The following is a 115,343-nucleotide window of genomic DNA, read 5'->3' as shown; positions in this document are numbered from 1 at the left end:
AGCAAAGCCGAGCCCGGCCTGTCGCCCACCTTCAAGCTCGAACTGTCCCATGAGCAACGCGACACCGTGGCCCACCAGGCCACCCTCAAGGGCAGCGACGGGGTCGAGCTGAACGTAGCTGGCGAGGCACGGCTGGTCGGCGCGCGGGTGCAATCGGTCAATGGCGAGGTCGACCTGCGCGCCGCCAGCGTCACCCGGTCAGGCCTCAGCGGTAGCGACTATCGCCGCGATGTCTCGGTCGATGCTTCCAACTCGCCAGTGGACCTGGGCACTGCCATCGCCGACATCGCCAAGGGCAAGGGCAGCGCCGGCGGAGAAAACGCCCTGGACCTCGGGCTGTTGCGTACCAGCGGGCATAACCGCACCGAGCAGTGGACCTCCAGCGTGCAGGGCAAACAACCGCACTGAGCGAATGGGCGCAGGCCTGCCCTGCGCTTCACTCAAACCCTGTTAACCTTTTTGTCAGATAACCGTCATACGCAGGTTTTAAAGTCGCCGTTCGCTCACACTCAGCCAATACAAGGACACCCCGATGAGTCGAGAGACCGGCGACAACCTGGACCGCAACCCAAGCGGCAACCTGCCAATGGCCAGTGTCATGGATGCCTACCTGAGCCGGCGCAGCGTGTTGCGCGGCAGCCTCGGCGCGGCGATCGCGATGATCGCCAGCACCGGCCTTGCGGGCTGTTTCGACAGCGCCTCGCAGACCACCCCGCCCCAGCCTCCCAAGCCGCCACTGCCAAAGCTGGGCTTCAAATCCATCGCCGGTTCCCGTACCGACGGCTGCGCCATTGCAGCAGGCTACAGCGCGTACGTGTTGGCGCCCTGGGGTACGCCGCTGAACGACCACGCCCAGCCGTGGCAGGCCGACGGCAGCAACACCGCCGCCGACCAGGCCAACGCCATGGGTCAGAACCATGACGGCATGCATTTCTTCCCGATCAACGGCAGCGCCGACGATGGCCTGCTGGCGATCAACTTCGAATACATCGAACCCAACGCCCTGCACCCGAACGGCCCGACCCAGGTCGATGGCAAGCGCCCGGCGGAAGAGGTTCGCAAGGAGATCAACGCCCACGGTGTGGGCGTGGTGCGCCTGAGCAAGGTCAATGGCCGTTGGCAGGTGATGCACAACGATCCGCTCAACCGCCGTTTCACCAGCGCCTCGCTGATGGACATCGCCGGCCCCTTGCGCGGCTCCGAGCACGTCAAGACGCGCTTCTCGCCCACCGGTACCCAAGCCCGCGGTACCAACAACAACTGCGGCAACGGCTACACCCCGTGGGGCACCTACCTGACCTGCGAGGAAAACTGGCCGCTGGTGTTCATCAACAAGGCCCAGCGCCCGGCCGACCAGGAACGTATCGGCGTGAGCACCGGCACCACCTTGTTCCGCTGGGAAACCGCCGCTGGCGATACCAGCGAAGTGGACGATGAGTTCGCCCGCTTCGACGTAACCCCCCGCGGCGCCAGTGCCCTGGATGACTACCGCAACGAGGCCAGCACCTTTGGCTACATCGTCGAGATCGACCCTTACGATGCATCCACCCGGGCGGTGAAGCGCACCGCCCTGGGGCGCTTTCGCCACGAAGGCTGCTGCCCTGGCCTGGCGGTGCCGGGTAAACCGCTGGTGTGGTACAGCGGCGACGACTCCAACAACGAATACCTCTACAAGTTCGTCTCCGATGCGCCATGGGACCCCGCCGATGCCAACCCGGCAGACCGCCTGGCCACCGGTGCCAAGTACCTTGACCATGGCAAGCTCTACGTGGCCCGCTTCGACAGCGACGGCAGCGGTGCGTGGTTGCTGCTCGACAGCACCAGCGCCACCACCGATGGCAGTACCCTGGGCGCGCTGTACGGCGACCTGCCGGGCATCATCATCAACACCCGTGGCGCCGCCGACGCGCTCGGTGCAACGCCCATGGACCGCCCGGAATGGACCGCCGTGAACCCGCTGAACGGCGATGCCTACCTGACCCTGACCAACAACACCATCCGCACCGCGGAGCAGGTGAACGCCGCCAACCCCCACGGCCCGAACCGCCATGGCCATATCATTCGCTGGCATGACAGCGACGACCATCTGCGCTTCACCTGGGACATCTTCGTGTTCGGCGCCAATGCCGACGGCGCGCCTGACATCAACCGCTCGGGGCTCACCGAGCTGAACCAGTTCGCCAGCCCCGACGGCATGATGTTCGATAGCCGCGGCGTGCTCTGGTTCGAAACCGACAACAGCGAAGCGAGCGTTGCCCGTCATACCAACGACCAGTTGCTGGCGGTGATTCCCACGGCCCTGACGGACGCCAACGGCAAGCAGGTGCCGATCAGTGCGCAGAATCAGGCCGACCTGCGGCGCTTCTTCGTCGGCCCCAATGGCTGCGAGGTGACCGGCATCGCTTTCACCCCCGACAACAAGACGCTGTTCATCAATATCCAGCACCCGGCCAACTGGCCCAGCACCGACAAGGCCACCGATGCCACTCCAACGGGCAGCAAAGTACGGCCCCGGGCCTCGACCGTGGTGATCCAGCGCGATGATGGTGGGGAAATCGGCACCCTGTGACAGCCAAGGCGAGCGGCGCCGCAGCCAATGCGACTGCCGCTCGCTCACCTGAGCCGGAGGGGAACCGATGCCTCCTACGGCAGCATTCCAGCGTTCAATCCGCCTCACGCTAGGCCACATGCTGACAGGCCTTGAACCGTGGAGCACCCACCATGAACGATTCCGTCCCGGAACCACTCACCGACAGCCTGACCTGCACGCTGCCCCTGGAACTCCTGAGCCAGATCGCGGCCCGGCTTGACGCGGCGACCTTTGCCCTGCTGCTCAGGCCGATCTTCGGCAGCAGTCTGCCTCCTGGCCTTTTCGTCAAGCTGCGCAAAGACCTGGCGGCCGAAGCCGTCGCCAGCCCAGCGCTTCGAATCAAGGACGACCAGGACGATTTCTGTGTCTTCGATCCCCAGACACAGTCCATCGATATTAAACGCGAAGCACTGGACCTGACCCTGGAATACCCCGAGCAGAATGCGCAATTGCTGATGGCACTGATTGCCGCGTTCGCCCTGTACATCGATGCACGGGTTCGCGGTTACTTCGCCGAGGCCCAGGCCGATGACGCAACGCAAACGCTCATGTCGACGCCGGCGGACCTGGGAGCCCAATTCACCGAGTTCCTGCTGTTCTATGCCAACCCCATCGAAAGTGACACGGTATTCGCCCATTACACCCGCTCCGGTGACGAGCATCGGTTGCTGCTTACCAAGGTCGAGCGCCCCACTGCCGTGGCTTTTGTTTCGGGCAAGGGCGAGGAAAAAAAACCATAATTCTTTCGGGCATGAGTCCATTGAAATCGCCCTCAAGGATGTCGGGTTTTCGGAGGAGGATTGCAAACGCATCTACTTCGGCAACTGGTTGCGCGATTTTTCACAGTTGGTCGACCCCAAGCTCGTTCGGCTGCAAGGTGATGCATCGCCCTTGTCAGTGACGAAGGATTTGCTCTACGCAGCAGTGCCGCGACTCTCTCGCCAGCAACTCACCAGCATCGTCGACCTGCTCGCGCTGAAGGACTTCCACACGCTTCAAAAAACGCCACAGGGGCGCCAGAACTACAAAGTCGTCCCGCAGATGCTCGGGGTGTATCGCCCATTCGAACACATCGACAACCCCACCACCCTGGACCGTGAAGCCGTCAACCCCAAGCGCATCGACCCGGATTTCCAGGCGTTGGTGTTTGCAGATGATCCGCTCAACGCCACCATGTACAAAAGCTCGATGAAGCGATACATCCAACGCCCCATCGCCTTCATGAAGAAGAAACTGCAAAGCGCGTGCGAGGCCGGCCCGACCCCTGAAGGCATGCGCTTTTTCGGTGAGGCACTGCATATCCTCGAGGACTACTTCGCTCATTCGAACTTCGTCGAGCTGAGCCTGAGAAAGCAAGGCCATGAAGAGGTCCTGGTGTGGGTCCCGGAGGTGGCGTCTGCGGCAGAGTCAAAGCATAAATGGCCGGTTATCACCGGTATGTTCTCTACGTTGGATGTGCTCAACAGCGTGATCGACCCACTGGCAAACATTCTATTCCCGACGCACGATGAACATGAGGCCCTCGAGCCGGGCGAGCGCACAGACCAGGAACAGGCGATCCTGATCTTGCTGGACGACGGCGAAGGCTCGATAGCACTTGAAATGTACAAGGCCTACCTGCAGGCCATGGACAGGATCAAGAACAACTGGCTCTACAAATGGGTAAAGGAAGCCAAAAGACCGCTGGACTCCCTGCACCACGCCTTGAACAAAGTGAAAAAGCCCTTGCTGAAGTTATCGGGTGACCAAATCGCCAACCTACAGGTACATCTGGAAAACGACCCCAACACCGACCCCACGGCCATGGCCACCCACTCGCAATTATCCAAGGACCACGACACACACCCGTTCCACACACTCGCGGTACTGCTGGCCCGCCACGCCGTTACCCTCGTCGGGCGGGCCATGCATGCCCGATGGCAAGGCAAGGAAGACGCACCAGACCCCTTTAAAGTCGCCAGGAAACTCATCCGCCATCCCAATGACAGCGATTGGCAGGACATCATCGTCGGGCAATGGGCGACGGAAAACCCGGACAAAGTCGAACAGGGCAAGTCGCTCGAAACCCTACGGACTCTCCAGGCTGCTGAACTGAGTGAATTGAGTGCAGACATCGACAAGGCGCTCAAGGAGATGGAGGCGTATTTCACCGAACTCGAACAGCTCACCGACGTCAGCCTTTGGCAGATGGCCGATGCACCGCCTAGCCCTTTCGTTCCTTTCTAGTAGCACCTGCACCCTATTAGCTCGACAGCATTTTCATCGCGGGCAAGCCCCGCGATGAATCGGCAACAGGCAAAGTGGCATTGACATGGTATTTAAGTGGTATTAGTTTTTCTGCAACTTCCCTTGCGAAAAAGCTGCCATGAGCCCTCTTTACGCGCTGCGCCCAGACGAAAACGCATCCACGCCGCTGTACCTGCAACTGGCCCGCAACCTCGAACAAGCCATTCATGCCGGGCAGTGGAGCGCTGAGCAGGCGCTGCCTTCCGAGCGCACCCTCAGCGAAGCACTGGAACTCTCGCGGGTCACTGCGCGCAAAGCCCTGGAAGTCCTGCTCGAGCAGGGCCTGATACGCCGGGTCCAAGGTTCTGGCACCTTCATCACCCCACGCCTGGAACAACCGCTGTCGCGCCTTTCCAGCTTCAGCGAAATGCTCCGCATGAAAGGCTTCACACCCAGCTCGCACTGGCTCGACCGCCGCATTGGCGCGCCGAGCAACGAGGAACTGGTGCGCCTGGCGCTGTCGCCCACCGACCAGGTGGCGCGCCTCAAGCGCCTGCGCAAGGCCGACGACATCGTCATGGCGGTGGAATGCAGCACCCTGCCCGCCCGCCTGCTCGGCGACCCGCAAGCCGTTGGCGACTCGCTCTACCAGCACCTGGACCAGCTCGGCAAACCGGTGGTACGGGCGCTTCAGCATATCCGCGCGATCAACGCCGACGCCGAACTGGCCGCCCAGGTCGGTATCGAACCCGGCACCGCCATGCTGCTCATGACCCGTATCGGCTACCTCGACGACAACACCCCCATCGAAGTAACCGACACCTACTGCCGCAACGACTACTACGACTTCGTCGCCGAACTGCGGCGCTGAACCGGAGCCCCCATGGAACTCGCCAATATCCTCACCCCCACCGGCTGGGTGCGTGGTCGCCTGGCGCTGGCCGACGGTCGTATCAGCGCCATCGAGGGTGAGCCCTGCGACCCGGTGCACAACACCCTGCCCTACCTGCTGCCCGGCTTCATCGATCTGCACGTGCACGGCGGTGGCGGCAGCGACGTTATGCAAGGCAGCGAGGCCTTCGACACCATCGCCCGCACCCACCTGCGCTTCGGTACCACCTCGCTGCTGGCCACCACCATGACCGCGCCGCGCGAGGAACTGCACGCGGTGCTGGCCGCCCTCGGCAAGCACCTGCGCAAACCACGCGGCCAGGCAGCGCGCATTCTCGGCGTGCACCTCGAAGGCCCCTACATCAACCCCGGCAAGCTGGGTGCGCAGCCGAACTTCGCGCACCAGGCGTTGCTCGAGGAAGTCGAGGATTATCTGGCGCTGGCGCCAATCAAGGTCATCACCATCGCACCGGAAATCGCCGGGCACCTGCCGTTGATTCGAGCCCTGAGCGAACGGGGCATCCGCCTGCAAATCGGCCATACCCTGGGCAGCTACGAAGAAGGCGTTGCCGCCCTGGAGGCGGGCGCCAGCAGCTTCACCCACCTGTACAACGCCATGAGCTCGCTGCACCACCGCGAGCCCGGCATCGTCGGCGCAGCCCTTGCCCATGCCCGCTACGCCGAGCTGATTCCCGACCTGTTGCACGTGCACCCCGGCGCAATCAAGGTGGCGCTGCGTGCCATTCCTTGCCTGTACTGCGTGACCGACTCCACCGCCGCCGCCGGCATGCCCGACGGCGAGTACCGCCTGGGCAGCCACACCGTGACCAAGTGCCTGGGCGGTGTACGCCTGGCCGACGGCACCCTGGCCGGCAGCACCCTGACCATGGACCAGGCGTTACGCAACCTGGTGAAAGTCGGCCTGCCCCTGGCCGAAGCCTCGCAACGCCTGTCGCAGTTCCCCGCCGACTACCTGGGCCTGGCCGATCGCGGTCGCTTGCAGGTTGGGGCGTGGGCCGATGCTGTGCTGCTGGATCGTCAACTCAACCTGACCGCCGTGATGGTCGAAGGAGATCGTTCGTGAGTTCAAGGATGCTCGAAGAGGCACGCGCCTGTGCCGATGTCGTCGAACGCCAGTTGCAACACCATGAGCCCGCCTGCGCGGCCCTGGCCGACACCTTGCGTGGGCTCGCCCCGCAAGTGGCGATGACGGTCGCCCGCGGCAGCTCCGACCACGCAGCCAGCTACTTCGCCTACCTGGCAATGCAGCAACTGGGCCTGCCAGTGGCCTCGCTGCCCATGTCGGTGGTGACCCTGCAACAGGCGCCACTGCAGGTGCGTGGCCAGGTCGCGCTGGGCCTGTCGCAATCGGGGCAGAGCCCAGACCTGGTCGAAAGCCTGCGCCGCCTGCGCGCAGCCGGAGCGACCACGGTGTCCCTGGTGAACGCCGAAGGCTCGCCGCTGCAACGGGCGTGCGAGCACCACCTGCCGCTGGGCGCCGGGCCCGAGCTGAGCGTCGCAGCGACCAAGAGTTTCGTCGCCACCCTCACCGCCTGCGCGCGCCTGGTCGCCCATTGGGGCCAGGACCGCGCGCTGCTCGACGCAGGCCACGCCTTGCCGGCGCAGTTGCGCGAAGCCGCCGCACAGGACTGGCAACACGCCGTCGAAGGGCTGCAGGACAGCCAGCGCTTGATGGTGATCGGCCGTGGCGCCGGGTTCGCCATCGCCCAGGAAGCGGCGCTCAAGTTCAAGGAAACCTCGGTGATCCAGGCCGAGGCCTTCAGCAGCGCAGAGGTGCGCCATGGGCCGATGGCTCTGATCGACGCCCAGTACCCCTTGCTGGTGTTCGCCCCCCGTGGCGCCGAGCAACCCGGCCTGCTGCAATTGGCCGCCGACATGCGCCAGCGCGGCGCCCGCGTGTTGCTGGCAGCCCCCGACGACATCGCCGAACGCGACCTCACATTGACCCGCGCCAGCCACCCGGCGCTGGACCCACTGTTGGCGATCCAAAGTTTCTACATCATGGCCGCCCACCTGGCCGTCGCCCGGGGCCTGGACCCGGACCAACCACGCTACCTGAGCAAAGTCACCCGTACGCATTGACGCCACGAGGAACAGCGGATGTCCAACAATAAGAAAATCACGCTTCATGCCCCTTTGAGCGGGCCGGTGGTGGCGCTGGAACAGGTCCCGGACCCGGTATTTTCCAGCCGCACCCTGGGCGACGGCATTGCCATCGACCCCATCGACGACTGCCTACGCGCGCCTTGTGCCGGCGAGATCATCCAACTGGCGCGCAGCGGCCATGCACTGACCCTGCGGGCCGATAACGGCTGCGAAATTCTCCTGCACATCGGGGTGGACACGGTGCAGTTGCAGGGGCAAGGGTTCGCTGCGCAGGTGAGCCTTGGCCAACGTGTGGAACGTGGCCAGGCGCTGGTGCAGTTCGACCTGGACCGGGTGGCGCAGCACTGCGTCAGCCTGGTCACGGTGATGCTCATCGCCAATGGCGAGGACTTCGTCGTGCAGCGGCTCGATGCAACCACCGCTACGCCCGAAACCGCGTTGCTCGAAGTGCAGGGCCGTGCCAACGCTTCCAGCGCCCCGCCCGAAGCCCATCAATATTGCGTGAGCGGCACTGCTCGTGTCGCTCACCAGGGTGGTCTGCATGCCCGCCCCGCTGCCCTTTTGCGCCGTACCGCACAAGGCTTCCAGGCCAAGGCCGAGCTGCACTTCGCTGGCCGACAGGCCGCTTTGAACAGTCTGGTAGCGGTGATGGGGCTGGGCGTGGGGGAAGGCGCCGAGGTGCGAGTCACTTGCACCGGGCCGGATGCCCAACCCGCCTTGCAGGCGCTGCTCGCCACTTTGGCGACGCCCACGGTCGTTGAGCAGCATGCCGCCCCAGCGGCGATGCCCGTATCCATAGCCAAACCTCTCGAACCGGGCATCCTGGCCGGCGTCTGCGCCTCCCCTGGCGTGGCTCACGGTCCACTGGCCCGGCTGGACGGCATCGCCCTGCCACAAGACACCGGCGACAACGACCCCGACACCCAGCGCCAGGCGCTGCAGGAGGCACAGGCCGAGGTACGCGATGCCATCGACCGCGACCTGCGCCACCTGCCACGCGGCCAATCGGACGCCGCCGCGATCCTCGAAGCCCACCTGGCGCTGCTCGATGACCCAGCGCTACTCGACAGCGCCCATCAGCACATCGCCCAGGGCGTGGCCGCCAGCCACGCCTGGAGCCGCGCCATCGAGGCGCAGTGCCAGGTTCTGCGCAGTCTCGGCAACCCCTTGCTGGCCGAGCGCGCCAACGACCTGTACGACCTGCAACAGCGCGTACTGCGCGCCCTGCTGGGCGAAACCCGCGAGTTGCAGCTGCCCCCTGCGGCCATCATCGTGGCCCACGAGCTGTCGCCGTCGGACCTGCTGCTGTTAGCACGCCATGATATCGCCGGCCTGTGCATGGCGGCCGGTGGCGCCACTTCGCACGTCGCCATCCTGGCCCGCGCCCGTGGCCTGCCATGCCTCGTAGCACTGGGCGAAGAGATTCTGTCATTGCCCCAAGGCACGCCGCTGGTACTGGACGCCGAGCAAGGGCGGCTGGAGACCCGCGCCGACGCCGCGCGCCTGGTGGAGGTCGAGCAGCAATGCCGCCAGCGCCGCGAGCAACGCCAACGACAGCAAGCAGCAGCACATGAGCCGGCGCGTACCGGCGATGGCCGGCACATCGAAGTGGCCGCCAATGTCGCCAGTGCCGAAGAAGCCGCCCAGGCATGGGCGCTCGGTGCCGATGGCATTGGCCTGCTGCGCAGCGAATTCCTCTTCGTCGACCGCCATACCGCACCAGACGAACAGGAACAGCGCGTCGCCTACCAGTCCGTGCTCGATACCATGGCCGAACGCCCAGTGATCATCCGCACCATCGATGTGGGTGGCGACAAGCAGCTCGACTACCTGCCGCTGCCAGCCGAAGCCAACCCGGTGCTGGGCCTGCGCGGCATCCGCCTGGGGCAGGTGCGCCCGGAACTGCTCGACCAGCAATTGCGCGCATTGTTGCAGGTGGTCCCGCAGCGCCGCTGCCGGATCATGCTGCCGATGGTCACCGAGGTGGACGAGTTGCTTGCCATACGCCAGCGCCTCGACCAACTGGCGGGCGAACTGGGCGTGCGCCAGCGCGCCGAACTGGGGGTGATGATCGAGGTGCCGGCAGCGGCGCTGCTGGCCGAGCGCCTGGCCGAGCATGCCGACTTCTTTTCCATCGGCACCAACGACCTGTCGCAGTACACCCTGGCCATGGACCGCGACCACGCCGGCCTTGCCGCGCGCGTCGATGCCCTGCACCCGGCATTGCTGCGCCTGATCGACACGACCTGCCGTGGCGCGGCCCGGCATGGGCGGTGGGTCGGCGTATGCGGGGCCCTGGCCAGCGACCCGCTGGCCACACCCGCACTGGTTGGCCTGGGCGTGGCCGAGCTGTCGGTCAGCGCCCCGCAGGTCGGTGAAATCAAGGCGCGCATCCGCCAACTGGACAGCCACGATTGCGCGCACTTCGCCCAAGGCCTGCTGGCCCTGGCCAGCGCCACGGCGGTGCGCCAAGCCTGTCGCGCCTTCCAGCAGCCCGCGCAGCAACCTGCGGCCCGCCGCGCCACACACCGATAAGGGGACGCATCATGTACCAGCACTTCATCCAGGGCCTGCAACGCCTGGGCCGCGCCTTGATGCTGCCCATCGCCATCCTGCCTATCGCCGGCCTGCTGCTGCGCCTGGGCGACACCGACCTGCTCGACATCGCCCTGGTGCACGACGCAGGCCAGGCGATCTTCGCCAACCTGGCGCTGATCTTCGCCGTGGGCATTGCGGTGGGCTTCGCCCGTGACAACAACGGCACCGCAGGCCTTGCTGGCGCCATCGGCTACCTGGTGTTGATCGCCACGCTGAAGGTGATCGACCCGAAGATCGACATGGGCATGCTCGCGGGCATTCTCTGCGGCCTGCTGGGCGGTGGCCTGTACAACCGCTTCAAGGACATCGCCCTGCCCGACTACCTGGCGTTCTTCGGCGGCCGGCGTTTCGTGCCAATCGCCACCGGCCTGTCGGCGGTAGCCCTGGGCCTGCTGTTCGGCCTGGTGTGGCCACCAGTGCAGAACGGCATCAACAGCCTCGGGCAGTTGATGCTGGAAAGCGGCAGCATTGGCGCGTTCTTCTTCGGCGTGCTCAACCGTTTGCTGATCGTCACCGGCCTGCACCATATCCTCAACAACCTGGTGTGGTTCGTCTTTGGCAGCTTCGAGGCGGTCAACGGGCAGGTGGTGACGGGCGACCTGGCACGCTACTTCGCGGGCGACCCCAACGCCGGCCAGTTCATGGCCGGCATGTTCCCGGTGATGATCTTCGGCTTGCCCGCCGCGTGCCTGGCCATGTACCGGCATGCCTTGCCTGGGCGGCGCAAGCTGATTGGCGGGGTGCTGCTGTCGATGGCGCTGACCTCGGCGCTGACGGGGGTGACCGAGCCGATCGAATTCGCCTTCATGTTCCTGGCGCCGCTGCTGTACGCCATCCATGCCCTGCTGACCGGGTTGTCCATGGCGATCTGCGACTTGCTGAACATCCGCCTGGGCTTCACCTTCTCCGGCGGCGGTATCGACATGGCCCTGGGGTGGGGGCGCTCGACCCATGGTTGGCTGGTGTTCCCGGTAGGGCTGGCGTATGCGCTGGTCTACTACTTCGTGTTCGACTTCTGTATCCGCCGCTTCGACCTGAAGACGCCCGGTCGCGAGGAGCAGCCCGCTGGTGAAGCAGTCGTCCCGAAGAACCATGCGCCACGGGCCGGCGACTATGTCCAGGCGTTGGGCGGCGCAGCCAACGTGCAAGGCGTGGATGCCTGCACGACGCGGCTGCGCCTGGTGCTGGCCGACCGTACCCTGGCCCAGGACGATGCGTTGAAGCGCCTGGGCGCGATGGCCGTGGTACGGCCAGGCAACGGGGGCAGCCTGCAAGTTGTGGTCGGCCCGCTGGCCGATACGCTGGCCGACGAGATTCGCGCGGAACTGCCCCAAACGCTGGCACTGCCCTGCGGACAAACGAGCGCTTCGGCGCTGCCCGAGGCAGTACCCGCAGACGATTGGCTAGATGCCCTGGGCGGGCGGGAAAACCTGTTGGAAGCGCAGTGTGTGGCTTCGAGCCGGGTGCGAGTGCGGCTCAAGGACGAGGGCAAAGTGCGGCGTGAACGGCTGGCGGAAATCGGCTGCCAAGGGGTCAGCCAGCACGCCGATGGCATCTGGCATTTGCTGCTGGGGGACAAAGCCCCGGGGCTGGGGCGGGTGCTGCAACGCTGAGCGATACCCGTCGCTTCATCGGCACAGCCCATGAAGCGACGGGTTTGCGCTGGGCTACTGGGGAATGCGACGCAGCACATCGTCATAGGCAGTCAGGTCGAGGAACGCCGTCACCTCCACGGCCCGCCCCTGCTCCATGCGCATGATCCAGGCGTAGTCGTTGGTATAGGGCTTGCCATCGCGCGCGGTGGCCTCGCCTCGCCAGTTGACGATGACGTGGTCGCCGTCGGCCCAGATGCGCTTGGCGATCGGTCGGATGGGCGTGCTCAAACGAGCCGTGAGGGGGCGAACCGCTCGCACGATCAGGTCGTCAAGGCCCCGATAGGTACCCGCGCTTGGCCCTGAGCCCTCGACCGTCCAGACGACGTTGGGTGACAAGACCTCGTTGAAGAAATTGGAACCACCGGCAGCCCAGCGCTCGAAGGCTGCGGACACGATAGTCTTGTTGTCATCGGCTTTCGCGGGAATCGTCAGCAAGGCAAGCAGCGTGAAGAGTGCGGCGCAGGAAAGGCGTTTGGCGAGACGAAACGTGAGCATTGCAGAACCTCCGGTCGGCGGATGGGTGTTGCCATCAATCCTCTCAACCGAAAGCCGGGGTCGGTAGCATCATTCTCCAGAATGAGTGCACGATAGTCCGCGATCAAAACGAATGGGGCCGCATAGCGGCCCCATTTTCGATACCTCAGAAGTCAGCCAGCGGCCAGACCTCATAAGCGGGTGTTTCGTAAGGGTGGCTGGCCTTGAGCGCCGCGACGACGTCACGAACCAACCCATCGGCCACCACCAGCTCTACCTTCCACTCCTCCACCTGCTCGACCTGGCCGGTCTGCCCGAGGTACGGCTGGCTGCCGTGCAACGGGCGGAACTGGCCCTGGCCGAGGGTTTGCCAGGCGCAGTGGTCATAGTCGCCGATGCGTCCGCCACCGGCGGCGAACACGGCGGCCTTGACCACCTCCACATGGCTGGCCGGAACGAAGAAGGCCAGCTTGTACACCCTTAGTTCACCCAGACCCGCGCGTTGCGGAACATGCGCATCCAGCCGCCGTCTTCCTGCCACTCGTCCGGACGCCAGGAGTTCTGCACGGCACGGAACACACGCTCAGGGTGCGGCATCATGATGGTCACGCGACCATCGCGGCTGGTGAGGCCGGTGATACCGCGCGGCGAGCTGTTCGGGTTGGCCGGGTAGGCTTCGGTGACCTTGCCGTGGTTGTCGACGTAGCGCAGGGCCACGCAGCCGGACAGGTCGGCTTCCAGCAGTGCTTCTTCGCTTGCGAATTCGGCATGGCCTTCGCCGTGGGCGATGGCGATCGGCATGCGCGAACCGGCCATGCCGTGCAGGAACACCGAGTTGGATTTCTGCACCTCGACCATGGCCACGCGCGCCTCGAACTGCTCCGAGCGGTTGCGCACGAAGTGCGGCCAGTACTCGGTGCCTGGGATCAGCTCGTGCAGGTTCGACATCATCTGGCAACCGTTGCACACGCCCAAGGCGAAGCTGTCGGTACGCTCGAAGAAGGCCTGGAAAGCATCGCGGGCACGGGCGTTGAACAGCGCCGACTTGGCCCAGCCTTCACCAGCACCCAGCACGTCGCCGTAGGAGAAGCCACCACAGGCCACCAGGCCCTTGAAAGCTTCGAAGTCGACGCGGCCGGCAAGAATGTCGCTCATGTGCACGTCGATGGCCGCGAAGCCTGCGCGGTCGAAGGCAGCCGCCATCTCGACCTGGCCGTTGACGCCCTGCTCACGCAGGATCGCCACTTGCGGACGCACGCCCTTCTTGATGTACGGCGCGGCGATGTCTTCGTTGACGTCGAAGCCCAGCTTCACCGACAGGCCCGGGTTGTCTTCCTCGAGCAGGGCGTCGAATTCCTGGTCGGCGCAGTCGGCGTTGTCGCGCAGGCGCTGGATCTGGTAGCTGGTCTCGGCCCACTGGCGCTGCAATTGACGACGGTTGTCGTCGAACAGCACTTCGCCGTTCAGGCTGATGGAAACTTCACTGCTGTTGACCGGCTTGCCGATCACCGCAACGCATTCTTCCCCCAGGCCCGCCGCGCTGAATTGGGCGAGAACGTCCGGGGTAGCGTCCTGGCGAACCTGGATCACCGCGCCCAGCTCTTCGTTGAAGAGAATGGCCGGCACGTCCTTGCGGTTGTCGGTCAGCGGGTCGAGTTGCAGGTCCAGACCGCAGTGGCCGGCGAAGGCCATTTCCAGCACGGTGGTCAGCAGGCCGCCGTCGGAGCGGTCGTGGTAGGCCAGCAGGTGCTTGTCGGCGTTGAGGCCCTGGATCACCGCGAAGAACGCCTTGAGGTCTTCGGCGTCGTCGACGTCCGGGGCCTCGGCGGCGAGCTTGCCGTAGGTTTGCGCGAGGATCGAAGCGCCCATGCGGTTCTTGCCACGACCCAGATCGATCAGGATCAGGTCGGTCTCGCCCTTGTCCATGCGCAGTTGCGGGGTCAGGGTGCCACGGATGTCAGTGACCGGGGCGAAACCGCTGACGATCAGCGACATCGGCGCGGTAACGCTCTTCTCGACGCCCTCATCGCTCCACTTGGTCTTCATCGACATGGAGTCCTTGCCGACCGGAATGGTCAGGCCCAGCTCCGGGCACAGCTCCATGCCGACGGCCTTGACGGTGTCGTACAGGCGGGCGTCTTCACCGGGGTGGCCAGCGGCAGACATCCAGTTGGCCGACAGCTTGATGTCGGAGAGTTTCTCGATCGGCGCGCCGGCCATGTTGGTCAGCACTTCGCCGATGGCCATGCGCCCGGAAGCCGGGGCGTCCAGCAGCGCCAGCGGGGTACGCTCGCCCATCGCCATGGCTTCGCCGGTGTACACGTCGAAGCTGGTGGCGGTGACGGCGCAATCGGCCACCGGTACCTGCCACGGGCCGACCATCTGGTCGCGGGCCACGAGGCCGGTGATGGTGCGGTCGCCGATGGTGATCAGGAAGCTCTTGCTGGCCACGGCCGGGTGGTTCAGCACGCGCTGTACCGCCTGGTCGAGGTCCAGCTCGCTCGGGTCGAAGTCATCGCCCAGCTCCGCTTCGCGGGTGACCGAACGGTGCATGCGTGGCGGCTTGCCCAGCAGCACGTCCAGGGGCATGTCCACCGGGGTGTTGTCGAAGTGGCTGTCGGTGACGGTCAGGTGCGGCTCTTCGGTGGCCTCGCCGACCACGGCGAATGGGCAGCGCTCGCGTTCGCAGATGGCCTTGAAGCGCTCGAAGTCCACCGCGCTGACCGCCAGCACGTAGCGCTCCTGCGATTCGTTCGACCAGATTTCGTGCGGGGCCATGCCCGGCTCGTCGTTGGGCACGTTGCGCAGCTCGAAGCGGCCGCCGCGGCCACCGTCGTTGACCAGCTCCGGGAAGGCGTTGGAGATACCGCCCGCACCCACGTCATGGATGAAGGCGATGGGGTTCTGCTCGCCCAGCTGCCAGCAGCGGTCGATGACCTCCTGGCAGCGGCGTTCCATTTCCGGGTTCTCGCGCTGTACCGAGGCGAAGTCCAGGTCTGCCGAGCTTGCACCGGTGGCCACCGACGAAGCGGCGCCGCCGCCCAGGCCGATCAGCATGGCCGGGCCGCCCAGCACGATCAGCTTGGCGCCGACGGTGATCTCGCCCTTCTGTACGTGGTCTTCGCGGATGTTGCCCATGCCGCCGGCGAGCATGATCGGCTTGTGGTAGCCGCGCACTTCTTCACCGCGCGGCGTGTTGATGCTCTGCTCGAAGGTACGGAAGTAGCCGGTCAGCGCCGGACGGCCGAATTCGTTGTTGAACGCAGCGCCACCCAGGGGGCCTTCGACCATGATGTCGAGGGCATCGACGATGCGGCCCGGCTTGCCGTAGGCCTGCTCCCATGGCTGCTCGAAGCCCGGGATGCGCAGGTTGGAGACGGTGAAGCCGGTTAGGCCGGCCTTGGGCTTGGCGCCACGACCAGTGGCGCCTTCGTCGCGGATTTCGCCGCCGGAGCCGGTGGAGGCGCCGGAGAACGGGGCGATGGCGGTGGGGTGGTTGTGCGTCTCGACCTTCATCAGGATGTGCACCGGCTCCTGCACCGCGCCGTACTGGCGGGTTTCAGGGTTCGGGAAGAAGCGCCCGGCGACGTTGCCGACGATCACCGAGGCGTTGTCCTTGTAGGCCGACAGAACGCCTTCGCTGTGCATCTGGTAGGTGTTCTTGATCATCCCGAACAGGCTCTTTTCCTGGGCCTGGCCGTCGATGTCCCAACTGGCGTTGAAGATCTTGTGGCGGCAGTGCTCGGAGTTGGCCTGGGCGAACATCATCAGCTCGATGTCGTTCGGGTTGCGCTGCAAGCCCTGGAAGGCGTTGACCAGGTAGTCGATCTCGTCTTCGGCCAGGGCCAGGCCCAGGTCGACGTTGGCCTGGGCCAGGGCTGCGCGGCCACCGGCGAGGATGTCAACGGAGGTCATCGGCTTGGGCTGGGCGTGGCTGAACAGGTCGCTCGCCTGCTCCAGCTGGCCGAGCACGCGCTGAGTCATGCGGTCGTGCAGCTCGGCGGCGATGGCCTCGGCGTCGGCAGCGCTCAGCTCACCCGCTACATAGTAGGCAATGCCGCGCTCCAGGCGCTGGATGGCCTGCAAGCCGCAGTTGTGGGCGATGTCGCTGGCCTTGGAAGCCCAGGGCGAGATGGTGCCCAGGCGCGGGACCACCAGGAACAGGCGGCCGCTCGGCTCCTGCACCGGAACGCTCGGGCCGTACTTGAGCAGACGACCCAGCACCTGCTGCTGCTCGGCGGTCAGCTCGCCTTCAACGTCGGCGAAATGGGCGAATTCGGCATACAAACCAGTAACAGCGGGAACTTTCTGGCTCAGTTGCTCGAGTAATTTACCGTGGCGAAAGGCAGAAAGGGCAGGAGCGCCGCGCAGGATCAACATCGTCGGGACAGCCTCAGGAAGGGGTGTGCTTAGAGGCCGTGCATTCTAGCCTAATTCCACGGCTTTCGGCACCCGCCAGAGGGCAATGCTGCCAGGCGGCGGAACCGGACTTCAGGGTCAGGAAAAAGCCGCTGAAAAAGCTTCACATTCTGCCCTGACAACCGCCTCAACTCGTCCAATCGCTACCAGACAACCCATAGATTGTCGAGATATGGTGCGGCCGGTCGTTTGCGTATACTGCTGCCTATGTCCGTCCACACTGTTTTGCGCCAGCGCTGCGCCACATGGCTCTTCGCAACCGGTCTCTTCCTGATGCTCGGTGCCTGTGTTGAAAAACCCAGCACCCTCGAGCGAGTCAAGGAGGACGGTGTGTTGCGCGTGATCACCCGCAACAGCCCAGCCACCTATTTCCAGGACCGTAACGGCGAAACCGGCTTCGAGTACGAGCTGGTGAAGCATTTCGCCGACGATCTGGGGGTCAAGCTGGAGATCCAGACCGCCGACAACCTCGACGAGCTGTTCAGCCAGCTGGGCAAGCCTTCGGGCCCGGTGCTGGCCGCTGCCGGCCTGGTCAGCAGCGAACAGCGCACCACCCAGGCGCGCTTTTCCCATCCTTACCTTGAAGTCACCCCGCAGGTCATCTATCGCAATGGCCGCTCGCGCCCCACTGAGCCCAAGGACCTGGTAGGCAAGAAGATCATGGTGCTCAAGGGCAGCAGCCATGCCGAACAGCTGGCAGCGCTGAAGACGCAATACCCTGAACTGCAATACGAAGAATCCGACGCAGTCGAGGTGGTAGACCTGCTGCGCATGGTCGACGAAGGGCAGATCGACCTGACCCTGGTCGACTCCAACGAGCTGGCCATGAACCAGGTCTACTTCTCCAACGTGCGCGTGGCCTTCGACCTGGGCGATGCCCGCGACCAGCGCTGGGCCGTGGCCGCCGGCGACGACAACAGCCTGCTCAACGAGGTCAACGAATTCCTCGACAAGGCGCAGAAGAACGGCACCCTGCAACGCCTGAAGGACCGCTACTACGGCCACGTCGACGTACTGGGCTACGTGGGTGCCTACACCTTTGCCCAGCACCTGCAACAACGTCTGCCCAAGTACGAAAAGCACTTTCGTGCCTCGGCCAAGGTCGAGCAGGTGGATTGGCGGCTGCTGGCGGCGATCGGCTACCAGGAATCGCTATGGCAGCCAGAAGTCACTTCCAAGACCGGCGTGCGCGGCCTGATGATGCTGACCCAACGCACCGCGCAGGCCATGGGCGTGTCCAATCGCCTGGACGCCAAGCAGAGCATCCAGGGCGGCGCCAAGTACTTCATGGTGGTCAAGGGGCAACTCGACGACAGCATCAAGGAGCCGGACCGCACCTGGTTCGCCCTCGCGGCCTACAACGTCGGCAGCGGCCACCTGGAAGACGCCCGCACCCTGGCCAAGCGCGAGGGGCTGAACCCGAACAAGTGGCTGGACGTGAAGAAGATGCTGCCGCGCCTGTCGCAGAAGCAGTGGTACAGCAAGACCAAGTACGGTTATGCGCGCGGCGGCGAGCCGGTGCACTTCGTCGCCAACATCCGTCGCTACTACGACATCCTCACCTGGGTTACCCAGCCGCAGCTCGAAGGCCAGCCGGCCGAGGGCAACCTGCATGTGCCGGGGCTCAACAAGGACAAGCCGACGCAGGCTACGCCGTCGATGTAAGGCGCTGGCGCGGCTTCGGTAGAAGCGGCTGCACTAACCCTTGGCCCGTCGGGCCTTGAAGAACTCGCTCAGTATCCGCCCGCACTCCTCGCCCAGCACCCCACCTTCATACAGCACCCGATGGTTCAAGAAGCCCTGGGCAAAGAACTGCCCCTGGCTTTGCACCACGCCCGCCTTGGGCTCCAGCGCGCCGTACACCACCCGCTCGACGCGAGAGTGCACGATCAACCCCGCGCACATGCTGCAAGGCTCCAGGGTCACGTACAGGGTGCTGCCCGGCAGCCGGTAGTTGCTCGCCGACTTCGCTGCTTCGCGAATGGCGACCATCTCGGCATGGGCGCTGGGATCGCTGTCGGTGATCGGCCGGTTGAAACCGCGCCCGATCACCTGGCCGTGCTGCACCAGCACGGCACCCACCGGCACTTCGCCCAGGGCCGCACCCTCGGCGGCCAGCGCGAGGGCCAATTGCATGAATTCCTGGTCGCGGCTGCGATCGATGATACGTGGACGCATCAGACCACCGCGATCGCGGCCATCAGGCCGGTTTCCATGTGGTCGATGACATGGCAGTGGAACATCCAGGTGCCTGGGTTATCCGCCACCAGCGCCACCTGGGCGCGCTCGTTCTTGCCCAGCAGGTAGGTGTCGGTAAACCACGGCTCGACGATCTTGCGGCGATTGGAGGCGATCACCTTGAAACTCATGCCATGGAGGTGGATCGGGTGCTGGTACTGGGTCATGTTCTTCAGTTCCAGGATGTAGCTCTTGCCAAGCTTGAGGGTGGCGATCGGCCGATCGGCGCAGGTCTTGTCGGTGATGTCCCAGGCCTGGCCGTTGATCTGCCAGAGGGTCGGTGGCTTGCCGTTCTCGGTGTTCACCGACACCTTGCCGGCCCACTCGAAATTGAAGTTGAGCTTCTCGGCGTTCTCAAGGTCCGGCTCGGCGATCGGGTTCGCTGGCAGAGCCTTGGGCCAGTCGCCCGGCGCCTCGCTGCTGGCCACCGAACGCAAGGTGCCCAGGCGCACGAACCCATCGCGCAGGGAAATTTCCTCGCCTGCCTCGGGAATGCGAATAGCCAGGCAGATACGCATGCCGGGGCCGAGCCAGTAGTCTTCGTCCAGTGGCCGCGGGGTGACCGGGTTGCCATCGAGGGCATACACCCGCACCTCGCAGTTACCCTTGAGGTTGAGGCGGTAGGTCCAGGTGTTGTCCAGGTTGAGCAGGCGCAGACGCACCACCTGCCCGGCTGGCAGCTCGGTGACCGCATCGGCCTGGCCATTGATGGTGATCAGCCGGCCCGCCGTGCCGTTGCGCGCCGCCTCGCGCGGGATGCTGAACGGCAGCCACGCACCCTGCTCGTCCACGTGCCAGTTCTTCAGGCTCAGGGTGCGTTCGTGCTCGAAGCCGGTGGGTTCGCGCTCCTCGACGATCAATGGCCCGACCAGGCCCCGCCCCAGTTCCTCGGAGCTGCTGACATGCGGGTGGTACCAGTAGCTGCCGGCATCCGGCACGCGGAACTTGTAGTCGAAGTACTCACCGGGTTTGACCGGCAATTGCGACACGTAGGGCACGCCATCCATCTCCAGCGGCAGACGGATGCCATGCCAGTGGATGGTGGTCTCGACCGGCAGGTGGTTGATGAAGCGCACCCGCAGCCAGGTGCCCTGGCGTACCCGCAGTTCCGTACCCGGCGCAGACGGGCCGAATGCCCATGCCTCGGTCTTGTAGCCCTGTACCAGCTCGACATCCAGCGGCGCGGCGATCAGCTCGTAGTCGTGGCCGGCCTGCTCGTCCTCTACCTTGCCCAGCCAGTAGCGGGCCGCGCCTCCAGCGCCCAGGCCCACTACCACGAGGCCGGTAAGGCCCTTGAGCATTTGTCGACGGGTAAAGGACATCGGTGCAGGTACCTCGTTATCGCGCAATCAAGCTGCCAGCATGCCTGGCAATGAAGGGCAAATACGATACACCTGCAATTGAGAAATATTAAGTGAACTGTTGTCACGGTATTTCATGGGCGGCCCGCCAGGTATTGACAGGTGCCGTAGCATGGAAGCCACACCTCCCCGTTACCTGTGCAGGAGCCAGCCCATGAGCTTTACCGACCCCACCCAGGTCGCCGACTACATCCAGCGCACCGAACGCATCGTCCCCGGCCTGCACGACCTGCACAAGATGACCGCGCTGCTGCTGGCCGAGCGCACGCCCAGTGCTGCCGATGTGCTGGTACTGGGCGCCGGTGGCGGTTTGGAGCTCAAGGCACTGGCCGAACGGCAGCCACACTGGCACTTTACCGGCGTCGACCCTTCGGCGCCGATGCTCGACCTGGCCCGCACCCTGCTCGGCCCGCTGGGCGAACGAGTGACGCTGCACGAAGGCTATATCGACAGCGCCGCCAAAGGCCCCTTCGATGCGGCGACCTGCCTGCTGACCCTGCATTTCCTGGCAAAGGACGAACGTCTGCGCACCCTGCGCGAACTCCACCGTCGGCTCAAGCCCGGCGCGCCAATGGTGGCGGCCCACCACAGCTTTCCCAACCAGGGCCCGGAACAGGACCTTTGGCTGATGCGCAACGCCGCGTTCGCCAGCCCCGGCGGGAGGATAACCAAGCAGGCGGCGAACATCGTCGCGAGCATGAAGGAGCGCCTCCCCGTATTGTCTCCCGAACAGGATGTGGCACTGCTGCACGAGGCAGGCTTCGTCGATGTGCAGCTTTTCTACTGCGCCCTGACCTTCAAGGGCTGGGTCGCCTATCGGAGCTGACTGGCCAAGGTGGCGCGCCGACGACCTGCTGGGTGCCAGCTATCTACAACCTCGCGGCGCCCCACGCCACCCACGCTATGGGACTTCCCTACACGAGGAATTCCCATGTCCGCCCCCACTTCGCAATCAACCAGCCAGGAACACCTCCAGCATCTAGCCAGGGCGCTGGTCGCCGACTGTCCCGACATGCGCCAGATGGCCCGCGACACCGCAGGTACCGTGCTGGCACGCCTGGGCCATGCCACCTTGGACCCCGACCAGGTATTTCTCAATCGCTTCCACACGGCGCAAAGCAGCCCCAGGACATTCAGCGGCTGGGAGCACTACGAAAGGCCCTACCAATCTCTGACCTTGCCGCAACTGGTCATGCAACGCTTCGATGTGAACGAGCAGGACAACGCCGACCTGCTCGGCTACTTGACGGGCTTTTACCAGCAGAATGCCAGCCACGACGTTTTCGACGAACGCAACGAGGTCGACCTCGCCCCCAGCGACGTACTTCATGCCTTCTGGGAAATCGATTTCGCCACCGCGTTCAAAGCCAAGCTCGAGCACTTCTGGGCCACCCGGACCGACGACTACCGCACCCTGGCCAAGGCCAACTTCCTCGCCAAAGTGCTGGAAACCTATGCCAACCATGACGACCGCACCCTGGCCATCCACGCGCGCCTGGTCGCCCAGGCGCTAACCGGACGCGTAGACCTGCCCCCCACTCTGGAGCAGCTACGCCAGGACCACACACCCGCCTCGGGCTACCGGCTGTGCACCTTCGACATCGGTGGCCATGTCGCCAGCGACATCCTGCGGGTCGAACTACCCGGTGGCGGGCAGTTGCTCTACCTGCCCGGCGAGGTCGAGGCACTGCACTACTTCGCCGATCGCAAGGCACTGTACTGGTGGGTGCTGGGCAATACCAACCAGGCCGAAAACCGAGCCCGCTTCATGACCCACTTCCCGCTCGCCAGCCACGCCGAACGCGACAGCGACGTCGGCCTGAACCACATGATCGACCTGTTGTTCTTCAACTGGGGAGGCCATGACCACGACGCCCTCAACCAACTGGACACAACCCTGGAGGTCGATGCCTTCACCTACCTGTGCGACAGCATGCGCCAGCGTATGCGCGCTGATGCCGACTTCGCCCTGCGCTCCAATGCCGACCTGAGAAAGCAGCTGTGGATCGGCTATCTCAAGGCCTTCGGCCAGGTGTTCGGCGCCATGGCCGCCGTGGACTGGCCGGTGGCGCTGGCGGTGGTGGGTGCCGGGCTGGCCGAGACCGGGTTGAACATCGACCAGGCCGTCAATGGCCACACCACCGCTGAGCGCCAGGCCGGGGTAACAGGCGCGCTGATCGCAGCCATCAACACCCTGTTCAATGCCACCCTGCTGGTGGGTGCCGGTGCCAATGCCGCCATGGAATTCAGCGAAGAGGGTGAATTGCTCACCGAACCTGCGCAGCAGGAGCCGATAGACACGCAGGAGGAGCAACCGGCTACCCCGGCAGAGCTAGAAGCCTGGGTACCCGAACCGCTAAGACCGGTGCAGCCTGAACAGGTACTCAAAGCCTTCGAAACGAACGAAATCCTCACCGGTGAACCCGGCGAAGGCCCGCTGGCGGGCATCTACACCCAGGGCGGCAAGTTCTACGCCCTGGTCGACGACACTCCCTACCAGGTGCGTTACGTCGGCGAGATGCGCACCTGGGTCGTGGTCGACCCGGAGTCGCCCTACTCGTTCTATCGCAACGTACCGCTGCGCCGGAGCAGCCAGGGTCTGTGGCAACCGGTGCAACCTACCGGGCTAAGGGGCGGTGGACTACCACGCAAGGCGTTGAAGATCTGGGGCCGGGTTACCGGCCGGGTCGCAGCGCAACCTGTGGCGGAACCCGTTACGCCCTACGAGTTGCCTGAACACATGCGAGCAACCCTGCGCCGAGAGACCCTGACCCCTGACAACCGTGGCTTGAGTGGCGTGTACGGCTCTACCGACGCGGTCCTCGACGCCGCCTTCGGAGAGTTCAGGCGATTGCGAGATGCCCTGGCCAGCGATGCCCAGGCCTTCTTCGCTGCTCCGGAACTGCCACCGCGCCCCCTGATCCCGGCCTTGCCTGAAGGGGCTGGCCCGACACAGCTCATCGAGGCGGTCTACCAGCACAGCGAGGGGTTGGTGGTGGGTGAGGTCCATTCGCAAGCTGGCAGCAAACGCTTTCTGATCGACAACATGGCACTGCTGAAGAAACAGAAGGTCCGCGTGCTGTACTTGGAGCATTTCATGTCCGACTTCCACCAAGCCGACCTGAACCTGTTCAGCCAACGTGGCGAAATGCCCAAGGACTTGCGCGACTATGTCGACTCGCTGGACCGCGGCCACGGGACCGACCCACTTGGCCGCTACACCTTCAAGCAGGTGCTGGTCGCTGCGCAACGACAAGGCATTCGCCTACGCACCATCGACTGCCTGGCCAGCTACCGCCAGGCCTGGACAATCAAGCCGTCGCCAGTGATCCGCCAGCAGATGATGAATTTCCATGCCCACCTGGTGATCGCCGCCGACCAGCTTGCACACGGCACCAGCCGTTGGATAGCCCTGGTGGGCAGCTCCCACGCCAACACCTTCGAAGGCGTGCCAGGCATCAGCGAACTCGAAGGCGCGATCGGGCTTCGGGTACAGGACGTGCCACGTGGCCAGCCGGAGCGAATCGGTATGGACCCGGGGCGGACCACGATCGGCATCGACCTGAAATCCGACTACACCCGCTCGGACCTGCGCCTGGAGGCCGCACTCGGCGAGCCGGTTGCACGGCAGGCGCTGGATGTGGTGCTGGCGAACACGGGCGAATTTTCGTTCAAGGATGTGGAAGGCACGGTGAACCTGGTGCATCGCAGCCGTGATGGCCAGCTGAAGTACACCCCTCTGCACCGTGACGTCGGCCGTTACTACCTGGAGCGGCCCGAATGGCCGGCGATCAGCGGCCGCCGTTTCGACAACCTGGCAAACATGCGCTCGGCGCTGGCCCGCATGGGCTTGCACTACAGATTCGTCTGAGCCGGCACCAGCCCAAGTGCAGGGGCTGGCGAGCAGCCCCTGCACTGCCACCGAGCGCGGTGGGTCAGCGCTGGTAACCGCCGCTGGCCTCGATCACCTGGGCCGTCACCCAACGGCCGTCTTCGCTGGCCAGAAACGCGACGACCGCCGCGATATCGGAGGTTTCCCCGAAACGTCCAAGGAGCGTATCGGCCTCGATGGCCGCGACCATCTCGGCGCTCTCGCGCACGGCGGTGTTCATGTCGGTACGAACCCAGCCCGGTGCCACGGCATTGACCGTGATACCCCGCGGGCCCAGCTCCTTGGCCAGCGCCTGGGTCAGGTTGTTGATGCTGGCCTTGGCCATGGAGTACACCGGCACCAGCGCCATGGCTCGCGTGCCGACGCTGGAGCTGATGTTGATGATGCGCCCCCCGTCGGCAAGCCGAGCGAGCGCGGCCTGCACCACGAAGAACGGCGCGCGGGCATGCACGGCGATGATCGTGTCCCAGCTTTGCGGCGTGGCATCCGCCAGGCCGCCCCAGCCGGCGTTGCCCGCATTGTTGACGAGGATGTCGAGGGCGTTGCTGCCGGTACGCTCGATCAACTCGCCATCAAGCCGCTCGAACAAGGCTGGGATGGCCTGTGCATCGACAAGGTCGGCATACAGGGCGAAGGCTCGACCACCGGCTTGCTCGATGCCAGCGACGACCTGCTCGGCGGCGTCCTTGCTGGTGTTGTAGGTCAGGGCGACAGTAGCGCCCTCCTTCGCCAATCGTTCCGCGATGGTGCGACCGATGCCCCGCGAGCCACCCGTGACCAGGGCGGTTTTTCCAACCAGTGAACGTGACATTGCAAACTCCTGAGTGAACGACTTGCAAGCTGAGATCAGACCGCCCGCTCGCGCATCACCGGGCCTGGGTTGGCCTCCAGCAGGGTGATGCCCAGGCGGATCAGGTCGACGTCACCGTCATATTCGTGCGCGGCAACCTGGTGCAGCAAAACGCCGAGCTGCTCCAGTTGCCGGGCGACCTTCAGCGGGCCGGCGTTGACCGGCGTGAAGCCTGCGTCCTCTATCAGGCGGCGAACCACTTGCCCGGCCTCGACGTCGTCGGTGACGTAGAACACGTTGGGCTTGAGCGCCGATTGCGCCCAGGCCCCGGCCTCCAGTACAGGGGCAGGCAGCAGGCTGAAGGCCTTCACCACGCGCGCGCGGGGCAGCCGTTGTTGCAGGTACTCGGCGGTGGAGTTGTCACGCATGAAGGCGTGATCGTGAAAGTGCTCGAAGGCCTCGGTCACGCCAAGCGGGTTCATGGTCTCGATCACCACCTTGCCGTCGAGCGCATCGCCTACGGCCTCGATCACTGCATCGGTGCGCGGCCAGTACACCGAGAACAGCACAGCCTCACCGAAACTCGCTGCCTGATCGATTGAGCCCGCCCGGGCCCGGCCGCCCAGTTCGGCCAGCAACGGGGCGAGCTTGCGCGCCTCGCCGTCCTTGGCCAGCAGCAGCTCATGGCCGGCACCGGACCAGGCCCGGGCGAGGCGGCTGCCGATGTTGCCGGTATTGAGAATTCCTACTTTCATAGCTTGGCCGCTCCTATGCTTGCCTGGGTATCAACGCTGGACAGTCGCCGCGCTGGCCTGCTCGAGGAACAGGGCGATATGGATCGGCGGCATGCCCTCCAGCGTGCCGCCGATGGGCGACGGGCGCTGCGCCGTGGCGATCAGCTGCCGTGCAGCTTCTCGGGAAAGGGGCTTGCCACTTTTCTGGTAGGCGCGCTTGGCCTCCTCCTCGCTCAAGCCGTCGGCAAGGGCAGGCGCGTAGGGCCAGAAATAGATCGGCGTATTGGGTTCGATGCGCCAGCTGTCGGCGAGCGCGCCGGCATCGACCACCTCATAGCCAATTGTCTCGATGAACTGGGTCACTGCGGCTTTGGCCGTCGCGTCATCGCCAGCGATCGGCAAGGTCGTGCGTTCGGCATCGCCCTTGGGCCGGGCATTGTGCTGCATGTGGATCCAGCCCAGGTTGTGCACGCCCTTGACCACCTTCGCGCCCTTCAGGTGGCGCTGTACCAGCTCGCTGGAGGTCAGCTCGCCGTTGTCCAGATCTGCCCGGCGGAACCCGCCGATGCCGGGGTAATAGTTGGTCTGGTCGAGCACCACCTTGCCCGCGAAACCATCGCTGGGCAGCTCCTCGAACACCGCCAGCGGCAAAGAGAGCGAGACGATGTCGGCAGCCGCGATCGCGTCCTCGACAGTGGCGGCGCGGGCCTGTGGGCCCAGCTTTGCAACCAGTTCCGCGAGCGACTCGGGGCCGCGCGAGTTGCTGATCACGACCTTGTACCCGGCCGCAATGGCTAGGTGCGCGAGGGCTTTGCCGACGAGGCCAGAACCGATGATGCCAATGGTCTGTGTCATGTTGCGGGGTCCTTCTACAGGGGATCGATAACAGGTGGCCCACTGTAGAATTGCCTCGAATATTGATAAATACAGGCAAAAGTCAAATACTGTTGTCCATGAAAACATCAATCGACTTGCCAGAAATGCGCGTATTCGCCGCGGTCGTGACCGACGGATCCTTCACCCAAGCCGCCGACCGCCTGGGCACGGACAAGGCGCGGGTCAGCCGCATCGTCCGGCGCATGGAAGAGAAACTCGGCGCACAGTTACTGACCCGCTCGACCCGGCGCCTGAGCGTGACCGAAGTCGGTCGCGACTATTTCGAACGCGCCATGTGCATCCTCAGCGCCGCAGAAGCAGCGGAGGCCGCGGTGGCGCAGCAGTCTCGCGAGCCCATGGGGTTGCTGAAGATCACCGCGGGGTCGGAGTTCGGCCCGCTGGTCGTGGACCGCTGGATCGCGGCGTTTTTGCGACAGGCGCCAAAGGTGACGGTAGAAGTGGAGTACACCAACCGTCTGGTGGACATCATCCACGAAGGGTTCGACGTGGCGATCCGCGTCGGCAGCCTTGAAGACTCCGGCCTTAGCGCGCGTCGGCTTGGCGAGGTCGACTACGGCCTCTACGCCTCCCCCGAGTACCTGGAGCAAGCCCCGGTGCTGGCGGCCGTCAGTGACCTGATGCAGCACGACCTGATCATGAAGACCTTGCGTGGTCGCGCCCACTGGCACCTGCTCAATGGCGCGGCCAGCGAAAAGATCACGACTTCGCCGCGCTGTGCGGTCAACAGCATCATCGCCGCGAACAACCTGGCGCTGGCCGGCCTAGGTGTGGCGCAACTGCCGCAGTTCGTGGCGCAGCCGCACCTGGCGCAAGGTCGCTTGCGCCAGGTACTCCCCGGTTGGGCCGAAGCGCCCGCCCCGGTTCATGCGCTGTTCGCCTCAAGCCGCTACATGGACCCGAAAGTGCGCAGCTTCGTCGACCTGAGCCTGGCCGCGTTCGGCTGAGCCGGGTGCGCCTCAGGAGGCTGACACCTTCGACCACAGGTCGATAGGCCCCAGGCGGTCGGCGCCCTGGGTCTCGAGCATCCAGCCTGGGTATTCACGCGGCAGGCTGCTGACCTCGTCCAGTCGGTGCAAGTCCTCCGCGCTCAGTTGCAGGTCGATTGCGCCGAGGTTGTCCTGCAACTGCTCGACACGCTTGGCGCCGACGATCACCGAGGTGACTACCGAGCGCGACAGCAACCAGGCCAGCGCCACGCGCGCGGGGCTGCAACCGTGGGCCTGGGCGATAGGCGAAAGCACGTCGATGACGTTCCAGGCCCTTTCGCGGTCCACCACCGGGAAGTCGAATTCGCTACGCCGCGAGTCGCCAGGCTTCTGGTTGTCGCGGCTGAACTTGCCGGACAGCAACCCGCCCGCCAGCGGGCTCCACACCAGCATGCCCATTTTCTCGGCCTCCAGCATCGGCGCGATCTCGCGCTCCACATCGCGCCCGGCAAGCGAGTAGTAGGCCTGCACGGTCTCGAAGCGCGACAGGTTGCGGTGCTCGGAAATACCCAGCGAACGGGCAATCTTCCAGGCTTGCCAATTGGACACGCCGACGTAGCGCACCTTGCCCTGGCGCACCAGGTCGTCGAGCGCGCGCAGGGTTTCCTCGACCGGCGTGAGAGGGTCGTTGGCGTGGATCTGGTAGAGATCGATGTAGTCGGTGCGCAGGCGTTTCAGGCTGGCCTCCAGCGCATTCATGATATGCCCACGCGAGGCCCCCACATCGTTGCGGCCCGGCCCCATGCGCATGTAGCCCTTGGTGGCCAGCACATAGTCGCTGCGGGCCAGGCCAAGGTTGCGAAACGCCTGGCCCAGCACCTGTTCACTGGCCCCCCCTGAATACACATCGGCGCTGTCGAAGAAGTTCACGCCGCTGTCGAGCGCGGTCTTAACCAATTGGTCGGCGTCCTGCTGGCCCGCGCCACCGATGTGCCTGTAGATACCCGAGCCGTCGCCGAAGGTCATGGTGCCCAGGCACAGGCGCGAGACAATCAAACCGGTGTTACCAAGAGTCTTGTATTGCATGAGGGTTCTCCCTGCGGTCGCGATGGTGAAGTGACTGCATGGAGAAAGTATTCGGCGCCAGGGCGTGCTTGCGTTGCATGTTCCAACGAAAGCGCTGCACAAAAATCCGAATCGAAGGCTCAGTTGCTTTCGGCGCGCAGCCGGTTGGCATCCTGCAGCGGCGGGAAGCCGAACAGCCGTTTGTATTCGCGGTGGAACTGCGAGAGGTTGTCGTAACCGACGGCACCGGCCACCAGCCCCACATCACGGGGTTGCTTGAGCATCATGCTGCGCGCCGCGAACAGGCGCAGGCGCTTCTGGTATTGCAGCGGGCTCAGGCCGGTGGCTTCCTTGAAATGCTGGTGCAGCGAAGACACGCTCATGTTGGCGTGGCGCACCAGTTCGTCGATGCGCAGCGGCGCGTCGTAATGGGCCTTGATCCACTCCACCGCGCGGTTGACCTTGAAGGTGCGGCTGTCGGCGACCAACGCCTGGCGCAGGCGCATGCCCTGGCTGCTCATCAGCAGACGGTAGAGAATTTCCCGCTCGATCAACGGTGCCAGCACCGGGATGTGCTTGGGGGTGTCCAGCAGCTTGGCCAGGCGGTAGGCGGCTTCCAGAACATCCAACGGCAACTCGCCAGCGCTGATACCCACGTCGTGCTGCGGCGCTTCCGGCGGCGCAAGCTGATACGCGGCGACCAGCTCGGCAACTTGCCGCAGGTCGATCTGCAGGTAGAAACACAGATAGGGACGCTCGCGGCTGGCCTGCTCTACCCGGCCGGTGACCGGCACGTCGATGGAGGTCACCAGGCAGTGCTCGGTATCGTAGTAGTAGGCGGCGTTGCCGGCGAACACGGTCTTGGCGCCTTGCGCTGCGAAGATCAGCGACACCTTGGCGAAGGCCGCCTGCTCCTTGCCCGGCGTCGAGTAGCGCAGGAAGTGCAATGCCGGGATAGCGGCCATCGGATGCTCGCCATCGACCGGTGCATAACGGCTGGCGATATCGGCGAGCGCCGCGGTGATCTCGGCACGGCTGGTGGGCAATTCAGGGGCTTGAACGTGAGTGCTCATCGCATAAGTCCGGGATTGGGCAGCGCAGTGATCAATCGTACACAAATCCGTCGCCGCGCCAATATCTAGAGTCGCAAGTGCTTGCGCAGGATGCTGCTCAGCAGGTTCGCTGCGGGGTCTTCCAGTGCTGCTCTGGCGCGCAGCAATACCACTTCGTGCGCAGCGATGGACGGAAGTTCGTCCAATATCCGCATACCTGCCGTAATCCGCGAACGGTCGATCAGGCTCACGCCCAAGCCTGCTTCGACACAGGCTTCCACAGCCTGGCTGGACGGGCTGCTCAACACCACCCGCCAAGCCCGCCCCGCCTGATCCAGCGCAGCGATCATGGCTTCGCGGTACGAACAATGCGCCGCATGCAACGCCAGGGGAATCGGATCGGGCAGTTCCGCCGCCAGGAGGCCGCTGCCGACCCATACCGGCGTGGTAGTCGCCAGGGCCTGGGACGAAGCAGTCGGGCCGATTGGCTGCACTACCACCGCCAGGTGCAGTCGCCCGCGCTCGACTTGCCGGCGCAGGGTAAAGCTGGGGGCGGTGGCCACATCCAGCATCACGTTGGGCCAGGTGGTTGCGAACAACGGCAGTACATCGCGAATGACGTGCACTGCGTATTCGTCGGGCACCCCCAATTTGATATGCCCGGCCAGGTGAGTGCCGTGCAGTTCGCCCAACAGTTTGTCGTGACGGCCCAGCAGGTCGCCCGCTGCGGCCAGCAACCGGCGGCCCAGCGGCGTCAAGCTGACCGACTGGTTGTCGCGCTCCAGCAAGCGGCCACCGGCAACGGCCTCGAGCCGCTGGATGTGCATGCTGATGGCCGCCGGGCTGCGGTGGACATGCTCGGCAGCAGCGCGGAACTGTCCGAGCTGGGCGACGGCTTGGAACGTGCGTAACAGTTCGATATCCAGAACCTGATTCATGGTTTCGATTTCCTGAACCACAAGGTAAGTAGATTTTGATTTATCCAACCAGCGCATGGCCTTAAGGTCAAGGTATTCGTAGGCCTTGCCGACCAGAGAGGTGCCCATGTCCGACACAGATGCTCCCGCGGTAGACCGTGGCGCCACGCGTGCTGGATTGCGCGGGGCGCGGGTCTTCATTCCGCTGCTGGTACTGGAAGCAGCGCTGGTGCTGGCATGGAGCTCGGGCTTCGTGGGCGCGCGCTTCTCCATCGACCATGCGCCCGCATTCCTGGTGGTGTTCTGGCGTTGCGTGGTGGTGTCGGTCGTGCTGCTGCCCTGGGCCATGGCGCCACTGCGCCGCGCCTCCCCCGCTGTGCTGCTACGCCATGCCGGCATCGGTTTGCTGGCAATGGCGGGCTACCTGGCGGGCGTGGTCAAAGGCATCGAACTTGGCGTTCCCGCAGGGCTCGCGGCCTTGATCGCTGATCTGCTGCCGCTCGGCACGGCATTGCTGGCGCTACTGCTGCCCGGCAACCGACTTGGCTGGCGTGGCTGGGCCGGGCTGGTCATTGGGTTGCTGGGCGTACTGCTGGTGTCGCGCGATGCGTTGGAGTGGGGCAATGCGCCGACGTGGGCCTATGCCCTGCCGCTGCTGGGCATGGTGTCGCTGGCGGTGGCGACGCTATGGCAGAAGCAAGCGCACTCCGACGTGTCCCTGGGGATGCTGCCCTACCTGTGGCTGCAGTGCGTGGTCTCGGCGCTGGTGTTCGCTTGGTTGGCGAGTCTGGAGGGCAGCTTGATGCCGGTAGCGAGCAGCGGATTCGCCTTGAGCGTGCTGTGGACCGCTGCGGTGTCCACGCTCGGCGGCTATGGCCTGTACTGGATCTGCCTGCGCCGCTCCTCGCCCACCCGCGTGGCCAGCGTGCTGTACCTAAGCCCGGCAGTGACGTTGCTATGGGCCTGGGCCATGTTCGGTGAGCCGCTGTCGTGGTTGATGCTGGTGGGCACAGGCGTATCGGGTGTGGGAATTTGGATGGTGGTAAGGTCAGAGCGGGCGTCGTCCTGACGCGGCGTTGCGGCGCTCTGGGACGAAATCGATCGGTGATAAACCTCAATCAACCACGCGGCAGCATGCCTTTCGACGATCCTGCCGCGGATCATTGCCAGACTTGTCTGGGCGCTTGCTCAGGTACCGCTAGCGGCCAATTCTTCGGAACGTCGGCAGGCAGCCGTCGCAGCCCTAGCCACCAGCTCACGCAATGAGGCGTCCTTTTCGAACACCGCTATCGCCGCTGCGGTGGTGCCGTTGGGCGAGGTGACCGCGCGGCGCAATGACGCGAAATCGGCGCCATCCTGGGTTTGCAGGGCTGCGGCCCCTCGCGCGGTTTGCGCCGCCAGGCGGGCGGCCAATTCAGGTGGCAGCCCAAGGCGCACGCCGGCTGCAGCCAGGGCTTCGCTGAACAGATGGTAGTAGGCTGGCCCACTGCCGGAGACGGCCGTTACCGCATTCAACAGCGCTTCATGCTGCACCCAATGGGCGCTGCCAACCGCCGCGAAGAGCCGGGTTATTGTTTCACGCCATTGCTCGCCGATAGCGCTGTCGGCGTACAACACCGTGCAACCCTCGCCCACCAGCACCGGAGTGTTAGGCATGGCACGCACCACCGTAGCTCTACCGCGCAGTGCCTGCACGAGGCTTGCGCTGGTAATGCCCGCCGCGACCGAGACGACGGCCGCGCCTGCGCACGCTGCGTCGGGCAATGCGGCCAGCGCCTCGCACGCGTAGGCAGGCTTGACCGCGACCACGATCAGGTCGAAGACGATCGGCGGAAGTTCCGTTACCTGCTTGTAGAGGGTGATGCTGTCGCTCGCGGCCAGGTGAGGGTCGACGACACTGATGCCGTCGACCAGCCCTGCCGCCAACCACGCCTCGCCGATGGCGCTACCCATGCGCCCATAACCAATGAAAAGTGCGTTCATGTCGATCCTCCTGCGTGTGTGCCGGACCCGCTGGGTTACCCTTTGCGCCCGGCGTGGGTGGTGTATCAGGTCACGGGCTTGGCATGACCGGCGGCGTGTAGGTGAAGGTCGACATCAGCAGCGTGGCAAGGATGATCATCACCGGGAAGTGAAAGACGAACTGGATCGAGGTGTAGCCGATCAAGTCCTTCGAGCGCAGGCGCAAGATACCGAGCAGCGGCAGCATCCAGAACGGGTTGAGGAAGTTCGGCAGGGTTTCCGAGATGTTGTACACCATCAGGGTCCAGCCGAGGTGGGCTTGCAGGTCGTTGGCGGCTGACATGATATACGGGGCTTCGATCACCCATTTGCCGCCGGCCGAGGGAATGAAGAAGCCGAGAAACGCCGAGTAGCCACTTACCAGGAACGAGAAGGTACCGGGGTCGTTGGCAAAGCTGACGAACCAATGGGCGATGACATCGGACACCGTGTGACCGTCGACCCCCACGACCTTGGTCAGCATGTAGCCAATGCCGCCGTAGAACGGAAACTGCAGCAGCACCCCGGAAATGCTCGGCATCGCCTTGGCGAAGCTTTCCAGGAAACTACGCGCGCGCCAGTGCAGCAACAGGCCGAGCAACAGGAACACGAAGTTGTAGGCGTTGAGCTGGGACAGCTTGATCAGCGGGTTGCCGTCCTTGAAGGTCTCCCACAGCCACCCCGCCGCCAGCAGCACGACGATGAGCGTGAGGATCGGCGAGTGCTCCAGATAATCGCCGGGGCGCTGCCGCTGGAACTTCGGCATGTGGTCTTCACCGACATCGATACCCAGGTCCTGGGCGGTCTTGACCCGTGCCTCACTGGGCGCGGTCAGGTAGCAGATCAATGCGGAAAGGCCCGTCACGACCAGGATCACCACGAGGTTCTGCCAGGTCAGAATGGTCTGGTCGAACCCGATCACGCCGGTGATCGGCAGCAGCGAGCTGGGAATGCTCTGGGGGGTCGCCTGGAGCTGCGCTGCCGAAGAGCTCATGCCCAAGGTGAAGCCGCAGCCGAGACTCAGGTAGGCGGCGGCGCCCGCGGCACGATAGTCGAGCCGCAGGTCGGTGCGCCGGGCCATGGCCCGCACCAGCAACCCGCAGAAGATCAGGCTCAGCCCCCAGTTGACCAGCGACAGCACCAGGCTCAGCACACCCGTGAACATCACCGCGCCACGCGAGGTCTTGGGAATGCCTGCCAGGCGTTGCAGGCACCAGGCGATGGGCGGCGACATCGCCAGCACATAACCGGTGATCGCCACCAACGCCATCTGCATGGTGAAGGGGATGATGCTCCAGAACCCCTCGGAGAACGCCTTGCTGATCTCGGTGGGCTTACCGCCGTTGAGCAGCGCCGCGAGAGCGACCAATGCACAGGCCGCTACGACGAACACGTAAGCGTCGGGAAACCACCTCTCGGAATAGTGCACGATCCGTTGTGAAGCGCGTTCGATCAAGCCTGCCTTGGCTTCTTGGTTCATCTGCGTACTAGTGGATGCGGTCATGGGGCACCTGCGATAGCGTTATGGTTGGGCAGAGGGTTCATCGGCTGATGGTCAGTGGCTCGAGGGGTACGGCGCGGCATGTCAGGCATCTGTCGGCAGGGCCGTCGTACGCGCCGAGGTGGGTCACTCGTCCTGAGACGATCTTCACCGAACAGCTTTCGCACTGGCCGACCCGGCAGCCGCTCGGCAGGGCGACCTTGGCGCGGTCGGCGGCATCGAGCAGGGTGCCGAACGCGGGCTCCCAGGGGAACGTAACGTCCTCCCCCGCCACGATGATCGGTTGCGGCGCGAGGTCGGTCGGCACCGAGGTTTCGACGCTGAAGGTCTCGTCGAAGATGTCGTGGTTGGCGAACCCGCGCGCGCGCAATCCCGCTCGGGTGCTTTCAAGGAACACTGGCGAGCCGCAGAGGTAGGCCAGCGGGCGGGCGCTCAGCAGGTCGTCGCCGATCCATGCGAAGTCCGGCCCGGCGCAATGATCGAAGTCCACGCCCAGGCGGTCGCTTTCCAGCGCTTCCCAATACACCGTGATGAGTTCGAGACAGGGCAGCTTCGCGGCCAGTTCGGCGATTCGCGACTTGAAGGGATGGTAGTGGCCGTTGCGGCAGATGTTGATGAGCAGCACGCGCTCGGGATGCCGGTCGCTGAGGGCGAGCGCCTCGAGGTAGCCGAGGAACGGCGTGATACCGATGCCGCTGCCCATCAGCACCAGGGGGCGTCGAGACACTACCGGCATGGCGAACACTCCGGCCGGTTCGGTGAGCTCCACCTTGGCGCCCAAGGGCAGTTCATGCAGCCGGGTGGACATCAGCCCATCTGGCTGGCCGGGCATCTGGGCCAGGCGTACGCCGATTTCCAGGCGCTGGCTGCCTTCGTTCGGGCCGATCAACGAATAGAAGCGCTTGAGGTCCTCGCCCGGCAATTTGACGGCGATGTGTTGGCCGGGCAGGAAATCGGGCATCGCCGCCCCGTCCTCAGGTGCGAACACCAGCCGCATGACGTCCGCCGATTCCTGGCGCCGGGCCGCCAGGCGAAACGGCTTGTAGCCGACCCAGCGCCCTTCGTTGAGCGCGGTGGCCCGCGTCACGTTGCAGGCCACAGCGCGCAGTGGCACTGAGCCACTTACCGGGTCCCGGTGTGCGTCGCTGAGAATCGCGTTGATGCTCGATGAGCCGCTGCCGATGCCGCTGGGCACCCCAAGCCCGAGGGGCTCGCAGCCCTGCCACCAGCCGAAGTCGGCGATTACCACCTGCGGGTGCAGGCGCGCGTCCAGGGTGGCTTGCAGGTACGCATGTCCGCCCGGCGTGTGCACCGCAACCCAATCGTTCTCGGCGATGCCGTTGCGCTCGGCGAATACAGCGGACAGTTGCACCCGTGGCGTGGGCGACTTCTTCCTCAACGAAGGAATATGCCGGTGCGAGGAATGCACGAACCACCCCGACTTGGCGGTGGACAATACCAGCGGATAAGCGGGGTCGGCGCTATCGCTCAAGGGCGAGCCATGAACTTCGGCAAACACCGGCAGTGGCGGCTGGCCAATATTCAGCAAGGTTTCCGCATACAGCTCGACCCGTTGCGAGGGTGTCTTGAAACCTGGCGGGGCGCACGCGTCGTGTTCTGCACGGTACTTCTCGTAGCGAAACGGCTGGGGAAAGCGGATGCCTTCCGGCCGTGCGCGCAGGTCGTCCACTGTCACCCCGAGCGGTTCCAACTGGTGGTTCCAGGCTGCGTCGATGGAGCCACCGAAGAAGGCGTCGTCCAGGCCCATCCGGGTCGCCAGGTCGAAGACGACCTCCATGTCCGACCGGCATTCACCAAGGGTGGGCAGCATCTTTGCCCTGAGCTGGATATGTTCCACCGCCGCCTGGGAGATTTCGAAGCCGCAGCGCAGCGCTTCGCGCTCCCAGGGCATGCTGGCCGGAAGCACGATGTCGGCATTTTCCGCGCCAGGGTTCATGAACATGTCGACATGCACATGGAACTCCAGCGCCCGCAACGCCGCTTGGTTGCGGGCGGTGTCGGCCTGGGAAACCAGCAGGTTGGTGCCGAACGACACCAGGTCGGTGACCGCGTACGGCGCCCGCTCCAGGACGGCTCGGGCGAAATCCCTGGCGGTAATCCAGCCAAGGCTGGGCGGCCCCAGGGGCATCTGCTCAAGGCCGAGCGCTTTGTGCCGCTGGCCCTCGCCCAGCAGCGACGGGTAATGGTTCATCACGCGCCAGGGCGGCGCCACCGTCCACAGGTTGCCGCCCTTGCGGTCGCAGGCGCCGGTCAAAGCGTACAAGGTCGCAATGGCCCGCTCGGTCTGGGTGGCGTTGCCGTGCTGACCGACGCCGGTCCAGGTGTGGTAGACCAACCGGGGGGAGTCGACGAACAGGGCGTTGAAGGCCCTGATCTTGTCTTCGTCTATCCAGGTCAGGTGCGCCACGTGCTCGACGTCGTAAGGCGCGACCGAGCGTTCCAGCAGAAGCAACGCCGAGGCGTACCGGCGCACCCGACCGCTCGCATCGGTAAGCTGGCCTTGCACCCTGAGCCTGGGTTGCTGTGCAGCGCACGTGGCAAGGCTGGGAGTGGACGGGTCATCACCCACCGGTATCACCAGGGGCAAGCCTTGCTCGAGCCCGATATCCGTGCCCCGCAGCAGCATGCCGCTGTCCACATCGACCAAGTGAGGGGCGTTGGTCCAATGTGTGACGAATTCGGCATCAAAGCGATCAGTCGCCAGCAAATGCCGGATGGCGCCGAGCGCCAGCGCCGCATCTGCGCCGGGGCGGATGTTCATCCACAAGTCGGCTTGTTGCCCGGAGCCATCGGACTTGGGGTCGACCACCACCACCTGCGCACCCCGCTGACGCGCCGCAGCGACCCGTGAAGCTTGTGCCAGCCAGGTACGCGCCGGGTTATGCCCCCACAGGACGATAGTGTCCGCATGCTCCAGGTCCGGCACGCCGATGCCGCGCCCAAATGTGAGGGCGTGCGCGTAATCCTTGTGCCAGCCGCAGATTTCCACGGCATAGATGAGGTTGGGGCTGCCGAAACTGCGTACGAACCGCTCGACCCATTCGTAGCTGTCCACCATGGGCGTGCCGCTCGGCGTGGTAACCGCGAAGGCCACCGCCTCGGCACCTCGGCGGGCGCGGGTGTCCAGCAGCCGGGCGGCGATCTGGTCGAGCGCTTCTTCCCAGGTGATTTCCGCCCAGCGTGGTGCCCCCTCGCCCCTCGGCGTGAGACGCCGCAATGGCTTGGTAAGCCGCAGGTGGCTTTCGATGTGCTCCGGTGCCGAGCGGCCCTTGGAACAGAGGGCGCCGCCGGTGGGATGTTCCGGGTCCGGCTTGACCTCGGCCAGTCGGCCGTCTCGAACATGGTTAATGGATCCGCATCGCGAGCGGCACAGGGTGCAGTAACCCCTGATCATTTGGTCCATCGGGCAGGCACTCACAGGCTGATAATAAGTAAAGCGTCACGCGCTACTTAAAACCTAGCACAACTCGTGCCCACTGAAATCAGCACGATCCAGACCGTAAATAGACCCATAAATGCGCGCAAATGGTGCACTTCACGCGATCAAGAGGATTTTTTGGCACACGAGTAGCGCGCTACTCGTGTAGAGCGGTAACGCTTGCTGGAAACAATGGTGACATTGGTTCGACGTGGTAGCTGTCGAAAGGCAGTGACCGCTAGGGTTTCAGATGGCATCGCGGCGCCTACGGACGTTCGCCGTCCGATCTCGCTACCTGGGCCAAAAAGGGGGAGAAGTTACCTACGCGACTCGCCTTCCTTCACGCTGCTCCGCCGGCATCTTTGAGCGCTTCGAGGAAGATCGGCTGCCAATCGAGAATGTGCGGTTTCACCAGTTCGGCGGCCACGGCGCTCTTGCCATCGCAGATGAGCCGGATCATCTCGAAATGCTCCTGCACCGACTTCGACTGGCGCTCGCGGCCCGCCTGCGTTTCTATGCCATAGAGGCGCATGTTGTTTCGCAGGTCCATGATGAGCTGGGTCAGCTTGGGGTTACCGGCCAGCGAGACGAGGCGCTGGTGGAACGCCCGGTCCGTCATCACATAACCGACCGTGTCCCCCTGTTCGACACTCGCCTGCACGTCCTTGGCCAACCGATGCAGTTCCGCTTCCTCTTGTTCGGAACACCCCTCTATCAACGACAGTGCGAAGGACTCGAGCTGGGCGCGAATGCTGAACAGATCCTCGAGTTCCTTGGGCGAGGTGCTGCAAACGCGGAACCCCCTGTTGCGCCGCGGCTCGATCAGCCCAGCGTTGCTCAGTTCCAGCAGGGCTTCGCGAATGGGCGTGGTAGAGACGCCGAGCGATTTCGAAAGGCTCGGGACGGTGAGCAACTCATCGGGCGCGATCTGGCCCGAGACGATGCCGATGCGGATGTGCTGCACGATAGCCTCACGCAGGTTGCCGTCCGCGTGCGCGTCAGGGTTCCAATGTGGCGTTGGGGTTGATGGGTTCGCGAGGGAAGACATTCCTGGGGCTCCTGGCGGCGCAGCGATGCCGGGATTGTACCGATGACGGCGGAGGCTGTCCCGGCGTTGAGCAGGCAGGCCCTTCTTCGCCTCATGTCGCATGGTAGGGATGCCAAGTGCATTCAATACCTTGAGGCGCTGTGAAACCAGGGGGGCGGCTCATGCCACCTTTCGACTGATCAGATGCTTGTCCTGTGATCGGTAACGTTCTCGTGCAGCCGTTTCCCGACAGCGTGCCTGGCGATTCAAACGCTACCCGAACTTGCCAGGCCCAAAAAGCCGAAAGCCCGCAATTACGCGGGCTTCCGGGGTATTCCTTACCACTTGATGCCGGTCTATGCCGGACGCGGGATCATTCCCACTCGATGGTCGCAGGCGGCTTGCTCGACACGTCGTAGGTCACTCGCGAGATGCCGTCGATCTCGTTGATGATACGACCGCTGACAGTCTCCAGCAGCTCATACGGCAGGTGCGCCCAACGGGCGGTCATGAAGTCCACGGTCTCGACGGCGCGCAGCGCGACGACCCAGGCGTAGCGGCGGCCATCGCCGACCACACCCACCGATTTCACCGGCTGGAACACCACGAAGGCCTGGCTGGTCTTGTGGTACCAATCGGCCTTGCGCAGTTCTTCGATGAAGATATGGTCGGCGCGACGCAGGATGTCGGCGTACTCCTTCTTCACTTCGCCAAGGATACGCACGCCCAGGCCCGGGCCTGGGAACGGGTGGCGATAGACCATGTCGTACGGCAGGCCCAGCTCCAGGCCGATCTTGCGCACCTCGTCCTTGAACAGTTCGCGCAGCGGCTCGACCAGCTTGAGGTTCATTTCCTCCGGCAGACCACCGACGTTATGGTGCGACTTGATCACGTGGGCCTTGCCGCTCTTGGCGCCGGCCGACTCGATCACATCGGGGTAGATGGTGCCCTGGGCGAGGAACTGGATGTTCTCCAGCTTGCTGGCCTCGGCATCGAACACGTCGATGAAGGTACGGCCAATGATCTTGCGCTTCTTCTCAGGGTCGGCCTCGCCTTCCAGGTTGTCGAGGAACTGCTTCTCGGCATCGGCGCGGATCACCTTGACGCCCATGTTCTCCTTGAACATGGCCATCACCTGGTCGCCCTCGTGCAAGCGCAGCAGGCCGTTGTCGACGAACACGCAGGTCAGTTGGTCGCCAATGGCGCGGTGCAGCAGCGCAGCGACCACCGAGGAGTCGACACCGCCGGACAGGCCCAGCAGCACGTTGGCCGAACCGACCTGGGCACGCACCTGGGCAATGGCGTCTTCGACGATGTTCGAAGCGGTCCACAGGGCCTCGCAGCCGCAGATGTCCTGCACGAAGCGCGACAGGATGCGACCGCCCTGCTTGGTGTGGGTAACTTCCGGGTGGAACTGCACGCCGTAGTAGCCCAGGGCGTCGTCGTACATGCCAGCGATCGGGCAGCTCGGAGTGCTGGCCAGAACATGGAAGTTGCCTGGCATCTGGGTAACCTTGTCGCCGTGGCTCATCCACACGTCCAGGCCCAGCACGCCGTCGTCGTCGACATGGTCCTCGATGCCGTCGAGCAGGCGGCTCTTGCCGACCACATCGACACGGGCATAGCCGAACTCACGCAGGTCAGAACCTTCCACCTTGCCGCCCATCTGCTCGGCCATGGTCTGCATGCCGTAGCAGATGCCCAGCACCGGCACCTTCAGGTCGAACACGGCCTGCGGTGCACGCGGGCTGTTGGCTTCGTGAACCGACTCGGGGCCACCGGCCAGGATGATGCCGCGCGGGTTGAATTCGCGGATCGCTTCATCGTCCATGTCGAAGGGGTGCAGTTCGCAGTACACGCCGATTTCGCGCACGCGGCGGGCGATCAGCTGGGTGTACTGGGAACCGAAATCGAGGATCAGGATACGGTGAGCGTGAATGTCGAGGGCCATGACTCAATCTCGTCAGTGGAAATCGGAAACGACGCGGGGCTGTTCGTGACAGCCCCGCTTTGGGTTGTAGCTGGAAGCCTCAGCCTACGCGGTAGTTAGGGGCTTCTTTGGTGATCTGTACGTCATGTACATGGGACTCGGCCATGCCTGCACCGGTGATACGCACGAACTCAGGCTTGGTGCGCATCTCGTCGATGGTGGCGCTGCCGGTGTAGCCCATGGAGGAACGCAGGCCGCCCATCAGCTGGTGGATGATCGCGGCCAGGGCGCCCTTGTAAGGTACGCGGCCTTCGATACCTTCCGGTACCAGCTTCTCGGCACCGGCCGAGGAGTCCTGGAAGTAACGGTCGGAGGAGCCTTGCGCCTGCGCCATGGCACCCAGCGAGCCCATGCCGCGGTAGGCCTTGTAGGAGCGGCCCTGGAACAGCTCGACTTCACCCGGCGCTTCTTCGGTACCGGCGAACATCGAACCCATCATCACGCACGAGGCGCCAGCGACGATGGCCTTGGACAGGTCACCGGAGAAGCGGATGCCGCCGTCGGCGATCAGTGGTACGCCAGTGCCTTCAAGGGCGGCGGCGACGTTGGCGATGGCGCTGATTTGCGGCACGCCGACACCAGCGACGATACGAGTAGTGCAGATCGAGCCAGGGCCGATACCGACCTTGACTGCGTCGGCGCCCGCTTCGGCCAGGGCCTTGGCGGCAGCGCCGGTGGCGATGTTGCCGCCGATCACCTGCACCTGCGGGTAGTTCTCCTTCACCCAGCGAACGCGGTCGATCACGCCCTTGGAATGACCGTGGGCGGTGTCGACCACCACCACGTCGACGCCGGCGGCGACCAGGGCGGCAACGCGCTCACCGGTGTCCTTGCCGGTACCGACCGCGGCACCGACGCGCAGGCGACCCTGGTCGTCCTTGCTCGCCAGCGGGTAGGCCTTGGCCTTCTCGATGTCCTTGACGGTCATCATGCCCTTTAGGTTGAACTTGTCGTCGACGATCAGCACTTTTTCCAGGCGGTGCTTGTGCAGCAGCTCGCGGACTTCGTTCTTGTCGGCGCCTTCGCGCACGGTGACCAGGCGCTCTTTCGGCGTCATCACGTCGCGCACCTTGGCTTCCAGACGGCTTTCGAAGCGCACGTCACGGGAGGTGACGATACCGACCAGGTCACCGTTCTCCAGCACCGGAACACCGGAGATGTTGTTCAGGCGGGTAAGTTCGAACAGGTCGCGCACGGTGGCGTCGGCGTCGATGGTGATCGGGTCCTTGACCACGCCAGCCTCGAACTTCTTGACCTTGCGTACTTCGCCGGCCTGCTGGTCGATGGTCATGTTCTTGTGGATGATGCCGATGCCACCTTCCTGGGCCATGGCGATGGCCAGGCGCGCTTCGGTGACGGTATCCATGGCGGCGGAGACCAGGGGAATGTTCAGCTCGATGCCACGGGTCAAACGGGTCTTGAGACTGACTTCATTGGGCAGTACCTCGGAGTAGCCAGGTACAAGGAGGATATCGTCGAAGGTCAGGGCTTCTTGGCTGATACGCAGCATCGCGGGGGCTCCCGGGCGGGAAAAATGGAAGCGCGCCATTATACTCATCCACGGCACGCCACTCAATGCAAATCAACGCGAAATAAGGGCCTTCGGTCAGGGCCTGGCCAGCTTGACCTGCACCACCGCCACCGGCTGGTCGAGCCAGTCGGCGAAGCTGTCGAGAAAGGCTTGGGTGAAACCGGCCTCGCCCCAGTTGTTGAAGATGAACCCCAGGTTGGAAAAGGCACAGGGCTGCAGGTAGAGGAAGCCGTTGATGTCGTCCTCGAAACCGCACAGAGGGCACGTGAAGTTGTCGCTCACCCCCGGCATCCATTCTTCAAGGCTTTCGAACAACGGCTCGCCTACTTCGCGTCGGCACTCTGGGCAACCGGCTTCTTCCATAAAGCCCTCGGTGGGCGTGTAGATGCAGCGTTTGAGCACCACTTCCAGGCCATTGGCCAGCTCGCCGAACGGCAGTTTTTCCGGGTGCAGCGCGACCTTGCGCGCACCCTCGGCCAGGGCGTGGCCCATGCGGTTGCCGGTACGCCCGCAGGTGGTCAATTGCTCCTCGACGACTTTCTCGCGCACCAGCCAGCGCAGGATCGCCCGGGCGCGGGCTTCGTGCACCGGCACGGTGGACAGTTTGGGAACGATGATGCTCTGGATGTTCATGAACGGGACGGCCTGCGAACTGCGGTAATCGGGCAATTCTACCGTTCAGCCGCCCAGGTAGCGACCGATCAGCGCGAGGCCGCTGGCCAGCACCAGCCAGGTGACCAAGCGCACGAAGGCTTCGCGTGACAGTTTCATGGCCAGGCCTCGCCCTATCCAGAGGCCGACAAACATCACCGGCAGCAAGCAGGCGGCGAGCAGCAACAGGCTGCTGTCGGCATAGACCCCGGCCAACAGGAACAACAACAGGCGCACCACGGTACTGCAACTGATAAGCGCGCTCTGGGTAGCGCGGACCTGTTCCTTGGCCTCCAGCCGCGCATTGAGGTAGATCGCATAAAGGAAGCCGCCGCTGCCGAACAGCGCGCCGAACAGCCCGCCCACGGTGCCCATCGGTACCGCCCAGGCGCCGGCCAGATGTGCCGGACGCACCTTCACCGCCAGGCTGTAGAGCGCGTAGGCGGTGACGAACAGCCCCATCAACAGCAGCAACAGGTCAGACTTGAGCCGTAGCAGGAACGCAACCCCCAGCCCACACCCCAGCGCCATGAACGGCAGCAGGCGCAGCAGCTCGCCGCGTACCACGTCACGCCGCGAGGGCAGGAGGTTGCCGAAGGCAGCGACGAAATCCAACAGCACCAGCAGCGGGATGATCCGTGACAACGGCATGAAATGGATCAGCACGGGCCCGGCCACCAGCGCGGTGCCGAAACCGGCGATGCCGAAGACGATATAGGCCACGCCCACCCCCAAGAGGATGGGCAGCCAATCGAGCGGGGAAAACGACAATTGAGCGAGCATCAGGGCAGTTCCTTGAAAGACCGCTGAAGATTAGCCAGCGACAAGCCATGCCGACTAATATGCCTTTACGCCATGAGCCACCTCAAAAAGGCATGACATGACTTCGATCCGCCAGCTGCGCTACTTCGTCGAAATTGCCGAGGCCGGCAGTTTCAGCGCCGCCGGGGCGCTTGCGAGAAAGCTACTGGACGCCCTGCGCTCGCCACCAGACACTCACGGCATGTAGCGCTCTACCAGGGCAAAGGCGATCGCCGCGGTCTCGGCATCCAGCACACCGTCAAAGTTGCTCGGTCGAAAATGCAGCTGGAACGCCCTGAGCAATGCCCGCACTTGGGTCGGATCGGGGCTTGTCGGGAAGCTGTACCCGTACCGGCGCAGCTTGTCGAGGACGATCTTGATCTGCGGCAGACCGCCCGCGAACCGCTGCTGGTAATGCGCCTTGCGCGCCTCGTCATACCAGGCACCGATACCGGCCTGATGCAGGGCCAGCCAGGGAAAAGCGGCACCTGGGTCACTCTTGCGGCCAATGGCGATATCGCTATGACCGACCACCTGGGTCGGCGTGATGTCCGGATAACGCTGCAGGATCGCCTGGCCCAGCTCGATCAAGGCTTCCACCTGCTGGGGGTGATAGGGTGGGAACACGAACTGGCCATTGCTCACCGATGCCTGGTTGACGATCTCGATCCCAATCGACGTATCGTTCAGGTTGCTACGTCCGGCCCAGCCGCTGACGCCCGCGTGCCAGGCGCGCTCGTTCTCGTCGACGAGGTTGAAGGTGCGCATCGTCTCAAAGCCCGCACTGGCGAAGCTCGGATCGGACGGGTCGGGAACCAGGTAGTGGGCACTGACCTGGCTGCCATTGGCCAGCGCATTGATCGAGCCGTTGAAATTGATGGCGGTGTAATGGAGTACCAGGAATCGCACCCGACGGTTGAAAGCTGTGGACCGGTAGGTGTGGGCATCTATGGGGTACATGGCGAACCTCTTCATGGGATCAGGTGCCCAGGGTGCATCGCCAGGTATCAGGGTCTTAAGCCGGAAATGTTCCCACCGCCGGATGGGCGAGCAGCCGACACAGTGCATCCGCGCGACGGCTCCTTTATGATGCCCGCCATGATCAGAGACCCTTTCGAACGACTCGGCCTGGACCGCGAGGTCCTCACCGTCAGCCAGCTCAACGGCCGCGCCCGCGTGCTGCTGGAAGACGTGTTTCGCAGCGTGTGGGTGGAAGGCGAGATCTCCAACCTCGCCCGCCCAGCTTCCGGCCACCTTTATTTCACCCTCAAGGACAGCGGCGCCCAGGTGCGCTGCGCGCTGTTCCGCCAGAATGCCGCACGGGTACGCCAAGCCCTGCGCGATGGCCTGGCGGTGAAGGTACGTGGCAAGGTCTCGCTGTTCGAGGGCCGCGGCGACTACCAGTTGATCGTCGACGCCGTGGAGCCTGCTGGCGACGGCGCCCTGCGCCTGGCGTTCGAAGCCTTGAAGGAAAAGCTCGGCGCCGAGGGGCTGTTCAGCACCGAACGCAAGCGCCCGCTGCCCGCGCACCCGCAGCGCATCGGCATCATCACCTCGCCCACGGGCGCGGTGATCCGCGACATCATCAGCGTGTTCAAGCGCCGCGCCCCGCAGGTCGAACTCAACCTGATCCCCACCGCCGTGCAAGGCCGCGAAGCCATCGGGCAGATCGTGCGCGCCCTGCAAATGGCCGACAGCCGCGGCTTCGATGCATTGATCCTGGCCCGTGGCGGCGGCTCGCTGGAAGACCTCTGGTGCTTCAACGAAGAAGCCGTGGCCCGTGCCGTGGCCGCCTGCGTGACGCCGATCGTCAGCGCCGTGGGCCATGAAACCGATGTGTCGATCAGCGATTTCGTCGCCGACGTGCGCGCACCGACGCCCTCCGCCGCCGCCGAACTGCTGGCCCCTGACAACAGCGGCCTGCAACAGCGCCTCGACAGCCTGCAACGGCGCCTGCTGCTACGCATTCGCAGCCGCCTGGCCCACGACCAACTGCGCGTGGAAGGCCTGGCCCGGCGCCTGCGCCACCCCGGCGAGCGCCTGCGCCAACAGGCCCAGCGCCTGGACGACCTGGACATGCGCCTGCGTCGGGCCTTCCAGCTGGCCATGCAGCAACGCCACCAGCAACTGGCCCGTCTGGACACACGCCTGGCCGCGCAGCATCCAGGACGCCACCTGAAACTGTTGAGCCAGCGCCTGGACAGCCTCGCCGAGCGTCTGCCAAGGGCCATGCGCGAAGTGCTCAAGGATCGCCGCCAACGCTTCCAGGCCCAGTTGCAGACGCTGCAAGTGGTCAGCCCGCTGGCCACCCTGGCGCGCGGCTACAGCATCCTGCTTGACGAGCGCGGCCAGGCCATTCGCAGCGCCGCCCAGACCCGCAACGGCCAACGCCTGACCGCCCGCCTCAACGAAGGCGAGCTGCAAGTGCGGGTCGAAGACAACCACCAGACCCCGGTCACCCTTTCGCTTCTGGACTGACACATGCCCCGCCTGCTCGCGCCACTGTTCGCCTTCTCCTGCCTGCTGCTGGCCAGCGTCGCCCAGGCCAGCTACATCACCCGGACCTTGAACAAGCCAGTGCCCGGCGGCGTGGCGGTGATCGACCTCGGCCCCGCCGCCAGTGCCCCGAGCGCGCGCTTCGACGGCAAGCCGGTGCTGGTGGTCAAGGAGCAGGATACCTGGCTGGCCATCGTCGGCATCCCGCTGACCCAGAAGCCGGGCACCGCCAGCCTCAGCCAGGATGGGCGCCACCTGGCGTTCACGGTGGGCAGCAAGAAGTACCCCGAGCAGCACATCACCCTGAAGAACAAGCGCCAGGTCAACCCCAACCCCGCCGACCTCAAGCGCATCGACCGCGAACTGGCCGAGCAGGTCGCCGCCTACCGCCAGTTCAGCGCAGGCCTGCCGAGCAACCTGATCCTCGACAAACCGGTCAATGGCCCGCTGTCGAGCAAGTTCGGCGTGCGCCGTTTCTTCAATGGCGAGGAGCGCAACCCGCATTCGGGCTTGGACTTCGCCGTACCGGCGGGTACGCCGATCAAGACCCCGGCCAACGGCAAGGTGATTCTGGTCGGCGACTACTTCTTCAATGGCCAGACCGTGTTCGTCGACCATGGCCAGGGCTTCATCAGCATGTTCTGCCACATGTCGAGGATCGACGTGAAAAAGGGTCAGGTGCTGCGCCGCGGCGAGGTGGTCGGCCGGGTGGGCGCCACCGGGCGGGCGACCGGGCCGCACATGCACTGGAATGTCAGCCTGAACGATGCGCGGGTGGACCCGGCGATCTTCATCGGCGCGTTCCAGCCCTGACTTTTACCGCGCCCTTTTCGCAATCAAGCCCGCTCCTGCCGGTACAGCGAACCCCGAAGGAGCGGGCTGACCGAGAAGGACGCGAGCCGGTGAGCTGCCTTGCGCCATCAAAAAAACCTGCGCAACCACATCTTACAGAACATGAATAAGCAACAATAAAATCTCGACAAACCCACTTTTTTAAGCATTCCTCTCAATTTTTCCCGAGTACTTGCCATCCCCTACCCCACTGGTTAGGGTTGAGGGCATGAAAACCTTCACTACCCTCATTTTGCTCCGTCAACACCGCAGCCTTTGCCTGGTCAGTGCACGACTACCCGGGTAGACCGCGTCGCCTCGCCGCTTCATCTCGTTATCGCCCGGCAGGCCCGATCAGGCCGCACATTAAAGGATTGCTCCAATGACCATGCTCAAAGACCCGTCGAAAAAGTACCGCGCGTTCTCGACCATCGACCTCCCTGACCGCACCTGGCCATCGAAAACCATCACCCAGGCGCCGATCTGGTGCAGCTCCGACCTGCGCGATGGCAACCAGTCGCTGATCGAACCGATGGACGCGGTGAAAAAGCTGCGCTTCTGGAAGACCCTGGTACAAGTAGGCGTGAAGGAAATCGAAGCCTCGTTCCCCTCGGCCTCGCAAACCGACTTCGACTTCGTGCGCACCCTGATCGAAGACGGCCACATCCCGGACGACACCACCATCCAGGTGCTCACCCAGGCCCGTGAAGACCTGATCGCCCGTACCTTCGAGTCGCTGCGCGGGGCCAAGAAGGCCATCGTGCACCTGTACAACGCCACCTGCCCGTCGTTCCGCCGCATCGTCTTCAACCAGGACAAGCAAGGCGTGAAGGACATCGCGGTGAACGCTGCCAAGCTGTTCGTCAAATACGCCGCCCAGCAGCCGGAAACCCAGTGGACCTTCCAGTACTCGCCGGAAACCTTCAGCGCCACCGAGCTCGAGTTCGCCAAGGAAGTCTGCGATGCGGTGATCGAGGTATGGAACCCTACCCCCGAGCACAAGATCATCCTCAACCTGCCGGCCACCGTTGAAGTAGCAACGCCAAACGTCTACGCCGACCAGATCGAATGGTTCTGCCGCAACGTCAACCGCCGCGACAGCGTGATCATCAGCCTGCACACCCACAACGACCGTGGCACTGGCATCGCCGCCACCGAACTGGGCCTGATGGCCGGTGCCGACCGCGCCGAAGGCTGCCTGTTCGGCAACGGCGAGCGCACCGGTAACGTCGACCTGGTGACCCTGGCGCTGAACCTCTACACCCAGGGCATCGATCCGCAACTGGACTTCTCCGACATCGACGGCGTGCGCAAGGTGGTCGAAGAGTGCAACCAACTGCCGGTGCACCCACGTCACCCGTACGTTGGCGACCTGGTCCATACCGCATTCTCCGGCTCGCACCAGGACGCCATCCGCAAGGGCTTCACCCAGCAGAAAGACGACACCCTGTGGGAAGTGCCGTACCTGCCGATCGACCCGGCCGATATCGGCCGTAGCTACGAGGCGGTGATTCGCGTCAACAGCCAGTCGGGCAAGGGCGGTATCACCTACCTGCTCGAACAGGAATATGGCATCAGCCTGCCACGCCGCATGCAGATCGAGTTCAGCCAGGTCGTACAAGGTGAAACCGACCGCCTGGGCCTGGAAATGACCGCCCAGCAGATCTACAAACTGCTGCAGAAGGAATACCTCCAGGCCAACTCGCCGTACGCGCTGGTCAGCCACCGCCTGCAGGAAGAGAACGGCAGCAGCCATGTGCAGGTGGAAGTGTCTGGTGAAGGCGAGACCACGCTGCACTGGCAGGGCAAGGGCAATGGCGCCCTGGAAGCCCTGGTGGCCGGCCTGCCGGTCGCCGTGGAGATCATGGACTACAACGAGCACGCCATCGGCGCCGGCACCAACGCCAAGGCCGCTGCCTACATCGAGCTGCGCGTGGCCGGTGGCCGCCCGGTGCACGGCGTGGGCATCGACGAGAACATCACCACCGCCAGCTTCAAGGCGCTGTTCAGCGCCCTGAACCGCTCGCTGAGCCAGCAGGCAGCTAAAGCGGCCTGATGCCAAAACCCGGCAATATAAAAAGCCCGTATCGAAAGATACGGGCTTTTTTATGCGCAATAGATTCAACCCGATTAATACAAGAACATTAAATTGCACCGATATAGATCAATAATATTTTCAATGTTTATTTATGGTGCACTTTATTTCAATTATTAATAACCCGATTATCTTCCGGAACTTACCAGCCCCATCGTAGAATAATGGCCGCGGGCCATTTAATAACAACAGCAGTGCACGCACTCCTCGAACATCCCTGCTCACGACGAGGCTCTACGTATGCTGACCAACGCCCCCCTGCGCCTGAAGCTGTTATTGATCGTATTGTTCCCACTGTTCGGCTTCCTGCTGCTGTGCTCGCTGTACCTGCTGGACAACTACCGCACCCTGCACGAAATGGAAGATGCCGCCAGCGCCAGCGATACCGCCCAGTCATTGAGCACGCTCATTACCCACCTGCAACGCGAACGCGGCGCCAGTGGTGTATTCATCGGCACCCGTGGCGCCTCGATGGGTGAACGCCTGGGGCAGTTGCGCAAAGCCTCCAGCACAGCCATAGAAACAGTCGACAACTTGCCTGCCGCCAAACAGCAAGATATGCAAACGCTGTTGGTCACGCTCAAGCAACTGCCAGCGTTACGTGAACAAGTCGACAAACTGTCGATCGACAGCGGTGCCTCCGGAGCACGCTATACCGAAATCATCCAGCAACTGATCGGTTATACCCATTCACTGGAAAACCGCGTCAGCGATACCCGCGTGGGCCATGCCCTCAACGCACTCAACCAATTCGTCGAATTGAAGGAGCGTGCCGGGCGCGAACGGGCCTTGCTGGGGGTGATTTTCGCCCAGGACCGCACCGACGCCGCGCTGCTCTCGCGGGTCAACCGCAACCTGGGTGAATTCAGCGCCTACGCCAACGGCTTCCGGCGCAAAGCCCCCGCCGAACTGCTGAGCCAGTACAGCGCACTGACCCAGTCGCCTGCCGCCGCCGAAGTCGCCAGGCTGCAAGCCCTGGTGCTCGAGCGCCCACTGGGCCAGCCATTGGGCATCAACCCACAGGCCTGGTTCGACACCTCGACCCTGCGCATCGACCAGATGACCGAGATCGAACAGCGCCTGGCTCAGCAAGTAGGCGTACTGGCAACCACTGCCCGTGGCGAAGCCAGCCAGACCCTGTGGCTGACGTTGTGCGGCGCCCTGCTCGCCCTGGCACTGGTAACCCTACTGTCGTGGGTCATCATTCGCGGCATCGGCAAAGCGGTTCAGGACATCAACGCCGCGCTCGACAACCTGGCCAACCGTGACCTCAGCGCACGCACCCATTACCGCAGCGCCGACGAGTTCGGGCAGATCGCCAGCAACCTCAACCGCACGGCCGAGGAGCTGACCAGCATCATCCAGGAAATCGGCAACGCCACCGCGCAAGTGGCCACCGCCGCCGAGGAGTCCTCGACGGTCACCTTGCAGACCAACCGCAGCGTCGAGCAGCAACGTCAAAGCACGGAGCTGGTGGCCACCGCCATCAACCAGATGAGCGCCACCGTGCGCGAAGTGGCGCAGAGCACCGCCGACGCCGCCAGCCTGTCGCAGCAGATGCACACCAGCACCGCCCAGGGCCGCCAGGAGATCGACGGCACCATCGAGCTGATCCACGAGCTTTCTGGCCAAGCCCAGCAAACTGCCGAGGTCATCGAGCAGCTCAAGCGCGAAAGCGATGCCATCACCTCGGTGCTCGACGTGATCGGCGACATCGCCAAGCAGACCAACCTGCTGGCCCTGAACGCCGCCATCGAGGCCGCACGCGCTGGCGACCATGGCCGCGGCTTTGCCGTGGTGGCCTCGGAGGTGCGCAGCCTGGCGCAGAAGACCCAGGAGTCGACCGGCAACATCCAGGCGATGATCGCGCGCTTGCAGGCGGGCTCCGAGCGCGCCACCCGCTCCATGGTGCAGACGCTGGAAAAGGCCCGCAGCGGTGCAAGCCGCATTGGCCGCGCTGGCGAGCTACTGGCCGAGATCAGTGAGGGCGTGGCCCAGATCAACGACCGCAATTTGCAGATTGCTTCGGCCGCCGAGGAGCAGAGTGCAGTCACCGACGACATCAACCGCAACGTCACCGAGATCAACGACCTGGTCATCCAGGTGAGTGCGGGTGCCCAGCAGACAGCCGTTACCAGCCAGGAACTGGCGCGGCTGGCCGAGCAACAGCAGCATCTGGTCGCGCGGTTCAAGGTGGCCTGATTGGGGGGAGTTTGAGCAGCGCGACGAGAGCAACTGCGTTGCTCAAAACTGCACAACTCGTGTAGGAGCGGGCTTGCCCGCGAAGGCGACACCGCGGTGCAGGGCACCGGCTTCGACGGTGTTCGCGGCGGTTCAGCACACCGAGAAGACCGTTCCTACAAGCTCTCCACTGCGCTTGAGAGCGGTCTGTACCTGCACTTTTCTACAGACGAACCTTTTTTCAGCAAAACTCATCCGTTGGACCGTCAAACAACTTTAGAGAACAGCCTAAGAAAAAATAGTCCTATTACTTTAACGATTACTCATCTTCACTTTCAACGAAGCCAGTGCCATAGGTGCGAGCCCTACCGCTACGGGCAGGGTACTCACAAGAATGGCTACTGCACTGCCGAAAAAACTGCTGATGAGTCCCGCCAATGGGACAGAAACAAGCATCGATATTTTGAAGAGCGCACTGGTAATCCCGGTGACTCTGCCAAGAAGATCCGTAGGTACCAGCGCCTGTCTTAATGTCCAAGCGGTAATGATCACATAGGCCCCAAATAATCCCACAAGAAAGGCCGAGAAATAGTAAGACTCAACTGTCCCCAGCCCGAGCGGCAACACCCCTGACGCAGCCATTCCAGTACTGCTTATACAAACGGCAGTACGGACATTTACCACACGCATCACGCTGGGTGTGAACACACCGGAAACAATAGAACCCAAAGCGAATAAAACGAGGAGATAAGGCGTTTCACTCAAATTGAATAGCCCACTTTCCGAGGCACTCAGGAGCACGAAAAAAAGATAAATTGCCGTGAAGGAATTGTTGCCAATGACCACATAAACAACCTGCATCAGCGGCTTAATTTGCACAAGCGCCCTAAAACTAAACACAAAAGAACCAGGCGCACCGCGCGCAATGCGCAATGGCTGATTGGAAAACGAATAACGACACAAAAAACTTGAGAGTAAAAAACAAAAAGAAGCAGAAAAAAAAACAAGACCCGACAATTGCAGCTTTAGAATACATGAGACGGCGATGGGTGAAACGATAAGCGCGCAGTGCTCGACGACAAGCAATCCTGCGTTCATGCGCGGGAGTAAATCTATATGCGCGATGCGGGGTAGTATGCAAGCGCGAAGATTGCTCATTGTATAGACGCCAATGGATAGCACACTTAGCAGAACGAACATTCCCAATAATGCCGCCTCTTGCTGAATCGCATAAAATGCCACTCCTAAGCATAGCGCCAGCGCGATCAAGAAACCGAGGTCTCGCGGGTTAACGTCATCTACGAGCTTTCCAGCGAAATAGCCGAAAGCAACTGGCCCCACATAGACGGTCGCCCTCAGCAGCGAGGACATAAATTCATCTCCTGACACACTCAACATGCTTAAGGGAACGTAGATGAAAAGCATTTGCGCCGCACATGCCTCTACAAAAAAAGCAGCAAGCAGACATGCTATTTTTGCCTTTGATTGCTTATCCATAATCAAACGAATTCAGATCTAATCGAACAATCCTAGGTCTCGATCACTCAACTCGTCAACCAGCAAATCAGTATCAATCGTCACTTAATAGTGACATTCCCGCATGCCGAGACGCAATTGTAAAAAATCAATGCAAAGCGTTGAGTTATTCACCAGCAGTGATTAACACTGAATCAGCAACTCACCCACAACAACAAAAACGGAGTGCGTGATGTCAAGAAAAAAAACTGTAGGAAGTTTCAGAAAACTGCTGTTCAACGGCAAGCTCGACATGATCCTTGAGGCACACAGCGGACTCTCGGCTAAAGTAGTCGAAGAGACGGGGTTTCCAGCGATATGGGCCTCGGGACTTGCTATCTCCTCAGCGATGGGGCTTCGCGATTGCAATGAAGCATCGTGGAGTCAGGTCATGGAAGTGGCTCAATGCATAACTGACTCAGTAAATATTCCCGTTCTTTTCGACGGAGACTCGGGTTTCGGAAATTTCAATAATGTAAGACACGTTGTCAAACGCCTGTCGCACTACGGAATTTCCGGAGTTTCTCTAGAAGACAAACAATTTCCAAAAATGAACTCATTCGCCAAACATGAGCACACCTTGGCTACTGTAGATGAATTTTGCGGAAAAATTAAAGCTGCGCAAGACACGAAAGAGGATGACGACTTCACGGTTATTGCTCGCACAGAAGCGTTGGTAGCCGGGATGAGCGTGCAGGCAGCGTTGAAGCGAGCGGAACACTATTACGAAGCAGGTGCCGATGGAATTTTCATTCACTCCAAAAACGGCGACGGGTCCGATGTCCTGGAGTTTAGTAGATGCTGGGAGGGGCGGTGCCCTTTGATAGTTGCCCCAACGACCTACAAGGATGTATCGCCTGAATCACTACAAGAAGTTGGAATTTCGATATATATATGTGCAAACCAAATGATGCGAGCCTCCTTACTGGCCATGCAAAAGGCCGCAGCACAAATACGTGCAGAACATAGCATTCGCAATGTAGATAAAAACATCTGCTCGCTCGCTGAAGTTTTCCAACTCTTGAACTACGATGAACTAAAGGTCGCGGAGCGGATTTATGCACAACAAGGAAGCTAGTATACAGGCTGCCAGCCACACGTTAAAAAGAATCATGCTTGCGAGCAAGAACGTAAAGCTGAGCAATGGTGAAACGCTCCTTGAACATTCGCTTTGGAGTGCCCACCAGGCTTTAACTGAGGGGTGCGCGGGAGAATTAATTGTGGCAGCGTTGTTTCACGACATTGGCCATTATCTATGCACCGGCGACCCTGAAATGACGTCATATGAAAAGGATTGTCACCATGCAGACATGGGAGCCCAGTGGCTATCCCGATGGTTTCCCTTGTCGGTCTGCTCCCCCATACAACTCCATGTTGATGCAAAGCGATATTTAATCGCCACTGATGAAAACTACATAGAAAAGCTAAATCCGGGATCACTGTCAAGTTTAGACAGCCAAGGGGGAGGCATGACAAGTGAAGAAATTTTGGAGTTTCAAAATAAGCCATACCACAATGACGCACTGTCCATCAGAAGGTTCGATGATACGCCGTATAACGGCGAACCCGTAAATGCGTACTCAAGATATGAAAAAATCATCATGACCATAATGAGGTAATGCATGAATAGGACAACATTAGATGCTCACGTGCATCTCCTCATGTGGAAACAGCAAGCGGCGCCGGATTGGCACGCAGTAAGTCAGGCCTTGAATGTAGCGCGCCTTAATGAACTCGATGCAATCTGCATCACCGAACACATCGAAGCTGATGCCTATGAAAAACTAATGCTAGGCCTATTCTCAACCAACCGCCTCGACGGCAACCCACAAAGAGATGGCTCAATTGTAATTGACGGCGTCACCGTACTGCCAGGTGCAGAGCTACAACTCACCAACAACATGAACATCGGCGTACATTCTGAGCTGGAAATATTATTAAGCCTTGACCGACGAGTGGGGAAATACACGCTGGAGACGCTTTATGAACATCTAGAAAAGCAAGGCCGTGCCTTTAAACTAGTAGCGCACCATATATTCTGGCCAGGCAAGACATGCTCAAATCTTGACACTTTAAAGCGCTACGTAAACGCGATAGAAGTTCCGGCCAAAGACCTTACCAACGCCCATAGATACTTGAAATTAGCTTCACAATTACAACTCGACACCACAGGAGGGTCTGACGCTCATTCATTCATATCCGTAGGCACCTGCAAAACAGTCCTTGAAGAAAATAGTCCCCACCCTCAGTTCACCCTGGAAAAATGGTTACACAGCCGTAATACAACGCACGAACCGGACCGCGATTCATTGCGTTTAACTTCGCTGGCTCAAATGCATCGTCGAATGGACAGAGCGAGAAGGAAACCATGAACAATAAGATAACCATTTGCAAAAATAATCTTGAGCGTCTCCTGGGCTCCAGAAAGATGACCATGGAGCACATAAGCGATGTGGCATTCGATCAGCATTTCGCTTACTTCGAGAGCATTGAACATCTGAGGAAACTTTCCAACTATTTAGCGTTGCCGCTAAGCGATCTTTTTTTGGGTAGCACCTCTACCGACCTGACGAATGGCGTGAAAATAGCTAGGCGAGGAACCGGCTTCAAGCGTGAAGAGATAAGGAATGGCGTCCATTGTTATACTTATGAACATTTAGTGACAACCAACCAAGACCCGCGATTGATGGCGTTACGATTGGATGTCCGTGCTGACGACTTTAAGTGCATGCCTTTGAATGACGGGCACGCCTCGAAAGAGATTGTATACGTTACAAAAGGTAGCGTAAGGGTTCGATGGCTTGATTCTGATCAGGAGATCAAAGAAGGAGTTCTGCACCAAGGGGATTCAATTTTCATTCTTCCCAATGTCCCTCACGGCTTTATTAGTAATGTACCAGGAGAGAAGTCAGAGATCATTGCTATCAACTATGGCTAATCGCTGAAAAGTCCCCCAGGTGGCATAGAACAAGATTCACTCTAGCCACCTTCCTGCAGGCAACCAATAGCCATCACAAATTCTACAGGCACGCACCAAGCATCCGTGACGCACTCTTTTATTCACCTGCAAATTAAAAACATTCATGCTTTGTGACTTTCAGAGATTCAAACCGTGAGTATATCAGTCGGATTAATTGGCCTAGGCAAAATGGGTCACGCTATATGCAATCGACTTCTGGACACTGGCGTCGACGTGCACATCCACAACCGAACTTACGAAAAAGCTGAACCCCTAATACGCCGGGGCGCCACTTGGAAAATAAACTTAAAAGCGCTTGCAGCTAGCGCGAACATCATCCTTGTATGTGTTAGCGGCGATGATGCGCTACGAGCGATTTATTACTCTGATCTTGAGGGACTACTTTCTTCGCTCGAAGAAAACCAAACGGTAGTTGATTTCAGCACCCTATCAGCCGAATCCGCGATTGAACTTCATCAAGCGTTCGGAAATATCGGTACGCATTATCTCGAGTGCCCGATCTCCGGGGGCGTAGAGGGTGCTATCAAGGGACAATTGAGCGCTATAGTTTCAGGCAGTCAAGAGGCTTACTCAATTGCACATCCCACACTCACCAAAATCTGTAAATCCATCAGCTACGTCAAACAACCTGGGAAAGCACAGCGCCTTAAAATCCTCAACAATTTGGCAGAATCAATAAATCTAGCCGGGGCACTAGAAGTTATTCATCAAGGCCAGGCATTGGGCCTAGACCTTGATTCGATGGCGGATGTATTCACTTCTTGCCGAGGACGTTCAGCCTACATGCAAGTTTCGCTTGACTATATTCTCTCAGGGTTGACCACTAGTCACGTGACGTTGGCCGTCCGTTGTAAAGACCTGAACTTGGCAAAATCTCAATTACCAGATTTCAAGGCTTATCCCGCTACTGCAATGGCAATTCAGTGCTTCACTGACGCGAAGCGCGCCTTCGGCGACAACGGTGATCAGTGCCAATATTTTTCATTACTCGCCACCGACGGAATGTTAAATCATGAGCCTACGTGAAGATATTGTAATCGAAGACACGACCCTACGGGATGGCGAGCAAGCGCCCGGTATTTCGTTTGGAAGAATAACCAAACTGAAAATCTTCGATGCCCTGATTGATGCGGGTATACGCTGGATTGAGGGTGGTATATACGCAATGGGCGGCACTGAGAGCCGAACATTAAAGGAGATGCTAGAGCGCACACAAGGAACCGACATTCGACTGGTAGGTTGGAACAGGGGCATACGTGCAGACGTAGAGGCATCCCTTGACGCAGGCTACCGATACATACATATCGGCTTACCCACTTCAGAGATACACCTGAAGAACAGCATAAATAAATCAAAGGATTGGCTTGTCAGACAAGCATGCGAATTAATAGACGTGGCAAAACAACGCAACGCTTTTGTCTCAATCAGCGCCGAAGATGTTGCTCGATCAGATTTGTCATTTCTCGTTGATTATGCTGGCCATATCTGCGAAGCGGGAGCCGATAGATTACGCCTCTCGGACACGATTGGAGTACTTACACCTGAGCAATACCACGCCATCATCCACACTGTCACGTCTACTGTAGACATTGATACCCAGTGCCATGCTCATAACGACTTTGGCCTTGGTGTCAGCAATACGATATCTGGCTTGCTCGCTGGAGCTAAATATTTTCATGCCACTGTAAACGGTATTGGTGAGCGAGCGGGAATGCCCGATCTCGCGCAGATGGTAATGTCTCTGAAAATTCAGTACGGAATCGACCTGGGCGTTAAGCTGGAAAAGCTTCAAACACTTTGTGAAATTGTGGCCCATGCGACAGCTTCTCGAATCAATCCTTGGCAGCCTGTCGTGGGGAGCAATATTTTTGCCCACGAGTCTGGCATTCATGCAAAGGGCACCCTTAATAACGGCAAGTCATTTGAGCCCTATGCTCCAAGCCTGGTTGGACGCGAGCGTCACATTGTAGTAGGTAAACATTCTGGACGCGCCTCAATACGATACGCATTAGATCAATTGCACATTATACTTTCAGATGATGAAGTCCATCATCTGCTGCGATTAGTGAGAGAGGTATCCACGATCAAATCACGTGCCTTGACCTTGACCGATGTGGCCATGCTTTGTTCTACCTTAAGGAGAGAAAGGCAGCATGAACAGTAACATCGCCGTGAACATCGATGACTTTAAGCAGCTAATTCAAAAGCGGAAAATGACACTTGACAGTGTTCGAGGTCTCTATGACGACACCGCCGACGGCATTACGATTAACCAAATACAGCTTGAGCGCATTGCCAAGCGCCTCAACTTCACCGCAGCGTATGTAGTTGGCGAGTTGGCTGACAAACATGTGAAGGTGCCAAACTGCGCTCTCAGTTGCCTCATTCAATTCGATCGACTAAAGCACGTGCAGGGTGAGCCTGCTTATTTTTATCGTCACGTGCTCAAGACGCCTGCGGATAACAATCTGCTGGTATTAAGAACTACTCCCCTATTCCCCTCCGCCGAGAAAGCGGTACTCAACACTGGCCACAAGGCCAGGGAATTTGTGTACGTTCTCTCAGGGACCGTCGGCGTAAAATGGGGAACTCACCCACATCTCCAGAACGAGGTACTAACAGAAGGAGACTCCGTTTTTATTGAAGAATGGACTCCACATTGTTTCTATAAACTTGAACCAGCTTCACAGATTCTCGCGGTCGACTACTTGTAAGTACTGAGGTCACCTGCACGCGGCCAGTGGCCATACGATACAAGGGGCAAGTACTCGCCAGCTTCAAGGCACTGTTCAGTGCGCTGACCCCCTCGTTGAGCCAGCAGGAAACCAAGGCCGCCTGAGCAAAACGGCAATAGACGAAAGCCCGCATCGTTTCATGCGGGCTTTCTTGTTGACCTGTACCCGCGAAGAGGCCAGCACAGGTGATACAACAACTCCAGACGAAAAAAAGGGGCGCCGACCAAGCGCCCCACAAGCCGTGCAGCACACAACGAATTCACATCACTCCAGCAGCGCCATGGCCTCCGCGCTGCAGGCCTCGATCCGGCCCCAGTCGCCGTTCTTGATCCAGCCGCTGTCCAGCATCCAGGTGCCCCCCACGCACATCACATTGGGCAAGGCCATGTAGTTGCGCACGTTGGCCGGGTTGACCCCGCCGGTTGGGCAGAAGCGCAGATCGCCGAACGGGCCGGCAAAGGCCTTGATCGCCGCCACGCCGCCGCTGATCTCGGCAGGGAACAACTTGAAGCGGCGGTAGCCCAGGGCATAGCCCATCATGATTTCCGACGGGGTGCTGATACCCGGCAGCAGTGGGATATCGCTCTGCACGCCCGCTTCGAGGATTTCCCGGGTGATGCCCGGGGTCACCACGAACTGCGCGCCGGCCGCCTCGACCGCTGCGAACATCGCAGGGTCCAGCACGGTGCCGGCGCCGACGCACAGCTCCGGGCGCTGCGCGCGCAGCACCTGGATGGCCTTCAGGCCGTGCGCCGAACGCAGGGTCACCTCAAGGGTGCGGATGCCGCCAGCGGCCAGCGCATCGGCCAGGGGCAGGATGTCTTCCTCACGGGCGATGGTGATCACCGGCAGGATGCGCGCCTTGTCGCAGATCGCGTCGATGCGGGCAACTTTCTCGGCCATCGAGAGCAAAGGTTGTGGGCGTTCAAGGGTGGTCATGACTGTGGATCCTTGGCTCATGGGCACCAGTAGATGTCCAGGGGGTCGTGAAGAAAGGCGCGAATCGGCATTTCGGCCAGGTCGTGACCGGCCAGCGCGGCGCGCAGGGTAGCGAGTTTGCCCGAGCCTTGCACCGCCAGGGCGATGAAGCCGGCGCTGGCCAGCAGCGAACGGGTCATCGACAGGCGCTGGTGAGGCACGCTCGGCGCCAGCATCGGCAGGCAGCGGCGCGTGCCGTTCAAGTCCAGGCCCTCGGCCAGGTTGGGGCTGGCCGGGAACAGCGACGCGGTATGCCCGTCATCGCCCATGCCCAGCACCAGCACGTCGATTGGCGGCAGTTCGGCAAGGGCCAGTTCGGCAAGACTGGCAGCCTGCTCAAGGCTGGCAGCGTTGTGGTACAGACCGAGGAAACGCGCCTTGGCGGCCTCGCCCTTGAACAGGTGACGGGCCAGCAGCCCGGCGTTGCTGTCGGCGTGCTCCACCGGCACCCAGCGCTCGTCGGCCAGGCTGACAATGACCTTCGACCATTCCAGCATCTGCGCCGAAAGCTGCTCGAGGAACGGCACCGGGCTGCGCCCACCCGACAGCACCAGGCAGGCCTGGCCCTTGGCAGCAATGGCCAGGCGCAGCCGTTCGGCCACTTCGAGGGCCAGGCTCGCTGCCAAGGCCTTGCCATCCGCCAGCTGATGCGTCTTGACCACCGCCGGCAGTTGCAATTCAGATATCGCCATACCACGCCCTCCCATCACGGGTAATCAGTGCAATCGAGCTCATCGGCCCCCACGACCCTGCCGCGTAGGGCTTGGGCGCATCGCCTGCGTTCTTCCAGCCAGCGATCAGTTGGTCGCACCAGGTCCAGGCGTACTCGATCTCGTCCTTGCGCACGAACAGGTTCTGGTTGCCGCGCATCACTTCAAGCAGCAAGCGCTCGTAGGCATCCGGAATCCGCGCGCTGCGCCAGGTGTCGGAAAAATTCAGTTGCAGCGGGCCGCTGCGCAACTGCATACCTTTGTCCAAGCCCTGCTCCTTGGTCATCACCCGCAAGGAAATGCCCTCGTCCGGTTGCAAGCGGATGATCAGCTTGTTGCCGATCTGCAGGCGCTGCTCCGGGGCGAAGATATAGTGCGGTGTTTCCTTGAAGTGAATGACGATCTGCGACAGTTTTTGCGGCATGCGCTTGCCGGTACGCAGGTAGAACGGCACACCCGACCAGCGCCAGTTGCGGATGTCGGCGCGCAGGGCGACAAAGGTCTCGGTATTGCTCTGGGCATTGGAGTTTTCTTCTTCCAGGTAACCCGGCACCGGCTTGCCGTCGCTGTAGCCCGCGATGTACTGGCCACGTACCACGCGGGTACTCAGGCCCTCACCGGTGATCGGCGCCAGCGCCTTGAGCACTTTGACCTTCTCGTCGCGGATGCTGTCGGCGGAGAGGTCGCTGGGCGGGTCCATGGCGATCAGGCACAGCAGCTGCAACAGGTGGTTCTGGATCATGTCGCGCAGCTGCCCGGCCTTGTCGAAATAGCCCCAGCGGCCTTCGATGCCGACCTTCTCGGCGACGGTGATCTCCACATGGGAGATGGAGTTCTGGTTCCACTGGGTTTCGAACAGGCTGTTGGCAAAACGCAGGGCGATCAGGTTCTGCACCGTCTCCTTGCCCAGGTAGTGGTCGATTCGATAGACCCGGCTTTCGGGGAAGAACCGTGCCACGGCGTCGTTGACCCGGCGTGACGACTCAAGGTCGTGCCCGATGGGCTTCTCAAGCACCACCCTGGTGCGCTCGGCAAGGCCAGCCTTGTCGAGATTCTCGCAGATAGCGCCATACACCACCGCAGCCGTGGCGAAGTAGGCGATCAGCGGCAGGCCGTCAGCGGCCTGATCGGCCAAGGCCAGGTAGCCCTCGGGCTCGAGGAAATCCAGGTGTTGGTAGCTCAGGCGTGCGAGGAAGCGCTGCACCACTTCGGCGTCGATGTCCGCATCCGGGACGAAGCGGCGCAGTTGCGTTTCGATGTGGGCCAGGTGCTGCTCGGCGCTGCCAGGCTCGCGGGCCAGGGCCAGCAAGCGGGTGTGAGCGTGCAGCAGGCCGGCGCGGTCGAGCTGGTAAAGGGCAGGAAACAACTTGCGCAACGCCAGGTCGCCAAGGGCACCAAACAAGGCAAATGTGCAAGGTTCTACACTGATCGCGGCCATGATGTTGGTTCTTTTATTAAAGTTGCGCTAGAAATACCGTTTCCGACCACACATTTCAAGACAAATGTAGTAAAAATCACAACATTACACAGAGCTTTCACAGACGAGTGGTATGACAACACCACCGACAGTACGATAGACAACCCTGCAAAAAGCCTGCTGCCCAGGCAGCCGGTCGTCTTCCGACCCAAGGACATACCATGGACCGCGTGCGAAACCTCCTGGAACAGATCCAGGGACGCCTCGACGAGCTGAACAAGGCCGAACGCAAAGTCGCCGAAGTCATCCTGCTCAACCCGCAACAGGCCACCCGCTTCAGCATCGCCGCCCTGGCCCAGGCGGCCTCGGTCAGCGAACCGACCGTCAACCGCTTCTGCCGCTCGTTCGGCGTCAGCGGCTACCCCGAACTCAAGCTGCAACTGGCGCAAAGCCTGGCCAGCGGCGCGGCTTATGTGAGCCGCGCGGTGGAGGCCGACGACGACCCGGCGGCCTACACCCAGAAGATCTTCGCCAGCGCCATCGCCTCGCTGGACAGCGCCTGCCAGCAGATCGACCCGCAGCAGGTCAGCCGCGCCGTGGACATGATGATCCAGGCCCGGCAGATCCACTTCTTCGGCCTCGGCGCCTCGGCCCCGGTGGCGATGGACGCGCAACACAAGTTCTTCCGCTTCAACCTGGCCGTGTCGGCCCACCCCGACGTGCTGATGCAGCGCATGCTGGCCTCGGTGGCGCACACCGGCGACCTGTTCGTGATCATCTCCTACACCGGACGCACCCGCGAGCTGGTGGAGGTGGCACGCCAGGCCCGGGAAAACGGCGCCTCGGTGCTCGGCATCACCGCCGCCGACTCGCCGCTGGCCAAGGCGTGCAGCCTGAGCCTGCACCTGCCTCTGCCGGAAGACACCGACATCTATATGCCCATGACTTCGCGAATCATCCAGCTGACCGTGCTCGATGTGCTCGCCACCGGCATGACCCTGCGCCGCGGCTCGGACTTCCAACCGCACCTGCGCAAGATCAAGGAAAGCCTCAACGCCAGCCGTTACCCGGCCGAGGACAAGGACCTCAACTGAGGCGCTGGGCTTGCAGGCGCAGATGGGCACGCTGCCCCGGCGCCAGGCTCAGCCCCTCGCCGCTGCCGCTGGCAGCTTCGACACAGACGAAACCCTGGCTCTCGCGACCGCTCACCCCCATCAAGGGACGGTTGCCGGGGTGCCACACCACGGTGTCTTCGCTGTCGCCGGTGTCGATATGCAGCTCGCGCTGCCAGGCCGGGTCACGCAGCTGCACCGACGGCGTTCCTGGGTATATGCGCTGGCAGCCGCCCTGCACCATCAAGGCATCTTTCTGACGGCAAGCCTGGCGACTGAGCACGTCGTAACCTTCAACATTCTCAAGCCCAGACAGCGCTATCTTTGCCACGTCGCTAATACGCCAGTAGGCCAGCAGCGCATGGCTCAACTGGCAGGTTTCGCTGTCCTGGTGTTCGGTGCACAGCTTCAATTCCATGCTCGCGCCCAGGCGTGCATGCAGGTCGACTTGCCAGTCGCACAGTTGCAGGCGCCATTTCAGGCTCACGCCCTCGTCGTCCTCGCGGCTGTCGACCAGCTTCCAATCGAGCAGGCGTGCCCAGCCGTGAGTGGGCCACAAATCCTCGCTGGGGTGACGGCCATACCAGGGCCAGCACACCGGCACGCCGCCGCGGATCGCACCAACCTGCGGCCAGGTTTCGGCGCACCATAGCCAAGGGCGTTCGCCAGTGGGTTGGAAGTGCAGCAACTGCGCGCCTTGGCGGCTGAACACGGCCTGGCAGCGCGGGTGGTCGATGATCAGGACATCACGCTGCTGGTGTCGCTCCCACTCGAAGGTCGGCCGGGGCCGCTGCGCATTGAAGAAGCGGTGGAGCGGATGTTCGGACATGGGGCTGGGCTCGTTGTTGTCATTAAAAGTCGCGATTGGGGGAGAACCTGCGAGGTCGGCGGAGGTTTCTTCGCGGGCAAGCCCGCCCCTACAGGGCGGCGTGGACCTGTAGGAGCGGGCTTGCCCGCGAAGAAGCCACCGCCGAACCAAAGGCTTCCCCACTGTCGGCTGAACGTCAGGCCGACAGAATGGCGTAAATTTACAACAAACCGACTCAGAAGGACGACTGAATCTTCAAGCCCGCGATCAGCGCGTTGTCCACCTCGTCCACCCCACCCGGGCTCTTGATGTATTGCAGGTTCGGCCGCACGGTCAGCCAGTTGGTGACGTGGAAGCCGTAGTACAGCTCGGCGTTGTACTCGGTACGTTGCAGCGGTACGAAGCCTGGGTTGTCATAGTCGGTGATACCGCTGATGCCGTTGAGCTGCTCGGCGCGTTTCTTCACGTCATCGTTCACGTGGATACGCGCGATACCCAGGCCGATATCATCCTTGGGCCGCGAATCGAAGGCGCCCTTGTACACCATGCCTACCTGCTGGTAGTTGTCGATTACGTTGGTTTCCTTGTCATGCACGGTGAAGTTGGCGAACAGGCTCAGGCCGCGGCTGGCATCGCCGCCGTGCGCAGTGACCTGCTGCTGCGCCACCACCCACCAGCCATGCTTGCTGGAATGTGACTTGAAGCCCGATCCACTGAGCCCCTGGGGGTTGCCATTGACGTCTTCATACACGTCCTCGGCGCTGGCGGTGCTGTAGTAGTAGCCCAGGCGATACTCGCCCGGCAGGCCGTTGACCTTCGGCGACCACACCATTTCCACCGGCAGGATCGCCCCCTTGGTGCCGCTACCGCTGAGTTTGAAGCCGTTGCCGGTTTCCAGGTTCGAGGGGTTCTGCTCGAACGCGCCTACCTGCACGAAGAATTCCGGGGTGATGTTGTATTTCACCCGCAGCGCCCACTGGCTGACCGGCCAGTTGTACCAGATGCCACCCACCCAGTTGCCCACCTGCGAGCCGCAGAACGCCAGGTTCTGGAAGTCGCAAGGGAAGCTGTTGAAGTCCTCGCCTTCGCCGAAGCGGCCGAATTTCACATCCAGCGCGCCATCGAAGTACTTCTGCTTGATCCACATCTGGGTCAGACGCCAGGTCTGGCCACGGCCCCACACTTCCTGCACCGAGCTCAAGTGCCCGGCGCGCGGGTCGCTGATGCGGTCGTTGGACAAGTTGCGACCGCTACGTTCGGTGATTGCCAGCTTGAACTCGGTGTCGTTCCAACCGAGGATCTTCTCCAGGTCCAGGTGCGCCCCCAGGGCGAACTGGTGGGTGTAGCGGGCAGTCTTGTCGTCGTTGTAGCCGCCGTTCAGGTTGCCTGCGCCTTCAGCGACATAGTCGAGGGTGAAGTCGTAGCCTTTTTCGATCAGTTCGGTACGCGTGCCGCCCCAGTCACCGGTCATCCATTTCGACTCGCTGGAGAAGGCTTCCGCGGCCTGCGCACCATTGCTGCCAACCATGGCCAGCAAGGCGAACGAGCCCAGGGTTTTGAAACGTTTGCGATGGTCCATCCGTTATTTCCTCTTTTCTTGTTATCGATGGTTTGAAACTCAACGTCCCTTGAAGCGCGTCACGTTGTCCTTGTTGAACACCTGGCCTGCGCCAGACAGGTCCAGGCGCTCACCGCTGGCGGCGTCGAACAGCAGTACGCGTGCCGGATCGAACTGCAAATTGAGGCTGTCGCCGACCCGGCAGGCGACATCCGGTGCCAGACGGCAGCACACTTTGGTCTGGTTGAGGGTGACGAACACCAGCAGGTCCGGGCCGGTGGGCTCGGTGACCTGCACCTCGGCACGAATGGCAGGCAGGCCATTGCCGTCGGCAGCGCCCAGCGCGATCTGTTCCGGACGCACGCCGAGGATCACCTCGCGCCCTTCCAGCGCGTCGCTATCGACACCCAGGGGCAGTTCGCAGCGCGCCTGGCCGCTGTCGAGCAGCGCCAGCAGGCGGCCGTCCTGGCGGGTGATGCGCACGGGGATGAAGTTCATCGGTGGCGAGCCGATGAAGCTTGCGACGAACTGGTTGGCAGGGTCGTTGTAGATCTGCTGCGGGGTGCCGAACTGCTGGATGATGCCGTCCTTCATCACCGCCACCTTGTCCCCCAGGGTCATGGCCTCGATCTGGTCGTGGGTCACGTACACCGTGGTGGTCTTCAGGCGCTGGTGCATCAGTTTCATTTCCGTGCGCATTTCCACGCGCAACTTGGCGTCGAGGTTCGACAGCGGCTCGTCGAACAGGTAGATCTTCGGCCGCCGCGCCAGCGCCCGGCCCATGGCCACCCGCTGCTGCTGGCCGCCGGAAAGCTGGCCAGGCTTGCGCCCGAGCAGGTGCTCGATCTGCAGCAGCTTGGCCACCCGCGCCACTTCCTCGTCGATGGCCGACTGCGGCATCTTGCGGATCTTCAGGCCGAACTCGATGTTCTCGCGCACGCTCATGGTCGGGTACAGCGCGTAGGACTGGAACACCATGGCGATGTCGCGATCCTTCGGGCTCATGCCGGAAACATCCTGGTCATCGATCAGGATCGCCCCGCCGGTGATCTGCTCAAGGCCGGCGATGCAGTTCATCAAGGTGGACTTGCCGCAGCCCGAGGGGCCTACCAGGATCAGGAACTCACCATCCTTGATCGCCAGCTGGATGTCCTTGAGGGTGTCCGGCAGGCCAGTGCCGTAGGTCTTGTTTACATTGCGAAGTTCGAGCGTTGCCATGACTTACCCCTTGACCGCGCCGGCCGTGAGCCCGCGCACGAAATACTTGCCTGCGACCACATAGACCAGCAGGGTTGGCAGCGCGGCGATCATCGCCGCCGCCATGTCGACGTTGTATTCCTTGGCCCCGGTGCTGGTGTTGACCAGGTTGTTCAGGGCCACGGTGATCGGCTGCGAATCGCCGCTGGAGAACACCACGCCAAACAAGAAATCATTCCAGATCTGGGTGAACTGCCAGATCAGGCAAACCATGATGATCGGCGTGGACATCGGCAGAATGATGCGTCGGAAGATGGTGAAGAACCCGGCGCCATCCAGGCGCGCAGCCTTCACCAGGGCATCCGGGATGCTCACGTAGTAGTTGCGAAAGAACAGCGTGGTGAAAGCCAGGCCATAGACCACGTGCACCAGCACCAGGCCCGTAGTGGTGCTGGCCAGGCCCAGCTTGCCGAGGGTGAACGAGGCCGGCAGCAGCACGGTCTGGAACGGCAGGAAGCAGCCGAACAGCAGCAGCCCGAAGAACAGCTGCGAACCGCGGAAGCGCCACATCGACAGCACGTAGCCGTTCAGCGCACCGATGGCGGTGGAGATCAGCACTGCCGGCACGGTGATCATGATCGAGTTCCAGAAGAACCCACTGACCGTCGCCCAGGCCTTCACCCAGCCGATGGTGCTGAACACCTGCGGCCAGCTCAGCAGGTTGCCGCTGCCGATGTCTTCCGGGGTCTTGAAGCTGGTCAGCAGCATTACCACCAGCGGCACCAGGTACAGCAGCACGGCGGCCAGCAGCACCGCGTGGATGGCGATACGCCCCAGGCCCAGGCGAGGTTTGCCGATGGCGTCAGTCATGGCGCTTGCTCCTGAGCTCCGAGTACAGGTACGGCACGAGGATCGCGAGAATCGCCCCGAGCATAAGGATCGCGCTGGCCGAGCCCATGCCCATCTGGCCGCGGCTGAATGTGAAGGAATACATGAACATCGCCGGCAGGTCGGAGGAATAGCCGGGGCCGCCGGCAGTCATCGCCGCCACCAGGTCGAAGCTCTTGATGGCAATGTGCGAAAGGATCATCAACGAGCTGAAGAACACCGGGCGCAGGCTCGGCAGCACCACCGTCCAGTAGATGCGCGGCATGCTCGCACCATCGATCTGCGCGGCGCGGATGATCGACTGGTCGACCCCGCGCAAGCCGGCGAGGAACATCGCCATGATGAAGCCCGAGGCCTGCCACACGGCAGCGATCACCAGGCAGTAGACAACGCGGTCCGGGTCGATCAGCCAGTCGAAGCGAAAGCCCTCCCAGCCCCAGTCGCGCAGCAACTTGTCCAGGCCCATGCCGGGGTTGAGCAGCCATTTCCAGGCGGTGCCGGTGACGATCATCGACAGCGCCATGGGGTACAGGTAGAGGGTGCGGATCACCCCTTCGCGGCGGATGCGCTGGTCGAGGAACACTGCCAGCAGCACGCCGATCACCAGGGTAATACCGATGAAAAGCCCGCCGAACACCAGCAGGTTCTTGCTCGCCACCCACCAGCGGTCGTTGTCGAACAAACGCGCGTACTGGGCCAGGCCTGCCCACTTGTAGGTCGGCAGGAAAGTGGAGGTGGTGAACGAAAGGACGAAGGTCCACAGGATGTAGCCGTAGAAGCCCACCAGGACGATGAACATGCTCGGCGCCAGCACCAGTTTCGGCAGCCAGCGCTGTAGCGCATCCAGGGGTGAGGCCCGCAGTTGGGCGGTAGCTGTAGTCATGAAGGGGTACCCGGATGAATGAACGACACATCACCCTGTGGGAGCGGGCTTACCCGCGAAGCAGACACCGCGGTGCCTGGCACCGGCCATGCCGGTGTTCGCGGGTAAACCCGCTCCCACAGGGATCGCGCCAACCTCAGAGGTGGTTACTGAGCAGCCTTGACCGCCGCAGCCAGTTTCTTCGCCGCGTCAGCCGGGTCAGCCTTGGGGTCGTTGATGTAGTTGGTCACCACATCGAAGAACGCGCCCTGCACCGCCAGCGTGGTGGCCATGTTGTGCGCCATGCTCGGTTGCAGGCCGCCGGACTTGGCATCGGCCAGGAAGTCCTTGGCCGCGGTCTGGGCACAGCTGTCGAAGCCGTACTTGTCCATGCTGGCAAGCATGTCGTTGCGCACCGGAATCGAGCCCTTGTTGATGCTGAAGGTCTTCTGGAAGTCCTCGCCGAGCACACGCTTGGCGATGTCCTGCTGGCCCGCGGTAGTGCCTTCGTCCTTCTGCTTGAACACCGCCAGCGAGTCGATGTTGTACAGGAAGCCTTTCTCGGTGCCTGGGAACGGCACGCATTGGTAGTCCTTGCCGGCGGTCTTCTTGGCCAGGGTCCACTCGCTCTTGGCCCAGTCGCCCATGATCTGCATGCCGGCCTTGCCATTGATGACCTTGGCCGCTTCCAGATTCCAGTCCTGGCCTTTGCCGTCCGGGTCCATGTAGGTGGCGACCTTCTTCAGCTCGGTCAGCGCCTTGACCATTTCAGGGCCAGTCAGGGCCTTCTCGTCCAGTTCGACCAGCGCCTTGGTGTAGCCTTCGACGCCCATCACCGAGAGCACCAGGTTCTCGAACACGGTGCTGTCCTGCCAAGGCTGGCCACCGTGGGCCAGGGGGATGAAACCGGCTGCCTTGAGCTTGTCGGCGGCGGCGTAGAATTCGTCGAGGGTGGTCGGCGCCTTGTCGATGCCGGCCTTCGTGAACACCTCGGGGTTGATCCACAGCCAGTTGATGCGGTGGATGTTCACCGGCACCGCCACGTAGTCACCGTCGTACTTCACGGTGTCGGCGACCTTCTTGTCGAGCAGGCTGTCCCACTTCTCCTGCTTGGCCACATCCTCGAGCACCTCGCTGTCGAGCAGGCCGGTGGCGGCCCAGTCCTGGATGTCCGGGCCCTTGATCTGTGCGACACCTGGCGGGTTGCCGGCCACAGCGCGGCTTTTGAGCACGGTCATCGCCGTGGCACCACCGCCCCCGGCAACGGCGCCGTCTTTCCAGATGAAGCCGTCTTTCTCGACTTGTGCCTTGAGCACGTCGACGGCGGCCTTTTCACCACCAGAGGTCCACCAGTGCACCACCTCGACGCTGCCTTTGGAGTCGGCGGCGAAGGCGCTGAGTGGCATGAGCGAGGCGAGGGAAATAGCAGCGGCGAGACGCAGAGTGGAATTCATCGGTATACCTTTCTTGTTGTTATGCAGTGCAAGTCATTCGCTTGCGTTGCAGGAAGTCTAATCAGCGCGCAGGCCCGGCAAGTAACGAAGCGATGCGCAAATGTAAACAGTTGGTTACATTCCCCGGGCCAGTGCGCTGGCCAGGCTCGGGGCCAACGGCAAGCGCGGCAGCAGCACGGCCTGGTAGGCGTGGTAGAGGTCTGGCTTGCCGCCCCAGATGGTGGCGCTGGGCAGGTTCTGCGGGCTCAGTTCGTGGTGCCAGCTGCCTTGGGCGCGGTCAATGAAATGGGCGTCGATAAAATCCCAGAACCGTCGGTACCACTGCTCGTAGTGCGCCTGGCCGGTGCGCCGCAGCAATGCGGCAGAGGTGGCGCAGGCCTCGGCATGGACCCAGTGCAAACGCTCGCGCACCAGCGGGCGGTTATGCCAGTCCAGGGTGTAGACCAGGCCCGGCTCGCCATCGACCTGCCAGGCGTGACGGCAGGCATTATCGAACAAGCCCTGGGCCATCGGTAGCAGCCAGTCGGGAGCAGGCCGCCCTGCCTGCTGGCGCGCAGCCTCCAGGTGCAGCACCAGACGTGCCCACTCGAAGGCGTGGCCGGGCGTGGTGCCATAGGGCCGGAAGCCATCGGCCGGGTTGTCTTGGTTGTATTCCGGCAGCGCTTGCCAGTGGCTGTCGAAATGCTCGATCACGCCATAGCCGTTGGCGGCAGCGTGACCGCGCAGGATGCGCTCGACGATACGTAAAGCGCGGTCCAGCCAGCGGCTGTCGCCGGTTACGTCGGCCAGGGCGAGGAACGCCTCGGTCGCGTGCATGTTGCTGTTCGCACCGCGATAGGCCTCCGGCTGCTGCCAGTCACGAGCGAAGGATTCACGCAGCGCGCCCTCCTGCTCGCTCCAGAAATGTGTATCGAGAATCGCGATGACATCGTCGAGCAAGGCCTGCGCGCGCTCGCTGCCTGCAACCACCGCAGAGCTTGCCGCCAGCGCTACGAAGGCGTGCAGGTAGGCGGCCTTGCCGGTATCGCCCTGCCCTTCAGCGCAGGCGAACCAGCCGCCGTGAAGCCCATCGCGCAGCGGCCCACGCAACGCCGCGACACCGTGCTCGACCAGCGCCAGGCAACCCGGCACACCCTGTACATGGGCCATGGCGAAGCAGTGGGTCATGCGCGCGGTGTTCATGGTTTCGGCAATGGCACCCTCGGGCAGGCGGCCCTGGGCATCGAGGTTGCCGAAACCTGCGGGCAGCCGCGAGGCCTTGGCGAAGGCCACCAGGCGCAAGCCTTCGGCAATCAGCCAGTCGGCATGCACAGGGGCGCGGAGCCAACTGCTGGAGGGTAAATCGACGCTGTTCGTCACCTGTCCGATCCTTGCCAGGGACAGGCCCGGTGCCTGTCGTCAACGAATAGTAACCAGCCACCCTGGCCGGCATGTCACGAAGACCCGCGCGAATGTCACCGCCTTGTGACACTTGCGTTCTTCAGTGTCGGCCCTTCGCGGGCATGCCCGCGAAGAGGCCGACAGCATCAATAGATATTCCGAGGCAGGCACAAGGTCACCCGCAACCCACCCTCGCTACGGTTCAACAGGCTCACCTCACCGCCATGGCTGTGGGCGATATTGCGCGCGATGCCCAGCCCCAGCCCATACCCCTGCTGCTGCCCGGCCAGACGGAAATGCGGCTCGAACACCTGCTCCAGACGCTGCTGCGGCACTCCCGGCCCCTGGTCGTCGACCTGCAGCACAAAGGCCTCGTCACTGTCGATGATGCGCAGGTGCGCGCGCTCGCCGTACTTGATGGCGTTGTCGATCAGGTTGCCGATGCAGCGGCGCAATGCCAGGGACTTGCCCAGGTAAGGTGCCTGCGCCCGCCCCTCGACGGTGATGCGGCCATCGCCCAGGTAGGGCTCGGCCAGAATCTCCAGCACCTGGTTGAGGTCGATCGGTTCGATGTTCTCGTGGATATCGGTGTCCTTGACGCACTGCAACGCGCCTTTCACCAGCAACTCCAGCTCATCGAGGTCGCGGCTGAACTTGGCTTGCAGGCGCTCGTCCTCCAGCAGCTCAACACGCAGGCGCAAACGGGTGATCGGCGTGCGCAGGTCATGGGAGATGGCGCTGAACAGTTGCGCGCGCTCGGTGAGGTAACGGCTGATACGCTCGCGCATGGTGTTGAAGGCACGCCCTACTTCCACCACTTCGCTACCGCCCACTTCCGCCACCGGCGGCACATCCGCACCCAGCGACATCTCCCGCGCCGCTCGCGCCAGGCGCTTGAGCGGCGAGCTCTGCCAGTGCACCAGAAGGCCGATGAACAGCAACAGCAACGCGGTGGTCAGCATGATGAAGCCGAGCTGCTGGCGCGGCAGGCGCTCGGGCTCCAGCCCCGTGTAGGGCTCGGGCAGCAGCGAGGCGATGTACAGCCACTCGCCCTCGTCGAGGCGGATCTGCGTCACCAGCACCGGTGGGTTCAGAGGCTCGAGGGTCAAGGCGTAGTGCGCCCATGAACGCGGCAGCTCGTCGAGCTTCAAGCCGCTGTTGAAGATGCGCAGTTCATCGGGGCTGACGAACTCCACCGAGACTTCCATCTGCTGGCCCAGGCGCTCGTGCAACACCTGCTGGAACACGTCGATCACCGCCTGTTTGCGTGGGGTGATGGGCAGCACCTGCATGTTCAGCGGCTTTTCGTTGAGCGATACGAAGAACCGCGTGCCGCCCATGCTGCGCAACTGGTCGAGTACCATGGGCCGGTAGGCCACCGGCAGCGAGCGGAAGTAGCTGACGCTGGCGCTCATCGAATGGGCCAGGCTGCCGGCGCTGGCGCGCAGGCCCTGCAACTGGCTGGCGCGCAGTTGAGCGACCCAGATCAGGCTCGACAGTCCCTGGGCCAGCAACACCGCCAGCAGGGTGAGCAGCAGCATGCGCCCCAGCAGCGAGCGCGGCAGGAGCCGCCAGCGCCGTTCGGCGCCGCGCTCAGCCGGCAGGGCAGACATGGGCCGCCAGCAGGTAACCGCTGCCGCGCACCGTGCGGATCAAACGCGGGGGTTTGTCGGTGTCCCGCAGGCGCTGGCGCAGGCGGCTGACCGCCATGTCGACGATGCGGTCCAGCGGCATCGGCTCGCGGCCACGGGTGGCGTTGCCGATGGTGTCGCGGTCAAGGATCTGTTGCGGGTGGTCGAGAAACAGCTTGAGCAGGGCGAAATCGGCACCGGACAAGATCACCTCCTCGCCATCGCGGTGGAACAGCCGGTGGCTGACCGTGTCCAGGCGCCAGTCGTCGAAGGCCAGCACGGCGTTGCCCGGCGCACTTTGCACGAAATCGCAGCGACGCAGCAGGGCCTTGATGCGGGCCTGCAATTCACGTGGGCTGAAGGGTTTGCCCAGGTAGTCGTCGGCGCCCAACTCCAGGCCGATGACCCGGTCAGCTTCGTCGGAGCTGGCGGTCAGCATGATGATCGGCACCCGCGACTGGCGCGGGTGCTGGCGTACCCAGCGGCACAGGCTGAAGCCGTCCTCGTCGGGCAGCATCACATCCAGGATCACCAGGTCGCATGGCGCGGCATCCAGGGCCTGGCGAAAACCCTGGCCGTCGGGCTCGGCGCGCACCTGGAAGCCGGCGCGGCTCAGGTAGGTTTGCAGCAGTTCGCGGATTTCCTGGTCGTCGTCGACCATCAGGATGTTCTTGCCGGCAGTGCTCACAATGAAGTCCTTTTGTCGGTGCGAGTCTTCATGCTCGCTGTGCCGTTGTATCGGCGGCGAGGCCTCCGCGGGCTTGCCTGCGAAGGCCTCGCCGCCAAACTCAGTGATCCAGCGCCTGCTGCAAGGCTACCCCGGCCCCCAGTAACCCAGAAAACTCTGCGGTCACCAGCCACACCGGCACCCCAGGGAAATAACCGCTCATGCAGCCCTTGTCGGCAAAGCTGGCGGCAAAGCCGCTGCGCAGGAACAATTCGGCGAAGCGCGGTACCACGCCGCCGACGATGTACACGCCGCCCCGTGCGCCCAGCGTCAGTACGTTGTTGCCAGCCACACGCCCGAGGAAGCGCGAGAACTGTTCGATCACCGCCTGCGCCCGAGGTTCGCCGCCCAGCGCAGCGTCGGTGACCTGCGCGGGGGTCTTGTGCCGGGGCACGTCGCCATCCAGCGCACAGAGCGCCTGGTACAGGCGCAGCAGCCCGCCGCCGCTGAGCACAGTCTCGGCGCTGACATGGCCGATCTGGCTGTGGATCTGCTGATGGATCGCCGCCTCGCGGGTGTTGCCTACCGGCAGGTCGACATGCCCGCCCTCGCCCGGCAGCGCCATCCAGTGCCGCTCACCGAGGTTCAGCAAGGTGCCGACGCCAAGGCCGGTGCCCGCGCCAATCACCAGGGCCGGGCGCGTCGGGTCGGCTTGGCCGGGGCACACTTCGACGAATTCGCCGGGTTTGAGGCGGGTCATGCCAAGGGCCATGGCGGAAAAGTCGTTGATCAGCATCAGGCGCTCGACTTGCAGCACCTCGCAGAACGCCATGCGGCTCAACCGCCAATGGTTGTTGGTAAAGCGAAATTCATCGCCAGCGACCGGCCCGGCCACCGACAGGCACACATCCGACACCCCGCCACGGGCAATTCCCTGCTCGTCCAGGTACGCCTCGATGGCCTGTTCGGGGCTGGAATAGTCGGCCGTGGCCAACACCTGCACCGCATGCAGGTCATTGTCGCGCCACAAGGCGAAGCGGGCATTGGTGCCGCCGATGTCGCCGACCAGCAAGGCTTTCATTTGAAGCTCTCCAGGGCAGAAGTGAAGGCGCTGGCGCCCTGCTCCGCCGAGCTGAACGCGATGCGCATGAAGCCGAACAGCTCGCGGCCACAGCCCAGGTCGTTGCCCTGGGGGGCCGCTGGCAGGTCGCGGCTGGCCAACTCCTCGGCCGACACCATGACTCGCAACGTACCTTCGACACCATCGACGCGCACGATATCACCGTCGCGCACCTTTGCCAGCGGCCCCCCGACATAAGCCTCGGGGCATACATGGATGGCCGCCGGCACCTTGCCCGACGCGCCGGACATACGCCCATCGGTCACCAGCGCCACTTTGTAGCCGCGATCCTGCAATACGCCGAGGAACGGCGTCAGCTTGTGCAGCTCGGGCATGCCGTTGCAGCGTGGGCCCTGGAAGCGCACCACGGCGACGAAATCGCGCTCCAGCTCGCCGGCCTTGAAGGCATCGGCCAGCGACTGCTGGTCGTGGAAGATCCGCGCGGGCGCCTCCACCACCTGGTGCTCCGGCGCCACCGCCGAGACCTTCATCACCCCACGCCCCAGGTTGCCTTCCATCACCCGCAACCCGCCCTCGGCGGAGAATGGCCGGGCCACGGGGCGCAGGATGTTTTCATCCAGGCTGTGCTGCGGGCCGTCGCGCCATACCAACTTGCCGTCGTCGAGGAACGGCTCTTGGGTATAGCGGCGCAGACCGTAACCGGCCACGGTGTTGACGTCTTCGTGCATCAGGCCGGCGTCGAGCAGTTCGCGGATCAGGAACGCCATGCCGCCGGCGGCCTGGAAGTGATTGATGTCGGCCTTGCCATTGGGGTAGACGTGGGACAGGGTCGGAACAACCTCGGAGAGGTCGGCCATGTCCTGCCAGGTCAGCTGGATACCCGCCGCCTGAGCGATGGCCGGGATGTGCAGGGTATGGTTGGTCGAGCCGCCGGTGGCATGCAGGGCGACGATGGAATTGACCAGCGCCTTCTCGTCGACGATTTCGCCCAGGGGCATGAAGTTGCCATTGGCCTTGGTCAGGCGGGTGACCTGCTGCGCAGCCTCGACGGTCAGGGCATCGCGCAGCGGCGTGTAAGGGTTGACGAACGAGGCGCCCGGCAGGTGCAGGCCCATCACTTCCATCACCAGCTGGTTGGTGTTGGCGGTGCCATAGAAGGTGCAGGTGCCGGGGCTGTGGTAGGACTTCATCTCCGACTCCAGCAACTCCTCGCGGCTGGCCTTGCCCTCGGCGTAGCGCTGGCGCACGTCGGCCTTTTCCTTGTTGGAAATGCCCGAAGGCATCGGCCCGCCGGGCACGAACACGGTCGGCAAATGGCCAAAGCGCAGTGCGCCCATCATCAGGCCCGGCACGATCTTGTCGCAGATGCCCAGCATGAGCGCTGCATCGAACATGTTGTGCGACAGGGCAATGGCGGTGGACATGGCGATCACTTCGCGGCTGGCGATGGCCAGCTCCATGCCCGGCTCGCCCTGGGTGACGCCGTCGCACATGGCCGGCACGCCCCCCGCGAACTGGCCTACCGAGCCGATCTCGCGCAGGGCCTGTTTGATCTGTTCGGGGAAGTGCTGGTAGGGCTGGTGCGCCGACAGCATGTCGTTGTAGGCCGAGACGATGGCCACGTTGGCAGCGTTCATCAGCTTGAGGTTCTGCTTGTCCTGGCTACCGCAACCGGCCACGCCATGGGCGAAGTTGGCGCATTGCAGGCTGGCGCGCATGGGTCCGTCACTGGCCGCGCCGCGAATGAGCTGCAGGTAGCGTTCACGGGTCGGGCGGCTGCGTTCGATCAGCCGTTGGGTGACCTCAAGGATGCGCGGGTGCATGTACGGAACTCCAGGCTAGCGGTAAGGGTGGTGTGCCAATGAGCATTTTCCCTCCACGCGATTGCCACCTAGGCTCATGAAACAGGCCGCCTGGCGGGTCGTTGGAGCGCTTCGCTCGACCACTCGTTGTAGGTTTAACAAAATACTGCCACTAAAAACGCTTGTTTTCTATCCAAGAGTGAATAATCTTGTAATTCCAATAACAAAACCGTTTCAGTGAAGCCACTCTTTGTGCCACAGGCTTCACCCCGACTGCCAGAGGTAATGTCATGACCCTTCGCATCGCCATCAATGGATTCGGCCGCATCGGGCGCAATGTACTGCGCGCACTTTATACCCAAGGCTACCGCCAGGACTTGCAGGTCGTCGCCATCAACGACTTGGGCGACAGCGCAATGAACGCCCACCTGCTCAAGTTCGACAGCGTGCACGGCACTTTCGACGCCACCGTCGAGGCCGATCACGAAAGCCTGACGGTCAATGGCGACCGCATCGCCGTCAGCGCCATCCGCAACCCCGCCGAACTGCCGTGGAAGGCCTTGGCCATCGACGTGGTGTTCGAATGCACCGGGCTGTTCACCGAACGTGCCAAGGCGTCCGCGCACTTGAGCGCCGGGGCGGGGAAGGTAATCATTTCGGCACCGGCCAAGGGTGCCGATGCCACCGTGGTGTACGGGGTCAACCACGATGTGTTGCGCAGCTCGCACCAGATCATCTCCAACGCCTCGTGCACCACCAACTGCCTGGCGCCGATCGCCCAGGTACTGCACCGCGAGTTCGGCATCGAGCAAGGGCTGATGACCACCATCCATGCCTACACCAACGACCAGGTGCTCACCGACGTCTACCACAGCGACCCCTACCGCGCCCGCTCCGCGACCCAGTCGATGATTCCCAGCAAGACCGGCGCCGCCGAGGCCGTCGGCCTGGTGCTGCCGGAGCTGGCCGGCAAGCTCACCGGCATGGCCGTACGGGTGCCGGTGATCAACGTGTCGCTGGTGGACCTGACCGTCAACCTCAAGCGCGAGACCAGCAGCGACGAGGTCAACCAACTGTTCCTCGAAGCCAGCCGCCACTCCCGGGTACTGGGTTACAACGCCCTGCCGCTGGTATCGTGCGACTTCAACCACAACCCGCTGTCGTCGATCTTCGACGCCAACCACACCCGCGCCAACGGGCGCATGCTCAAGGTGCTGGCCTGGTACGACAATGAGTGGGGCTTCTCCAACCGCATGCTGGATAACTGCCTGGCGCTGTGCAGCGCACGCTAGAGGTTGGCGGCCAGTGCAGCCTTTTCGCAGGTAAAACGCTCCCACAAGCGCTGCACTGTCCTTTAGAGCAGCGCAGCAGCGACAGGAGCAGGCTTGCCTGCGAAGAGGCCGGTGCAGACGACACAAAGCTTTACCTGTTCATGACATTTCTGCCCTTGACCTGAAGCATGGATGATAAGCATTATCATTCACCCTCTCGTCGGCCAGGTTTCCCCGTGAGTCAGTCCCGCTTCAACTCAGTCTTTCTCACCCAGCGCCTCACCCTGCTGCGCACGCTGCAGCGCATGGTGGGCAACCCCAGTACAGCGGAAGACCTGCTGCAGGAAACCTATCTTCGGGTTACCCGCGCCTTGGGTGAACGCCCCATCGAACACCTCGAACCGTTCGTCTTCCAGACCGCACGCAACCTGGCCCTCGACCACCTGCGTGCACGCCGGGTGCAGGCCCGCACGCTGGTCGACGACGTGCCTGATGAAGTGCTGCACAACGTCGCCGCGCCCTTGGGCAACAGCGAGGACGCCGCCCATGCCGAGCAACTGCTCAAGCACCTGAGCCTCAGCCTTTCCCAGCTCACCGCACGCCAGCAGCGCATCTTCATTCTCAGCCGCCTGCATGGCGCCAGCTACCTGGAGATCGCCGAGCAGTTGCAGGTGTCCGCCAGCACCGTGCAGAAAGAGCTGAAACTGATCATGGCCATCTGCATGGGCGTGGCCGAGCGCCTGAAGTGAACAGCGACCGCTCGCCGCCTGGAAACGGCAAGGCCCTTGCCATGGCGCAACACAGCCACGATCATCTGCACCAAACATCCTGCAAGGACTCTTCGTGACCGATCGCGCCTCCCCTTCTGCGCCGCCTGCCGAGGCTGATGCCCGCGCCCGCGCCCTGGAAGAGGCGCAGGACTGGTTGATTCGCCTGCAATGTGCCAGCGAAGCCGACACCTCGGCCTTCGAGGCCTGGCTGGGCGCCAACGCGCTCAATGCCCAGGCCTATGTCGAAGTCGAGGCGCTGTGGAACGGCAACGCCCTGCATCAGGCCGCAGGGCAATTGCACCAGCAACGGCGACGCTCGGTCGGCGGCCGCCTGCGCCGCCACTGGAAACCCCTGGCCACCGCCGCCGTGCTGCTGGTGGGGCTGTTCACCTTCGGCAACCTGCCCGTGCGCCTGCAAGCCGACCATTTGACCGTGGTCGGCGAACGCCAGCGCCTGCAACTGGACGACGGCGCCAAGGTGCTGCTCAACACCAACTCCGCCTTCGCCAGCGACCTGCGCGAAGGCCGCCAGGTTGCCCGCCTGCTGCAGGGCGAGGCGTTCTTCGAAGTACCCGGCGGCAGCCAGCAGCCGTTGGAAGTACAGGCCGGGCCACTGCGCGCGCAGGTGCGCGATACCAACTTCGCCGTGCGCTACCTCGATGGCCAGGCCCAGGTGCGGGTGCAGCGGGGCGACGTCGACCTGCAAGGCAACAGCGACCAGCGTATTCGCCTGAGTGCCGGCGACAGCATCAGCGTCGGGCCAGAGGGTTTCGGCCAGCGCCAACGCGCCGACCTGCACAAGGAACTGGCCTGGATCGAAGGACGCCTGGTGTTCGAGAACTGTCCGCTGAGCCAGGTGCTCGACGAACTGCGCCGCTACTACCCTGGCTGGATCATCAACCGCAACGAACGCCTCGAACAGGTGGCGGTGACCGGCAACTACCGCCTCGACCAGCCGCTGGAAACCCTGCGGGCGCTGGCGCACATCACCTCGGCGCAGTTGCAGGAGTTCCCCGCCGTGGTAATTCTCAACTAGCTGCGAACTTTTTTTACGCGATCCCTGGAGCCCGTCCGTCTCGTTATAGCCAATGCAACTGATTCTTGTTTGAAAACGAGAACAGTCATCACCTATAACAGTTCGCGCGACAGGGAGCGCTTTCGATGTCCACAGGTCCAACCCGCCCGTCACCCTCCTCCCGCCGCATGGGCCAGCTCTCGCTGCTGACCCTGGCCTTGCTGGCCAGCGGCAGCCTAAGCCTGCCGGCCCTGGCGGCTGAACCGGCCCAGGCCAGCAGCCCGCGCATGGGCGACTATCGCTTCGCCATCGCCCAGCAGCCACTGGTTTCGGCGATCAACGCATTCACCGAGGTGACCGGATGGCAGGTGGGCTTCTCTGCGCAGCTGGCCGACGGCATCGCCTCGCCTGGCGTGCAAGGCTCGTTCGCCCCCGAGGTCGCGCTGCAACGCCTGCTCGAGGGCACCGGCCTGGGCTACCGCAAGATCGGCAACGGCAACGTGGTGCTGGAGCGTCAATCCTCGGGTAACGCCATCGCCCTGCAACAGGTGACCATCAGCGCCACCCGCAGCGCCCAGGACGTCAACCGGGTGCCCAGCACCGTCAGCGTGCAGACCCGCGAACAGCTGGACCGCCAGAACGTCAACGACATCAAGGACCTGGTGCGCTACGAACCGGGGGTGTCGGTCGGCGGCGTTGGCCAGCGCAGTGGCCTGAACGGCTACAACATCCGGGGTATCGATGGCGAGCGCATCCTCACCCAGGTCGACGGCGTGTCGATTCCCGACAGTTTCTTCTACGGCCCCTACGCCCAGACCCAGCGCAACTATGTCGACCCGGAAATCGTCAAGCGCGTGGAGATTCTGCGTGGCCCAGCCTCGGTGTTGTATGGCAGCAATGCGATCGGCGGCGCGGTGAGCTACTACACCCTAGACCCCGAGGACATCATCAAGCCCGGCAAGGATGTTGGAGCCCGCCTGAAGACCGGCTACAGCTCGGCCGACGAGAGCTGGCTGAACTCCGCCACCGTCGCTGGCCGCCAGGGCGACTTCGACGGCCTGCTGCACCTGAGCCAGCGCAACGGCCACGAGACCGAGTCCTACGGCGAGCATGGCGGCAGCGGTCTGGCACGCACCAAGGCCAACCCGGAAGACGTACGCACCACCAACGTGCTGGCCAAGCTTGGCTGGAACTACGCCGACGACGCACGCCTGGGGTTCACCTACGAGCGCTACAAGGATGACCGCGACCAGAACATCCTCAGCGCTGTCGGCGGCCCGTTCGGCAACGGCGTGGGCGTGGGCATGTACCGCAGCCGCACCGGCAACGACACGGTCACCCGCGAACGCTTCGGCATCAACCACGACTTCGGTCTCGACAGCCTGGTGGCCGACCACGTGAAGTGGAGCCTGAACTACCAGATCGCCAAGACCGACCAGGAAACCGAGGAAGTCTACTTCCCCTTCAGCCGCACCGTGCTACGCACCCGCGACACCACCTACAAGGACCGCCAGTGGGTCTTCGACGGCCAGCTGGAAAAGGCCTTCAGCCTCGGCGAGACCGAGCACCTGCTGACCTACGGCACCACCCTCAAGCATGAGAAAGTCACCGGTTCGCGCAGCGGCACCGGCACCTGCCTGCGCGTGGGCGGCTCATGCCTGAGCGTCGGCCAAAACAGCCCGGCCGACGGCCAGGTGCTGGTCAGCGACTTCCCGGACCCGACCATCGACACCTACAGCGTGTTCGCCCAGGACGAGATCCGCTGGAACAACTGGACCTTCCTGCCCGGCGCTCGCTACGACTACACGCGCATGGAGCCGAAGATGACCGCCGAGTTCCTGCGCGGTATCCAGGGCACTGGCACCTCGCCCACCGACGTCGATGACTCGACCAAGAACTGGCACCGCGTCTCGCCCAAATTCGGCGTGACCTATGCCTTCAACGACAACTACACCTGGTACGGCCAGTACGCCGAAGGCTTCCGCACCCCGACCGCCAAGGCCATGTACGGGCGCTTCGACAACCCGGGTGCAGGCTACCGCGTCGAGCCGAACCCGAACCTGGAACCGGAAAAGAGCAAGAGCTACGAGACGGGCCTGCGCGGCAACTTCGAGGCCGGCAACTTCGACGTGGCGGTGTTCTACAACAAGTACCGCGACTTCATCAACGAAGACGCCGTGCAGTCGGCCAACCTGGGCTCGACCTTCCAGGCCAACAACATCAAGCACGCCACCATCAAGGGCGCCGAGTTCAAGGGCCGCCTGAACCTGGACCACTTCGGCGCGCCGCAAGGCCTGTATACCCAGGGCTCGCTGGCCTATGCCCACGGGCGCAACGACGACAACGGCCAGCCGCTGAACAGTGTCAACCCGCTGACCGCGGTGGTGGGCCTGGGCTATGAGCAGCAGCACTACGGCGGCCTGCTGAGCTGGACCCTGGTTAAGCGCAAGAACCGTGTCGACGACACCACCTTCTTCGCCCCCGACGGCACCAGCAAGCAGTTCCGCACGCCAGGCTACGGCGTGCTGGACCTGACCGGCTTCTACAAGGTCACCGACGACGTCACCGTCAATGCCGGGCTGTACAACCTGACCGACAAGAAGTACTGGCAGTGGGATGACGTGCGTGGCTACGACGGCCTGGGCGAAGCCGGCGTGACCCAGCCGGCCAACCTCGACCGCCTGACCATGCCGGGGCGTAACTTCGCCATCAATGTGGTGTGGGATATCTGATCCGACACCGCGTCGCCCTTTTCGCGGGCAAACCCGCTCCCACAAGTACAGCATCGCCCACCAGGGCTGCGCAGAACCTGTGGGAGCGGGTTACCCGCGAAGAGGGCTCCTCGATTCCCGATAACCCAAACACAAATGCATCCCCCTCCCAGGTGAGGTTTTTTTACTGTCCTGCGTCTTCTCCTTCGTCTTGTCACTAGACACCTCATTTCCCAAGGATGTACCCATGACCCGCGAATCCTCCGAGCGCCCCGCCCTGCGCTCGCAACGCCTGAACCAGGTGACCCACGCGCCGCACACCGAGCTCGACGCCCTGGTCAAGTCCCACGCCCCGTTCGACAACCGCGAGAACTTCGCCCGCTTCGTCGTCGCCCAGTACCTGTTCCAGTCCGAACTGCAGGCCCTGTACAGCGACCCACAGCTGATCGCCATCGTCCCTGACTTGGCTGCCCGCTGCCGCGCCGAACAAGCCCGCCTGGACCTCGCCGACCTGAACACCGAAGTGCCCGGCCCGGTCGCAGGTGCCCTGGGCAAGCCGAGCCTGGGCGAAGCGCTGGGCTGGATCTTCGTCTCCGAAGGCTCCAAACTGGGCGCCGCGTTTCTGATCAAGCGCGCCGTGGCCCTGGAGCTGTCCGACAGTTTCGGTGCCCGTCACCTGGGCGAGCCGGAAGGTGGCCGTGCACAAGGCTGGAAGGAATTCACCCGAATTCTCGACGCCCTTGAGCTCTCGCCTGAAGAAGACGCTGCTGCCGAGCGTGGCGCGGTCGCCGCCTTCGAGCGCTTCACCGAGCTGCTCAAGCACGCCTACGCAGCCGACACCGCGCTGGCCTGAGACGCACCTGCCGGCCACCAGCCAGGTGGCCGGAACGTTTTGCAGTGAGACCATGACCCCAGTCGCCCGCTCCCGCATTGCCCGCCTGCTGTATGCGATCCTGGCCTACGTCAGCCTCGGCATCGGCCTGGTCGCCATCGTCATTCCCGGGCTGCCGACCACCGAGTTCATCCTGCTCGCCGCCTGGGCCGCCACGCGCAGCTCGCCACGCCTGTCAGCCTGGCTGGAAAACCACCGGCTGTTCGGGCCGATCCTGTACAACTGGCGCAACGGCAAGGTGATCCAGCGCCGTGCGAAAATCAGCGCGACCGTCAGCATGTTGCTGTGCGCAGGCCTGATGCTGACCTTCCTCGAACACCACTGGCCGGTGTACCTGGCCATTGCCGGCATGACCCTGGGCAACCTGTGGATCTGGTCACGTCCCGAGCACCCCGCCCCGCCATGTTCCGCCAGGATGCAACCCTGAGGGATTTGCGTCCTGGCGTCAGATGTACTGCAATTGGGTCCGACACGGAGGATCCTCAATGCCCCTGCTTCTGGACACCATTGCCCGCGAATTGAACCTGGCGCCGCCTGTCGTGCACTGGCAAGGCGTCGGCAGCCTGCCATCGACCTTCGCGGTCACCGACCTGGCTGCCGCCAGCATTGCCGCTGTGGGGCTGGCCTTGGCCGAACTGACGGAGCGGCACACCGAGCACCGCCCCCTGGTGCAGGTGGACCGCCGCCTGGCATCGTTCTGGTTCGCCACCAGCCTGCGCCCTCAAGGCTGGCAGCCCCCACCGCTGTGGGATGCCGTGGCGGGCGACTACCCGGCCCGCGATGGCTGGGTTCGGCTGCATACCAATGCCCCTCATCATCGTCACGCCGCCTTGCAGGTGCTCGGGGTGTCGCCCGAGCGTGCCGCGGTGGCCGCCGCAGTGGCCGGCTGGGACGCCGAGGCACTGGAAGAGGCCGTGGTCCAGGCAGGCGGCTGCGCGGCGAAGATGCGCAGTTGGGCCGAGTGGTGCGCACACCCACAGGGCCAGGCCGTCAACCTGGAGCCTCTGGTCTTGCGCGAAACCCTCCAACACACCGTGCCACGCCCCTGGCAAGGCACCTCGTCGCGGCCGTTGGCCGGCATCAAGGTGCTGGATTTGACCCGCATTCTCGCCGGCCCCACCGCCAGCCGAGTGCTGGCCGGTTTCGGCGCCCAGGTGCTGCGCCTGGACCCACCCGGATGGGAAGAGCCGGCCGTGGTGGCCGAAGTCACCCTGGGCAAGCGCTGCGCCCGCCTCGACCTGCGCACCTCGCAAGGGCGCCAGGTATTCGAGCGGCTGCTGGGCGAGGCGGACATCCTGCTGCATGGCTACCGTGCCGACGCCCTGGAGAAACTCGGCTATGGCCATGAACAGCGACGCCAGCTCAACCCGGCGCTGGTGGACGTCAGCCTCGATGCCTATGGCTGGAGCGGACCGTGGCAGCAGCGGCGCGGTTTCGACAGTCTGGTACAGATGAGCACCGGCATTGCCCGCGAAGGCATGCGCTGGCGCCAGGCCGAGCACCCGGTGCCATTGCCGGTACAGGCGCTGGACCATGCTACTGGTTATCTGATGGCAGCCGAGGCCATTCGTGCCTTGGCCAGGGAGCAGGCGAGCCGGTCACGGTTCTCCCTGGCACGTACGGCGAAGCTGTTGATCGAGTACGGCAGTGTGAGCGATGACTTGCCGCTGCCGCAGGAGACATCGGCAGATGTGGACGCGCACCTGGAGCACACACCGTGGGGCCCGGCACAGCGTCTGAAGGGGCCATTGATGGTCGGCGCAGCACATATGCACTGGGAGCACGGTGCCTGCGAACTGGGTTCGGCCGAGCCGAAGTGGTGAATTCACCGGCCTCTTCGCGGGCAAGCCCCGCGAAAAGGCCGGCCTGTTCACAGCGTCAACACGCCTGAATACAGTCCATAAGCCGCAGCAGCGGCCCCCACCAGCACCGCCGCAAAGATCAGCTTCTCGATCCGGGTGAACAACACCTGCCCCTGTTCTTGCTTGGCCCGGGCGAACAAGATCACCCCCGGCGCATACAGCAACGCCGACAGCAGCAGGTACTTCAGCCCCCCGGCGTACAGCAGCCAGACGGCGTACAGCAGCGCCAGCCCCGCCACCAGCAGGTCCTTGCGCCGTGCGGCCACCTGCCCCGCATACCCCTCCCCGCGCCAGGCCAGCAGCAGTGCATAGGCCGCCGACCAGAAGTACGGCACCAGAATCATCGACGACGCCAGGTAGATCAGGCCGGTGTAGGTCCCCGCCGAAAACAGGGTGATCAGCAGAAACCCCTGGATCATGCAGTTGGTCAGCCACAGGGCATTGGCCGGCACGTGGTTGGCATTCTCGCGCGCCAGGAAGCGCGGCATGGTCTTGTCGCGCGCCGTGGCGAACAGGATCTCGGCACACAGCAAGGCCCAGGACAACAACGCGCCCAGCAGCGATACCGCCAAGCCGATACTGATCAACAACGCCCCCCACGGCCCGACGATATGCTCCAGCACCGAGGCCAACGACGGGTTGGGCAGCTGTGCAAGCTCCGGCTGGGTCATCACCCCCAACGACAGCACGTTGACCAGCACCAACAACGCCAGCACACCAAGAAAGCCGATCACCGTGGCCTTGCCCACATCCGAGCGCAGCAGCGCCCTGCCCGAATACACGCTCGCCCCCTCGATACCGATGAACACGAACACCGTCACCAGCATCATGTTGCGTACCTGCTCCAACACGCTGCCGAACTGCGGGTTGCCCAGGCCCCAGATATCACGGGTGAAGATATCGGCACGAAAGGCGAAGGCGGCGATGACGATGAAGATCAGCAGCGGCACCACCTTGGCGACAGTGGTGACCTGGTTGATGAACGCCGCCTCCCTGATGCCGCGCAACACCAGGAAATGCACCGCCCACAGCAACAGCGAGGCACAACCGATAGCCACCGGCGTATTGCCTTCACCGAACACCGGGACGTAGAAGCCGAGGGTACTGAACAGCAGCACGAAGTACCCGACGTTGCCCAGCCAGGCGCTGATCCAGTAGCCCCAGGCCGAGGAGAAACCCATGTACTCGCCAAAGCCGGCCTTGGCGTAGGCGTACACCCCCGAATCCAGCTCCGGCTTGCGGTTGGCCAGGGTCTGGAACACGAAAGCCAATGCCAGCATGCCCACTGCGGTAATGCCCCAGCCGATCAAGACCGCACCGACATCGGCGCGCGCGGCCATGTTCTGCGGCAGCGAGAAAATCCCGCCACCGATCATCGAGCCGACCACCAACGCGATCAACGCCCCCAGGCGCAATTTTTGTCCCGGCTCGCTCATGGAATTCCTCGCAGTTATAGCTTCCCGAGTGTGGAGCAATGAACTTTAGCACCGCCGGTAATACCGGCGCCTTATTAACCAAACCATTAAATCTATAGCACTAATAACAGAGTTTTCTATGCCGACTGGCGGGCGAAAATGACAGTTGTGCTTTCCGTCACGAACACACAATTGATTAGGCGGTTGGTTGAGAGGCAGTTGCGAAAGCGGCAAAAGCAGCTAGCGTGATAGTTCGCAGGCCAAACGCAAGGTTTGCTTCAAAAATGGACGCGGAGGTGCCAGGGCACAAGGCCTGTAGCCAGGCCGTGGGCATTCTCCAGGAGGTGCGCGAAGGGTTTTTCCTACTTCGCGGCGTCATCAACTGATCTACATCAGCGAATGACCAAGGCGTCAGCTTTATTCTGATGTCAACGTTCTCCTGACATGGAGTTATTAAATGTCTGATTCTCCCGGAAAACTAAAACTGGGCGCCCTTGTTGCACTTGTCGTAGGGTCGATGATTGGCGGTGGTATTTTTTCATTGCCGCAGAACATGGCGGCAAGCGCGGGAGTCGGGGCGGTATTGATCGGATGGGCGATCACCGCAGTGGGCATGCTCACCCTCGCCTTCGTGTTCCAGACCCTGGCCAACCGCAAGCCCGACCTGGATGGCGGGGTATACGCCTATGCCAAGGCTGGTTTCGGCGACTACATGGGCTTTTCCTCGGCCTGGGGCTACTGGATCAGCGCCTGGCTGGGCAACGTCGGCTACTTCGTGTTGCTGTTCAGCACCCTGGGCTACTTCTTTCCGGTGTTCGGCGAAGGCAATACGCCAGCCGCGGTGATCGGCGCGTCCATTCTGCTTTGGGCCGTGCATTTCCTGGTACTGCGCGGCATCAAGGAAGCGGCGTTCATCAACTTGGTCACCACCGTGGCCAAGGTGGTGCCGCTGGCGCTGTTCGCGCTGATCTGCCTGTTCGCCTTCAAGCTCGATGTGTTCACCGCCGACATCTGGGGGCTTGGCTCGCCTGACCTGGGCGGCGTGATGGACCAGGTGCGCAACATGATGCTGGTCACGGTGTGGGTGTTCATCGGCATCGAGGGGGCGAGCATCTTCTCGTCACGGGCGGAAAAACGCTCCGACGTGGGCAAGGCGACGGTCATCGGCTTCATCACCGTGCTGTTGTTCCTGGTACTGGTCAACGTGCTGTCGATGGGTGTGATGACCCAGCCGGAGCTGGCCAAGCTGCAGAACCCGTCGATGGCTGCCGTGCTCGAGCATGTGGTGGGCCACTGGGGCGCAGTGCTGGTCAGCGTCGGCTTGATCATCTCGCTGCTGGGGGCGCTGCTGTCGTGGGTACTGCTGTGCGCCGAGATCATGTTCGCCGCCGCCAAGGACCACACCATGCCGGAGTTCCTGCGCCGCGAGAACGCCAACCAGGTGCCGGCCAATGCCTTGTGGCTGACCAACGCCATGGTGCAGATCTTTCTGGTCATCACGCTGTTCTCCAACAGCACCTACCTGTCGCTGATCTACCTCGCCACCTCGATGATCCTGGTGCCCTACCTGTGGTCGGCGGCCTACGCGGTGCTGCTGGCGGTACGCAACGAAACCTACGAGCAGGCCCTGGCCGAGCGGCGCAAGGACCTGATCATCGGCGGCATCGCCCTGCTGTACGCCATCTGGCTGCTGTATGCCGGCGGCGTGAAATACCTGCTGCTCTCGGCCCTGCTGTATGCCCCTGGGGTGCTCCTGTTCGCCAAGGCCAAGCGTGAAGTGGGCCAACCGAGCTTCACCGCTATCGAGAAGCTGATCTTCGCAGTCGTGGTGCTCGGCGCCCTGGTGGCGGCCTACGGCCTGTACGACGGTTTCCTGACCCTTTGAATCTTGTCTTCGCAATTACTGGAGGAAGCAATCATGTCCACGGAAAAACAGAAGTACGGTGTCCACTCCGAAGCCGGGAAACTGCGCAAGGTGATGGTCTGCGCCCCAGGACTTGCGCACAAGCGTCTGACTCCGAGCAACTGCGACGAGCTGCTGTTCGACGATGTGATCTGGGTCGACCAGGCCAAGCGTGACCACTTCGACTTCGTCACCAAGATGCGCGAGCGCGGCGTCGACGTGCTGGAAATGCACAACCTGCTGACCGATATCGTGCAGCAGCCCGAGGCGTTGAAGTGGATCCTCGACCGCAAGATCACCCCCGATACCGTCGGTGTGGGCCTCAACAACGAGGTGCGCAGCTGGTTGGAAGGGCTCGAACCCCGTCACCTGGCCGAGTTCCTCATCGGTGGCGTGGCCGGCCAGGACCTGCCACAGAGCGAAGGCGCCGATGTGGTGAAGATGTACAACGACTACCTGGGCCATTCCAGCTTCATCTTGCCGCCGCTGCCCAACACCCAATTCACCCGTGATACCACCTGCTGGATCTACGGCGGCGTGACGCTCAACCCGATGTACTGGCCGGCGCGCCGCCAGGAAACCCTGCTGACCACCGCCATCTACAAATTCCACAAGGCGTTCACCGACGCCGACTTCGAGGTGTGGTACGGCGACCCGGACAAAGGGCACGGCCAGTCCACCCTGGAAGGCGGCGATGTGATGCCGATCGGCAACGGCATCGTGCTGATCGGCATGGGCGAACGCACTTCGCGCCAGGCCATTGGTCAGCTGGCGCAGAACCTGTTCGCCAAGGGGGCGGTGAAGGAAGTGATCGTCGCCGGCCTGCCGAAATCCCGCGCGGCCATGCACCTGGACACGGTGTTCAGCTTCTGCGACCGCGACCTGGTCACGGTTTTCCCCGAGGTGGTGAGCGAAATCGTGCCGTTCATCATCCGCCCGGACGAAAGCAAGCCCTACGGCATGGACGTGCGCCGCATCAACAAGTCGTTCATCGAGGTGGTTGGCGAGCAGCTTGGGGTCAAGCTGCGCGTGGTGGAAACCGGCGGCAACAGCTTCGCCGCCGAGCGCGAACAGTGGGATGACGGCAACAACGTGGTGGCCCTGGAGCCTGGCGTGGTCATCGGCTATGACCGCAATACCTACACCAACACCCTGCTGCGCAAGGCGGGTATCGAGGTCATCACCATCAGCGCCGGCGAACTGGGCCGCGGACGCGGCGGCGGCCATTGCATGACCTGCCCGATCGTGCGCGACCCAATCGACTACTAGCGTCCATCACGCCCGGCCGCGTTCACGAGGCGACGGCCGGGCTCACCAGCATTCAAGGAGAACCGTCATGGCGTTCAATATCCACAACCGCAACCTGCTCAGCCTGGAGCACCACACCACCCGCGAGCTGCGCTACCTGCTGGACCTGTCCCGCGACCTCAAGCGCGCCAAGTACACCGGCACCGAGCAGCAGCACCTCAAGGGCAACAACATCGCCCTGATCTTCGAGAAGACTTCCACCCGCACCCGCTGCGCCTTCGAGGTGGCCGCCTATGACCAAGGCGCCAACGTCACCTACATCGACCCCAACTCCTCGCAGATCGGCCACAAGGAAAGCATGAAGGACACCGCCCGGGTGCTCGGGCGCATGTACGACGCCATCGAATACCGTGGCTTCAAGCAGGAGATCGTCGAGGAACTGGCGAAGTTCGCCGGGGTGCCGGTGTTCAACGGCCTGACCGACGAATATCACCCCACCCAGATGATCGCCGACGTGCTGACCATGCGTGAGCACAGCGACAAGCCGCTGCACGACATCAGCTACGCCTACCTGGGCGATGCGCGCAACAACATGGGCAACTCGCTGTTGCTGATCGGCGCCAAGCTCGGCATGGACGTGCGCATCGCCGCGCCCAAGGCGCTTTGGCCCCACGACGATCTGGTCGATCGATGCAAGAAGTACGCAGAGGAAAGCGGCGCGCGCATCACCCTGACCGAGGACCCGAAGGCCGCGGTCAAGGGCGTGGACTTCGTGCACACCGACGTGTGGGTGTCGATGGGTGAGCCGGTCGAGGCCTGGGGCGAGCGTATCGAGTTGCTGCTGCCGTACCAAGTGAACAAGGACCTGATGAAGGCCACCGGCAACCCGCGCAGCAAGTTCATGCACTGCTTGCCGGCGTTTCACAACAGCGAGACCAAGGTAGGCAAGCAGATCGCCGAGAAGTATCCGCACCTGGCCAATGGCATCGAGGTGACCGACGACGTGTTCGAATCACCGGCGTGCATCGCCTTCGAGCAGGCGGAAAACCGCATGCACACGATCAAGGCGATCCTGGTGTCGACACTGGCTGATCTCTAAAGGCCACGCAGCCCGCTCTCACAGAAATGCGCATAACTTATTGATTTAGCAGGGACCTGTGGGAGCGGGTTCACCCGCGAAAAGAACACCGCGGTGTATGGCCAGGGCTTCGCCCTGGTTCGCGGGTGAACCCGCTCCCACAGGTACTGCGTCGCGCTTACGATCACAGTGCTATACGCGACAGCGTAGTCTCAGAGGTTATGCGGTCACCTACAAAGCAACCGAACATTCGCTAAAGGACATTCCCCATGCGTATCGTTGTTGCATTGGGCGGCAACGCCCTGTTGCGCCGCGGCGAGCCAATGACCGCCGACAACCAGCGCGCCAATATCCGTACCGCCGCCGAACAGATCGCCAAGATCCACCCCGGCAACCAGCTCGTGGTTGCTCACGGCAATGGTCCGCAGGTCGGCCTGCTGTCGCTCCAGGGCCTGGCCTACAAGCCCGACGAGGCCTACCCGCTGGACGTGCTCGGCGCCGAGACCGAAGGCATGATCGGCTACATGATCGAGCAGGAACTGGGCAACCTGCTGGACTTCGAAGTGCCCTTCGCCACCCTGCTGACCCAGGTCGAGGTAGACGCCAACGACCCGGCCTTCCAGGACCCGACCAAGTTCATCGGGCCGGTCTATGCCAAGGAAGACGCCGAGCGCCTGGCCAAGGAAAAAGGCTGGGTGGTCAAGCCCGACGGCGACAAGTACCGCCGCGTGGTCGCCAGCCCCAAGCCCAAGCGCATCTTCGAAATCCGCCCGATCAAGTGGCTGCTGGAAAAGAACAGCATCGTGATCTGCGCCGGCGGTGGCGGCATTCCCACGATGTATGACGAAAACCGCAGGCTCAAGGGCGTGGAGGCGGTCATCGACAAGGACCTGTGCTCGGCGCTGCTGGCCGAGCAGCTGGAGGCCGACCTGCTGGTGATCGCCACCGATGTCGATGCCGCTTATGTCGACTTCAAGCAGCCCACCCAGAAGGCCATCGCCCAGGCCCACCCGGACGAGCTCGAACGCCTGGGCTTCGCCGCCGGCTCCATGGGCCCCAAGGTGCAAGCCGCCTGCGACTTTGCCCGACAGACCGGCAAGGTCGCCGTCATCAGTTCGCTGGAGAACATCGAGGACATTGTCAAAGGTACAGCCGGTACACGAGTTTCCACGGCAACGCCGGGAATCAGCTACCGTTGAATGCGGTTGGCGGGCCGGGTGCCCGCCGTTTTCAAGCTTCCAGAGGGTAACGCCATGGCTCAATTCAAGCCCGGCCATGTTCATATCGAGCGCACGGCGCTGAACACGGCCGACCACAGCTATGACTTGAACATCGAATACGAGGCCACCCAGGACTCCAGCAACGGCCGCGGTATCCAGTTCCGCATGCACGGCAGTATCGAGGGCAAGCCGGTTGACGAGAAATTCTTCCTGGCCAAGGACGAAGTGCTGCCCAGCTTTCTCATGGTGCTGAGCCGCAGGGCCCAGGCGCACCTGCCGGCGCCGAAGAAATTCGAAACCCTATCCTCACCGCACAAGCTGTATGACGCGATGTTCGAGGATATTCGCGAGAAACTCGATGTGAAGTCTGGTGACCCAGTCAAGCCTGAACACCTGGGAAACCCTTAGTAACACCCGCGCGGGCAAAACCCGTTCCGACAGGCTCACCGCTCCCCCTTAACAGCACCACGGTAACTGTGGGAGCGGGTTTACCCGCGAACACCGGCGCAGCCGGTGCCCCACCACCGCGGTGTTGCTTTCGCGGGTAAACCCGCTCCCACAGGGTTTTGCAGGGTTCTCGCGCGCGTTGCGATAGCTGGCTTCGCGATTGGGCTAGCCACCTTCCCAATGGCATACTGACGCCCCTTCCCTTACATCCGTTGCCCCATGCGCATCCACGTAAGCTTCATCGACCGCGTCGGCATCACCCAGGAAGTCCTGGCCCTGCTCGGCGCCCGCAACCTCAACCTCGATGCCGTGGAGATGGTGCCGCCGAACGTCTACATCGACGCTCCGACCCTCAGCCCCGCCGTACTCGAAGAGCTGCACGACGCCTTGTTCGAAGTGCACGGCGTGCAGTCGGTGCAGGTGGTCGATATCCTCCCCGGCCAGCGCCGCCACCTGCAGCTCGATGCCCTGCTCGCGGCCATGAGCGACCCGGTGCTGGCGGTGGACAGTGCCGGCAAGGTGTTGCTGGCCAACCCGGCGCTGATCGCCCTGTGTGGGCGCGAGTCGGCCGGCCGCTCGGTGGGTGAACTGTTCGGCGACGAAAACCTGCTGCAAGCACTGCTGGACAACAACTTCCATCTGCCGATGCGCGAGATGCAGCTCAACGGCCAGAGCTTGCTGCTGGACGCCACGCCCATCACCAGCGCGGGTGGCCTGCTGACCCTCTATCCGCCCACGCGCATGGGCGAACGCCTGTCGGCCCTGCACCACGACCATGCCGAAGGCTTCGATGCGCTGCTCGGCGACTCTCCTGCCATCCGCACCCTCAAGGCCCGCGCCCTGCGCGTGGCTGCGCTGGACGCGCCGCTGCTGGTGCACGGCGAGACCGGCACCGGCAAGGAGCTGGTGGCCCGCGCCTGCCATGCCATCAGCAGCCGCCACGGCGCGCCGTTCCTCGCGCTGAACTGCGCCGCGCTGCCCGAGAACCTCGCCGAGAGCGAGCTGTTCGGCTACGCCCCCGGCGCTTTTACCGGCGCGCAACGCGGCGGCAAGCCTGGGCTGATGGAGCTGGCCAACCAGGGCACGGTATTCCTCGACGAAATCGGCGAGATGTCGCCCTACCTGCAAGCCAAGCTGCTGCGCTTTCTCAGCGATGGCAGCTTCCGTCGGGTGGGTGGCGATCGCGAGGTGAAGGTCGATGTGCGGATCATCAGCGCCACCCACCGCGACCTGGAACGCATGGTGGCCGAAGGCAGCTTCCGCGAAGACCTGTTCTACCGGCTCAACGTCCTCAACCTGCAAGTGCCGCCGCTGCGCGACCGCGGCCAGGACATCCTGATGCTGGCGCATTTCTTCATGCAGCAGGCCTGCACGCAGATCCAGCGCCCGGCCTGTCGCCTTACACCGGCCACCCACTCGGCGCTGCTGGCCAACCCCTGGCCAGGCAACGTGCGCCAGTTGCAGAACGTGATCTTCCGCGCCGCCGCCATCTGCGAGGGCAGCCTGGTGGATATCGGCGACCTGGACATCGCCGGTACCTCGGTAGCGCGCGGCCAGGACGGCGAGGTCGCGAGCCTGGAGCAGGCGGTCGGCAGCTTCGAGCGCGAGCTGCTGCAACGCCTGTATGCCAGCTACCCGTCGACCCGCCTGCTGGCGGCGCGCTTGCACACCTCGCACACCGCCATTGCCCAGCGCCTGCGCAAGTACGGCATTCCCAGCAAGACCTGAGGTGGCCTTCACCTCTTTGGAAGCACGTCACACCACCCAGCTGCACATCGTCTATCTGCCGAATCTTTCAGGCTTTTCCGATAAGCATCCCAACCCAGCGTCCTAACATTGCTGCCGCAAAAAAGCGGCGGCATGACCTTGCGCGGTCGAGCAACTGCCTGAAGACCCACGTTCAGCCGCTTGTTGCGCCAGATGGGCGAAACCCTGCTGGCGAGCGAAGCGTTGAGTCTATCTGCGCAAGAGGCGCCCCCTTACCCCTGGGTGACCTCGATCAGAACAAAGAGTACGCAAAATGCTTGAGCTTGATTTCTATGGAACACTCGTGGCGGCGTCCCTGGTGCTATTGCTGGGACGCGGCCTGGTCACACGCGTGAAATTCCTGCGCCTGTACAACATCCCCGAACCTGTTGCCGGTGGCCTGGTGATCGCACTGATACTGCTGGCGCTGCGCTCGTTCGACCTTCATGTGCGCTTCGACACCTCCCTGCAAACACCGCTGATGCTGGCGTTCTTCGCCACCATCGGGCTGAGCGCCGACCTGGCCAGCCTGAAAAAAGGCGGACGCATCGTGCTGGTCTTCCTGGCTGCGGTCACCGGGCTGTTGCTGGTGCAGAACGCGCTGGGCATCGGCTTGGCCAGCGCACTGGGCCTCGACCCGCTGATGGGCCTGTTGTCCGGATCGATCTCCCTGTCGGGCGGCCACGGCACCAGCGCCGCATGGGGCGCGACCTTCACCGAGCAGTACGGCCTGCCCTCGGCCACTGAACTGGCCCTGGCCAGCGCGACCTTCGGCCTGGTACTGGGCGGCCTGATCGGCGGCCCTGTTGCACGCCTGCTGATCGGTCGGGTAAAGACCCCTGGCCAAGGGCATGGCCAGGCACACCTGCCCAAGGGCTTCGAGGAGCCGGACACCGAGCGCCTCATCACCCCCATCTCGATGATCGAGACCCTCGCGCTGATCGCCATCAGCCTGCAAGGCGGCTACCTGTTGCAGGGGCTGCTGAGCGGCACCGCCTTCGAGCTGCCGACCTTCGTCTGCGTGCTGTTCACCGGGGTGCTGCTGCGTAACGGGCTCTCGCTGTTCGGCCTGTACCAGGTATTCGAACGCGAAGTGTCGGTATTGGGCAACGTCAGCCTGTCGCTGTTCCTGGCCATCGCGCTGATGTCGCTGAAGCTTTGGGACCTGGCCGCGCTGGCCATGCCGTTCCTCATCCTGCTGACCGCACAGACCCTGGTCATGGCGCTGTTCGCCATATTCGTGACCTTCCGCGTCATGGGCAGCAACTACGATGCCGCCGTGCTGGCCGCCGGGCACTGCGGTTTCGGGTTGGGCGCAACGCCAACGGCGATCGCCAACATGCAGGCCGTGACGCAACGCTACGGCCCTTCGCAGCTCGCTTTCCTGGTCGTGCCGATGGTTGGCGCGTTCTTTATCGACATCATCAACGTGATCGTCATCAAGCTGTACCTGGCGCTGCCCTTCTTCAGCGCACTCTGACACCAAACGGCACGTCTGACAGGCAACCTGCAGCCGTGCCGCCACTATCCGTATTCAATTCAATACACCGTATCGAAATCGATACACCCCCTCTCGAAGTCGTTCCGCAAGGGTTTGATCCTTCCCGCCTTCCTTTTCGCCCTCCTCCTGTAGCGATTTCATTCCAGACCGCGGATCCCGTCCGCACCGAAAAACACTTAACTCATTGATATTTATAATAAAAATAAAAAATGGCCGCATTATTGCTAAGAAAACGCAACTCAAGAGCGCGGCCCACCGCGCCCACGCCCCCTGCTTCCCGAGGAATTCCCATGAGCGAGTTGCGTTTCACCGAAGATCACGAATGGCTGCGCGTCGAAGCCGATGGCAGCGTCACCGTGGGCATCACCGCCTACGCCCAGAACGCCCTGGGTGATGTGGTCTACGTGCAACTGCCGGAGCTTTCGCACTACGACAAGGGGGCCGAAGCCTCCACCGTCGAATCGGTAAAAGCCGCCAGCGGCGTCTACATGCCACTGGCAGGCGAAGTACTGGCCGTCAACGAGCAGCTCAACGACAGCCCGGAACTCGTCAACGAAGACCCACTGGGTGAAGGCTGGTTCTTCCGCTTCAAACCCACCGACGCCAGCGAAGTGGCCGCCCTGCTCGACCAGGCCGCCTACGACCGCCTGCTCAAAGCCAACGACGACGCCTGAGGACCCCACCATGACCATCAACCTCGGCACCGCCAACGAATTCATCGCCCGTCACATCGGCCCGCGCGCCGCTGACGAGCACGCCATGCTCGCGACCCTCGGCTTCGACAGCCTGGAGGCCATGACCGATGCCGTCATCCCCGACAGCATCAAGGGCACCAGCGTGCTCGGCAGCCACGACGGCCAGAGCGAAGCCGATGCCCTTGCCGCGCTGAAGGCCATCGCCAGCAAGAACCAGCTGTTCAAGAGCTTTATCGGCCAGGGTTACTACAACACCCACACGCCAGCGCCGATCTTGCGCAACCTGCTGGAAAACCCAGCCTGGTACACCGCCTACACCCCCTACCAGCCGGAAATTTCCCAGGGCCGCCTGGAAGCGCTGCTGAACTTCCAGACCCTGATCAGCGACCTGACCGGCCTGCCGATCGCCAACGCCTCGCTGCTCGACGAAGCCACCGCCGTGGCCGAGGCCATGACCTTCTGCAAACGCCTGTCGAAGAACAAGGCCAGTCACGCCTTCTTCGCCTCCGTGCACTGCCACCCGCAAACCCTCGACGTGCTGCGTACCCGTGCCGAGCCGCTGGGTATCGAAGTGGTCGTAGGCGACGAACGCGAACTGGGCGATGTGTCGGCATTCTTCGGCGCCGTGCTGCAATACCCAGCCAGCAACGGTGACGTCTTCGACTATCGCGAACTGGCGGAGCGCTTCCATGCTGCCGGCGCCCTGGTGGCCGTGGCCGCCGACCTGCTGGCCCTGACCCTGCTGACCCCGCCGGGCGAGTTCGGCGCAGACGTTGCCATCGGCAGCGCCCAGCGTTTCGGCGTGCCACTGGGCTTCGGAGGTCCGCACGCTGCCTACTTCGCCACCCGCGACGCGTTCAAGCGCGACATGCCGGGCCGCTTGGTCGGTGTTTCTATCGACCGCTTCGGCAAGACCGCCCTGCGCCTGGCCATGCAGACCCGCGAGCAGCACATCCGCCGCGAGAAGGCCACCAGCAACATCTGCACCGCCCAGGTGCTGCTGGCCAACATCGCCAGCATGTTCGCCGTGTACCATGGCCCGGCCGGCCTCAAACGCATTGCCGAGCGCACCCACGCGCTCACTGCGATCCTCGCTGCCGGCCTTGAAACCCTGGGCGTAAAGGTCGAGACCGGGGCATTCTTCGACACCCTGGCCCTGGCCACCGGTGACGCCACCGCCAGCCTGCACGACAAGGCCCGCGCGGTCGGCATCAACCTGCGCCAGATCGACGCCACCCGCCTTGGCCTGTCCCTCGACGAAACCAGTACTCAGGCCGACGTCGAAGCCCTGTGGTGCCTGTTTGCCAACGGCCAAGCCGTGCCTGAGTTCGCCAGCCTCGCCGCCACCGCCAGCCGCCTGCCCGCCGCCCTGCTGCGCCAGTCGGCGATCCTCGAGCACCCGGTGTTCAACCGCTACCACAGCGAAACCGAGTTGATGCGCTACCTGCGCCGCCTGGCCGACAAGGACCTGGCGCTGGACCGCAGCATGATCCCGCTGGGCTCGTGCACCATGAAGCTCAACGCCGCCAGCGAGATGATCCCGGTGACCTGGGCCGAGTTCGGCAACCTGCACCCCTTCGCCCCGGCCGAGCAAAGCCAGGGCTACCTGGAAATGACCAGCGAGCTGGAAGCCATGCTCTGCGCGGCCACCGGCTACGACGCCGTGTCGCTACAGCCCAACGCCGGCTCCCAGGGTGAATACGCCGGCCTGCTGGCCATTCGTGCCTACCACCGCAGCCGTGGCGAAGGCCATCGCGACATCTGCCTGATCCCGTCCTCGGCCCACGGCACCAACCCCGCTACCGCCAACATGGCTGGCATGCGCGTGGTGGTCACCGCTTGCGATGCCCGCGGCAACGTCGACATCGACGACCTGCGCGCCAAAGCCATCGAGCACCGTGAGCGCCTGGCCGCGATCATGATCACTTACCCATCCACCCACGGCGTGTTCGAGGAAGCGGTCGGCGAGATCTGCGAGATCATCCACGACAACGGCGGCCAGGTGTACATCGATGGCGCCAACATGAACGCCATGGTCGGCCTGTGCGCCCCGGGCAAGTTCGGCGGCGACGTCTCGCACCTGAACCTGCACAAGACCTTCTGCATCCCCCACGGCGGTGGCGGCCCAGGCGTCGGCCCGATCGGCGTGAAGTCGCACCTGGCGCCGTTCCTGCCCGGCCACGCGACCCTCGAGAACACCGAGGGCGCGGTCTGCGCAGCACCGTTCGGCAGCGCCAGCATCCTGCCGATCACCTGGATGTACATCCGCATGATGGGCGGCGCAGGCCTCAAGCGTGCCTCGCAAATGGCCATCCTCAATGCCAACTACATCGCCCGTCGCCTGGAAGAGCACTATCCTGTGCTGTACACCGGTGGCAACGGCCTGGTGGCTCACGAGTGCATCCTCGACCTGCGCCCGCTCAAGGACACCAGCGGCATCAGCGTCGACGACGTGGCCAAGCGCCTGATCGACTTCGGTTTCCACGCCCCGACCATGTCCTTCCCGGTGGCCGGCACGCTGATGATCGAACCGACCGAAAGCGAGTCGAAGGAAGAACTGGACCGTTTCTGCGACGCGATGATCAAGATCCGCGAGGAGATCCGCGCGGTGGAGAACGGTAGCCTGGACAAGGACGACAACCCGCTGAAGAACGCCCCGCACACCGCGGCCGAGCTGGTTGGCGAATGGGCCCATGGCTATAGCCGCGAGCAGGCGGTGTACCCGCTGTCGAGCTTGGTGGAAGGCAAGTACTGGCCACCGGTCGGGCGTGTCGACAACGTGTTTGGCGACCGTAACCTGGTGTGCGCCTGCCCGTCGATCGAGAGCTATCAGGACGCCTGATAGCCTCATGGCCCACCCCTTTTTCGAGGGGTAGACCACGGCCCCTGTGGGAGCGGGTTTACCCGCGAATACGGTAGTGAATTCAATATCGCATTCGCGGGTAAACCCGCTCCCACAGGGCTCACCGTAACCTTTCACAGCCGGCTAGGAGGTCAGCATGTCTTTGAGCGTCTTCGACCTGTTCAAGATCGGCATAGGCCCCTCCAGCTCCCACACCGTCGGCCCGATGCGCGCTGCCGCGCGCTTCGCCGAGGGCCTGCGTCGCGACGGCCTGCTGGCCCGCACTGCCAGTGTCAAGGCCGAGCTCTATGGCTCGCTGGGCGCTACCGGCAAGGGCCACGGCAGCGACAAGGCGGTACTGCTGGGCCTTGAAGGCGAGCACCCCGACACGGTCGACACCGAATCCATTGCCGAGCGCTTGCAAGCCATCCGCAGCAGCGGCCACTTGCGCCTGCTCGGCGAGCACGACATCGCCTTCGTCGAAAAACAGCACCTGGCGATGATCCGCAAGCCGCTGGACTACCACCCCAATGGCATGATCTTCCGCGCCTTCGACGCTGCCGGGCTGCAAATCCGCAGCCGCGAGTACTACTCGGTGGGCGGCGGCTTCGTGGTCGACGAAGAGGCTGCCGGCCAGGACCGTATCGTCGAGGACAGCACCCGGCTGGCCTACCCGTTCCGCACCGCCAAGGAATTGCTCGGCCATTGCACCACGCACCAGCTGTCGATCAGCCAGGTCATGCTGGCCAACGAGGCGGCCTGGCGGCCGGAAGCTGAAACCCGCGCAGGCCTGCTGCACATCTGGCAGGTCATGCAGGACTGCGTCGAGGCCGGTTACCGTCACGAAGGCATCCTGCCCGGTGGTTTGAAGGTCAAACGCCGGGCACCTGCCCTTTACCGCCAACTCAGCCGCCACCCCGAGGCCAGCCTGCGCGATGCGCTGTCGGTGCTGGATTGGGTCAATCTCTACGCCCTCGCAGTGAACGAGGAAAACGCCTATGGCGGGCGCGTGGTCACTGCCCCCACCAATGGTGCGGCGGGTATCGTCCCGGCAGTGCTGCACTACTACATGCGCTTCGTTCCCGGTGCCAGCGACGACGGCGTGGTGCGCTTCCTGCTCAGCGCCGCGGCCATCGGCATCCTCTACAAGGAAAACGCCTCCATCTCCGGTGCCGAAGTTGGCTGCCAGGGCGAGGTGGGCGTGGCCTGCTCGATGGCAGCCGGTGCGCTGTGCGAAGTCATGGGGGGTACCCCGCAACAGGTGGAAAACGCCGCGGAGATCGGTATGGAACACAACCTGGGCCTGACCTGCGACCCGATCGGCGGGCTGGTCCAGGTGCCTTGCATCGAGCGCAACGCCATGGGCTCGGTCAAGGCCATCAACGCGGTGCGCATGGCCTTGCGTGGCGACGGGCAGCATTTCGTCTCGCTCGACAAGGTGATCCGCACCATGCGCCAGACCGGCGCCGACATGAAAAGCAAGTACAAGGAGACCGCCCGTGGCGGTCTTGCCGTCAACATCATCGAATGTTGAGCCGAACAACAACCAAGGAGTCCCCGATGTCCGAAACACTGCTCAAGACCCCACTGCACGCCCTGCACCTGGAACTGGGCGCACGCATGGTGCCGTTCGCCGGCTACGACATGCCCGTGCAGTACCCCCTGGGCGTGCTCAAGGAACACCTGCATACCCGTGAACAGGCCGGCTTGTTCGACGTCTCGCACATGGGCCAGATCATGCTGCGCGGCAGCGACGCGGCCAAGGCCCTGGAGACCCTGGTGCCGGTGGACATCATCGACCTGCCGGTGGGCATGCAGCGCTACGCGATGTTCACCGACGAACAGGCGGGCATTCTCGACGACCTGATGGTCGCCAACCTGGGCAACGACACCTTGTTCCTGGTGGTCAACGCCGCCTGCAAGGACCAGGACCTGGCCCACCTGCGCAAGCACATCGGCGAGCGTTGCGAGATCCAGCCGCTTTTCGAGGAACGCGCCCTGCTGGCGCTGCAAGGCCCTGCGGCGGTGAAGGTGCTGGAGCGCCTGGCACCGGAAGTGGCCAGCATGACCTTCATGCAGTTCCGCCAAGTGACGCTGCTGGGCGAAGAGTGCTTCGTCAGCCGCTCGGGCTACACCGGCGAAGACGGCTACGAAATCTCGGTACCTGCACATGCCGCCGAGGCCCTGGCCCGCCGCCTGCTGGCAGAGCTCGAAGTGCAGCCGATCGGCCTCGGTGCCCGTGACTCGCTGCGCCTGGAGGCTGGCCTGTGCCTGTATGGCCATGACATGGACACCACCACCAGCCCCGTGGAAGCCAGCCTGCTGTGGGCTATTTCCAAGGTGCGCCGCGCCGATGGCGCACGTGCCGGTGGCTTCCCCGGCGCCGACAAGGTGTTCACCCAGCAACAAGCGGGTGTGGCACGCAAGCGCGTCGGCCTGCTGCCCCAGGAGCGCACGCCGGTACGTGAAGGTGCGGACATCGTCGATGCGGCCGGCAATACCGTCGGCAAAGTGTGCAGCGGTGGTTTCGGCCCAACCCTCGGCGCCCCCGTGGCCATGGGTTATGTCGCGAGCGAACATGCCGCACTGGATACCGCACTGTTTGCCGTAGTGCGGGGCAAGCAAGTTGCCTTGAAAGTCAGCAAAATGCCTTTTGTCGCGCAACGTTACTATCGCGGCTGAAGCACGGCTAAGACGTGCCTCTGAGAGGTTCGAGATATTCGATTTCGAACCTCGCTAATAACTTTTGAACATGGCGCCAGGCCAGGCGCCACGCCGTTTGCGACAATACCGGCGGTAGTTGGCGAAATGCCGGATTGCTACCTTTCAAAACGCTTGTCTTTGTCGCAGGAGTTGGCGTAGAGTCACTGCACTGTGTTTGCATGGGTCGCAACAGTTCGTGACCTGGGCCAGTAGCCGCAATCTGCTACAACCCGTTCGACGTCTCTTACTTTCCTGCAACCCAGCCCAGTAGTCTTTCACTTACAACCGATGTGAAAGAAACTGTCATCAAAATTCAAGTTTCATAGGAAATAAGACAATGGCTGAGCGTCAGAACGGTACCGTCAAGTGGTTCAATGACGAGAAAGGTTATGGCTTCATCACCCCAGAGAGCGGTCCGGATCTGTTCGTTCACTTCCGCGCTATCGAAGGCAACGGCTTCAAGAGCCTGAAAGAAGGCCAGAAAGTTACTTTCGAAGCAGTGCAAGGCCAGAAAGGCATGCAGGCTGACAAAGTCCAGGTCGCCGGCTAAGCCGAACCGACCTGCAAAAAGCCCCTGCCAAGTGCAGGGGCTTTTTTTTGCCCGTAGAATAGCGGCTTCGTCATTCGGAGCTGCCGTGCATGTCCAAGCCTCTGCTCACCCCCCAGGGCGATTTCCCACCCGTCGGCCTGGGCCGTCGCCTGGCCGCGATGTTCTACGACTTTCTGCTGTGCACCGCCCTGCTGATGGTGACCACGCTGCTCTACAAGATGGTGCAGATGGCGATCGTCGGCGAGGCGCGCCTGCGCGAGTTGAGCGAGGCCGGCGCGCTGGATGGCGACCCGTTGCTGTCGACTATCCTGCTGTTCGCCTTGTTCGGCTTCTTCGCCAAGTTCTGGACCCATAACGGCCAGACCCTGGGCATGCAGGTGTGGGGCGTGCGGGTGCAAAATGCCGATGGTAGCGCCATCAGCCTGTGGCAGGCATTGCTGCGCTTCCTGGTGTCGATCGCTTCGTGGCTATGCCTGGGGCTGGGGTTCATCTGGTCGTTGTTCGACAAGCGCAAGCGCAGCTGGCATGACATTTATTCGCAAACCCAGTTGGTGCGTATTCCCAAGCAGAAGAAATGATCCAGGCCCCACCGGCCTTGTAGGAGCGGGCTTGCCCGCGAACGCCGGCAGAGCCGGTGCCATACACACCGGTGAATGGTGCGCCGCGAAACAATCACTGCCGCCCCCATGAAAAAGCCGACCCTGAGGTCGGCTTTTTCATTTCACAGCCAGGCCATCAGCCCGCCCGTCGCAGCAACCACACCCCGGCCAGAGCACACACACCGGCCGGGATCACCACCGCCAGCAGCGGCGGGAAGCCGAACACCTGGCTCGATGGGCCAAGCAGATCCTGGGCGATGCGGAACACGAAGCCCACCAGCACCCCGGTGAACACACGCTGGCCCAGGGTCACCGAGCGCAGCGGGCCAAAGATGAAGGAAATCGCCATCAGCACCAGGGCAGCGGTGACCATCGGCTGCAGGATCTTGGTCCAGAACGCCAGCCAGTAGCGGGCGTTGTTCAAGCCCTGGTCGGCCAGGTAGTGGATGTAGTCCCACAGGCCGGTGATCGACAGCGACTCCGGGGCCAGCACCACGGTATTGAGCAGGTCCGGGGTCACCGAGACGTCCCAGCGTTCTTCGGCAGCCTTCACCACTTCGGTGTGGTCGCCACGGAAGAATGTGGTGCTGACGTCGTTCAATACCCAGTGATCATCACGGTACTCGGCGCGCCGGGCGAAGCTGGAGGTGATGATCTTGCGCTGCTCGTCGAAGCGGTAGCGGGTTACGCCCAGCAGCAGGCCATTGGGCTGCACCGAGTTGATGTGCACGAACTCGTCACCCTGGCGGTGCCACATGCCGCGCTTGGAACTCTGCGCCTCGCCGCCACCCTGGGCCAGGGAGCGATCGGCCTGGGCCTTGTTCTCGGTGACCGGCGCCACATATTCGCCCACCAGCAGGCCCACCAGCATCAGCACCAGCATCGGCTTCATCACCGCCCAGACGATACGCCCGATGGACACACCGGCAGCGCGCATGATGGTCAGCTCGCTGCTGCTGGCCAGGCTGCCCAGGCCAATCAGGCAGCCAATCAGCGCGGCCATCGGCAGCATGTCGTAGAGCCGCCGTGGCGCGGTGAGCAACACGAAGTTGCCGGCATCCATCAGCGTGTAGGTGTCGCTCAGGTCGCCCATCTCGTCGATGAAGGCGAACAGCGAGGCCAGGCCGAGGATGATCCCCAGCACGGCCAGGATGGCCAGCAGCACGCTCTGGCCGATGTAGCGGTCGAGCTTAACCATGGGCCACCTCCGCGCGACGCGACGCCAGCTTCAGGCGCAACGGCTCCCAGTACATCAGCGCCAGGCCGATGAGCAGGAACAGCCCGTGAACCCACCAGATGCCCAGGGAAATAGGCAACTTGCCCTTCTCGAGGGCGCCGCGAACGGAAATCAGCATCGTCAGGTAGGCCATGTACAAGAGAATTGCCGGCAGCAGCTTGAGGAAGCGGCCCTGGCGTGGGTTGACCTTGGCCAGCGGTACCGCCAGCAGGGTCACGATGAACACCAGCAGCGGCAGCGAAAGCCGCCATTGCAGTTCGGCACGCTCGCGCAGGCCATCGTTGCCGAACAATTGGGAAGTCGGGATCGCTTCGCGCTCGGTCACCTCCTCGGCGACCTCGGGCTTAGGCAGCAGCACGCCATAGGTGTCGTACTTGATGGCACGGTAGTCGGCCTGGCCAGGGTTGCCGTCATAGCGGTAGCCGTTCTGCAGGATCAGGTAGCGGTTGCCGTCGGCCTGAACCTCCTGGTGGCCGGTTTCGGCGACCAGCACCGACGGGGCACGGTCCTTGGTCCTGTCCTGGTTGAAGCGCTTCTCGGAGATGAACACACCGCCGAGATTGATACGGTCATCCGACAGCTCTTCGGTGTAGGTGACCCGCGAACCATCGCGCAGGGTCTGGAAGCGGCCTGGCACCAAGGTGTCGAACTCCGTCAACGCATCCTGCTGGTTGATGATCTGCTGCACCTGGGCAACACCTTGTGGGGCCAGGCTCAAGCTCAGCCAGGCCACCAGCAGGGCGACCAGCGCCGCCGGGGCCATGGTCAGGCCCAGCAGGCGCTGCTGGCTCATGCCAGTGGCCGACAGCACGGTCATTTCGCTTTCCAGGTACAACCGACCATAGGCCAGCAGGATACCGAGGAACAGCCCCAGGGGCAGGATCAGCTGCAGGAACCCCGGCAGGCGAAAGCCCATGATCAGGAACAACACGCCCGGGTCGAGGGCGCCCTGGGCGGCCTGCGCCAGGTACTTGATGAAGCGCCCGCTCATGATGATCACCAGCAGCACGGCGCTGACGGCACTCAAGGTCACCAGGACCTCACGGGACAGATAACGGAAGACGATCAAACCAGACACTCCTGGGTTGTCAGGGGCAGGCGGCCAGACGTTGGCGCCGACAATGACTTAGTACAGCCAAACCAATGCCGGTTCGCTCAGGTGGCGAACCTCCATGTGAAGTGGCGGCATTATCCTGTGATTGGTCGCGCCTGTCACTTGGCCGCGTGCGTTTGCTGCCGATCCCCCGGCAGCGCCGCGCCAATCGGTGAAATACAGCGCTGCGGGGTTGTCACCGGGGCGGCGGCCAGCTCAAACTGGCACCCTTTCCACTGGTGCGTAGCCCGCGAGGCAGCGGCCAGGCCGCAATTGATCATTCGGGGAACCTGACATGGAATTGGTTGTAAAAAGCGTCGCCGCAGCATCCGTGAAAACCGCCACCCTGGTAGTGCCGGTCGGCGAAGGCCGCAAGCTCGGCGCCGTGGCCCAGGCCGTGGATGCCGCCAGCGAAGGTGCGATCAGCGCGCTGCTCAAGCGCGGCGACCTGGCCGGCAAGCCGGGCCAGACCCTGCTGTTGCACAGCCTGCCGGGCCTGAAGGCCGAGCGCGTGCTGCTGGTGGGCAGCGGCAAGGACGCAGCCCTCGGCGACCGCGCCTGGCGCAAGCTGGTGGCAAGCGTGGCCGGCGTGCTGCGCAGCCTCGGCGGCAGCGACGCGGTGCTGGCCCTGGATGATATCGCCGTCACCGGTCGCGATGGCCACTACGGCAAGTACCGCCTGCTGGCCGAAACCTTGCTCGACGGCAGCTATGTATTCGACCGTTTCAAGAGCCAGAAGGCCGAGCCCCGTGCCCTGAAGAAAGTCACCTTGCTGTCCGGCAAGGCCGGCCAGGCCGAGGCCGAGCGTGCGGTCAAGCACGCCAGCGCCATCGCCAGCGGCATGGCCTTGACCCGCGACCTGGGCAACCTTCCGCCCAACCTCTGCCACCCAAGCTACCTGGCCGAGCAGGCCAAGGAGCTGGGCAAGGCGCACAAGGGCCTCAAGGTAGAAGTGCTGGACGAGAAGAAGATCAAGGACCTTGGCATGGGCGCGTTCTACGCCGTGGGCCAGGGCAGCGACCAGCCGCCACGCCTGATCGTGCTCAACTACCAGGGTGGCAAGAAGGCCGACAAGCCATTCGTGCTGGTGGGCAAGGGCATCACCTTCGACACCGGCGGCATCAGCCTCAAGCCTGGCGCCGGCATGGATGAAATGAAGTTCGACATGTGCGGCGCCGCCAGCGTGTTCGGCACCCTGCGCGCCGTGCTGGAGCTGCAACTGCCGATCAACCTGGTGTGCCTGCTGGCATGCGCCGAGAACATGCCGAGCGGCGGCGCGACTCGCCCTGGCGACATCGTCACCACCATGAGCGGGCAGACCGTCGAAATCCTCAACACCGACGCCGAAGGCCGCCTGGTGCTGTGCGACACCCTCACCTACGCCGAGCGCTTCAAGCCTCAGGCGGTGATCGACATCGCCACCCTGACCGGCGCTTGCATTGTCGCCCTGGGCAGCCACACCTCGGGCCTGATGGGCAACAGCGACGAGCTGGTCGGACAGTTGCTCGACGCCGGCAAGCGCGCCGACGACCGCGCCTGGCAGCTGCCGTTGTTCGACGAATACCAGGAGCAACTGGACAGCCCCTTCGCCGACATCGCCAACATCGGTGGTCCGAAGGCCGGCACCATCACCGCAGGGTGCTTCCTGTCGCGCTTCGCCAAGGCCTACAACTGGGCGCACCTGGACATCGCCGGCACCGCCTGGGTCAGCGGCGGCAAGGACAAGGGCGCCACTGGCCGCCCGGTACCGCTGCTGACTCAGTACCTGCTGGACCGCGCCGGCGCCTGAGGCCTGTGGCCTGCGCCCTCGGGCGCAGGCTGCGGCGACGATCATGAGTAAAGTCGACTTCTACATCCTGCCCACCGACTCCCTATCGGCCCGCCTGGACTTCGCCTGCAAGCTTTGCGAGAAGGCGTGGCGCCTGGGCCATCGGGTCTACCTGCATTGCCAGGACGCCGAGCAGCGCGCCACCCTGGACGAACGCCTATGGGCATTCAAGGGCGAGGCCTTCGTGCCCCACGACCTGGCCGAGGCTCATGCCAACGCGATGGTCGCCCTGGGTGTGGGTGAGCAGGCAGGCGACCACCGTGACCTGCTGATCAACCTCGGGGCGGGTGTGCCGGGTTTCGTCGGGCAGTTCGAACGGGTCGCCGAGATCGTGGTGGAGGAACCCGGCATCCGCCAGTCGGCCCGCGAGCGGTTCCGTTTCTACCGTGAACAGGGCTATGCTCTGCAAGACCACCGCTTACAGCGACTTTGACGACGATGGACAAGCCTTCCCCACTGCCCCAATCCGCTCACCTGCTCGATGACCTGGAGTCGATCCGCCAGCTGTTGGGCGATGCCGACCTGCAACCGCCACTGCTGACCGAGACGGTCGAGCAGATCCCCCTGCTATTGGATGAGCCTGCTCCCCAGGCCGCGCCCGAGGCGGCTCCTGTGCCAGCGGACGACCCGCAGGCCCGCCGCCAGGACACCCTGCTGCACCTCGACAGCGAGATGCGCGCCGCCGCGCAGTTGATCATGCAGGACGTGATCAACGACTTCATTCCGCATATCGAGACCGAGGTCAAACGTCGGCTCGAAGCGCGCATGGAGCGGTTGCTCAAGCGCGCCGAGTAGACAGGCACATTCGCGGCGCAGCCTTCGCGGGCAAGCCTGCTTCTACAGTTCTACGCAGCACCTGTCGCCGCGGGCTTGCCCGCGAAGCGGGTGCACCTCGTCCTAGAACCGTGCACAACGCTTGCAGCTTGTCGCCTGAAACTCCCGGCTCCGTTATACTCTTCGGCTTTTCCGTATTTATGCCTAAGGGTCCCGCCGCGCATGGATAAGACCTACCAGCCGCACGCCATCGAAACTTCCTGGTACAACACCTGGGAGTCCGAGAACTACTTCGCCCCGCAAGGTGCAGGCGAGTCCTACACCATCATGATTCCGCCGCCGAACGTGACCGGCAGTCTGCACATGGGCCATGGCTTCAACAACGCCATCATGGACGCGCTGATCCGCTTCCGCCGCATGCAGGGCCGCAACACCCTGTGGCAGCCAGGCACCGACCATGCCGGTATCGCCACACAGATGCTGGTAGAGCGCCAGCTCGAGGCCAAGGGCCAGAACCGTCATGACCTGGGCCGCGAACAGTTCCTGGAAAAAGTGTGGGAATGGAAGGACCAGTCCGGCGGCAACATCAGCCGGCAGATCCGCCGCCTGGGCTCGTCGGTGGACTGGAGCCGCGAGCGCTTCACCATGGACGACGGCCTGTCCGAGGCGGTCAAGGAAGCCTTCGTGCGCCTGCACGAGGATGGCCTGATCTACCGTGGCAAGCGTCTGGTCAACTGGGACACCAAGCTGCACACCGCCATCTCCGACCTGGAAGTCGAGAACCACGACGAGAAAGGCCACCTGTGGAACCTGCGCTACCCACTGGCCGATGGCGCCAAGACCGCTGAAGGCAAGGACTACCTGGTGGTCGCCACCACCCGTCCGGAAACCCTGCTCGGTGACGTCGCCGTGGCCGTGAACCCGACCGACGAGCGCTACCAGGCGCTGATCGGCAAGTTCGTCGAACTGCCGCTGGTCGGCCGCCTGATCCCGATCGTCGCCGATGACTATTGCGACCCCGAGTTCGGCACCGGCTGCGTGAAGATCACCCCGGCCCACGACTTCAACGACTACGAAGTCGGCAAGCGCCACAACCTGCCGCTGCTGAACATCTTCGACAAGAACGCCAGCGTGCTGGCCGCCGTGCAGGCATTCAACCTCGACGGCAGCGTCAACACGCAGGTCGACACTCGCCTGCCTGCCCAGTATGCCGGCCTCGACCGTTTCGCAGCGCGCAAGCAGATGGTCGCCGACCTGGATGCCCAAGGCCTGCTGGTGAGCATCGACGACCACGCCCTGAAGGTGCCCAAGGGTGACCGTTCCGGCACTGTCATCGAACCGTGGCTGACCGACCAGTGGTACGTCTCCACCAAGCCGCTGGCAGGGCCTGCCATCGAAGCCGTGGAAGACGGCCGTATCCAGTTCGTGCCCAAGCAGTACGAGAACATGTACTTCTCCTGGATGCGCGACATCCAGGACTGGTGCATCAGCCGCCAGCTCTGGTGGGGCCACCGCATTCCGGCCTGGTACGACGAAGCCGGCCAGGTCTATGTAGGGCGCGACGAGGAAGAAGTACGCGCCAAGCACAACCTCGGCAGCGAGGTGACACTGCGCCAGGACGACGACGTGCTCGACACCTGGTTCAGCTCGGGCCTGTGGACCTTCTCCACCCTGGGCTGGCCGGAAAAGACCGACTTCCTCAAGACCTTCCACTCCACCGACGTGCTGGTCACCGGCTTCGACATCATCTTCTTCTGGGTCGCCCGGATGATCATGCTGACCATGCACCTGGTGAAGAACGACGACGGCACCCCGCAGGTACCGTTCAAGACCGTCTACGTGCACGGCCTGGTGCGTGATGGCCAGGGCCAGAAGATGTCCAAGTCCAAGGGCAACGTCCTCGACCCGCTGGACATCGTCGATGGCATCACCCTCGACGCCCTGCTGGAAAAACGCACCAGCGGCATGATGCAGCCCAAGCTTGCCGAGAAAATCGCCAAGCAGACCAAGGCCGAGTTCCCCGAAGGCATCGCCAGCTACGGCACCGACGCCCTGCGCTTCACTTTCTGCTCGCTGGCCTCCACCGGCCGCGACATCAAGTTCGACATGGGCCGCGTCGAAGGCTACCGCAATTTCTGCAACAAGATCTGGAACGCCGCCCGCTACGTGCTGGACAAGGGCGAGGACTGCGGCCAGAACGGCGAGGCCTACGAGCTGTCGCTGGCCGACCGCTGGATCATCTCGCAACTGCAACGCACCGAAGCCGAAGTGACGCGCCAGCTCGAGCAGTTCCGCTTCGATCTGGCCAGCCAGGCGCTGTACGAGTTCATCTGGAACCAGTACTGCGACTGGTACCTGGAGCTGTCCAAGCCGGTGCTGTGGGACGAGAACGCCCCGGTCGAGCGCGCCCGTGGCACCCGCCGCACCCTGGTACGCGTGCTGGAAGTGGCGCTGCGCCTGGCGCACCCGTTCATGCCGTTCATCACCGAGGAAATCTGGCAGCGCATCGCGCCGCTGGCCGGCATCGATGGCAAGACCATCATGCTGCAACCTTGGCCGGTGGCGAACGAAAGCCGCATCGACGTGTGCGCCGAAGGCGATATCGAGTGGCTGCAACAGCTCATGGTCGGCCTGCGCAACATTCGCGCGGAAATGAACATCGGCCCTGGCAAGCCGCTGCCGCTGTTCCTGAAGAATGCCAACGCCGACGACCAGCGCCGCTTGCAGGAAAACGAAGCGCTGCTTAAGAAGCTGGCCAAGGTCGAGTCGTTCACCGTACTCGGCGAGCAGGACGAAGCGCCGCTGTCGGCCACCGCTCTGGTGGGCGACCTGCAGGTGCTGGTACCGATGGCCGGGCTGATCGACAAGGACGCCGAACTGGCTCGCCTGAGCAAGGAGATCCAGCGCTTGCAAGGCGAAGTCGCGCGCGTGGGCGGCAAGCTGTCCAATGCCGCGTTCGTCGACAAGGCTCCGCCTGCGGTGATCGAGAAGGAACGCGCCAAGCTGGCCGAGTCCGAGCAGGCCTTGGCCAACTTCACCGAGCAGCACGCGCGCATCGCTGCGCTCTAACCTCAGTGAAGCCATCGCGGGGCAAGCCCGCTGCCACCTCCAAAGTGGCAGCGGGCTTGCCCCGCGATGCTTTTACCCCGGACCCCGCGATGACCAACAAACCCACCCTGCACCCACGCAACCGCCACCAGGGCCGCTATGATTTCCCGGCCCTGATCAAGGCGCACCCGGACCTGGCCCGCTTCACCATCACCAACCCCCACGGCAAGCCCAGCATCGATTTCGCCAACCCCGAGGCCGTGCGGGTGTTCAACCGCGCCCTGCTCAAGGCGCAGTACGGCATCCAGCATTGGGACATTCCCGCCGACTACCTGTGCCCGCCCATTCCGGGCCGGGCCGACTACATCCACGTGCTCGCCGACCTGCTGGCCGAGGACAACGCTGGGCAGATTCCACGTGGCGCCCAGGTGCACGCGCTGGACATCGGTGTCGGCGCCAACTGCATTTATCCGCTGCTCGGCCACAGCGACTACCGCTGGCGCTTCCTCGGCTCGGACATCGATGCCACGGCCCTGGCCTCGGCCAAGGCCATCGTCCAGGCCAACGGCCTCGGCAAGGCGATCACGCTGCGCCAACAGAGCGATCGCAAGCACATCCTCAGTGGCCTGCTACAGGACGGCGAGCGCTTCGACCTGACCCTGTGCAACCCGCCCTTCCACAGCTCTCGGGAAGAGGCTACCCGCGGCAGCCAGCGCAAATGGAAGAACCTGGGCAAACAGGATCCCAGCCGCAAGCTGCCGGTACTGAACTTCGGCGGGCAGAACAATGAACTGTGGTGCGAGGGCGGCGAGATCCGCTTCGTCACCCAGCTGGTCGACGAAAGTGCGCAATACGCACCGCAGGTGCTGTGGTTCACCAGCCTGGTATCGAAGGCCAGCAACCTGCCGGGCATCGAGGCTGCGCTGAAAAAGGCGGGCGTGAAAGCCCTGCGCATCAGCGAGATGGGCCAGGGGCAGAAGCAAAGCCGCATGGTCGCCTGGAGCTTCCACGACGCCGTTGCACGCAGGGCCTGGCACAGTTCGCGAGGCAAACCGCAGGCGTGAAAAAACCGCGCCTGGGCTGACCGGGCGCGGTTTCGTCAAAGCATCGACAATTACTTGTTGATAGCGTCGTTCAGCGATTTGGCAGGAACGAACTTGACGACTTTCTTGGCAGCGATTTCGATGGCAGCGCCAGTCGAAGGGTTGCGGCCGGTACGGGCAGGACGCTCGGAGACTTTCAGCTTGCCGATGCCTGGCAGAGTGATTTCAGCGCCGTTTTCCAGTTGGTCGGCAACGATCTGGCCCAGTTGATCCAGAGCGCCCTTGGCGACGGTTTTCGGTTGAGCGATCGACTCGGCGATATCGGCAATCAGTTGGTCTTTGGTCAAAGCCATGGTGGTGTTCCTTCCCTATCAAATCAGAGGTATGCAGCTGCTTCTTCGTTATCGGGCCTGCCCGGAAAAACTCCAGCGAGCCTCGCCAATCGCGTATGTAGATACGAAAATCGGCGTTTGGTTCGACACGAGGAAAGCAGACTGCCAGCAATGCGCCACCCCAAGGGGCGCAAGACCGCGCAAAGCTACCACAGGAATAGATAAATATCCGCTTCCGACCCCGTTTTTATGCAGGTTTTTCGGGCCCTTGGGATAAAAAATCAATATTTTGAACAAAAAACCAGCAACAGGCATTTCCGCCAACATCTGACCACTGCACCGCCCTCGCCCTGCGCTAAACTAGGCGCCTTTTGCAGCGCGGTATCGCCCCGCCCCAACCCGTTGAGAATCCCATGCCAATCCGTCATTGCATCGTTCACTTGATCGACAAGAAGCCCGATGGCAGCCCCGCTGTGCTGCATGCCCGCGATACCGAGCTGGCCGCCTCCGATGCCATCGAAAACCTCCTGGCCGACCTCAACGACAGCTATAACGCCAAGCAGGGCAAGGCCTGGGGTTTCTTCCACGGTGAATCCGGCGCCTACCCCTTCAGCGGCTGGCTCAAGCAGTACCAGGACGCCGAGCAGGACTTCACCGCCTTTACCCGCGTTGCCGTCGAGCACCTGCAAAAGCTGATGGAAGAATCCAATCTGTCCGTGGGCGGCCATGTGCTGTTCGCCCATTATCAGCAGGGCATGACCGAATACCTGGCCATCGCCCTGCTGCACCACAGCGAAGGCGTAGCGGTGAACGCCGAGCTCGATGTCACGCCCTCGCGTCACCTGGACCTCGGCCAGTTGCACCTGGCCGCACGCATCAACCTTTCCGAGTGGAAGAACAACCAGAACTCGAAGCAGTACATCTCGTTCATCAAGGGCAAGAACGGCAAGAAAGTGTCGGATTACTTCCGCGACTTCATCGGCTGCCAGGAAGGCGTGGACGGCCCCGGTGAAACCCGCACCCTGCTCAAGGCGTTCAGCGACTACGTCGAGAGCGAGGACCTGCCCGAGGAAGCGGCGCGCGAGAAGACCCAGACCCTGGTGGACTACGCCACCAGCCAGACCAAGATGGGCGAGCCGGTGACCCTGGAAGAACTGTCGAGCCTGATCGACGAGGACCGTCCCAAGGCGTTCTATGACCATATCCGAAACAAGGACTACGGCCTGTCGCCGGAGATTCCCGCCGACAAACGCACCCTCAACCAGTTCCGCCGCTTCACCGGCCGCGCCGAAGGCCTGTCGATCAGCTTCGAGGCGCATTTGCTGGGTTCGAAGATCGAGTACGACGAGGAGGCGGGCACCTTGGTGATCAAGGGCTTGCCGACCCAGCTGATCGACCAGCTCAAGCGTCGCAAGGACTAAACCAAGGCAGGTGCATCGGCATAGGAGGCCACCAATGCCTCCTTGGCCGACTTGCGCAATTTCTTCACCAGGCGTTCCTGGCGCAGCGCTTCCCCCTTGTCGGGCCACTGTTCCACATACACCAGCGCCTGCGCCGGGCTGGTCTTGAAATAGCTCGCGCCCTGCCCCTTCTGATGCTTCAGGAAACGCCGCTGCGGGTCATCGCTGATGCCGCAATACAGCGAGCCGTTGGCGGCACGTACCAGGTAGACGTACCAGGGCTTGGCTACCTTGCTCGGCATTTCTTCACTCACGACACGTGCTCTTTGTGTAATTAGTTTGGTGAGCCCAACGTCAAGAAGGGCTCTACCATGTTCACTTCATTTCCCAGCACCTTGCTGGCCGCAGGCTTGCTGCTCAGCACCCATATCCACGCCTCGTCCGGCCAGGAAACTGCCAGGCAGATGCAGGCCAACTTCAATGCCACCCCCGAACGCTGCGAAGGCAACGCGGTGCCGGCCCACGCCTGTTCCGGAGTAATGATTCGCGCGACCAAACCTTCGCCGAGCTATCACTCCTGGCATCATAGCCCCAACACCAAGGCCAAGGGCGGCCTGTCATTTTCCTACCTGCGCGCCGACATTCCCACCACCCAACTGGCCGCCGATGCCCGCAGCGGTTTTACCTTGTATCCCCAAGCCCAGCGCCCTGACGGCTCGCTGCATTATGAGGTGCTATGTGCCTGGCCAACCGACGGGGACACCTGGACACGCAATGGCAACGGCTGCGGCGACAACTCGCAGACCGCCCAAGTCGAACAGGCCTGTCACCAGCAAGGCATCTTCAGCGCGCAGCAGTGGGTAGAAAACTTCAGAAGTACCGGTGACTACAAGCAGCAGTGCGCTTTCGACACTCGCCTGGAACGTACGCCAGGTCGGGCGGACGACTTCTACCAGAGCTTGCGCGCCAAGCAGCTGCTAGGCAGCGAGCTGCCTTTTCCCTGGAACGAGGTGATCGTTCGCGCGTGGGATGAAGCCAGTTCGCAGCACCTGCCCATCCAGTCGTTCTTCCACATCGAAGGGATGCACGGTGCACTGCAACAAGCCCAGGCTGACCAGCGCGACTGGCACGACACCTACGGCGGTGCCATCCCGATCATTCGTATTCGCTTGCCGCGAAACCTTCAGGAAACCACGCGCTTCAGCTATCACGAACAGGACCAGGCGGTCGCTCCGCGCTGATGCCCTCAGCTGTTCCGGTACGCCAGCAGGCCCTTCAAGGCCTGCTGGCGTACCTTGTTGCGCACGATCGGCGACCAGCCTAGCAGCAGGCCGGGGGCTCCCAAGGCCTGGCGCGACCAGCGCCACAGATCGAAGCTGTCGTCGTGCTGGCAGATCAGGCCATCACGAAACACGAAGCTTGCCTGGATATCGTTGACCACCGTGCGGCCGGTCTGGCTGAACAGGTAGGTAGCAACCCAATGCGCAGTGCCATTACGCTCGTCGGCGCGCACGCTGTCGAATGTGAGGGAGAAATCCTTGGCACGGCTGGTGAGCATGCGCCACATATCGCCCACGTCCTTGCCGTGCAAGGTACCGAATGCCGGGTCGCTGAAGACGATGTCATCGCTGTAGCAGGCCACCATGGCTTCGGCGTCCAAGCGCTGGAAGGCCTGGTAGAAACGGGTGACGAGGGCGCTATTGGCATGGCTCATGGGGCTGTCCGTCCGGGGAGTCGAAGGCTGAACGATAAGCCGCCGGAAGGTTTTGCGCCATGTGCATTCGTACCATGAATGGGGCTGGCGCCATCACACCCGCTCGCTGCTGGCCCGCACATGCAGTGCCCGCCCAGCGCCAAGGCCGAAGACGATCGCGCCGATGCCCAGCACTGCGAAGATCCACCCGACCGCCGCCCACCCCCCGGTGCAATCATGCACCTGTCTCGTATAC

95 protein-coding genes and 1 pseudogene (1 of these 96 running past the window's edge) are annotated in these 115,343 nt (G+C 63.1%); 55 read left to right on the top strand and 41 right to left on the bottom strand.

Annotated elements, in window-relative coordinates:
* The 10 genes and pseudogenes from RAC97_RS02290 to nagE form a co-directional block, all read left to right on the top strand.
* Window positions 1-408: the final stretch of a hemagglutinin repeat-containing protein gene (locus tag RAC97_RS02290; RefSeq protein ID WP_375098103.1), read on the top strand. Its footprint begins 4,125 nt before the window's first position; 408 of the gene's 4,533 nt are visible here — the last part of the coding sequence; the start codon falls outside the window, past its left edge; it ends in the stop codon at window positions 406-408.
* A 124-nt stretch (window positions 409-532) separates the two neighbouring features.
* Window positions 533-2,569 (top strand): PhoX family phosphatase, encoded by a 2,037-nt coding sequence (locus tag RAC97_RS02285; protein WP_375098102.1) that lies wholly within the window; start codon window positions 533-535, stop codon window positions 2,567-2,569.
* 152 nt (window positions 2,570-2,721) lie between these two features.
* Window positions 2,722-3,330 (top strand): hypothetical protein, encoded by a 609-nt coding sequence (locus RAC97_RS02280; RefSeq protein WP_375098101.1) that lies wholly within the window; start codon window positions 2,722-2,724, stop codon window positions 3,328-3,330.
* Window positions 3,242-3,433, top strand: a pseudogene (locus RAC97_RS02275) (HET-C-related protein); the annotation flags it as partial. The gene RAC97_RS02280 and the pseudogene RAC97_RS02275, both read left to right, overlap by 89 nt.
* Before the next feature lie 3 nt (window positions 3,434-3,436).
* Window positions 3,437-4,816, top strand: coding sequence for an HET-C-related protein (locus RAC97_RS02270; protein WP_375098336.1), 1,380 nt, complete (start codon window positions 3,437-3,439; stop codon window positions 4,814-4,816).
* Window positions 4,817-4,955: 139 nt separating this feature from the next.
* Window positions 4,956-5,687 carry a GntR family transcriptional regulator gene (locus tag RAC97_RS02265; protein WP_375098100.1) on the top strand — a complete coding sequence of 244 codons (732 nt, stop codon included), beginning with the start codon at window positions 4,956-4,958 and terminating at the stop codon, window positions 5,685-5,687.
* 12 nt (window positions 5,688-5,699) lie between these two features.
* Window positions 5,700-6,791 (top strand): N-acetylglucosamine-6-phosphate deacetylase, encoded by a 1,092-nt coding sequence (nagA, locus tag RAC97_RS02260; protein ID WP_375098099.1) that lies wholly within the window; start codon window positions 5,700-5,702, stop codon window positions 6,789-6,791.
* Window positions 6,792-6,799: 8 nt separating this feature from the next.
* Entirely contained in the window at window positions 6,800-7,810 is a 1,011-nt protein-coding gene (locus RAC97_RS02255; RefSeq protein ID WP_375098335.1) for an SIS domain-containing protein, read from the top strand.
* Window positions 7,811-7,828: 18 nt separating this feature from the next.
* Window positions 7,829-10,369, top strand: coding sequence for a phosphoenolpyruvate--protein phosphotransferase (ptsP, locus tag RAC97_RS02250; protein ID WP_375098098.1), 2,541 nt, complete (start codon window positions 7,829-7,831; stop codon window positions 10,367-10,369).
* An 11-nt stretch (window positions 10,370-10,380) separates the two neighbouring features.
* On the top strand, window positions 10,381-12,045 hold the full coding sequence (gene nagE, locus RAC97_RS02245) for an N-acetylglucosamine-specific PTS transporter subunit IIBC (protein WP_377748178.1): 1,665 nt from the start codon (window positions 10,381-10,383) through the stop codon (window positions 12,043-12,045).
* A gap of 54 nt (window positions 12,046-12,099) precedes the next feature.
* On the opposite strand, the gene RAC97_RS02240 is transcribed toward nagE, so the two are convergent.
* The 3 genes from RAC97_RS02240 to purL form a co-directional block, all read right to left on the bottom strand.
* Entirely contained in the window at window positions 12,100-12,582 is a 483-nt protein-coding gene (locus tag RAC97_RS02240) for a nuclear transport factor 2 family protein (protein ID WP_377748180.1), read from the bottom strand.
* A gap of 145 nt (window positions 12,583-12,727) precedes the next feature.
* The gene (locus RAC97_RS02235; RefSeq protein ID WP_375100410.1) at window positions 12,728-13,039 is read right to left on the bottom strand and encodes an NGG1p interacting factor NIF3; all 312 of its coding nucleotides are present in this window, start codon (window positions 13,037-13,039) and stop codon (window positions 12,728-12,730) included.
* A gap of 2 nt (window positions 13,040-13,041) precedes the next feature.
* A complete protein-coding gene (purL, locus tag RAC97_RS02230) occupies window positions 13,042-16,941 on the bottom strand; it encodes a phosphoribosylformylglycinamidine synthase (protein ID WP_375100411.1) in 3,900 nt (1,299 codons plus the stop codon).
* Window positions 16,942-17,187: 246 nt separating this feature from the next.
* Between purL and mltF the strand changes: the two genes are divergently transcribed.
* Window positions 17,188-18,645 (top strand): membrane-bound lytic murein transglycosylase MltF, encoded by a 1,458-nt coding sequence (mltF, locus tag RAC97_RS02225; protein WP_375100412.1) that lies wholly within the window; start codon window positions 17,188-17,190, stop codon window positions 18,643-18,645.
* Between the two features lie 33 nt (window positions 18,646-18,678).
* On the opposite strand, the gene tadA is transcribed toward mltF, so the two are convergent.
* Window positions 18,679-19,158, bottom strand: a complete 480-nt coding sequence (tadA, locus tag RAC97_RS02220) for a tRNA adenosine(34) deaminase TadA (protein WP_375100413.1) — start codon at window positions 19,156-19,158, stop codon at window positions 18,679-18,681.
* Window positions 19,158-20,540, bottom strand: coding sequence for a multicopper oxidase family protein (locus RAC97_RS02215; protein ID WP_375100414.1), 1,383 nt, complete (start codon window positions 20,538-20,540; stop codon window positions 19,158-19,160). The genes tadA and RAC97_RS02215 overlap by 1 nt, the downstream gene beginning before the upstream one ends.
* 193 nt (window positions 20,541-20,733) lie before the next feature.
* Between RAC97_RS02215 and RAC97_RS02210 the strand changes: the two genes are divergently transcribed.
* Window positions 20,734-21,405, top strand: coding sequence for a class I SAM-dependent methyltransferase (locus RAC97_RS02210; RefSeq protein ID WP_375100415.1), 672 nt, complete (start codon window positions 20,734-20,736; stop codon window positions 21,403-21,405).
* A 105-nt stretch (window positions 21,406-21,510) separates the two neighbouring features.
* Window positions 21,511-24,450 (top strand): dermonecrotic toxin domain-containing protein, encoded by a 2,940-nt coding sequence (locus RAC97_RS02205; protein WP_375100416.1) that lies wholly within the window; start codon window positions 21,511-21,513, stop codon window positions 24,448-24,450.
* 64 nt (window positions 24,451-24,514) lie between these two features.
* Here the strand turns inward: RAC97_RS02205 and RAC97_RS02200 are convergent, their stop codons facing one another.
* Genes RAC97_RS02200 through RAC97_RS02190 form a run of 3 tightly spaced genes read right to left on the bottom strand, consistent with a single transcriptional unit; the run spans window position 24,515 to window position 26,958 of the window.
* The gene (locus RAC97_RS02200; protein WP_375100417.1) at window positions 24,515-25,282 is read right to left on the bottom strand and encodes an SDR family NAD(P)-dependent oxidoreductase; all 768 of its coding nucleotides are present in this window, start codon (window positions 25,280-25,282) and stop codon (window positions 24,515-24,517) included.
* A 35-nt stretch (window positions 25,283-25,317) separates the two neighbouring features.
* Entirely contained in the window at window positions 25,318-26,016 is a 699-nt protein-coding gene (locus tag RAC97_RS02195; RefSeq protein ID WP_375100418.1) for an NADPH-dependent F420 reductase, read from the bottom strand.
* Between the two features lie 30 nt (window positions 26,017-26,046).
* Window positions 26,047-26,958 carry an NADPH-dependent F420 reductase gene (locus RAC97_RS02190; protein WP_375100419.1) on the bottom strand — a complete coding sequence of 304 codons (912 nt, stop codon included), beginning with the start codon at window positions 26,956-26,958 and terminating at the stop codon, window positions 26,047-26,049.
* Here RAC97_RS02190 and RAC97_RS02185 point away from each other — a divergent pair.
* Window positions 26,949-27,836, top strand: coding sequence for a LysR family transcriptional regulator (locus tag RAC97_RS02185; RefSeq protein ID WP_375100420.1), 888 nt, complete (start codon window positions 26,949-26,951; stop codon window positions 27,834-27,836). The two genes, RAC97_RS02190 and RAC97_RS02185, sit on opposite strands and share 10 nt — an antisense overlap.
* 12 nt (window positions 27,837-27,848) lie before the next feature.
* Here the strand turns inward: RAC97_RS02185 and RAC97_RS02180 are convergent, their stop codons facing one another.
* From RAC97_RS02180 to RAC97_RS02170, 3 genes are all read right to left on the bottom strand, one after another.
* On the bottom strand, window positions 27,849-28,904 hold the full coding sequence (locus RAC97_RS02180) for an aldo/keto reductase (protein ID WP_375100421.1): 1,056 nt from the start codon (window positions 28,902-28,904) through the stop codon (window positions 27,849-27,851).
* 119 nt (window positions 28,905-29,023) lie between these two features.
* Window positions 29,024-29,956: an AraC family transcriptional regulator N-terminal domain-containing protein gene (locus tag RAC97_RS02175; protein ID WP_375100422.1), complete on the bottom strand. Its 933-nt coding sequence runs from the start codon at window positions 29,954-29,956 to the stop codon at window positions 29,024-29,026.
* Window positions 29,957-30,021: 65 nt separating this feature from the next.
* Window positions 30,022-30,873 (bottom strand): LysR family transcriptional regulator, encoded by an 852-nt coding sequence (locus RAC97_RS02170; RefSeq protein WP_375100423.1) that lies wholly within the window; start codon window positions 30,871-30,873, stop codon window positions 30,022-30,024.
* A 106-nt stretch (window positions 30,874-30,979) separates the two neighbouring features.
* On the opposite strand from RAC97_RS02170, the gene RAC97_RS02165 reads away from it, so the two are divergent.
* Window positions 30,980-31,921 (top strand): DMT family transporter, encoded by a 942-nt coding sequence (locus tag RAC97_RS02165; RefSeq protein WP_375100424.1) that lies wholly within the window; start codon window positions 30,980-30,982, stop codon window positions 31,919-31,921.
* Window positions 31,922-32,040: 119 nt separating this feature from the next.
* Here RAC97_RS02165 and proC read toward each other — a convergent pair whose 3' ends face one another.
* The 8 genes from proC to RAC97_RS02125 all read right to left on the bottom strand — a co-directional run bounded on the left by proC (window position 32,041) and on the right by RAC97_RS02125 (window position 43,775).
* A complete protein-coding gene (proC, locus tag RAC97_RS02160; RefSeq protein ID WP_375100425.1) occupies window positions 32,041-32,835 on the bottom strand; it encodes a pyrroline-5-carboxylate reductase in 795 nt (264 codons plus the stop codon).
* Between the two features lie 70 nt (window positions 32,836-32,905).
* Window positions 32,906-34,333, bottom strand: a complete 1,428-nt coding sequence (locus tag RAC97_RS02155; RefSeq protein WP_375100488.1) for a short-chain fatty acid transporter — start codon at window positions 34,331-34,333, stop codon at window positions 32,906-32,908.
* A 61-nt stretch (window positions 34,334-34,394) separates the two neighbouring features.
* Window positions 34,395-37,778 carry a molybdopterin-dependent oxidoreductase gene (locus tag RAC97_RS02150; RefSeq protein ID WP_375100426.1) on the bottom strand — a complete coding sequence of 1,128 codons (3,384 nt, stop codon included), beginning with the start codon at window positions 37,776-37,778 and terminating at the stop codon, window positions 34,395-34,397.
* 355 nt (window positions 37,779-38,133) lie between these two features.
* Window positions 38,134-38,841, bottom strand: a complete 708-nt coding sequence (locus tag RAC97_RS02145) for a GntR family transcriptional regulator (RefSeq protein WP_375100427.1) — start codon at window positions 38,839-38,841, stop codon at window positions 38,134-38,136.
* Between the two features lie 352 nt (window positions 38,842-39,193).
* Complete coding sequence (gene guaA / locus RAC97_RS02140; protein ID WP_375100428.1) at window positions 39,194-40,771, bottom strand: glutamine-hydrolyzing GMP synthase; 1,578 nt, start codon at window positions 40,769-40,771, stop codon at window positions 39,194-39,196.
* 79 nt (window positions 40,772-40,850) lie between these two features.
* A complete protein-coding gene (guaB, locus tag RAC97_RS02135; RefSeq protein WP_375100429.1) occupies window positions 40,851-42,320 on the bottom strand; it encodes an IMP dehydrogenase in 1,470 nt (489 codons plus the stop codon).
* 96 nt (window positions 42,321-42,416) lie between these two features.
* On the bottom strand, window positions 42,417-42,974 hold the full coding sequence (locus RAC97_RS02130) for a sugar ABC transporter ATPase (RefSeq protein ID WP_375100430.1): 558 nt from the start codon (window positions 42,972-42,974) through the stop codon (window positions 42,417-42,419).
* A 45-nt stretch (window positions 42,975-43,019) separates the two neighbouring features.
* Window positions 43,020-43,775: a TSUP family transporter gene (locus RAC97_RS02125; protein ID WP_375100431.1), complete on the bottom strand. Its 756-nt coding sequence runs from the start codon at window positions 43,773-43,775 to the stop codon at window positions 43,020-43,022.
* A 97-nt stretch (window positions 43,776-43,872) separates the two neighbouring features.
* Between RAC97_RS02125 and RAC97_RS02120 the strand changes: the two genes are divergently transcribed.
* The gene (locus RAC97_RS02120) at window positions 43,873-44,001 is read left to right on the top strand and encodes a LysR family transcriptional regulator (RefSeq protein WP_375100493.1); all 129 of its coding nucleotides are present in this window, start codon (window positions 43,873-43,875) and stop codon (window positions 43,999-44,001) included.
* Here the strand turns inward: RAC97_RS02120 and RAC97_RS02115 are convergent.
* The gene (locus RAC97_RS02115; protein ID WP_375100432.1) at window positions 43,989-44,753 is read right to left on the bottom strand and encodes an N-acetylmuramoyl-L-alanine amidase; all 765 of its coding nucleotides are present in this window, start codon (window positions 44,751-44,753) and stop codon (window positions 43,989-43,991) included. The genes RAC97_RS02120 and RAC97_RS02115 overlap by 13 nt on opposite strands.
* A gap of 138 nt (window positions 44,754-44,891) precedes the next feature.
* Here RAC97_RS02115 and xseA point away from each other — a divergent pair, with 138 nt between their 5' ends.
* From xseA to RAC97_RS02095, 4 genes are all read left to right on the top strand, one after another.
* On the top strand, window positions 44,892-46,271 hold the full coding sequence (xseA, locus tag RAC97_RS02110; protein ID WP_375100433.1) for an exodeoxyribonuclease VII large subunit: 1,380 nt from the start codon (window positions 44,892-44,894) through the stop codon (window positions 46,269-46,271).
* Between the two features lie 3 nt (window positions 46,272-46,274).
* A complete protein-coding gene (locus RAC97_RS02105; RefSeq protein ID WP_375100434.1) occupies window positions 46,275-47,102 on the top strand; it encodes a peptidoglycan DD-metalloendopeptidase family protein in 828 nt (275 codons plus the stop codon).
* A 400-nt stretch (window positions 47,103-47,502) separates the two neighbouring features.
* Window positions 47,503-49,176 (top strand): 2-isopropylmalate synthase, encoded by a 1,674-nt coding sequence (gene leuA, locus RAC97_RS02100; protein WP_375100435.1) that lies wholly within the window; start codon window positions 47,503-47,505, stop codon window positions 49,174-49,176.
* A 279-nt stretch (window positions 49,177-49,455) separates the two neighbouring features.
* A complete protein-coding gene (locus RAC97_RS02095; protein WP_375100436.1) occupies window positions 49,456-51,417 on the top strand; it encodes a methyl-accepting chemotaxis protein in 1,962 nt (653 codons plus the stop codon).
* Between the two features lie 291 nt (window positions 51,418-51,708).
* On the opposite strand, the gene RAC97_RS02090 is transcribed toward RAC97_RS02095, so the two are convergent.
* Window positions 51,709-52,893: an MFS transporter gene (locus RAC97_RS02090; protein WP_375100437.1), complete on the bottom strand. Its 1,185-nt coding sequence runs from the start codon at window positions 52,891-52,893 to the stop codon at window positions 51,709-51,711.
* Between the two features lie 211 nt (window positions 52,894-53,104).
* On the opposite strand from RAC97_RS02090, the gene aepX reads away from it, so the two are divergent.
* From aepX to RAC97_RS02055, 7 genes are all read left to right on the top strand, one after another.
* Window positions 53,105-53,989 (top strand): phosphoenolpyruvate mutase, encoded by an 885-nt coding sequence (aepX, locus tag RAC97_RS02085; protein ID WP_375100438.1) that lies wholly within the window; start codon window positions 53,105-53,107, stop codon window positions 53,987-53,989.
* Entirely contained in the window at window positions 53,970-54,530 is a 561-nt protein-coding gene (locus RAC97_RS02080) for an HD domain-containing protein (RefSeq protein WP_375100439.1), read from the top strand. The genes aepX and RAC97_RS02080 overlap by 20 nt, the downstream gene beginning before the upstream one ends.
* Before the next feature lie 3 nt (window positions 54,531-54,533).
* Window positions 54,534-55,283: a PHP-associated domain-containing protein gene (locus RAC97_RS02075; protein ID WP_375100440.1), complete on the top strand. Its 750-nt coding sequence runs from the start codon at window positions 54,534-54,536 to the stop codon at window positions 55,281-55,283.
* The gene (locus RAC97_RS02070) at window positions 55,280-55,849 is read left to right on the top strand and encodes a cupin domain-containing protein (protein WP_375100441.1); all 570 of its coding nucleotides are present in this window, start codon (window positions 55,280-55,282) and stop codon (window positions 55,847-55,849) included. The genes RAC97_RS02075 and RAC97_RS02070 overlap by 4 nt, the downstream gene beginning before the upstream one ends.
* A 174-nt stretch (window positions 55,850-56,023) precedes the next feature.
* Window positions 56,024-56,917, top strand: a complete 894-nt coding sequence (locus tag RAC97_RS02065) for an NAD(P)-dependent oxidoreductase (RefSeq protein ID WP_375100442.1) — start codon at window positions 56,024-56,026, stop codon at window positions 56,915-56,917.
* Window positions 56,904-58,055 (top strand): hypothetical protein, encoded by a 1,152-nt coding sequence (locus RAC97_RS02060; RefSeq protein ID WP_375100443.1) that lies wholly within the window; start codon window positions 56,904-56,906, stop codon window positions 58,053-58,055. Before RAC97_RS02065 ends, RAC97_RS02060 begins: the two co-directional genes overlap by 14 nt.
* Complete coding sequence (locus tag RAC97_RS02055; protein ID WP_375100444.1) at window positions 58,045-58,605, top strand: cupin domain-containing protein; 561 nt, start codon at window positions 58,045-58,047, stop codon at window positions 58,603-58,605. Before RAC97_RS02060 ends, RAC97_RS02055 begins: the two co-directional genes overlap by 11 nt.
* A gap of 285 nt (window positions 58,606-58,890) precedes the next feature.
* Here RAC97_RS02055 and RAC97_RS02050 read toward each other — a convergent pair whose 3' ends face one another.
* The 3 genes from RAC97_RS02050 to zwf are packed head-to-tail and all read right to left on the bottom strand — an operon-like array spanning window position 58,891 to window position 61,752.
* Entirely contained in the window at window positions 58,891-59,565 is a 675-nt protein-coding gene (locus RAC97_RS02050) for a bifunctional 4-hydroxy-2-oxoglutarate aldolase/2-dehydro-3-deoxy-phosphogluconate aldolase (RefSeq protein ID WP_375100445.1), read from the bottom strand.
* Window positions 59,566-59,582: 17 nt separating this feature from the next.
* Window positions 59,583-60,296 (bottom strand): 6-phosphogluconolactonase, encoded by a 714-nt coding sequence (gene pgl, locus RAC97_RS02045; RefSeq protein ID WP_375100446.1) that lies wholly within the window; start codon window positions 60,294-60,296, stop codon window positions 59,583-59,585.
* On the bottom strand, window positions 60,283-61,752 hold the full coding sequence (zwf, locus tag RAC97_RS02040) for a glucose-6-phosphate dehydrogenase (RefSeq protein WP_375100447.1): 1,470 nt from the start codon (window positions 61,750-61,752) through the stop codon (window positions 60,283-60,285). The genes pgl and zwf overlap by 14 nt, the downstream gene beginning before the upstream one ends.
* 209 nt (window positions 61,753-61,961) lie before the next feature.
* On the opposite strand from zwf, the gene hexR reads away from it, so the two are divergent.
* The gene (hexR, locus tag RAC97_RS02035; protein WP_375100489.1) at window positions 61,962-62,825 is read left to right on the top strand and encodes a DNA-binding transcriptional regulator HexR; all 864 of its coding nucleotides are present in this window, start codon (window positions 61,962-61,964) and stop codon (window positions 62,823-62,825) included.
* Here hexR and RAC97_RS02030 read toward each other — a convergent pair.
* The 11 genes from RAC97_RS02030 to edd form a co-directional block, all read right to left on the bottom strand.
* A complete protein-coding gene (locus RAC97_RS02030) occupies window positions 62,818-63,672 on the bottom strand; it encodes a D-hexose-6-phosphate mutarotase (RefSeq protein WP_375100448.1) in 855 nt (284 codons plus the stop codon). The two genes, hexR and RAC97_RS02030, sit on opposite strands and share 8 nt — an antisense overlap.
* A 214-nt stretch (window positions 63,673-63,886) precedes the next feature.
* Entirely contained in the window at window positions 63,887-65,179 is a 1,293-nt protein-coding gene (locus RAC97_RS02025; protein ID WP_375100490.1) for a carbohydrate porin, read from the bottom strand.
* A 90-nt stretch (window positions 65,180-65,269) separates the two neighbouring features.
* On the bottom strand, window positions 65,270-66,427 hold the full coding sequence (locus RAC97_RS02020; RefSeq protein ID WP_375100449.1) for an ABC transporter ATP-binding protein: 1,158 nt from the start codon (window positions 66,425-66,427) through the stop codon (window positions 65,270-65,272).
* Between the two features lie 3 nt (window positions 66,428-66,430).
* The gene (locus RAC97_RS02015) at window positions 66,431-67,276 is read right to left on the bottom strand and encodes a carbohydrate ABC transporter permease (protein ID WP_375100450.1); all 846 of its coding nucleotides are present in this window, start codon (window positions 67,274-67,276) and stop codon (window positions 66,431-66,433) included.
* Window positions 67,269-68,177, bottom strand: a complete 909-nt coding sequence (locus tag RAC97_RS02010; protein ID WP_375100451.1) for a carbohydrate ABC transporter permease — start codon at window positions 68,175-68,177, stop codon at window positions 67,269-67,271. Before RAC97_RS02010 ends, RAC97_RS02015 begins: the two co-directional genes overlap by 8 nt.
* 146 nt (window positions 68,178-68,323) lie before the next feature.
* A complete protein-coding gene (locus RAC97_RS02005; protein WP_375100452.1) occupies window positions 68,324-69,610 on the bottom strand; it encodes an ABC transporter substrate-binding protein in 1,287 nt (428 codons plus the stop codon).
* A 114-nt stretch (window positions 69,611-69,724) separates the two neighbouring features.
* Window positions 69,725-70,969, bottom strand: coding sequence for an AGE family epimerase/isomerase (locus RAC97_RS02000; RefSeq protein ID WP_375100453.1), 1,245 nt, complete (start codon window positions 70,967-70,969; stop codon window positions 69,725-69,727).
* A gap of 167 nt (window positions 70,970-71,136) precedes the next feature.
* Complete coding sequence (locus tag RAC97_RS01995; RefSeq protein ID WP_375100454.1) at window positions 71,137-72,603, bottom strand: ATP-binding protein; 1,467 nt, start codon at window positions 72,601-72,603, stop codon at window positions 71,137-71,139.
* On the bottom strand, window positions 72,584-73,282 hold the full coding sequence (locus RAC97_RS01990) for a response regulator (protein ID WP_375100491.1): 699 nt from the start codon (window positions 73,280-73,282) through the stop codon (window positions 72,584-72,586). Before RAC97_RS01990 ends, RAC97_RS01995 begins: the two co-directional genes overlap by 20 nt.
* 127 nt (window positions 73,283-73,409) lie before the next feature.
* Window positions 73,410-74,369 (bottom strand): glucokinase, encoded by a 960-nt coding sequence (locus RAC97_RS01985; protein ID WP_375100455.1) that lies wholly within the window; start codon window positions 74,367-74,369, stop codon window positions 73,410-73,412.
* On the bottom strand, window positions 74,366-76,192 hold the full coding sequence (edd, locus tag RAC97_RS01980) for a phosphogluconate dehydratase (protein WP_375100456.1): 1,827 nt from the start codon (window positions 76,190-76,192) through the stop codon (window positions 74,366-74,368). The genes RAC97_RS01985 and edd overlap by 4 nt, the downstream gene beginning before the upstream one ends.
* A 269-nt stretch (window positions 76,193-76,461) precedes the next feature.
* Here edd and gap point away from each other — a divergent pair, with 269 nt between their 5' ends.
* From gap to RAC97_RS01945, 7 genes are all read left to right on the top strand, one after another.
* The gene (gene gap / locus RAC97_RS01975; RefSeq protein ID WP_375100457.1) at window positions 76,462-77,463 is read left to right on the top strand and encodes a type I glyceraldehyde-3-phosphate dehydrogenase; all 1,002 of its coding nucleotides are present in this window, start codon (window positions 76,462-76,464) and stop codon (window positions 77,461-77,463) included.
* Between the two features lie 215 nt (window positions 77,464-77,678).
* Window positions 77,679-78,191, top strand: a complete 513-nt coding sequence (locus RAC97_RS01970) for an RNA polymerase sigma factor (protein ID WP_375100458.1) — start codon at window positions 77,679-77,681, stop codon at window positions 78,189-78,191.
* A 94-nt stretch (window positions 78,192-78,285) separates the two neighbouring features.
* Window positions 78,286-79,248 carry a FecR domain-containing protein gene (locus RAC97_RS01965; protein WP_375100459.1) on the top strand — a complete coding sequence of 321 codons (963 nt, stop codon included), beginning with the start codon at window positions 78,286-78,288 and terminating at the stop codon, window positions 79,246-79,248.
* Between the two features lie 125 nt (window positions 79,249-79,373).
* A complete protein-coding gene (locus tag RAC97_RS01960; RefSeq protein ID WP_375100460.1) occupies window positions 79,374-81,959 on the top strand; it encodes a TonB-dependent receptor in 2,586 nt (861 codons plus the stop codon).
* A 226-nt stretch (window positions 81,960-82,185) separates the two neighbouring features.
* A complete protein-coding gene (locus RAC97_RS01955; RefSeq protein WP_375100461.1) occupies window positions 82,186-82,791 on the top strand; it encodes a biliverdin-producing heme oxygenase in 606 nt (201 codons plus the stop codon).
* A 52-nt stretch (window positions 82,792-82,843) separates the two neighbouring features.
* Window positions 82,844-83,257, top strand: a complete 414-nt coding sequence (locus RAC97_RS01950; RefSeq protein ID WP_375100462.1) for a YbaN family protein — start codon at window positions 82,844-82,846, stop codon at window positions 83,255-83,257.
* Between the two features lie 58 nt (window positions 83,258-83,315).
* The gene (locus RAC97_RS01945) at window positions 83,316-84,653 is read left to right on the top strand and encodes a CoA transferase (protein ID WP_375100463.1); all 1,338 of its coding nucleotides are present in this window, start codon (window positions 83,316-83,318) and stop codon (window positions 84,651-84,653) included.
* A 47-nt stretch (window positions 84,654-84,700) separates the two neighbouring features.
* Here RAC97_RS01945 and arcD (RAC97_RS01940) read toward each other — a convergent pair whose 3' ends face one another.
* Window positions 84,701-86,128: an arginine-ornithine antiporter gene (gene arcD, locus RAC97_RS01940; RefSeq protein ID WP_375100464.1), complete on the bottom strand. Its 1,428-nt coding sequence runs from the start codon at window positions 86,126-86,128 to the stop codon at window positions 84,701-84,703.
* Between the two features lie 436 nt (window positions 86,129-86,564).
* Between arcD (RAC97_RS01940) and arcD (RAC97_RS01935) the strand changes: the two genes are divergently transcribed.
* The 13 genes from arcD (RAC97_RS01935) to RAC97_RS01875 all read left to right on the top strand — a co-directional run bounded on the left by arcD (RAC97_RS01935) (window position 86,565) and on the right by RAC97_RS01875 (window position 102,618).
* On the top strand, window positions 86,565-87,992 hold the full coding sequence (gene arcD, locus RAC97_RS01935) for an arginine-ornithine antiporter (RefSeq protein WP_375100465.1): 1,428 nt from the start codon (window positions 86,565-86,567) through the stop codon (window positions 87,990-87,992).
* 33 nt (window positions 87,993-88,025) lie between these two features.
* Entirely contained in the window at window positions 88,026-89,279 is a 1,254-nt protein-coding gene (arcA, locus tag RAC97_RS01930) for an arginine deiminase (protein ID WP_375100466.1), read from the top strand.
* A gap of 67 nt (window positions 89,280-89,346) precedes the next feature.
* Entirely contained in the window at window positions 89,347-90,357 is a 1,011-nt protein-coding gene (locus RAC97_RS01925) for an ornithine carbamoyltransferase (protein WP_375100467.1), read from the top strand.
* Window positions 90,358-90,605: 248 nt separating this feature from the next.
* On the top strand, window positions 90,606-91,535 hold the full coding sequence (gene arcC, locus RAC97_RS01920) for a carbamate kinase (protein ID WP_375100468.1): 930 nt from the start codon (window positions 90,606-90,608) through the stop codon (window positions 91,533-91,535).
* A gap of 54 nt (window positions 91,536-91,589) precedes the next feature.
* Window positions 91,590-91,964, top strand: coding sequence for a DUF5064 family protein (locus RAC97_RS01915; protein WP_375100469.1), 375 nt, complete (start codon window positions 91,590-91,592; stop codon window positions 91,962-91,964).
* A gap of 258 nt (window positions 91,965-92,222) precedes the next feature.
* Window positions 92,223-93,731, top strand: coding sequence for a sigma-54-dependent transcriptional regulator (locus tag RAC97_RS01910; protein WP_375100470.1), 1,509 nt, complete (start codon window positions 92,223-92,225; stop codon window positions 93,729-93,731).
* A gap of 292 nt (window positions 93,732-94,023) precedes the next feature.
* Window positions 94,024-95,229, top strand: a complete 1,206-nt coding sequence (gene gltS, locus RAC97_RS01905) for a sodium/glutamate symporter (RefSeq protein WP_375100471.1) — start codon at window positions 94,024-94,026, stop codon at window positions 95,227-95,229.
* Between the two features lie 311 nt (window positions 95,230-95,540).
* Window positions 95,541-95,924, top strand: a complete 384-nt coding sequence (gene gcvH / locus RAC97_RS01900) for a glycine cleavage system protein GcvH (protein ID WP_375100472.1) — start codon at window positions 95,541-95,543, stop codon at window positions 95,922-95,924.
* Window positions 95,925-95,934: 10 nt separating this feature from the next.
* Entirely contained in the window at window positions 95,935-98,787 is a 2,853-nt protein-coding gene (gene gcvP / locus RAC97_RS01895; RefSeq protein ID WP_375100473.1) for an aminomethyl-transferring glycine dehydrogenase, read from the top strand.
* A gap of 157 nt (window positions 98,788-98,944) precedes the next feature.
* On the top strand, window positions 98,945-100,321 hold the full coding sequence (locus RAC97_RS01890) for an L-serine ammonia-lyase (RefSeq protein WP_375100474.1): 1,377 nt from the start codon (window positions 98,945-98,947) through the stop codon (window positions 100,319-100,321).
* Between the two features lie 26 nt (window positions 100,322-100,347).
* Entirely contained in the window at window positions 100,348-101,469 is a 1,122-nt protein-coding gene (gene gcvT, locus RAC97_RS01885; protein WP_375100475.1) for a glycine cleavage system aminomethyltransferase GcvT, read from the top strand.
* Between the two features lie 358 nt (window positions 101,470-101,827).
* Window positions 101,828-102,040 carry a cold-shock protein gene (locus tag RAC97_RS01880; protein ID WP_003257941.1) on the top strand — a complete coding sequence of 71 codons (213 nt, stop codon included), beginning with the start codon at window positions 101,828-101,830 and terminating at the stop codon, window positions 102,038-102,040.
* Window positions 102,041-102,129: 89 nt separating this feature from the next.
* On the top strand, window positions 102,130-102,618 hold the full coding sequence (locus RAC97_RS01875) for an RDD family protein (protein ID WP_375100476.1): 489 nt from the start codon (window positions 102,130-102,132) through the stop codon (window positions 102,616-102,618).
* Window positions 102,619-102,775: 157 nt separating this feature from the next.
* On the opposite strand, the gene lptG is transcribed toward RAC97_RS01875, so the two are convergent.
* Together lptG and lptF are read right to left on the bottom strand one after the other, a co-directional pair.
* Window positions 102,776-103,837, bottom strand: a complete 1,062-nt coding sequence (gene lptG, locus RAC97_RS01870; RefSeq protein WP_375100477.1) for an LPS export ABC transporter permease LptG — start codon at window positions 103,835-103,837, stop codon at window positions 102,776-102,778.
* Window positions 103,830-104,945: an LPS export ABC transporter permease LptF gene (lptF, locus tag RAC97_RS01865; protein WP_375100478.1), complete on the bottom strand. Its 1,116-nt coding sequence runs from the start codon at window positions 104,943-104,945 to the stop codon at window positions 103,830-103,832. Before lptF ends, lptG begins: the two co-directional genes overlap by 8 nt.
* Before the next feature lie 319 nt (window positions 104,946-105,264).
* Here lptF and RAC97_RS01860 point away from each other — a divergent pair, with 319 nt between their 5' ends.
* The 5 genes from RAC97_RS01860 to rlmF all read left to right on the top strand — a co-directional run bounded on the left by RAC97_RS01860 (window position 105,265) and on the right by rlmF (window position 111,683).
* Window positions 105,265-106,758 carry a leucyl aminopeptidase gene (locus RAC97_RS01860; protein ID WP_375100479.1) on the top strand — a complete coding sequence of 498 codons (1,494 nt, stop codon included), beginning with the start codon at window positions 105,265-105,267 and terminating at the stop codon, window positions 106,756-106,758.
* A 43-nt stretch (window positions 106,759-106,801) separates the two neighbouring features.
* On the top strand, window positions 106,802-107,230 hold the full coding sequence (locus RAC97_RS01855; protein ID WP_375100480.1) for a DNA polymerase III subunit chi: 429 nt from the start codon (window positions 106,802-106,804) through the stop codon (window positions 107,228-107,230).
* Between the two features lie 5 nt (window positions 107,231-107,235).
* Window positions 107,236-107,592, top strand: coding sequence for a DNA polymerase III subunit chi (locus RAC97_RS01850; RefSeq protein ID WP_375100481.1), 357 nt, complete (start codon window positions 107,236-107,238; stop codon window positions 107,590-107,592).
* Window positions 107,593-107,793: 201 nt separating this feature from the next.
* Window positions 107,794-110,640, top strand: a complete 2,847-nt coding sequence (locus RAC97_RS01845; protein WP_375100482.1) for a valine--tRNA ligase — start codon at window positions 107,794-107,796, stop codon at window positions 110,638-110,640.
* A gap of 89 nt (window positions 110,641-110,729) precedes the next feature.
* Entirely contained in the window at window positions 110,730-111,683 is a 954-nt protein-coding gene (gene rlmF / locus RAC97_RS01840) for a 23S rRNA (adenine(1618)-N(6))-methyltransferase RlmF (RefSeq protein WP_375100483.1), read from the top strand.
* Between the two features lie 50 nt (window positions 111,684-111,733).
* Here the strand turns inward: rlmF and RAC97_RS01835 are convergent, their stop codons facing one another.
* Complete coding sequence (locus RAC97_RS01835) at window positions 111,734-112,015, bottom strand: HU family DNA-binding protein (protein ID WP_375100484.1); 282 nt, start codon at window positions 112,013-112,015, stop codon at window positions 111,734-111,736.
* Between the two features lie 392 nt (window positions 112,016-112,407).
* Between RAC97_RS01835 and yejK the strand changes: the two genes are divergently transcribed.
* On the top strand, window positions 112,408-113,415 hold the full coding sequence (gene yejK / locus RAC97_RS01830; RefSeq protein ID WP_375100485.1) for a nucleoid-associated protein YejK: 1,008 nt from the start codon (window positions 112,408-112,410) through the stop codon (window positions 113,413-113,415).
* Here yejK and RAC97_RS01825 read toward each other — a convergent pair.
* Entirely contained in the window at window positions 113,412-113,696 is a 285-nt protein-coding gene (locus tag RAC97_RS01825) for a GIY-YIG nuclease family protein (protein WP_375100492.1), read from the bottom strand. The two genes, yejK and RAC97_RS01825, sit on opposite strands and share 4 nt — an antisense overlap.
* A gap of 69 nt (window positions 113,697-113,765) precedes the next feature.
* Between RAC97_RS01825 and RAC97_RS01820 the strand changes: the two genes are divergently transcribed.
* On the top strand, window positions 113,766-114,635 hold the full coding sequence (locus tag RAC97_RS01820) for a hypothetical protein (RefSeq protein WP_375100486.1): 870 nt from the start codon (window positions 113,766-113,768) through the stop codon (window positions 114,633-114,635).
* A gap of 5 nt (window positions 114,636-114,640) precedes the next feature.
* Here RAC97_RS01820 and RAC97_RS01815 read toward each other — a convergent pair whose 3' ends face one another.
* Complete coding sequence (locus tag RAC97_RS01815; protein WP_375100487.1) at window positions 114,641-115,108, bottom strand: nuclear transport factor 2 family protein; 468 nt, start codon at window positions 115,106-115,108, stop codon at window positions 114,641-114,643.
* Between the last annotated feature and the right edge of the window lie 235 nt (window positions 115,109-115,343).

The sequence above is a fragment of the Pseudomonas sp. LS_2 genome (assembly GCF_042709235.1).
GTDB lineage: Bacteria > Pseudomonadota > Gammaproteobacteria > Pseudomonadales > Pseudomonadaceae > Aquipseudomonas.
The sequence above is the reverse complement of the archived record's forward strand: the minus strand, read 5'-3'. Positions and strand labels throughout refer to the sequence as shown.

Bases quoted from the DNA above. Each gene is read 5' to 3' on its own strand.
- RAC97_RS02285 (WP_375098102.1), top strand. From the start codon at position 533: ATGAGTCGAGAGACCGGCGACAACCTGGACCGCAACCCAAGCGGCAAC.
- RAC97_RS02280 (WP_375098101.1), top strand. From the start codon at position 2,722: ATGAACGATTCCGTCCCGGAACCACTCACCGACAGCCTGACCTGCACG.
- RAC97_RS02265 (WP_375098100.1), top strand. From the start codon at position 4,956: ATGAGCCCTCTTTACGCGCTGCGCCCAGACGAAAACGCATCCACGCCG.
- nagA (WP_375098099.1), top strand. From the start codon at position 5,700: ATGGAACTCGCCAATATCCTCACCCCCACCGGCTGGGTGCGTGGTCGC.
- RAC97_RS02255 (WP_375098335.1), top strand. From the start codon at position 6,800: ATGCTCGAAGAGGCACGCGCCTGTGCCGATGTCGTCGAACGCCAGTTG.
- ptsP (WP_375098098.1), top strand. From the start codon at position 7,829: ATGTCCAACAATAAGAAAATCACGCTTCATGCCCCTTTGAGCGGGCCG.
- nagE (WP_377748178.1), top strand. From the start codon at position 10,381: ATGTACCAGCACTTCATCCAGGGCCTGCAACGCCTGGGCCGCGCCTTG.
- RAC97_RS02240 (WP_377748180.1), bottom strand. From the start codon at position 12,582: ATGCTCACGTTTCGTCTCGCCAAACGCCTTTCCTGCGCCGCACTCTTC.
- purL (WP_375100411.1), bottom strand. From the start codon at position 16,941: ATGTTGATCCTGCGCGGCGCTCCTGCCCTTTCTGCCTTTCGCCACGGT.
- mltF (WP_375100412.1), top strand. From the start codon at position 17,188: ATGTCCGTCCACACTGTTTTGCGCCAGCGCTGCGCCACATGGCTCTTC.
- tadA (WP_375100413.1), bottom strand. From the start codon at position 19,158: ATGCGTCCACGTATCATCGATCGCAGCCGCGACCAGGAATTCATGCAA.
- RAC97_RS02215 (WP_375100414.1), bottom strand. From the start codon at position 20,540: ATGTCCTTTACCCGTCGACAAATGCTCAAGGGCCTTACCGGCCTCGTG.
- RAC97_RS02210 (WP_375100415.1), top strand. From the start codon at position 20,734: ATGAGCTTTACCGACCCCACCCAGGTCGCCGACTACATCCAGCGCACC.
- RAC97_RS02205 (WP_375100416.1), top strand. From the start codon at position 21,511: ATGTCCGCCCCCACTTCGCAATCAACCAGCCAGGAACACCTCCAGCAT.
- RAC97_RS02200 (WP_375100417.1), bottom strand. From the start codon at position 25,282: ATGTCACGTTCACTGGTTGGAAAAACCGCCCTGGTCACGGGTGGCTCG.
- RAC97_RS02195 (WP_375100418.1), bottom strand. From the start codon at position 26,016: ATGAAAGTAGGAATTCTCAATACCGGCAACATCGGCAGCCGCCTCGCC.
- RAC97_RS02185 (WP_375100420.1), top strand. From the start codon at position 26,949: ATGAAAACATCAATCGACTTGCCAGAAATGCGCGTATTCGCCGCGGTC.
- RAC97_RS02190 (WP_375100419.1), bottom strand. From the start codon at position 26,958: ATGTTTTCATGGACAACAGTATTTGACTTTTGCCTGTATTTATCAATA.
- RAC97_RS02180 (WP_375100421.1), bottom strand. From the start codon at position 28,904: ATGCAATACAAGACTCTTGGTAACACCGGTTTGATTGTCTCGCGCCTG.
- RAC97_RS02175 (WP_375100422.1), bottom strand. From the start codon at position 29,956: ATGAGCACTCACGTTCAAGCCCCTGAATTGCCCACCAGCCGTGCCGAG.
- RAC97_RS02170 (WP_375100423.1), bottom strand. From the start codon at position 30,873: ATGAATCAGGTTCTGGATATCGAACTGTTACGCACGTTCCAAGCCGTC.
- RAC97_RS02165 (WP_375100424.1), top strand. From the start codon at position 30,980: ATGTCCGACACAGATGCTCCCGCGGTAGACCGTGGCGCCACGCGTGCT.
- proC (WP_375100425.1), bottom strand. From the start codon at position 32,835: ATGAACGCACTTTTCATTGGTTATGGGCGCATGGGTAGCGCCATCGGC.
- RAC97_RS02155 (WP_375100488.1), bottom strand. From the start codon at position 34,333: ATGAACCAAGAAGCCAAGGCAGGCTTGATCGAACGCGCTTCACAACGG.
- RAC97_RS02150 (WP_375100426.1), bottom strand. From the start codon at position 37,778: ATGGACCAAATGATCAGGGGTTACTGCACCCTGTGCCGCTCGCGATGC.
- RAC97_RS02145 (WP_375100427.1), bottom strand. From the start codon at position 38,841: ATGTCTTCCCTCGCGAACCCATCAACCCCAACGCCACATTGGAACCCT.
- guaA (WP_375100428.1), bottom strand. From the start codon at position 40,771: ATGGCCCTCGACATTCACGCTCACCGTATCCTGATCCTCGATTTCGGT.
- guaB (WP_375100429.1), bottom strand. From the start codon at position 42,320: ATGCTGCGTATCAGCCAAGAAGCCCTGACCTTCGACGATATCCTCCTT.
- RAC97_RS02130 (WP_375100430.1), bottom strand. From the start codon at position 42,974: ATGAACATCCAGAGCATCATCGTTCCCAAACTGTCCACCGTGCCGGTG.
- RAC97_RS02125 (WP_375100431.1), bottom strand. From the start codon at position 43,775: ATGCTCGCTCAATTGTCGTTTTCCCCGCTCGATTGGCTGCCCATCCTC.
- RAC97_RS02120 (WP_375100493.1), top strand. From the start codon at position 43,873: ATGACTTCGATCCGCCAGCTGCGCTACTTCGTCGAAATTGCCGAGGCC.
- RAC97_RS02115 (WP_375100432.1), bottom strand. From the start codon at position 44,753: ATGTACCCCATAGATGCCCACACCTACCGGTCCACAGCTTTCAACCGT.
- xseA (WP_375100433.1), top strand. From the start codon at position 44,892: ATGATCAGAGACCCTTTCGAACGACTCGGCCTGGACCGCGAGGTCCTC.
- RAC97_RS02105 (WP_375100434.1), top strand. From the start codon at position 46,275: ATGCCCCGCCTGCTCGCGCCACTGTTCGCCTTCTCCTGCCTGCTGCTG.
- leuA (WP_375100435.1), top strand. From the start codon at position 47,503: ATGACCATGCTCAAAGACCCGTCGAAAAAGTACCGCGCGTTCTCGACC.
- RAC97_RS02095 (WP_375100436.1), top strand. From the start codon at position 49,456: ATGCTGACCAACGCCCCCCTGCGCCTGAAGCTGTTATTGATCGTATTG.
- RAC97_RS02090 (WP_375100437.1), bottom strand. From the start codon at position 52,893: ATGGATAAGCAATCAAAGGCAAAAATAGCATGTCTGCTTGCTGCTTTT.
- aepX (WP_375100438.1), top strand. From the start codon at position 53,105: ATGTCAAGAAAAAAAACTGTAGGAAGTTTCAGAAAACTGCTGTTCAAC.
- RAC97_RS02080 (WP_375100439.1), top strand. From the start codon at position 53,970: ATGCACAACAAGGAAGCTAGTATACAGGCTGCCAGCCACACGTTAAAA.
- RAC97_RS02075 (WP_375100440.1), top strand. From the start codon at position 54,534: ATGAATAGGACAACATTAGATGCTCACGTGCATCTCCTCATGTGGAAA.
- RAC97_RS02070 (WP_375100441.1), top strand. From the start codon at position 55,280: ATGAACAATAAGATAACCATTTGCAAAAATAATCTTGAGCGTCTCCTG.
- RAC97_RS02060 (WP_375100443.1), top strand. From the start codon at position 56,904: ATGAGCCTACGTGAAGATATTGTAATCGAAGACACGACCCTACGGGAT.
- RAC97_RS02055 (WP_375100444.1), top strand. From the start codon at position 58,045: ATGAACAGTAACATCGCCGTGAACATCGATGACTTTAAGCAGCTAATT.
- RAC97_RS02050 (WP_375100445.1), bottom strand. From the start codon at position 59,565: ATGACCACCCTTGAACGCCCACAACCTTTGCTCTCGATGGCCGAGAAA.
- pgl (WP_375100446.1), bottom strand. From the start codon at position 60,296: ATGGCGATATCTGAATTGCAACTGCCGGCGGTGGTCAAGACGCATCAG.
- zwf (WP_375100447.1), bottom strand. From the start codon at position 61,752: ATGGCCGCGATCAGTGTAGAACCTTGCACATTTGCCTTGTTTGGTGCC.
- RAC97_RS02030 (WP_375100448.1), bottom strand. From the start codon at position 63,672: ATGTCCGAACATCCGCTCCACCGCTTCTTCAATGCGCAGCGGCCCCGG.
- RAC97_RS02025 (WP_375100490.1), bottom strand. From the start codon at position 65,179: ATGGTTGGCAGCAATGGTGCGCAGGCCGCGGAAGCCTTCTCCAGCGAG.
- RAC97_RS02020 (WP_375100449.1), bottom strand. From the start codon at position 66,427: ATGGCAACGCTCGAACTTCGCAATGTAAACAAGACCTACGGCACTGGC.
- RAC97_RS02015 (WP_375100450.1), bottom strand. From the start codon at position 67,276: ATGACTGACGCCATCGGCAAACCTCGCCTGGGCCTGGGGCGTATCGCC.
- RAC97_RS02010 (WP_375100451.1), bottom strand. From the start codon at position 68,177: ATGACTACAGCTACCGCCCAACTGCGGGCCTCACCCCTGGATGCGCTA.
- RAC97_RS02005 (WP_375100452.1), bottom strand. From the start codon at position 69,610: ATGAATTCCACTCTGCGTCTCGCCGCTGCTATTTCCCTCGCCTCGCTC.
- RAC97_RS01995 (WP_375100454.1), bottom strand. From the start codon at position 72,603: ATGTCTGCCCTGCCGGCTGAGCGCGGCGCCGAACGGCGCTGGCGGCTC.
- RAC97_RS01990 (WP_375100491.1), bottom strand. From the start codon at position 73,282: ATGGTCGACGACGACCAGGAAATCCGCGAACTGCTGCAAACCTACCTG.
- RAC97_RS01985 (WP_375100455.1), bottom strand. From the start codon at position 74,369: ATGAAAGCCTTGCTGGTCGGCGACATCGGCGGCACCAATGCCCGCTTC.
- edd (WP_375100456.1), bottom strand. From the start codon at position 76,192: ATGCACCCGCGCATCCTTGAGGTCACCCAACGGCTGATCGAACGCAGC.
- gap (WP_375100457.1), top strand. From the start codon at position 76,462: ATGACCCTTCGCATCGCCATCAATGGATTCGGCCGCATCGGGCGCAAT.
- RAC97_RS01960 (WP_375100460.1), top strand. From the start codon at position 79,374: ATGTCCACAGGTCCAACCCGCCCGTCACCCTCCTCCCGCCGCATGGGC.
- RAC97_RS01955 (WP_375100461.1), top strand. From the start codon at position 82,186: ATGACCCGCGAATCCTCCGAGCGCCCCGCCCTGCGCTCGCAACGCCTG.
- RAC97_RS01950 (WP_375100462.1), top strand. From the start codon at position 82,844: ATGACCCCAGTCGCCCGCTCCCGCATTGCCCGCCTGCTGTATGCGATC.
- RAC97_RS01945 (WP_375100463.1), top strand. From the start codon at position 83,316: ATGCCCCTGCTTCTGGACACCATTGCCCGCGAATTGAACCTGGCGCCG.
- arcD (WP_375100464.1), bottom strand. From the start codon at position 86,128: ATGAGCGAGCCGGGACAAAAATTGCGCCTGGGGGCGTTGATCGCGTTG.
- arcD (WP_375100465.1), top strand. From the start codon at position 86,565: ATGTCTGATTCTCCCGGAAAACTAAAACTGGGCGCCCTTGTTGCACTT.
- arcA (WP_375100466.1), top strand. From the start codon at position 88,026: ATGTCCACGGAAAAACAGAAGTACGGTGTCCACTCCGAAGCCGGGAAA.
- RAC97_RS01925 (WP_375100467.1), top strand. From the start codon at position 89,347: ATGGCGTTCAATATCCACAACCGCAACCTGCTCAGCCTGGAGCACCAC.
- arcC (WP_375100468.1), top strand. From the start codon at position 90,606: ATGCGTATCGTTGTTGCATTGGGCGGCAACGCCCTGTTGCGCCGCGGC.
- RAC97_RS01915 (WP_375100469.1), top strand. From the start codon at position 91,590: ATGGCTCAATTCAAGCCCGGCCATGTTCATATCGAGCGCACGGCGCTG.
- RAC97_RS01910 (WP_375100470.1), top strand. From the start codon at position 92,223: ATGCGCATCCACGTAAGCTTCATCGACCGCGTCGGCATCACCCAGGAA.
- gltS (WP_375100471.1), top strand. From the start codon at position 94,024: ATGCTTGAGCTTGATTTCTATGGAACACTCGTGGCGGCGTCCCTGGTG.
- gcvH (WP_375100472.1), top strand. From the start codon at position 95,541: ATGAGCGAGTTGCGTTTCACCGAAGATCACGAATGGCTGCGCGTCGAA.
- gcvP (WP_375100473.1), top strand. From the start codon at position 95,935: ATGACCATCAACCTCGGCACCGCCAACGAATTCATCGCCCGTCACATC.
- RAC97_RS01890 (WP_375100474.1), top strand. From the start codon at position 98,945: ATGTCTTTGAGCGTCTTCGACCTGTTCAAGATCGGCATAGGCCCCTCC.
- gcvT (WP_375100475.1), top strand. From the start codon at position 100,348: ATGTCCGAAACACTGCTCAAGACCCCACTGCACGCCCTGCACCTGGAA.
- RAC97_RS01880 (WP_003257941.1), top strand. From the start codon at position 101,828: ATGGCTGAGCGTCAGAACGGTACCGTCAAGTGGTTCAATGACGAGAAA.
- RAC97_RS01875 (WP_375100476.1), top strand. From the start codon at position 102,130: ATGTCCAAGCCTCTGCTCACCCCCCAGGGCGATTTCCCACCCGTCGGC.
- lptG (WP_375100477.1), bottom strand. From the start codon at position 103,837: ATGGTTAAGCTCGACCGCTACATCGGCCAGAGCGTGCTGCTGGCCATC.
- RAC97_RS01860 (WP_375100479.1), top strand. From the start codon at position 105,265: ATGGAATTGGTTGTAAAAAGCGTCGCCGCAGCATCCGTGAAAACCGCC.
- RAC97_RS01855 (WP_375100480.1), top strand. From the start codon at position 106,802: ATGAGTAAAGTCGACTTCTACATCCTGCCCACCGACTCCCTATCGGCC.
- RAC97_RS01850 (WP_375100481.1), top strand. From the start codon at position 107,236: ATGGACAAGCCTTCCCCACTGCCCCAATCCGCTCACCTGCTCGATGAC.
- RAC97_RS01845 (WP_375100482.1), top strand. From the start codon at position 107,794: ATGGATAAGACCTACCAGCCGCACGCCATCGAAACTTCCTGGTACAAC.
- rlmF (WP_375100483.1), top strand. From the start codon at position 110,730: ATGACCAACAAACCCACCCTGCACCCACGCAACCGCCACCAGGGCCGC.
- RAC97_RS01835 (WP_375100484.1), bottom strand. From the start codon at position 112,015: ATGGCTTTGACCAAAGACCAACTGATTGCCGATATCGCCGAGTCGATC.
- yejK (WP_375100485.1), top strand. From the start codon at position 112,408: ATGCCAATCCGTCATTGCATCGTTCACTTGATCGACAAGAAGCCCGAT.
- RAC97_RS01825 (WP_375100492.1), bottom strand. From the start codon at position 113,696: ATGCCGAGCAAGGTAGCCAAGCCCTGGTACGTCTACCTGGTACGTGCC.
- RAC97_RS01820 (WP_375100486.1), top strand. From the start codon at position 113,766: ATGTTCACTTCATTTCCCAGCACCTTGCTGGCCGCAGGCTTGCTGCTC.
- RAC97_RS01815 (WP_375100487.1), bottom strand. From the start codon at position 115,108: ATGAGCCATGCCAATAGCGCCCTCGTCACCCGTTTCTACCAGGCCTTC.